The organism is Neisseria sp. MVDL19-042950, from assembly GCF_030504625.1.
In the GTDB taxonomy this organism is placed as follows: domain Bacteria; phylum Pseudomonadota; class Gammaproteobacteria; order Burkholderiales; family Neisseriaceae; genus Neisseria.
Genome location: NZ_JAUKWH010000009.1, coordinates 1 through 103,306, shown reverse-complemented (window position 1 = coordinate 103,306; position 103,306 = coordinate 1). Strand labels below are relative to the sequence as shown.

General features: G+C 49.4%; 96 protein-coding genes, 4 tRNA genes and 4 pseudogenes. 66 read left to right on the top strand and 38 right to left on the bottom strand.

Going from position 1 to position 103,306, the window contains the following annotated elements:
- Positions 1-312 precede the first annotated feature (312 nt).
- On the bottom strand, positions 313-933 hold the full coding sequence (locus Q0X97_RS09065; protein ID WP_302067008.1) for a bifunctional 4-hydroxy-2-oxoglutarate aldolase/2-dehydro-3-deoxy-phosphogluconate aldolase: 621 nt from the start codon (positions 931-933) through the stop codon (positions 313-315).
- 192 nt (positions 934-1,125) lie between these two features.
- A complete protein-coding gene (gene edd, locus Q0X97_RS09060; RefSeq protein WP_302067007.1) occupies positions 1,126-2,964 on the bottom strand; it encodes a phosphogluconate dehydratase in 1,839 nt (612 codons plus the stop codon).
- 569 nt (positions 2,965-3,533) lie between these two features.
- On the opposite strand from edd, the gene zwf reads away from it, so the two are divergent.
- From zwf to nhaC, 7 genes are all read left to right on the top strand, one after another.
- On the top strand, positions 3,534-4,991 hold the full coding sequence (gene zwf / locus Q0X97_RS09055) for a glucose-6-phosphate dehydrogenase (protein WP_302067006.1): 1,458 nt from the start codon (positions 3,534-3,536) through the stop codon (positions 4,989-4,991).
- A 67-nt stretch (positions 4,992-5,058) separates the two neighbouring features.
- On the top strand, positions 5,059-5,757 hold the full coding sequence (gene pgl, locus Q0X97_RS09050) for a 6-phosphogluconolactonase (protein WP_302067005.1): 699 nt from the start codon (positions 5,059-5,061) through the stop codon (positions 5,755-5,757).
- Positions 5,738-6,784, top strand: a complete 1,047-nt coding sequence (locus Q0X97_RS09045; RefSeq protein WP_302067713.1) for a glucokinase — start codon at positions 5,738-5,740, stop codon at positions 6,782-6,784. Before pgl ends, Q0X97_RS09045 begins: the two co-directional genes overlap by 20 nt.
- A gap of 234 nt (positions 6,785-7,018) precedes the next feature.
- On the top strand, positions 7,019-7,873 hold the full coding sequence (locus Q0X97_RS09040) for an SIS domain-containing protein (protein WP_302067003.1): 855 nt from the start codon (positions 7,019-7,021) through the stop codon (positions 7,871-7,873).
- Positions 7,870-9,531, top strand: a complete 1,662-nt coding sequence (gene pgi, locus Q0X97_RS09035; protein WP_302067002.1) for a glucose-6-phosphate isomerase — start codon at positions 7,870-7,872, stop codon at positions 9,529-9,531. The genes Q0X97_RS09040 and pgi overlap by 4 nt, the downstream gene beginning before the upstream one ends.
- Positions 9,532-9,716: 185 nt before the next feature.
- Positions 9,717-10,937: a sugar MFS transporter gene (locus tag Q0X97_RS09030; RefSeq protein WP_302067001.1), complete on the top strand. Its 1,221-nt coding sequence runs from the start codon at positions 9,717-9,719 to the stop codon at positions 10,935-10,937.
- Positions 10,938-11,466: 529 nt separating this feature from the next.
- Positions 11,467-12,843, top strand: a complete 1,377-nt coding sequence (nhaC, locus tag Q0X97_RS09025; RefSeq protein WP_302067000.1) for a Na+/H+ antiporter NhaC — start codon at positions 11,467-11,469, stop codon at positions 12,841-12,843.
- A gap of 61 nt (positions 12,844-12,904) precedes the next feature.
- Here nhaC and hemH read toward each other — a convergent pair whose 3' ends face one another.
- Positions 12,905-13,918, bottom strand: coding sequence for a ferrochelatase (hemH, locus tag Q0X97_RS09020; RefSeq protein ID WP_302066999.1), 1,014 nt, complete (start codon positions 13,916-13,918; stop codon positions 12,905-12,907).
- 157 nt (positions 13,919-14,075) lie between these two features.
- Between hemH and Q0X97_RS09015 the strand changes: the two genes are divergently transcribed.
- On the top strand, positions 14,076-14,591 hold the full coding sequence (locus tag Q0X97_RS09015; protein WP_302066998.1) for a hemerythrin domain-containing protein: 516 nt from the start codon (positions 14,076-14,078) through the stop codon (positions 14,589-14,591).
- 64 nt (positions 14,592-14,655) lie between these two features.
- Here the strand turns inward: Q0X97_RS09015 and lptG are convergent, their stop codons facing one another.
- A complete protein-coding gene (gene lptG, locus Q0X97_RS09010; RefSeq protein WP_302066997.1) occupies positions 14,656-15,726 on the bottom strand; it encodes an LPS export ABC transporter permease LptG in 1,071 nt (356 codons plus the stop codon).
- A complete protein-coding gene (lptF, locus tag Q0X97_RS09005; protein ID WP_302066996.1) occupies positions 15,723-16,835 on the bottom strand; it encodes an LPS export ABC transporter permease LptF in 1,113 nt (370 codons plus the stop codon). The genes lptG and lptF overlap by 4 nt, the downstream gene beginning before the upstream one ends.
- 170 nt (positions 16,836-17,005) lie before the next feature.
- Between lptF and Q0X97_RS09000 the strand changes: the two genes are divergently transcribed.
- The 4 genes from Q0X97_RS09000 (at position 17,006) to ushA (ending at position 24,053) form a co-directional block, all read left to right on the top strand.
- Positions 17,006-18,430: a leucyl aminopeptidase gene (locus Q0X97_RS09000; RefSeq protein ID WP_302066995.1), complete on the top strand. Its 1,425-nt coding sequence runs from the start codon at positions 17,006-17,008 to the stop codon at positions 18,428-18,430.
- Positions 18,431-18,812: 382 nt separating this feature from the next.
- The gene (locus Q0X97_RS08995) at positions 18,813-21,086 is read left to right on the top strand and encodes a type VI secretion system Vgr family protein (RefSeq protein WP_302066994.1); all 2,274 of its coding nucleotides are present in this window, start codon (positions 18,813-18,815) and stop codon (positions 21,084-21,086) included.
- A 12-nt stretch (positions 21,087-21,098) separates the two neighbouring features.
- Complete coding sequence (locus tag Q0X97_RS08990; RefSeq protein ID WP_302066993.1) at positions 21,099-22,235, top strand: DUF2169 domain-containing protein; 1,137 nt, start codon at positions 21,099-21,101, stop codon at positions 22,233-22,235.
- A 180-nt stretch (positions 22,236-22,415) separates the two neighbouring features.
- Positions 22,416-24,053, top strand: coding sequence for a bifunctional UDP-sugar hydrolase/5'-nucleotidase UshA (ushA, locus tag Q0X97_RS08985; protein ID WP_302066992.1), 1,638 nt, complete (start codon positions 22,416-22,418; stop codon positions 24,051-24,053).
- Between the two features lie 84 nt (positions 24,054-24,137).
- On the opposite strand, the gene Q0X97_RS08980 is transcribed toward ushA, so the two are convergent.
- Positions 24,138-24,617 carry a peptidylprolyl isomerase gene (locus Q0X97_RS08980; RefSeq protein WP_302066991.1) on the bottom strand — a complete coding sequence of 160 codons (480 nt, stop codon included), beginning with the start codon at positions 24,615-24,617 and terminating at the stop codon, positions 24,138-24,140.
- A 483-nt stretch (positions 24,618-25,100) separates the two neighbouring features.
- On the opposite strand from Q0X97_RS08980, the gene Q0X97_RS08975 reads away from it, so the two are divergent.
- The 3 genes from Q0X97_RS08975 to Q0X97_RS08965 all read left to right on the top strand — a co-directional run bounded on the left by Q0X97_RS08975 (position 25,101) and on the right by Q0X97_RS08965 (position 28,234).
- Positions 25,101-25,403 (top strand): hypothetical protein, encoded by a 303-nt coding sequence (locus Q0X97_RS08975; RefSeq protein WP_302066990.1) that lies wholly within the window; start codon positions 25,101-25,103, stop codon positions 25,401-25,403.
- A gap of 225 nt (positions 25,404-25,628) precedes the next feature.
- The gene (locus Q0X97_RS08970; RefSeq protein ID WP_302066989.1) at positions 25,629-27,008 is read left to right on the top strand and encodes an FAD-binding oxidoreductase; all 1,380 of its coding nucleotides are present in this window, start codon (positions 25,629-25,631) and stop codon (positions 27,006-27,008) included.
- Between the two features lie 176 nt (positions 27,009-27,184).
- Positions 27,185-28,234, top strand: a complete 1,050-nt coding sequence (locus Q0X97_RS08965; RefSeq protein WP_302067014.1) for an ABC transporter permease subunit — start codon at positions 27,185-27,187, stop codon at positions 28,232-28,234.
- 62 nt (positions 28,235-28,296) lie between these two features.
- On the opposite strand, the gene ykgO is transcribed toward Q0X97_RS08965, so the two are convergent.
- The 3 genes from ykgO to Q0X97_RS08950 all read right to left on the bottom strand — a co-directional run bounded on the left by ykgO (position 28,297) and on the right by Q0X97_RS08950 (position 29,190).
- Entirely contained in the window at positions 28,297-28,422 is a 126-nt protein-coding gene (ykgO, locus tag Q0X97_RS08960) for a type B 50S ribosomal protein L36 (protein WP_003685279.1), read from the bottom strand.
- Positions 28,422-28,697, bottom strand: coding sequence for a type B 50S ribosomal protein L31 (locus Q0X97_RS08955; RefSeq protein WP_302066988.1), 276 nt, complete (start codon positions 28,695-28,697; stop codon positions 28,422-28,424). The genes ykgO and Q0X97_RS08955 overlap by 1 nt, the downstream gene beginning before the upstream one ends.
- Positions 28,698-28,884: 187 nt before the next feature.
- Complete coding sequence (locus Q0X97_RS08950; protein WP_302066987.1) at positions 28,885-29,190, bottom strand: monooxygenase; 306 nt, start codon at positions 29,188-29,190, stop codon at positions 28,885-28,887.
- 114 nt (positions 29,191-29,304) lie between these two features.
- Between Q0X97_RS08950 and Q0X97_RS08945 the strand changes: the two genes are divergently transcribed.
- From Q0X97_RS08945 to dld, 6 genes are all read left to right on the top strand, one after another.
- Positions 29,305-30,342, top strand: coding sequence for an ABC transporter permease (locus Q0X97_RS08945; protein ID WP_302066986.1), 1,038 nt, complete (start codon positions 29,305-29,307; stop codon positions 30,340-30,342).
- An 81-nt stretch (positions 30,343-30,423) separates the two neighbouring features.
- A complete protein-coding gene (locus Q0X97_RS08940) occupies positions 30,424-31,233 on the top strand; it encodes a PD-(D/E)XK nuclease family protein (RefSeq protein ID WP_302066985.1) in 810 nt (269 codons plus the stop codon).
- Positions 31,234-31,244: 11 nt separating this feature from the next.
- Positions 31,245-31,883, top strand: a complete 639-nt coding sequence (locus Q0X97_RS08935) for a hypothetical protein (RefSeq protein WP_302066983.1) — start codon at positions 31,245-31,247, stop codon at positions 31,881-31,883.
- A gap of 11 nt (positions 31,884-31,894) precedes the next feature.
- A complete protein-coding gene (locus tag Q0X97_RS08930) occupies positions 31,895-33,436 on the top strand; it encodes an ABC transporter ATP-binding protein (RefSeq protein WP_302066982.1) in 1,542 nt (513 codons plus the stop codon).
- Positions 33,437-33,521: 85 nt separating this feature from the next.
- Complete coding sequence (gene trxA, locus Q0X97_RS08925) at positions 33,522-33,851, top strand: thioredoxin TrxA (protein ID WP_302066981.1); 330 nt, start codon at positions 33,522-33,524, stop codon at positions 33,849-33,851.
- Between the two features lie 120 nt (positions 33,852-33,971).
- Entirely contained in the window at positions 33,972-35,663 is a 1,692-nt protein-coding gene (gene dld, locus Q0X97_RS08920; protein WP_302066979.1) for a D-lactate dehydrogenase, read from the top strand.
- A 54-nt stretch (positions 35,664-35,717) separates the two neighbouring features.
- On the opposite strand, the gene Q0X97_RS08915 is transcribed toward dld, so the two are convergent.
- From Q0X97_RS08915 to Q0X97_RS08905, 3 genes are all read right to left on the bottom strand, one after another.
- A complete protein-coding gene (locus tag Q0X97_RS08915; RefSeq protein ID WP_302066978.1) occupies positions 35,718-36,467 on the bottom strand; it encodes an amino acid ABC transporter permease in 750 nt (249 codons plus the stop codon).
- A gap of 440 nt (positions 36,468-36,907) precedes the next feature.
- Positions 36,908-36,982 (bottom strand) — tRNA-Glu (locus Q0X97_RS08910).
- Positions 36,983-36,996: 14 nt separating this feature from the next.
- A tRNA-Arg gene (locus Q0X97_RS08905) sits at positions 36,997-37,073 on the bottom strand.
- A 102-nt stretch (positions 37,074-37,175) separates the two neighbouring features.
- Here Q0X97_RS08905 and Q0X97_RS08900 point away from each other — a divergent pair.
- From Q0X97_RS08900 to Q0X97_RS08890, 3 genes and pseudogenes are all read left to right on the top strand, one after another.
- The gene (locus Q0X97_RS08900) at positions 37,176-38,567 is read left to right on the top strand and encodes an exonuclease domain-containing protein (RefSeq protein WP_302066976.1); all 1,392 of its coding nucleotides are present in this window, start codon (positions 37,176-37,178) and stop codon (positions 38,565-38,567) included.
- Between the two features lie 64 nt (positions 38,568-38,631).
- Entirely contained in the window at positions 38,632-39,426 is a 795-nt protein-coding gene (locus Q0X97_RS08895; protein ID WP_302067013.1) for a Cof-type HAD-IIB family hydrolase, read from the top strand.
- A gap of 167 nt (positions 39,427-39,593) precedes the next feature.
- Positions 39,594-40,523 (top strand): annotated as a pseudogene (locus Q0X97_RS08890) (IS30 family transposase).
- A gap of 60 nt (positions 40,524-40,583) precedes the next feature.
- Here the strand turns inward: Q0X97_RS08890 and Q0X97_RS08885 are convergent.
- The 3 genes from Q0X97_RS08885 to Q0X97_RS08875 all read right to left on the bottom strand — a co-directional run bounded on the left by Q0X97_RS08885 (position 40,584) and on the right by Q0X97_RS08875 (position 42,869).
- The gene (locus tag Q0X97_RS08885; protein ID WP_302067712.1) at positions 40,584-41,252 is read right to left on the bottom strand and encodes a hypothetical protein; all 669 of its coding nucleotides are present in this window, start codon (positions 41,250-41,252) and stop codon (positions 40,584-40,586) included.
- A 477-nt stretch (positions 41,253-41,729) separates the two neighbouring features.
- Positions 41,730-42,068, bottom strand: a complete 339-nt coding sequence (gene erpA, locus Q0X97_RS08880; protein WP_302066974.1) for an iron-sulfur cluster insertion protein ErpA — start codon at positions 42,066-42,068, stop codon at positions 41,730-41,732.
- A gap of 111 nt (positions 42,069-42,179) precedes the next feature.
- The gene (locus tag Q0X97_RS08875; RefSeq protein ID WP_302067012.1) at positions 42,180-42,869 is read right to left on the bottom strand and encodes a helix-turn-helix transcriptional regulator; all 690 of its coding nucleotides are present in this window, start codon (positions 42,867-42,869) and stop codon (positions 42,180-42,182) included.
- A 300-nt stretch (positions 42,870-43,169) separates the two neighbouring features.
- Here Q0X97_RS08875 and Q0X97_RS08870 point away from each other — a divergent pair, with 300 nt between their 5' ends.
- The gene (locus tag Q0X97_RS08870; RefSeq protein ID WP_302066972.1) at positions 43,170-43,448 is read left to right on the top strand and encodes a hypothetical protein; all 279 of its coding nucleotides are present in this window, start codon (positions 43,170-43,172) and stop codon (positions 43,446-43,448) included.
- Positions 43,449-43,562: 114 nt separating this feature from the next.
- Here Q0X97_RS08870 and argC read toward each other — a convergent pair whose 3' ends face one another.
- The 3 genes from argC to Q0X97_RS08855 all read right to left on the bottom strand — a co-directional run bounded on the left by argC (position 43,563) and on the right by Q0X97_RS08855 (position 46,325).
- Positions 43,563-44,606, bottom strand: a complete 1,044-nt coding sequence (gene argC / locus Q0X97_RS08865) for an N-acetyl-gamma-glutamyl-phosphate reductase (RefSeq protein ID WP_302066971.1) — start codon at positions 44,604-44,606, stop codon at positions 43,563-43,565.
- Between the two features lie 124 nt (positions 44,607-44,730).
- Positions 44,731-45,885 carry an NnrS family protein gene (locus Q0X97_RS08860; RefSeq protein ID WP_302066970.1) on the bottom strand — a complete coding sequence of 385 codons (1,155 nt, stop codon included), beginning with the start codon at positions 45,883-45,885 and terminating at the stop codon, positions 44,731-44,733.
- 74 nt (positions 45,886-45,959) lie between these two features.
- A complete protein-coding gene (locus Q0X97_RS08855; protein ID WP_302066969.1) occupies positions 45,960-46,325 on the bottom strand; it encodes a hemerythrin domain-containing protein in 366 nt (121 codons plus the stop codon).
- Between the two features lie 137 nt (positions 46,326-46,462).
- Here Q0X97_RS08855 and Q0X97_RS08850 point away from each other — a divergent pair, with 137 nt between their 5' ends.
- The 22 genes from Q0X97_RS08850 to Q0X97_RS08745 all read left to right on the top strand — a co-directional run bounded on the left by Q0X97_RS08850 (position 46,463) and on the right by Q0X97_RS08745 (position 69,883).
- Positions 46,463-46,927: an Rrf2 family transcriptional regulator gene (locus Q0X97_RS08850; RefSeq protein WP_302066968.1), complete on the top strand. Its 465-nt coding sequence runs from the start codon at positions 46,463-46,465 to the stop codon at positions 46,925-46,927.
- A gap of 270 nt (positions 46,928-47,197) precedes the next feature.
- Complete coding sequence (locus tag Q0X97_RS08845; RefSeq protein WP_302066967.1) at positions 47,198-48,127, top strand: energy transducer TonB; 930 nt, start codon at positions 47,198-47,200, stop codon at positions 48,125-48,127.
- A gap of 64 nt (positions 48,128-48,191) precedes the next feature.
- The gene (locus Q0X97_RS08840; RefSeq protein ID WP_302066966.1) at positions 48,192-48,323 is read left to right on the top strand and encodes a hypothetical protein; all 132 of its coding nucleotides are present in this window, start codon (positions 48,192-48,194) and stop codon (positions 48,321-48,323) included.
- A gap of 32 nt (positions 48,324-48,355) precedes the next feature.
- Positions 48,356-49,015, top strand: a complete 660-nt coding sequence (locus Q0X97_RS08835) for a MotA/TolQ/ExbB proton channel family protein (protein WP_085389494.1) — start codon at positions 48,356-48,358, stop codon at positions 49,013-49,015.
- A 4-nt stretch (positions 49,016-49,019) separates the two neighbouring features.
- A complete protein-coding gene (locus tag Q0X97_RS08830) occupies positions 49,020-49,451 on the top strand; it encodes a biopolymer transporter ExbD (RefSeq protein WP_302066965.1) in 432 nt (143 codons plus the stop codon).
- 268 nt (positions 49,452-49,719) lie between these two features.
- Positions 49,720-51,117 (top strand): hexose-6-phosphate:phosphate antiporter, encoded by a 1,398-nt coding sequence (uhpT, locus tag Q0X97_RS08825; protein WP_302066964.1) that lies wholly within the window; start codon positions 49,720-49,722, stop codon positions 51,115-51,117.
- 116 nt (positions 51,118-51,233) lie between these two features.
- Entirely contained in the window at positions 51,234-51,941 is a 708-nt protein-coding gene (locus tag Q0X97_RS08820; protein ID WP_302066963.1) for a phosphoglycolate phosphatase, read from the top strand.
- Between the two features lie 53 nt (positions 51,942-51,994).
- The gene (gene recX, locus Q0X97_RS08815) at positions 51,995-52,441 is read left to right on the top strand and encodes a recombination regulator RecX (protein ID WP_302066962.1); all 447 of its coding nucleotides are present in this window, start codon (positions 51,995-51,997) and stop codon (positions 52,439-52,441) included.
- A 114-nt stretch (positions 52,442-52,555) separates the two neighbouring features.
- Positions 52,556-53,329: a formate/nitrite transporter family protein gene (locus Q0X97_RS08810; protein WP_302066961.1), complete on the top strand. Its 774-nt coding sequence runs from the start codon at positions 52,556-52,558 to the stop codon at positions 53,327-53,329.
- Positions 53,330-53,582: 253 nt separating this feature from the next.
- A complete protein-coding gene (gene ispF, locus Q0X97_RS08805) occupies positions 53,583-54,062 on the top strand; it encodes a 2-C-methyl-D-erythritol 2,4-cyclodiphosphate synthase (RefSeq protein WP_107878792.1) in 480 nt (159 codons plus the stop codon).
- An 85-nt stretch (positions 54,063-54,147) separates the two neighbouring features.
- The gene (gene rpiA, locus Q0X97_RS08800; RefSeq protein ID WP_302066960.1) at positions 54,148-54,813 is read left to right on the top strand and encodes a ribose-5-phosphate isomerase RpiA; all 666 of its coding nucleotides are present in this window, start codon (positions 54,148-54,150) and stop codon (positions 54,811-54,813) included.
- Between the two features lie 91 nt (positions 54,814-54,904).
- Positions 54,905-55,528, top strand: a complete 624-nt coding sequence (locus Q0X97_RS08795) for a thermonuclease family protein (protein WP_302066959.1) — start codon at positions 54,905-54,907, stop codon at positions 55,526-55,528.
- A 56-nt stretch (positions 55,529-55,584) separates the two neighbouring features.
- Positions 55,585-56,328, top strand: coding sequence for a uroporphyrinogen-III synthase (locus tag Q0X97_RS08790; RefSeq protein WP_302066958.1), 744 nt, complete (start codon positions 55,585-55,587; stop codon positions 56,326-56,328).
- A 214-nt stretch (positions 56,329-56,542) separates the two neighbouring features.
- Positions 56,543-57,811 (top strand): uroporphyrinogen-III C-methyltransferase, encoded by a 1,269-nt coding sequence (locus tag Q0X97_RS08785; RefSeq protein ID WP_302067011.1) that lies wholly within the window; start codon positions 56,543-56,545, stop codon positions 57,809-57,811.
- Positions 57,808-59,013: a heme biosynthesis HemY N-terminal domain-containing protein gene (locus tag Q0X97_RS08780; protein ID WP_302066957.1), complete on the top strand. Its 1,206-nt coding sequence runs from the start codon at positions 57,808-57,810 to the stop codon at positions 59,011-59,013. The genes Q0X97_RS08785 and Q0X97_RS08780 overlap by 4 nt, the downstream gene beginning before the upstream one ends.
- 304 nt (positions 59,014-59,317) lie before the next feature.
- Complete coding sequence (gene hemE / locus Q0X97_RS08775) at positions 59,318-60,379, top strand: uroporphyrinogen decarboxylase (protein ID WP_302066956.1); 1,062 nt, start codon at positions 59,318-59,320, stop codon at positions 60,377-60,379.
- Positions 60,380-60,531: 152 nt separating this feature from the next.
- Complete coding sequence (nhaA, locus tag Q0X97_RS08770; RefSeq protein WP_302066954.1) at positions 60,532-61,686, top strand: Na+/H+ antiporter NhaA; 1,155 nt, start codon at positions 60,532-60,534, stop codon at positions 61,684-61,686.
- Between the two features lie 164 nt (positions 61,687-61,850).
- Positions 61,851-63,338, top strand: a complete 1,488-nt coding sequence (gene cls / locus Q0X97_RS08765) for a cardiolipin synthase (RefSeq protein WP_302066952.1) — start codon at positions 61,851-61,853, stop codon at positions 63,336-63,338.
- Between the two features lie 293 nt (positions 63,339-63,631).
- The gene (locus tag Q0X97_RS08760) at positions 63,632-65,497 is read left to right on the top strand and encodes an NAD(P)-binding protein (protein ID WP_302066951.1); all 1,866 of its coding nucleotides are present in this window, start codon (positions 63,632-63,634) and stop codon (positions 65,495-65,497) included.
- 257 nt (positions 65,498-65,754) lie between these two features.
- Positions 65,755-68,034 carry an NADP-dependent malic enzyme gene (locus Q0X97_RS08755; protein ID WP_302067711.1) on the top strand — a complete coding sequence of 760 codons (2,280 nt, stop codon included), beginning with the start codon at positions 65,755-65,757 and terminating at the stop codon, positions 68,032-68,034.
- Between the two features lie 100 nt (positions 68,035-68,134).
- A complete protein-coding gene (gene trmA / locus Q0X97_RS08750; RefSeq protein WP_302066948.1) occupies positions 68,135-69,229 on the top strand; it encodes a tRNA (uridine(54)-C5)-methyltransferase TrmA in 1,095 nt (364 codons plus the stop codon).
- A 285-nt stretch (positions 69,230-69,514) separates the two neighbouring features.
- Positions 69,515-69,883 (top strand): hypothetical protein, encoded by a 369-nt coding sequence (locus Q0X97_RS08745; protein ID WP_302066947.1) that lies wholly within the window; start codon positions 69,515-69,517, stop codon positions 69,881-69,883.
- 60 nt (positions 69,884-69,943) lie between these two features.
- Here the strand turns inward: Q0X97_RS08745 and secA are convergent, their stop codons facing one another.
- A complete protein-coding gene (gene secA / locus Q0X97_RS08740; RefSeq protein WP_302066946.1) occupies positions 69,944-72,700 on the bottom strand; it encodes a preprotein translocase subunit SecA in 2,757 nt (918 codons plus the stop codon).
- Between the two features lie 160 nt (positions 72,701-72,860).
- On the opposite strand from secA, the gene Q0X97_RS08735 reads away from it, so the two are divergent.
- On the top strand, positions 72,861-73,283 hold the full coding sequence (locus Q0X97_RS08735; protein WP_302066945.1) for a DciA family protein: 423 nt from the start codon (positions 72,861-72,863) through the stop codon (positions 73,281-73,283).
- Positions 73,284-73,579: 296 nt separating this feature from the next.
- On the top strand, positions 73,580-74,146 hold the full coding sequence (gene azu / locus Q0X97_RS08730) for an azurin (RefSeq protein ID WP_302066944.1): 567 nt from the start codon (positions 73,580-73,582) through the stop codon (positions 74,144-74,146).
- Between the two features lie 121 nt (positions 74,147-74,267).
- On the opposite strand, the gene Q0X97_RS08725 is transcribed toward azu, so the two are convergent.
- Positions 74,268-74,606 (bottom strand): hypothetical protein, encoded by a 339-nt coding sequence (locus Q0X97_RS08725; RefSeq protein ID WP_302066943.1) that lies wholly within the window; start codon positions 74,604-74,606, stop codon positions 74,268-74,270.
- A gap of 402 nt (positions 74,607-75,008) precedes the next feature.
- Here Q0X97_RS08725 and Q0X97_RS08720 point away from each other — a divergent pair, with 402 nt between their 5' ends.
- From Q0X97_RS08720 to groL, 11 genes are all read left to right on the top strand, one after another.
- Positions 75,009-75,914, top strand: coding sequence for a lysine exporter LysO family protein (locus tag Q0X97_RS08720; protein WP_302066942.1), 906 nt, complete (start codon positions 75,009-75,011; stop codon positions 75,912-75,914).
- A 78-nt stretch (positions 75,915-75,992) separates the two neighbouring features.
- Positions 75,993-76,775: a DeoR/GlpR family DNA-binding transcription regulator gene (locus tag Q0X97_RS08715; protein WP_302066941.1), complete on the top strand. Its 783-nt coding sequence runs from the start codon at positions 75,993-75,995 to the stop codon at positions 76,773-76,775.
- Positions 76,776-76,983: 208 nt separating this feature from the next.
- The gene (locus Q0X97_RS08710; RefSeq protein WP_302066940.1) at positions 76,984-77,607 is read left to right on the top strand and encodes a glutathione S-transferase; all 624 of its coding nucleotides are present in this window, start codon (positions 76,984-76,986) and stop codon (positions 77,605-77,607) included.
- A gap of 169 nt (positions 77,608-77,776) precedes the next feature.
- Positions 77,777-79,462: a glutamine--tRNA ligase/YqeY domain fusion protein gene (locus tag Q0X97_RS08705; protein WP_302066939.1), complete on the top strand. Its 1,686-nt coding sequence runs from the start codon at positions 77,777-77,779 to the stop codon at positions 79,460-79,462.
- Between the two features lie 282 nt (positions 79,463-79,744).
- Positions 79,745-81,004: a transcription termination factor Rho gene (gene rho / locus Q0X97_RS08700; RefSeq protein ID WP_302066938.1), complete on the top strand. Its 1,260-nt coding sequence runs from the start codon at positions 79,745-79,747 to the stop codon at positions 81,002-81,004.
- An 81-nt stretch (positions 81,005-81,085) separates the two neighbouring features.
- A complete protein-coding gene (locus Q0X97_RS08695) occupies positions 81,086-81,394 on the top strand; it encodes a hypothetical protein (protein ID WP_302066937.1) in 309 nt (102 codons plus the stop codon).
- Between the two features lie 55 nt (positions 81,395-81,449).
- Positions 81,450-82,799 carry a deoxyguanosinetriphosphate triphosphohydrolase gene (locus Q0X97_RS08690; RefSeq protein WP_302067010.1) on the top strand — a complete coding sequence of 450 codons (1,350 nt, stop codon included), beginning with the start codon at positions 81,450-81,452 and terminating at the stop codon, positions 82,797-82,799.
- A 198-nt stretch (positions 82,800-82,997) separates the two neighbouring features.
- A tRNA-Arg gene (locus Q0X97_RS08685) sits at positions 82,998-83,074 on the top strand.
- A 14-nt stretch (positions 83,075-83,088) separates the two neighbouring features.
- Positions 83,089-83,163: transfer RNA gene (locus Q0X97_RS08680), tRNA-Glu, on the top strand.
- A gap of 374 nt (positions 83,164-83,537) precedes the next feature.
- Positions 83,538-83,825 carry a co-chaperone GroES gene (gene groES, locus Q0X97_RS08675; protein WP_085390333.1) on the top strand — a complete coding sequence of 96 codons (288 nt, stop codon included), beginning with the start codon at positions 83,538-83,540 and terminating at the stop codon, positions 83,823-83,825.
- Between the two features lie 90 nt (positions 83,826-83,915).
- Positions 83,916-85,550 (top strand): chaperonin GroEL, encoded by a 1,635-nt coding sequence (groL, locus tag Q0X97_RS08670; protein ID WP_302066936.1) that lies wholly within the window; start codon positions 83,916-83,918, stop codon positions 85,548-85,550.
- Positions 85,551-85,739: 189 nt separating this feature from the next.
- Here groL and Q0X97_RS08665 read toward each other — a convergent pair whose 3' ends face one another.
- A complete protein-coding gene (locus Q0X97_RS08665) occupies positions 85,740-86,420 on the bottom strand; it encodes an epoxyqueuosine reductase QueH (RefSeq protein WP_302066935.1) in 681 nt (226 codons plus the stop codon).
- A 184-nt stretch (positions 86,421-86,604) separates the two neighbouring features.
- Here Q0X97_RS08665 and Q0X97_RS08660 point away from each other — a divergent pair, with 184 nt between their 5' ends.
- The 4 genes from Q0X97_RS08660 to hflX all read left to right on the top strand — a co-directional run bounded on the left by Q0X97_RS08660 (position 86,605) and on the right by hflX (position 90,134).
- Positions 86,605-87,582, top strand: coding sequence for a DNA polymerase III subunit delta' (locus tag Q0X97_RS08660; RefSeq protein WP_302066934.1), 978 nt, complete (start codon positions 86,605-86,607; stop codon positions 87,580-87,582).
- Between the two features lie 11 nt (positions 87,583-87,593).
- Positions 87,594-87,950 carry a PilZ domain-containing protein gene (locus Q0X97_RS08655; RefSeq protein ID WP_302066932.1) on the top strand — a complete coding sequence of 119 codons (357 nt, stop codon included), beginning with the start codon at positions 87,594-87,596 and terminating at the stop codon, positions 87,948-87,950.
- 162 nt (positions 87,951-88,112) lie between these two features.
- Complete coding sequence (locus Q0X97_RS08650; RefSeq protein WP_302066931.1) at positions 88,113-88,886, top strand: TatD family hydrolase; 774 nt, start codon at positions 88,113-88,115, stop codon at positions 88,884-88,886.
- Positions 88,887-88,979: 93 nt separating this feature from the next.
- Positions 88,980-90,134 carry a GTPase HflX gene (gene hflX, locus Q0X97_RS08645; protein ID WP_302066930.1) on the top strand — a complete coding sequence of 385 codons (1,155 nt, stop codon included), beginning with the start codon at positions 88,980-88,982 and terminating at the stop codon, positions 90,132-90,134.
- 108 nt (positions 90,135-90,242) lie between these two features.
- Here the strand turns inward: hflX and serB are convergent, their stop codons facing one another.
- Positions 90,243-91,079 (bottom strand): phosphoserine phosphatase SerB, encoded by an 837-nt coding sequence (serB, locus tag Q0X97_RS08640; protein ID WP_302066929.1) that lies wholly within the window; start codon positions 91,077-91,079, stop codon positions 90,243-90,245.
- Between serB and Q0X97_RS08635 the strand changes: the two genes are divergently transcribed.
- Together Q0X97_RS08635 and Q0X97_RS08630 are read left to right on the top strand one after the other, a co-directional pair.
- Positions 91,078-91,263 carry a hypothetical protein gene (locus Q0X97_RS08635; protein WP_302066928.1) on the top strand — a complete coding sequence of 62 codons (186 nt, stop codon included), beginning with the start codon at positions 91,078-91,080 and terminating at the stop codon, positions 91,261-91,263. The two genes, serB and Q0X97_RS08635, sit on opposite strands and share 2 nt — an antisense overlap.
- Before the next feature lie 222 nt (positions 91,264-91,485).
- Positions 91,486-92,055 carry a hypothetical protein gene (locus Q0X97_RS08630; protein ID WP_302066927.1) on the top strand — a complete coding sequence of 190 codons (570 nt, stop codon included), beginning with the start codon at positions 91,486-91,488 and terminating at the stop codon, positions 92,053-92,055.
- Positions 92,056-92,152: 97 nt separating this feature from the next.
- Here the strand turns inward: Q0X97_RS08630 and Q0X97_RS08625 are convergent, their stop codons facing one another.
- The 16 genes and pseudogenes from Q0X97_RS08625 to Q0X97_RS08550 form a co-directional block, all read right to left on the bottom strand.
- A complete protein-coding gene (locus Q0X97_RS08625) occupies positions 92,153-92,620 on the bottom strand; it encodes a low molecular weight protein-tyrosine-phosphatase (RefSeq protein WP_302066926.1) in 468 nt (155 codons plus the stop codon).
- A 4-nt stretch (positions 92,621-92,624) separates the two neighbouring features.
- Positions 92,625-93,719, bottom strand: coding sequence for a conjugal transfer protein (locus tag Q0X97_RS08620; protein ID WP_302066925.1), 1,095 nt, complete (start codon positions 93,717-93,719; stop codon positions 92,625-92,627).
- 83 nt (positions 93,720-93,802) lie between these two features.
- Positions 93,803-94,573, bottom strand: coding sequence for an ADP-ribosylglycohydrolase family protein (locus Q0X97_RS08615; RefSeq protein ID WP_302066923.1), 771 nt, complete (start codon positions 94,571-94,573; stop codon positions 93,803-93,805).
- Between the two features lie 58 nt (positions 94,574-94,631).
- Positions 94,632-95,093: a D-aminoacyl-tRNA deacylase gene (gene dtd / locus Q0X97_RS08610; RefSeq protein ID WP_302066922.1), complete on the bottom strand. Its 462-nt coding sequence runs from the start codon at positions 95,091-95,093 to the stop codon at positions 94,632-94,634.
- Between the two features lie 320 nt (positions 95,094-95,413).
- Positions 95,414-95,524 carry a hypothetical protein gene (locus Q0X97_RS08605; protein ID WP_302067009.1) on the bottom strand — a complete coding sequence of 37 codons (111 nt, stop codon included), beginning with the start codon at positions 95,522-95,524 and terminating at the stop codon, positions 95,414-95,416.
- Positions 95,521-95,751, bottom strand: coding sequence for an RHS repeat domain-containing protein (locus Q0X97_RS08600; protein ID WP_302066921.1), 231 nt, complete (start codon positions 95,749-95,751; stop codon positions 95,521-95,523). Before Q0X97_RS08600 ends, Q0X97_RS08605 begins: the two co-directional genes overlap by 4 nt.
- A 67-nt stretch (positions 95,752-95,818) precedes the next feature.
- A pseudogene (locus Q0X97_RS08595) lies at positions 95,819-95,896 on the bottom strand (RHS family protein); the annotation flags it as partial.
- 155 nt (positions 95,897-96,051) lie between these two features.
- Entirely contained in the window at positions 96,052-96,288 is a 237-nt protein-coding gene (locus Q0X97_RS08590; protein WP_302066920.1) for a hypothetical protein, read from the bottom strand.
- A gap of 161 nt (positions 96,289-96,449) precedes the next feature.
- Positions 96,450-98,174: pseudogene (locus Q0X97_RS08585) on the bottom strand (RHS repeat-associated core domain-containing protein); the annotation flags it as partial.
- Between the two features lie 15 nt (positions 98,175-98,189).
- Positions 98,190-98,525, bottom strand: a complete 336-nt coding sequence (locus Q0X97_RS08580; RefSeq protein ID WP_040667335.1) for a hypothetical protein — start codon at positions 98,523-98,525, stop codon at positions 98,190-98,192.
- Between the two features lie 11 nt (positions 98,526-98,536).
- Positions 98,537-98,719 carry a hypothetical protein gene (locus Q0X97_RS08575; RefSeq protein ID WP_302066919.1) on the bottom strand — a complete coding sequence of 61 codons (183 nt, stop codon included), beginning with the start codon at positions 98,717-98,719 and terminating at the stop codon, positions 98,537-98,539.
- A complete protein-coding gene (locus tag Q0X97_RS08570) occupies positions 98,720-100,417 on the bottom strand; it encodes an RHS repeat-associated core domain-containing protein (protein WP_302067710.1) in 1,698 nt (565 codons plus the stop codon).
- Positions 100,418-100,486: 69 nt separating this feature from the next.
- Complete coding sequence (locus tag Q0X97_RS08565) at positions 100,487-100,813, bottom strand: hypothetical protein (protein ID WP_107879548.1); 327 nt, start codon at positions 100,811-100,813, stop codon at positions 100,487-100,489.
- 410 nt (positions 100,814-101,223) lie between these two features.
- A pseudogene (locus Q0X97_RS08560) lies at positions 101,224-101,871 on the bottom strand (RHS repeat-associated core domain-containing protein); the annotation flags it as partial.
- Positions 101,872-101,903: 32 nt separating this feature from the next.
- Complete coding sequence (locus Q0X97_RS08555) at positions 101,904-102,149, bottom strand: hypothetical protein (RefSeq protein ID WP_126304761.1); 246 nt, start codon at positions 102,147-102,149, stop codon at positions 101,904-101,906.
- On the bottom strand, positions 102,146-103,306 hold a 1,161-nt coding region (locus Q0X97_RS08550), incomplete at its 5' end, for a colicin E3/pyocin S6 family cytotoxin (RefSeq protein ID WP_302066917.1). The genes Q0X97_RS08555 and Q0X97_RS08550, both read right to left, overlap by 4 nt.

Genomic DNA, 103,306 nt, shown 5'->3' with positions numbered 1-103,306 from the left:
CCTGAAAACCTTTCAGACAGGCATCACACCGGCCGTCTGAAAGGCCGCAACATCGGCAAAGGCAACCGCCTCGAGGAATACAACGGCACCGAATACACCTACGATGCCTTGGGCAATATGATTTACCGCCTGTTATCAAATTAAGGAAGCCGGTATGTTCAATTACATTACAATAGTTTGCCGGCAACGGTATTGATGCAATCGGCAGCAAAGTTTAGCTAGATAAAGCATTTAAAGTCTAACAATTGAGGCCGTCTGAAAAGTTAAGTGAGCTTTTCAGACGGCCTTTTTATCTTTGAAATCAAAAAATCGTTATTTCAATGCAGCGGCTTCTTTGGCCAAGAGGGTGATGGTTGCCCAGTCTTTGTTTTGAACTGCGTCTTTGGGGGTGAGCCATGAGCCGCCTACACATAATACGTTGGGCAGTTTCAGGTAATCGGGTGCGGTTTCAAGGCTGATGCCGCCGGTGGGGCAGAATTTTACTTGTGGGAAGGGGCCGTATAGTGCTTTGAGCATGTTTTTGCCATCCACGACTTCGGCGGGGAAGAGTTTCATGGTGTCGATGCCGTGCTCCAGTGCAAGCATCAGTTCGCCGGGGGTGGCGATGCCGGGGATAACGGCAATGCTGCTTTGTTGGGCGGCTTTGGCGAAGTTGATGTTGAAGCCGGGGCTGATGGCGAATACTGCGCCTGCATCTTCTACGGCTTTGAGTTGTTCGCCGTTAATTACGGTGCCGGCACCGACGATGGCGTTGGGGACTTCTTTTTTAATCAGTCGGATGGCTTCGATGCCTGCGGGGGTGCGCAGGGTAATTTCCAGTGTGGGGATGCCGCCTTCTACGAGGGCGTGTGCCAGATCGACGGCGGTGCTGATGTCGTCAATCGCCATTACGGGAACAACTGCTCCTGCGGTGAGGATGTCGCGTGGATTCATGTTAAGCTCCTAATTCAAATCAGAGAAAGCGGTTTTCAAAGGGTATGGGCTTGTTTCTAAAAGGCGGTTTTCAGACGGCCTCTGCATATGGCAAATAAACTTGGCTTTTATGATGGTTTGCCGTACTCGGGTTTGGCCCGAGTTATTTTTTAAGTTGATTTGCTATGATGTTGAGGCCGTCTGAAAATGTGTTTAGGCAAAGTCGCCGCCGAAGCTCATGGCACCGGTTTCCGCGCTGCTGGCCAAGCTGCGGAATCCGGTAAACAATTCGCGCCCCGAACCGTGTTGGTTTTTGCTCAGGTTGGGCATGGGGATTTCGCGGGCGTTCCATTCTTTTTCATCCACCAGTGCGGTCAGTTCGCCGGTTTCGGCATTGAAGCGGATTAAATCGCCGGTGCGGATTTTGCCGATACTGCCGCCGAGCAGGGCTTCGGGGCTCATGTGGATGGAAGCGGGCACTTTGCCGGATGCGCCGGACATGCGGCCGTCCGTTACCAAGGCCACCTTAAAACCGCGGTCTTGCAGAATGCCTAACGGCGGGGTGAGTTTGTGCAGCTCGGGCATGCCGTTGGCGCGAGGGCCTTGGAAGCGCACGATGCAGATAAAGTCGCGCTCCAGCTCGCCGCGTTCGAATGCGGCCAATACGTCTTTTTGATCGTTGAAGACAATGGCCGGGGCTTCAATGATGCGGTTTTCGGGTTTGACGGCGGAAATTTTAATCACGCCGCGACCGATATTGCCTTTCATCAGGCGCAGGCCGCCGTCGGGTGAGAAGGGGTTGGCGGCCGGGCGTAAAACATTTTCGTCTCCGCTAACGGCAACGGCATCGCGCCAAACAACTTTGCCGTTATCTAAGAACGGTTCTTGCGCGTAACGGCGCATACCGTGCCCGACTACCGTATCGACATCTTCATGCAACAGCCCTGCGTCCAACAGTTCGCGTACCACAAAAGCAAGGCCGCCGGCGGCTTGGAGATGGTTAACATCGGCTTTGCCGTTGGGGTAAACGCGGGTAAGCAGCGGAATAATGGATGAAATTTCGTCGAAGTCGTCCCAAGTGAGGATAATGCCGGCCGCGCGTGCCATGGCCACCAAGTGCATGGTGTGGTTGGTTGAACCGCCGGTTGCCATCAGGCCGATAAGGGCGTTGATGATGTTTTTTTCGCTGATCATTTCGCCTAGCGGCATCGCCGTGCCGTTTTTGATGCTTTCGGCCAGATGTTCGCCCGCCGTGCGCACCAACGCTTCGCGCATCGGTGTGTTGGGGTTGACGAAAGCGGTGTTCGGCATGTGCATACCCATCAGCTCCATCATCATTTGGTTGGAGTTGGCGGTGCCGTAAAACGTGCAGGTGCCGGGGCTGTGGTAAGAGCCCATTTCGCTTTCCAGCAGGGCATCGCGGCCTACTTTGCCTTCGGCGAACAATTGGCGGATTTTGGATTTTTCATCATTGGAAATCCCGCTGGTCATCGGGCCTGCGGGCACGAACAGGGCGGGCAGGTGGCCGAAAGCCAATGCGCCGATCATCAGGCCGGGAACGATTTTGTCGCACACGCCTAAGAAGAAACTGCCGTCGAACATATTGTGCGACAGGGCAACGGCGGTACTCATGGCGATTACATCGCGCGAGAACAGCGAAAGCTCCATACCTGCATAGCCTTGGGTAATACCGTCGCACATGGCGGGCGTGCCGCCGGCAAACTGCACGGTTGCGCCGTGTTTGTGCGCACTTGCTTTGATCCATGCGGGAAAGTCGAGGAAAGGCTGGTGGGCGGAAACCATATCGTTATAAGCCGACACGATAGCCAAGTTGGGAATGCTTTCTTGTTGCATCTCGATTTTGATGGTTTTGGGCATGGCCGCCATGCCGTGCGCCAAGTTGGTGCAACCCAATTGGTTGCGTTCCATGCGTCCCGATTGGCGGGCGGCGCGGATGCGTTCGAGATACGCCGTGCGGGTGGCTTTGCTGCGTTCGACAATCCGTTCGGTAACGGCAGCAAGGGTAGGGTGGATAGGGGCGGGTGTGTTCATGATTATTTTGCCTTTCGTAGCCGGATACCGACCGATGCGGATGTCGATATGCGGTTAATAGTCGGATACGGCTTAATAAAGGGTAGATGCCGTCTGAAACCGGTTGAAATCAATTATAATCTATAATTGTAGTTTAGTTACAGAAGAATGCTTGAACTAGGTCAAACTTTGTTTTGTAGTTTTGTAACATAATTTCAGCTCAAGTTAACTAAATATTTACTTAGGTCAAATTATTTGATTAAAACGGCATAGACAAAAGGTGTAGTGCTGTGTAGGATTGCTACTAATTTTTAAGACGGCTCCTTTGGAATTTTAAAATAGGCCGTCTGAAATATGCTTAAAGTATAATTAGATATAAAAATTTCAGGTCTTTTTAGGTCTGAAATATCTTTAAATAAGCCAATTTTATAAGTGATGCCATCAAAAACGGCAGTTTGAATGGCAAATGTAACACGATTACTTATCTGAGATAAGCGGTAGAAATAAAATGCCGGATAATACCGGTGTTAACGGAGCAGAGTTTTTACATATGTATATGGCGCAAGCCACTTTGATTGAAAGACAGAATGATGGATACACAAACAAACTTCGATTTGGTGTTATTTGGTGCAACCGGCGATTTGGCCATGCGCAAACTGCTACCTTGCCTGTATCAAGCGCATGTGGCGGGTTTACTGCATCTCGACGGGCGCATCTTGGGGGTAAGCCGCAGCGACTTGGATACCGCCGGTTTTTTGGCGAAGGTCGAAACCAATGCCAAAATTCACATCAAACAGAATTTCAGTGAAGAAGCGTGGGCGTCTTTTATTAAACGTATTGCTTATATGCCAGTGGACGTTACCCGCCCCGAGCATTTCCAAACGCTGGCGGAAAAGGTGAAAGCACGCAAGCAAACCGATAATGTAATCATCTATCTTTCTACCGCGCCGAAGTTCTTCGCCCCAGCCTGTGAAAATCTGGCTGCTGCGGGCTTGAATGCCGACCATGTGCGTATCGTGCTCGAAAAACCGTTGGGCACCGATTTGAAGTCTTCGCAAGAAATCAACACCGATGTCGCCCGTTTCTTCAAAGAAGAGCAGGTTTACCGCATCGACCACTATTTGGGCAAAGAATCGCTGCAAAACCTGCTGGCTTTGCGTTTTGCCAATGTGATGTTCGAGCCGCTGTGGAACAACAAATACGTGAAAAGCGTTCAACTGACCATCGCCGAGCAATTGGGTGTGGAAGAGCGCGGCGAGTTTTACGACATCACCGGTGCGTTGCGCGATATGGTGCAAAACCACCTGATTCAGATGTTGTGCATGACGGCGATGGAAGCGCCCGCCGGTTTGGATGCCGATGCCGTGCGAGATGAAAAACTGAAAGTGATTAAGTCTTTGAAACCGCTGACTTCCGCCGATGTCGATGCCAATGTGGTGCGCGGCCAATATACCGCCGCCCAAAAAGACGGCCAAACAGTCAACGGCTATTTGCAAGAGCATAACGTACTGGCCGGCAGCCGCACCGAAACGTATGTGGCCATCAAAGCGGAAATCGACAACCAACGTTGGGCGGGCGTGCCTTTCTACTTGCGCACCGGCAAACGCATGGCGGGTAAAGTGGCCGAAATCGTGCTGAATTTCCGCGATTTACCCAATCATATTTTCGACGGCAGCCAAAAAGCCCCCAACCGTTTGGTTATCGAACTGCAACCTACCGAATCCATCCGCCTGTACACGCAAGTCAAAACGCCCGGCGCGGGAAACCATGTGGAACTCACCGCTTTGAGCGTAGACATGGGTAAAGAAGTGGCCGGCCGCCGTGCGGAAGCCTACGAGCGTTTGCTGTTGGACGTAATCAACGGCAAGCTGGCGCTGTTCAACCGCCGCGACGAACTTGAAGCCGCGTGGGAATGGGTGATGCCGATTATGGAAAACTGGGAAAGCAGCCCGACTCCGCCGCACGGTTATGCCGCACATTCTTGGGGCCCCGAAGCAGCACGCGAATTGCTGGCACGCGACGGCAACCAATGGCACGAAGAACAATAAATCAAGGTTGTTTCAGACGGCCTCCTGCCTCTTGAGGCCGTCTGAAAAAATAGAGAAAGGAAATATCATGGCTTACCAATGGCACCATCACGAAAGTGCCGCCGCATCTGCCGCAGCCTTGGCCGATGCCGTTGCCGCTGCATTGAAAGTTGCACTGGATAAACGGGGCAATGCCGTTTTAGCCGTGTCGGGCGGGCGTTCGCCAATCGCTTTTTTTGAAGCCTTATCGCAAAAAGATTTGGATTGGGCGCATATTGCCGTTACGCTGGTGGACGAGCGTATCGTTCCTACCGACCACCCCGACAGCAATACCGGATTGGTACATGAATACCTGTTGAAAAACAAAGCCGCCGCCGCTAAGTGGATTCCGGTGGTGGAAGCGGAACGGCAAGCAGCCGATCTGCAACCTGAAGCCGTTGTTCAGACGGCCTTAAAACACTACCGCCAGCCCGATGCGCTGGTGTTGGGAATGGGCGGAGACGGACACACCGCATCGCTGTTTCCGCAAGCACCGCAATTGGACAGCGGGCTGGATTTGGCCAACGAAGCGCCGCTGCTGCATACCACGCCCGTTACCGCGCCGCATGAGCGTGTGAGCATGACGCTGGCCGCCATTGCGAAAACGCCCGCAGTATTTTTGGCGATTCAAGGCGCGGAGAAAAAAGCCGTATTCGACCAAACTGCCGCCGCACTTTCAAAATCTTTTCCAATCAGTTATGTAATTAATAACAAAAAGGTAAATTGCCATGTCCACTACGCAGAATAAAACCGTTGTTGCCGAATGGCCGCGTTTGTTGGCAGACATCGGCGGCACCAATGCCCGTTTTGCGTTGGAAACCGCACCGCAGCAGCTTGAGCAGATAGAAGTGCTGAAGTGCAATGATTACGATACGGTTGTTGATGCCATCCGCGAATACTTGAAGCGTGCCGGCAATCCGAAAATCCACCACGCAGCGATTGCCATTGCCAACCCGATTCTGGGCGACTGGGTGCAGATGACCAACCACCATTGGGCATTTTCCATTGAAACCACCCGCCAATCGCTGTGTTTGGATACATTGATTTTGTTGAACGATTTTACTGCACAAGCATTGGCGATTACTCAATTAGAAGCGGAAGATCTGGTGCAGATAGGCGGATCGAAACCGGTGGAAAATGCACCGAAAGCCGTTATCGGCCCGGGCACGGGTTTGGGCGTAAGCGGATTGATTCCGAGCAATGCTGGTTGGGTGCCGCTGGCCGGCGAGGGCGGGCATGTGAGTTTTTCTCCCTTCGATGACGCGGAAAGTATGATTTGGCAATATGCTAAGAAAAAATACGGCTACGTTTCCGCCGAGCGGTTTTTGAGCGGTGCGGGTTTGTCACTGATTCATGAGGCTTTGTCGGCCAAAGAAGGGGTGAAACGTCAGAAAATGACACCGGCCGAAATCAGCGAACAGGCTTTGAGCGGTTCTTCGCCGTTATGCCGTCTGACTTTGGATATTTTCTGTGCCATGCTGGGTACGGTATCATCCAACCTTGCGCTCACATTGGGTGCAAGCGGCGGCGTGTATTTGTGCGGCGGTATTATTCCGCGTTTTATCGACTACTTTAAAAATTCGCCGTTCCGTACCCGTTTCGAGAGCAAAGGCCGTTTCGATGCTTATTTGGCGGCTATCCCCGTATATATCGTGTTGGGGAAATATCCCGGTATCTACGGTGCGGCGGTAGCGTTGTCCAACCATTTGCAAGGCGCGTGCAATAACACTGCGGCGCTCGGCGGTGCGGCGGGTAAAAAAGATAAACAAGTGTAATCGCCCAGTTGGTTTGTTTTACAACATTGAAACCGCACGGATTGGCTCAGTGTAGGAATGATGCAAAAATCCGTGCGGTAATTCGCCGTTTGTTGTCCGGTAACAAAATGTTGTGTCAATATATCGCATAAAATTTCGAGCAGGGATTTTTCAACCATATAATTCATAATAATTGTCGGCTCCATCACATATAGATAGAGGGACAGACAACAGGCTTAAATGGAGCAGATATTTATGTTAAGCAAAATCAGTGAATCATTGGCTAACCTGTCAGGAGCGGAGCGTAAAGTTGCCGAGTCTGCTTTGGCCGAACCCAAGTGGTTCGTCCATGCGGCGGTGGCGGAAATTGCCGAACGCGCTTCCGTGAGCCAGCCGACGGTTATCCGTTTCTGTCGCAGTTTGGGTTATAAAGGTTTGCCTGAATTCAAATTGGCGTTGTCGGCCAGTATCGGTCATGAAGGCATGCCGTATGTGCACGAAGAATTAAATACCGACGACGATATTTCGAAAGTGGTGGAAAAAGTGTTGGGCAACACCGCTGCTTCTGTTCTCGGCGCACGCCGGTTTTTGAAAGAGGCGGAGTTGGAAAAAGCCATCGCCATGCTCACCCATGCCCGCCGTATCGAATTTTATGGTGTCGGCAATTCGGGCATCGTCGCGCATGATGCACAGCATAAATTTTTCCGCTTCGGTATTTCTACCGTCGCTTATGTCGATACCCACATTCAATTGATGGCTGCGTCCGTGCTGGGCAGTCAGGACGTGCTGGTGGTGATTTCCAATTCCGGTTCTTCCATCGAATTGCTGGATGCCGTGAGCATCGCCAAAGAAAACGGAGCGGCGGTTATTGCGATTACCCGTGCCGGTTCGCCGTTGGCGCAACTTGCTGATTGCGTTTTGAGTGTTGCCGCTCAGGAAAACAGCGAGCTTTATACGCCCATGATTTCGCGTTTGCTGCAATTGGTCGTAGTGGATATCCTTGCCATCGGCTTGGCCTTGCGTTTAGGCGAAACAGCCAGCCTGCAATTGCAGAAAGGCAAGCGCAGTATTCACAGCAAACATTTGGAATACAATAAGGAAGAATCATGAAACACTTGCAGGAACTGCCTGTATGGCGCGAGCTGTGGAAACATTTTGATGCTACCAAAAGCCTGCACATGCGTAATTTGTTTGAGCAAGACCCGCAGCGGGCCGAACGTTATTGGTTGGAAGTGGGCGGATTGATATTGGATTATTCCAAAAACCGCATCACAGACGAAACATTGTCCTTGTTAATGCAGCTTGCCCGCGAAGCCGGTTTACCGGAGCGTATCAAGCAGTTGTTTCACGGCGAAAAAATCAATACTACCGAGAACCGCGCCGTGTTGCATGTGGCTTTGCGCAACCGTACCAATGCACCGATCTATGTAGACGGTGAAGATGTGATGCCCAAAGTAAACCACGTGCTCAAACGCATGGGCGAATTCAGCCACGAAGTGCGCAGCGGCGAATGGCTGGGCTATACCAATCAAGTGATTACCGATGTGGTGAATATCGGTATCGGCGGTTCGGATTTGGGGCCGCTGATGATGTGTACCGCACTCAAACCCTGCGGCCATCCGCGTCTGAATATGCACTTCGTTTCCAATGTGGACGGTTCGCAGTTGCGCGACGTGCTGGAAAAAGTACACCCCGAAACCACGCTGTTCATCATCGCTTCCAAAACCTTTACCACGCAAGAAACCCTCACCAACGCCCTGACCGCGCGCGAGTGGTTTTTGAAGCATGCAGACGAAGAATCGGCGGTTGCCAAACATTTTGTGGCCGTATCCACCAATAAAAAAGCCGTTGCCGATTTCGGTATCGACACCGCCAATATGTTTGAATTTTGGGATTGGGTCGGCGGACGTTACAGCCTGTGGTCGGCAATCGGCCTGCCGATTATGCTTTATCTGGGTGAAGAAAATTTCATTGAGATGCTCAACGGCGCGCACTTGATGGACCAGCATTTTTTCAATGCGCCGCTTGAACAGAATATGCCGGTATTGCTGGCGATGATCGGGATTTGGTACATCAATTATTACGGCGGCGGCAGCCACATTATCGCCCCGTACGACCAACACCTGCACCGCCTGCCCAAATTTATCCAGCAGCTTGATATGGAGAGCAACGGCAAACAGGTTACGCTCGACGGTAAAGCGGTAGAGCATGAAACCGCACCGATTATTTGGGGCGAAACCGGTATCAACGGCCAGCATGCCTTCTTCCAATTGCTGCATCAAGGCACGCATATTACGCCTATCGACCTGATTGCCTCGCTGCAAAAGCGCAGCAATCTGCCCGGCCATCACGAAATTTTGCTGGCCAACGTCTTCGCCCAAGCGGAAGCGTTTATGCGCGGCAAAACGCCCGACGAAGTGCGTGCCGAGTTGAAAGCGCAAGGTATGGATGAGGCGCATATCGAAGAGTTGGTACCGCATAAAACCTTCTCCGGCAACCGTCCCAGCAATCTGATTCTGATGAACAAAATCAACCCCCGCAACATGGGCAGTCTGATTGCTCTGTATGAACATAAAACTTTTGTTCAGGGTGTTATTTGGGGAATCAACAGCTTCGACCAGTGGGGCGTGGAGTTGGGTAAACAGCTTGCCAAAACGATTCTTGCCGAACTTACCGGCGAAAGCGATGTGCAACGCCACGACAGTTCCACTGAACGGCTGATCCGTTTGTATCGTAATGCGAATTGCGATAAGCCGGGTGGATGCTGAAACAAAAGGCCGTCTGAAAACTTTATTTGTAATTCGGACGGCCTTTGATTTAATACAAATTGTAGTAAAATAACAGTTGCAAACCGATAGAATATCAGTAAGATAGCTCTCGCATTAAAGTTGTTTAACTTTAATTTAACACTTGTAAGTAAATTTTATTACATATAAATTTAAGGGCAATTACAATGTCTGCGCAATCACAAACAAACAACAATACCGCTCTGTCTGTATTAACCGCATTGTTCTTCATGATGGGTTTCATTACCTGCATGAACGACATCTTAATCCCTCACCTGAAAGCCATTTTTGATCTGAACTACGTTCAGGCCATGCTGATTCAGTTCTGTTTCTTTACCGCATATGCCATTATGTCGATTCCGATGGGTAAAGTGGTGGAGAAACTGGGCTACAAAAACGGCGTTATCGGCGGTTTCCTGTTGACGGCCGTCGGTTGTCTGCTGTTTTATCCCGCCGCTTCCAGTGAGGCTTACCCGATTTTCTTGGGTGCGCTGTTTATTCTGGCTTCGGGTGTAACGTTGTTACAAGTAGCGGGTAATCCTTATGTAACCCTGCTGTCCAAACCGGGTAAAGAGTCTGCCACTTTAACGCTGGTGCAAGCCTTTAACTCGCTGGGTACGACGATTGCACCGCTGTTGGGTTCGGTGTTGATTTTGGCGGATGCCAGCCAAGCGGCAACCAAAGCGGAGCAGGTGGCCTCTGTGCAGATTCCCTATTTGGGCTTGGCAGGCTTGCTGGTGTTGCTGGCCGTGTTTGTGAAAATGATCAGATTGCCCGACGCACGTAAAATCGCCGAGGCGGAAACAGAACACAACCACGACGGTAAAACCAGTGTATGGCAATACAAACACTTGGTGTTGGGTGCCATCGGTATTTTCTGTTACGTAGGTGCAGAAGTATCTATCGGTTCCCTGCTGGTTAACGTGATGGAAGTAACCGCCGGTTTGGATCACACTACGGGTGCGAAATATCTGTCGCTCTATTGGGGCGGTGCTATGGTGGGCCGTTTCTTGGGCTCTGCCGTGATGAACAAAATCGCGCCGAACAAATATCTGACTTTCAATGCGGTAATGGCAGTATCGTTGATTACCATTGCTATTCTGGCAGGCGGCGGTGCGGTATCTATGTGGGCGCTGCTGGCGATCGGTTTCTTTAACTCAATCATGTTCCCGACTATCTTCTCGTTGGCAACCAAAGATTTGGGTAAATTTACCGGTGCGGCTTCAGGCATTATCTGTACTGCGATTGTGGGCGGTGCGATTGTGCCGGTGGTTCAAGGTTTCTTTGCCGACCACATCGGTTTGCTGGTATCGTTCTTCGTTTCAGCCATCTGCTATCTGTATATCGTATTCTTTGCGGTTAAAGGTTTCCGTGCCGACGAAGCGTAACAGTAGTTTTCAGTAGAATTTGAACAGGCCGTCTGAAATGTTTTCAGACGGCCTGTTTGATTGATCTGTTATGATGCTACGCTCTTTTATGGTTATCGAACCCGATGTTTCATACTTCGTTAACTTTTTCGGGTTCAAAAGAGTGGTTTCGCAAACTGCCGAAGCGGTAACAAGATTGGTTCGGCATTGATACGGAATATCGGTTTCACAACCGCTGCGGTATCGGTTTCAAACTGTTCGGTTTGATACCGTAAGCAATAATATATGGCAAATAAACTCATTTTTGATACAAGGGAACAAGCCGCAGACGGTACAAGTAGTACGGCTGATTCTGTTGCTGCTTTAGCGGTTGATAAAATTGTTCTCTTCGAGCTAAGGCGCAGTGCCGTAGCAGAAATTAAGTTTATTTGCTGTAAAATAACACTTTTTGAAAGCGGTTTTGTGCCGCTTTCTGTTTCCAATCGTGCACCGCGGAAAAACCGCACGGCTTTTTCAGGTGTGCATATCAATAAAAAAGGATGGGCAAATCATGTTCAGCTTCAAACCGCTGTTAAACATGCCGCGCTGGGAAGCATTTCTGGTGGTGGTTTTATTGGTTTCCGCCATGGGATACAGCATTATTTCGCTCGGCTGGCTGCCGCATATGTCGATTGTTACTGCGATTACAGTGCTTTTGATATACGGCTTGCTGCGCGGAGTGAAATACGCCGATATGCAGCGCGGCATGGTTGATTCGGTGGGGCAGGGCATGGGGGCGATTTACCTGTTTTTCTTTATCGGCCTGCTGGTAAGTGCCTTGATGATGAGCGGCTCCATTCCCACGCTGATGTATTACGGTTTCGGCTGGATTTCGCCTCAATATTTTTACCTTTCCGCTTTTGTTTTAAGCTCGTTGATCGGTATCGCCATCGGCAGCAGTTTGACCACTTGTGCCACGGTCGGCGTGGCTTTTATGGGTATGGGCGAGGCTTTCCATGCGGATTTGGCGATGACGGCGGGTGCGGTGGTTTCAGGCGCGTTTTTCGGAGACAAAATGTCGCCGCTTTCGGATACCACCGGTATTTCGGCTTCGATTGTGGGCATTGATTTGTTCGAACACATTAAAAATCTGGCTTATACCACCATTCCCGCATGGCTGATTACGGCTGCGTTATCGTTGTGGCTGCTGCCTGCGGTGGCGGCGCAAGATTTGAATAATGCGGCGGTTTTTCGCGAGCAGCTTGCCGCTTCGGGTTTGGTGCACGGCTATTCGCTGATACCGTTTGCTTTGCTGGTGGTATTGGCCATGAAGCGTGTGAATGCCATCGTTGCCATGATTGCCACCGTCTTTGCCGCTTTAATCGTTACTTATTTTCACAGCACGCCCGATTTGGCGCAGTTGGGTGGTTGGTTTTACGGCGGTTTCAAGATCGAAGGTAATTTTGAAAACATCTCCCGTTTGGTTTCACGGGGCGGTGTGGAAAGCATGTTTTTCACGCAAACCATTGTGATTTTGGGCTTGAGTTTGGGCGGGTTGTTGTTTGCGCTGGGCGTAATTCCCAGCTTGCTCGAGAGCATCCGCCAGTTTTTAACCACGGCGGGGCGAGCCACGTTCAGCGTAGCCGTTACCGCTGTGGGGGTGAACGTGCTTATCGGCGAGCAATATTTGAGTATTCTGCTGGCCGGCAGAACATTCAAACCGGTGTACGATAAACTCAACTTGCATCCGCGCAATCTGTCGCGCACTTTGGAAGATGCCGGTACGGTGATCAACCCGCTGGTACCGTGGAGCGTGTGCGGTGTGTTTATCAGCCAAGCCTTAGGCGTGCCGGTGTGGAATTACCTGCCTTATGCGTTTTTCTGCTACTTATGTTTGATACTGACTTTATTGTTCGGTTGGACCGGATTGACCCTAAGCAAGAAATAAACATTGAGGCCGTCTGAAATGTGTTTTCAGACGGCCTCAATGTTTATGGTGGCGATGCGGATTAGATGTGCCAACCTTGCAGATGCTGTTTAATCAAATCGGCCAGTGCGTTTACCCAAGCGGGGTTGGTGTTGAGGCAGGGAATGTAGTGGTATTGCGCGCCGCCCGCCGCGTGAAACTGCTCGCGCCCTGCAATAGCGATTTCTTCCATGGTTTCCAAACAGTCGCTGACAAAGCCGGGGCAGAATACGTCCAGCTTGGAAACACCTTGTTTGGGCAGTTCGTCGAATAAATCCTGCGTGCTCGGCCCTACCCATTTTGCGTGGCCGAATTGGCTCTGAAACGACACGATATAATCGTTTTCACTCAAGTTTAATGCTTCGGCAAGCAGTTCGGCGGTGTGGCGGCATTCTAGCGGGTAGGGGTCGCCGTCGTCATGGTGTTTTTGCGGAATGCCGTGAAAGCTCAGCATCAATTTGTCGCCACGCCCGTGCTCCGCCCAATAAGCCTGAATGTGCTCCTTCATGGCGGAGATATAGCCGGCATCGTTATAAAAGTGGGATATCGTGCGCACGCTCATTTGATAGCGCTGTTGCTGCAATTCTTTGAACACTTTATCCAAAGCGGCGGCGGTGCTGGAGGCCGCATATTGCGGATACAGCGGCAACGCCAAAACCTGCGTAACCCCTTGCGCTTTCAGCTCGGACAGTACCTGCGCAACATTCGATTCGCCATAGCTCATGGCATAACGCACGATGATATCGGGCAGTTTTTCAGACAGCGCGGCCGCTTGCCGTTCGGTGTACACCGTTAGCGGAGAACCTTCGGGAAACCAGACTTTTTCGTAACCGTGCGCGCTTTTCTTCGGTCGGAATGTTAATACCAAACCGTACAAAATCGGCCGCCAAAACCATTTGGGTAGTTCTACAACGCGCTGGTCAGACAAGAAATCCCGCAAATAAGGGCGCACGGCTTGGGCAGTGGGTGCCGAGGGGGAGCCGAGGTTAATCAGCAGCACAGCAGTTTTGTTTTGTTGTGCGTAGGGAACGGCAGGTTCGGTTTGGAAAAGCGGCATATGAAAGTATCCTGATAAATTTTCAGACGGCATCTTACGGTATTTTATTGCGGGGTGGAACCTACGGATACGGCAGGCCGTCTGAAAATGTTGTGCAGGGTATACTGCCGTCTTGGGAAGACGTTATCATATTTTCTGATATATTAAGGAATTAGCCATGGATTTCTTCGATGCTCGCAGCGTAACCTTTGCTGAACCAATAGAAATGCTTTATACCTGCCATAGTAAGGTGCGCCGTTTTTGCGAACAGATAAAAATGTTGCCGGATTATCTTGAGGAAAACGGCTGCAATGATGTTGCTTTGCAGGCGGTAAAGCAGATTGCCCAATATTTCAATGTCGCCGCGCCGCTGCACCATCAGGACGAAGAAGAGGATTTTTTTCCGTTGCTGCTGCGATATGCCCCGCAAGCGCAAGACTGCATCGACCGGCTTTTGCAGCAACATGAAAGCCTGCATCAAAATTGGGCGGCATTGGCCGAAGAATTTGCCAAACTTCAAAAAGATAAAAGTTATAGACTCGAGCGGGAAATATTGGAACGCTTTACCGCCGGTTATGATGTCCATTTGGCACTTGAGGAACCGCTGTTTGAAATGGGCAAACAGTTTGTGCCGCAGGATGAATTGGCGGCAATCGGTCGGAAGATGGCGGAGCGCAGGAAACCGAAAGTGTAGATGATGTGATGAGAGAGGCCGTCTGAAAACAAGTTTTCAGACGGCCTCTCGGCTTTTTATTCCGTTAACGCCGTTCCTGCCTGCGTATCAAATAAACGCCCAAGATACCGAAGAGCACCGTCGGCAGCATGGCGGCGATAAAGGGGGGAACGCCGTAGAGTTGGCTGGTAAAGCCGAACAGCCGTCCGGCAAAGTGGAAAGCCAGCCCCAAGCAGATGCCGGCAAACAGCTTCAAGCCCATGTTGCCGTGGCGGGTGGTTTGCGGCGTGAATGCCAGCGCAACCAAAGCCATAATGGTGGCGGCGACGGGATACATCAATTTGCGCCACCACGCGATTTCATAAGTTTTGGTTTGTTGGTTGTTGGCTTTCAGATGGCCTATGTAGGTGGTAAGGGCAGATACCGACATCTGTTCGGGCTTAACCAGCAACACGTCAAGCAGGTTGCGTTGCAGTTCGACAGGCCATTTTTGCACGGTTTGGGTTTCGGTGCGGACTTGTTCGCCTTCGAGCAGGCTGCGGCGCACATTTTTAAGCTGCCAGCTATTGTCGTCGTTCAATACGGCGGATTCGGCTTCTATGGCCTCGGCAAGCCGGAAGGCTTCGTTGTGTTTCCAGATTTTTACGCCGAGCAGAGTGTGGTCGGGCAGCATTTCGCGCACGTTGATAATGTTGTTTTGCTCTTTCAGCCACAGACCTTGGCTGCCGGTGCTGATTTTGCCGTTGACGGCGGTGGCTTTGAGGTTTTCGGCACGTTGGCTGAGCGAAGGGGCAATCCATTCGCCCAGCAGCGTGGTCAATACCGCGAAAATCAAACCGAATTGAAGCAGAACGGTTATCAGTTTTTTGGTGCTCATGCCGCTGGTTTTCATCACGGTAAGTTCGCTGCCGGAAGCCAGTTGGCTGAGGGCGACCAAGCCGCCGATTAAGACGGCCAGCGGCATCAGTTCGTAAGCATGGGCGGGCATCTGCATCAGCACATACTGCATCATTTTCGCGCCGGTGTAGCTGCCTTGGCCGATGTCGCCGATTTCGCTGATGATATCGAAAAAGCTGTATAAAGCGAGAAATGCCAAGAGAGCGTATATCGATGTTACGCTGAGTTGGCGGATGAGGTAGCGGGTGAGCAGCATCATTTTTCACCGCCTTTCATGCTGTTTTTCAATGCCTGCCAAAACGGTTGCGCGGGCATGCTGCGCACACGCAGCAGGATAACGGCGATGGCGAACATCAGAATGTGCATGGGCAGCATGCCGATCCAGAAATTGAGTTTGCCGTCTTCAACGGCGTTGCGCAGGAACGTGAGGCCGTTTTGATAAACCAGATAAAGGCCGATGGCAATCAAGATGTTATAAGTATGCCCCGTGCGCGGGTTGAAATAGGAAAGCGGCACGGCCAGTATGCTCAGCAGCAATACGCTGATGGGCAGCGACAAACGCCACATCAATTCGGCTTGATATTGCGGATTGTCGCTGCCGAAGAGTTTGGATGTGGGAATGGTGCGGCGGTGGGAAATCGGGTCGACGATTTTCGGCACGGTGCTGATGATCAGGCTGAGATGTTCGAACGATACTTGGTTGTAGTCGGCTGTGCCGGGCGTGCCGCTGTAACGGTAGCCGTTGCTTAATTCCAGCGTGCGTTTGTTTTCTTTTAAAGAAAAAGTGCCTTCTTTGGCGAGGATAATGTTGTCGTTGCCTTTGCTGTCGTGCTCGCGCAGAAACAGGTTTTTCATAATGCCGGAATCGACATCGAAGGTTTCAACGAAATACACCCGTCCGTTGCGTTTGCCGAGGGTGCGGAATTCGCCCGCTTCGATTAAAGAAAGCTCTTGTTTCTGCTTGAGGATTTCGGCAAATTCACGGCTGCGCAGCTCGGCCCACGGCATCACGAAAAGCTGCATCACGGCAATCAGAATGGCAAACGGCACGGCGAATTGCAATACGGGGCGTATCCATTGCTTCAGTGCCAACCCGCAGGAAAGCCAAACCGACATTTCGCTGTCGCGCCAATATCTTGTGAGCACGGTAAGGGTGCTGATATAAGAGGTCAGTACCAGCAGCAGCGGAGTCATGCCGATGATCCAGAAGCCGACCAGTGCGGCCACGGCATCAATCGCCACGCGGCCGTCGGCGGCACGTCCGAGCAAGTTGATGGCTTGGGTCGATACCAAAACCGCCAGCAGCACCACGAAGATGCCGACTGCCGTGAACGAAAGTTCTTTAATAAAATTGCGTTGATAAATCATAAAAAATCTTGCCGCTTTTATGCGGGGAGTGTATTCGGTCGGCCCGAGGCGTTTCAGACGGCCTGATATGAGAGTACAATCGAACCAATATGTTTCAGACGGCCTGCATTCGTTTTGGAGGCCGTCTGAAAAAATCCATTTGAATCACCGTTTCAATCAGGAGAATAAACATGGAATTTAGCATAAAAGCCGAAAAATTGCAGCCAACCCAAGCGGGGGCGCTGCTTTACATTTGTGAAGATGCCTGCCCATGCAGCGAAAATAGCGACAATCCGACTGTCGCATTGCTGTGCGGAGCATTGGAAGAAGATCAGGCGTTTGCCGAAACCAAGGCATCTGAAGATGGCAGCTTGAAAGCGATTGCCGTTGTGCGCCTGAAAGACATGAAACGTGAAACCGTTGCCAAAGCCGCGGCAGAAGCTGCTGTTTGGGCGCAGAAACAAGAGCGGGTCAGCGTGTGTATCGCGCCGTTTAATAAGAAAAATGCCGCTTTGGTAACGGAAGTGTTTGCCGAGGCATTCGGTAATGCCGTTTACCGTTTCGAGCGCTATAAAAAAGAAAGCAAACCGGTCAAATTGGAAAAAGCGGTGTTTTTCTGTGCCGAACACACCCAAGCCGTTCAGACAGCCTTGGAAGTGGCAGAAGCCCAGATTCACGGTGTAAACATCTGCAAAGACCTCGGCAATGCGGCTCCCAATGAGTGTACCCCCAAATTTTTGTCGGAAACGGCCAAAGAAGAAGCCGGAAAAGTGGGCGCATCGGTAAAAATTCTCGATAAAGACTACATCAAGAAAAATATGGGTGCGTTTTGGTCGGTGGCCAAAGGCAGCAAACAGAAACCGTATTTGATCGAACTTTCTTATTTCGGCGCGAAAGACCAAAACGAAGCTCCTGTCGTGCTGGTGGGCAAAGGCATCACTTTCGATTCAGGCGGCATTTCCCTGAAGCCCGGCCTGAATATGGATGAAATGAAATACGATATGTGCGGCGCAGCCAGCGTTATCGGTACTTTCTGTGCCGCCGCCAAGCTGAAACTGCCGATCAACCTGATTGCCATTGTGCCCACTTGCGAAAACATGCCTTCCGGCGGTGCGAACAAACCGGGCGACATTGTAACCAGCATGAAAGGCTTGACCATCGAAGTGCTCAACACCGATGCGGAAGGCCGTCTGATTTTGTGTGATGCGCTCACTTATGCCGAACAGTTCAAACCTAAAGCGGTGATTGACGTAGCTACGCTTACCGGCGCATGTATTGTGGCGCTCGGCCATGATGTGAGCGGTGTGATGGGCAACAATCAGAAACTGGTCGACAGCCTGCTTGCCGCCGCCAAACATACCGACGACAAAGCATGGCAGTTGCCGCTGTTCGACACTTATAAAGAACAGCTTAAATCCAATTTTGCTGATCTTCCCAACATCGGCACGCCCGGTGCGGGCACGATTACCGCAGGAGTGTTTTTGTCTTACTTCACCGAAGATTACTCGTGGGCGCACTTGGATATCGCCGGAACCGCATGGAAATCAGGCAAAGAAAAAGGCGCAACCGGTCGCCCCGTGCCGCTGCTGCTCAATTATTTGCGTCATGTGAAATAGTATCGGAAAGCAGGTTTGTGCCTGCTTTTTTTATTGGCCGGTATTTTGCAAAGTATTGTTCGCCGCATATTGCTTCTTATGCCTCGAGCTTGCTTCGGCCGGTTTCGAAAGCCGTCAGGCCGTCTGAAAAACACGGATTTCAGACGGCCTCGGGGGAAGTGTAAAAAGCGTTCGTTGCAATCGGAACCTTATCTTTGCAAGTATAGTCTACACATAATAAGTAATAATAATTTACTGTATTTTGCTATAATTTATACCGCAGTTTGAACAGTAGGTTGGCAGCATGTCGTTGATTTGAACGGTATTGTCGGTCGGGTGTGTGATTCGGCTCTTAATTAAGGCAGCGTACCGGAGCCGGATTCTCCAATCAGGAATATTCTAAATGAACAGAACAGTCATTGCTCAAACGCCTTTAGGTCAAAGTTTGTTGTTTAAAAAGCTGGAAGGAACCGAAGCGGTTTCGGAACTTTTTAAATTCGATATCACTTTCGTTTCTAAAGATCCTAATCTGCAAGGCCGCGATATTGTCGGCCAGCCCGTAACGCTGGAAATCGATACCGAAGCGGGCAGCCCGCGCTACCTGAACGGTTTGGTTACTGATTTCGGCTACATCGGCGAAGATGAAGACGAAGAGGGCTACCATGCTTATGCTTGTACCGCCCGCCCTTTTATGTGGTATCTCACTCAAAATGTAGACAGCAGGGTGTTCGTTGATAAATCGGTGTTGGATATTGCCAATGAAGTTTTATCGCCGTTCGGATTCCCGTATCAAGTGAAATGCCAAAAAGGGTATCGGACAAGGGGCTTTTGCGTTCAATATCAAGAAACCAGTTTCGATTTCCTAAACCGCTTGTTTGAACAAGAAGGCATTTACTATTATTTCACCCACAGCAACGGCTCGCACGAGCTGGTTATCGCAGACGATGTCGGCATTTTGCAGGCGATTCCTTCTTCCAACATTCCTTATCACTCCCGCCAGACTGCGCCGGGCGCGCCCAGCACTGCTTATATCGACATCTGGGAAGAGCGGGACTCTCTGAAATCCAGCCAGTTCGTTACACAAGAATACAATTATAAAAACGCCAAAGTGCCGATGAAGTCTTCAGATTCCGTTCATGATTTCAGCTCGGTTTCTATGGAACATTATGATTTCTATACCGGCTTCAGCGATGTTTCCGAAGCGCAGAATTACAGCCAAGTGCGCAGCGAAGATTTGAAAAGCCAAACCAAAGTCATTACCGGCTCCGGCACGGCGTTGACGATTGCTCCGGGCTATACGTTTACCTTGAGCAGACACCCGCATTCGTCATCCAATACCGAATATACGATTTTGAAGGCAAACTACGATTTTGAAGAAGCCGGCTATACCACCGGCGACCGTATCGGCAAATTCAGAATTTCGTTCCGCGTATTGCCGAAGTCGTACCAATACCGCCCGCCGCTGAAAACACCCAAACCGAAAGTGTTGGGTACGCAGGCCGCAACGGTAACCGGCCCGGCCGGAGAAGAAGTTTATACCAACGAATACGGCGATATTAAAGTTCAATTCCATTGGGACCGCTACGGCAAAATGGATGAAAACAGCTCCAATTGGGTGCGCGTAACGCAAGGCTCGGCCGGTGCGGGATACGGTTCCATCAATACGCCGCGTATCGGCGAAGAAGTATTGGTCGATTTCATTAACGGCGATGCCGACCGGCCGATCGTATTGGGCCGTCTGTATAACAGTGCAATGTCGCCGCCGTGGGGTTTCCCTGCCGCCGCCAAGCAATCCGGTATTAAGAGTAAAAGTTTCAATTCGCCGCTTTCCAACTTTAATGAGTTGATGTTCAACGATACCGCCGGCTCTGAAATGGTGAATTTTCAGGCGCAGAAAGATTTGACATCGCTGGTTAAAAACAACGAAACCCGCAACGTCAATAACGACCGCACCACCACCATCGGTAATAACGAAACGGTAACGGTGGTGGGCGACAGGGCGAAAACCGTTCAGAAAAACGAAACGGCTTCGATTACCCAAAACCGTACCAAATCGGTGGGCCAAAACGAAACGGCCAGCATCACCCAAAACCAAAGCATCAGCGTCGGTCAAAACCAAAGCACCAGCGTGGGTAAAGACCAAAGCGTCGACGTGGCGATGAACCGCAGCCGTTCGGTCGGTCAAAACGAAAATGTAACCATCGGCCAAAGTCAGGCTTTGACGGTGGGGCAGGATCAAAACGTTACCGTCGGCCAAAACCAAGCGTTTACCGTCGGAGCCAACCGCAACAAAACCGTTGTTTCAAACGAAGTCAGCAGCATCGGCGGCAACAAACAGGAAACGGTGAGCAAAAACGGTATGAACAACGTCGGCATCGGCCAGATGACCAATATCGGTGCGGGCTATATGCTGAACGTCGGCGGCGGTTGGATGACCAACGTCGGCGCGGCGGAAATGCACAGCGTCGGCCTGATCATGAGCATCAATGCCGGCATGAACATCGGCCTCAATGCAGGCCGCAACATTACTTTGTCCGCCAATTCCAAAATTACCCTGCAAGTCGGTAATTCCATGATTGTGATGGATAAAAACAAGATTGCGATTGTCAGCAAAAAAATCAAAGTCGTCGGCACCAAAGTGGTGGATATGGACGGTAAAAAAGTGGACATCAACTAGAGAAGAACCGCCATGTTTGAGCTGGAAAACTTTACCTGTTTTCATACGCAGCAATTTAAAAATGTCGACCAGTTGGATCGGGCGTATGATGTTGTTGTTGCCAAAGTCAGCTATGAATTTGAAATCGATCCGGCAACCGGGCAGACAGAGCTTCAGTTTGCCCGCACGCAAACGCCGCTTACGTTTGCCGACACTTTTTACGGCGAGCCGTCGCAGACGACAACCTTGCTCGAAAGCGATTTTTCACTTTATAAACCGAAAGTGGATATCGTGGTTAACGCCACCGCTTACGCACCCGACGACAGAATGGTCGGACAATTTCCGGTTTCCGTGCAGATCGGCGATTATGAAAAGCCTTTGGCCGTTACCGGCCCCCGTTATTGGGTGAGGGAAGCATTGGGCTGGACTTTGGGTGAGGCTTCCCCCATCGATTCGCTGCCGATCCGTTACGAATTCGCTTTCGGCGGCAGCGAGGTGGAAGACGACCACGAAGGGTATCAGGAAAACGCTATCGGCATGGGCTATTATCCGAAAGCATTTTTGCAGAAAAACAGCGCCAAACGCATGTTGCCCGCCCATCAGATTTACAATCCCGCCAAGCCGGTGAGAGACCCGAGCGAAATTGCCATGCCCGAAGGTTTCGGCTTTTTCCCCCGATATTTTGCCCGGCGTGCGCGGCATACGGGTACGGCGGATGCGGAATGGATAGAAAAGCGCGCTCCGTTGCTGCCGGAAGATTTTTCCATGGCATATTGGAACGGTGCGCATCCGTCGTTGCAACTGCAACATTTCAAACCCAACCATATTTATGAATTCGGATTCACCGGATTGGTACATTCTTTCCAAGCGCCCAATCAACATTTCACGGTTTCCCTGCCGGTGGAAACCGTGTTTGCCCATGTGTACACGCCGGCCAATTTGTCTCTTTGCAAAGATTTGATTTTGGATACGGTGGTGGTGGATGTGGAAAAACGCAGGATCGACTGCACTTATCGGACATCGTTTCCGGAAGAGCTCGAGGTTGTTTCGTGTCAGTTGAGATTTATCGCAAGGCATGAACGTGGTGCACAAATCGAATTGGCAAAAGAATGCAAAGCATCAAAATCGCAATTTACGCCCATTCCGCCGTCGCTGATGGCAATGATGTAGCAGAGAGTTTGCCTGTTGTTAGAATCATTCCGATGATATGGAGCCGTTTATGAATCAAAGAGGCCGTCTGAAAAGTTTAAAAAGTTTCAGACGGCCTTTTTACCGCTGTTGGTATCCGGATTGTTGTGTTTATAATATTTTTGTTTATTTTAATCTGCTTGATAACAGAAAGGCCGCGATATGAAACATACTTTATTGATGGCATTGTTACTGCCTGCGCTTGCCCATGCCTACCAACCCGGCAAAACTTATTCCTTAACCGTACTCCACACCAACGACCTGCACGGGCGTTTTTGGCAGAATGCGCAGGGCGAATACGGTTTGCCGGCGCATCGGACTTTGGTGAAGCAGATTAAAAGGGAAGTGAGAAAAGCGGGTGGTTCGGTTATTGTTTTGAGTGCGGGCGATGTCAATACCGGCGTGCCCGAATCCGATATACAGAATGCCCACCCCGATATTGAGGGTATGAACGCCATCGGTTATGCGGCGATGGCTTTGGGAAACCATGAGTTCGATAACCCGTTGCAGCTTTTGGATATGCAGGAAAAATGGGCGAAATTTCCGTTTCTTTCCGCCAATGCCCGTTGGAAGAAAAACGGCAAGCCATTGGTCAAACCTTATGTTATTTTGAGGAAAAACGGTTTGAAAATTGCGATTGTGGGTTTAACGACCGAAGATACCGCCACAATAGGCAATCCCGAATACACGACCGAGGTTGTGTTCGAACCGTCCCAAAAAGCGGCGGCGGCCGTCTTAAAAGAAGTGGATGCACGCACGCCCGACATCAAAATCGCGCTGACCCATCTGGGCTATTATCACGACGGCAAACACGGTTACAACGCTCCCGGAGACGTTTCTCTGGCGCGCGGCCTGCCGAAGCAGTCTTTCCACATGATTATCGGCGGCCACAGCCATACGGCCGTTTGTTTGGATGAGGCAGGCCGTCTGAAAGAACCTTATAAACCGGGAGACGACTGCCGTCCGGACTATCAAAACGGCACATGGATTATGCAGGCCGGAGAGTGGGGCAAATATTTGGGGCGCGCCGACTTTGAATTTAAAGACGGAAAACTGACCCTCAAATCTTACCGTCTGATTCCGGTCAATTTGAAATACGAAGTAAAAACCGCCGACGGCAAAACCGAATACAAACTGTATCAAAACGAAATCGCACAAGACAAAATACTCGCTTACAGGCTGGGTAAATATCAGGCGAAAGGCGATAAATTGCTCGGCGTTAAAGTAGGTTCGGTTAACGGCAAACTCGAAGGCGACCGCAGCATTGTCCGCCACCAACAAACCAATCTGGGACGCTTGGTTGCATACGCGCAGCGCGAACGGACCCGTGCGGATTTGGCTATTGTAAACAGCGGCGGTATCCGCGATTCGATTCCTGCCGGCGACGTAACCTATAAAAGTATTTTGAAAACGCAACCGTTCGGCAACATCGTGAGCTATGTCGATTTAACCGGCAGCGAGCTGAAAAGTTATCTTAAAGTTGTGGGTTTGAAACAGCGCGGTTCCGGCGGTTATCCCCAGTTTGACAATGTCGGCTTAAGCGTTAATTACGAGAAACAGCAGGTCAGCGATATCCGTGTCGGCGGGCAGCCGGTGGACGACGGCAAAACTTACCGCTTGAGTATTCCGAGCTATCTGGCTTCGGGCGGGGATGCTTATCCGAAAGTGTCCGACCATCCGAAGTACGTCAATACCGGATTCGTTGATGCCGAGATTTTAAAACAGTATTTTGAAAAACATTCTCCGTTGGATGCCGCGAAATTCATGCCGCAAGGTGAATTCAAAGTGTTGGCGGATTAATGTAAAAAGGCCGTCTGAAATTTTCAGACGGCCTTTTTTTCAGCCGATAAACAATCTTTTCGAAAAATTTCGGAAAGCGGCGATTTAGTGATGGTGGCCGTGCTCGCCGTGAACGTGGCCGTGTTCGATTTCTTCTTGTTCCGCATCACGCACGCTTTCTACCGTGGCTTTGAAGCGGATTTTCATGCCTGCCAACGGGTGGTTGCCGTCTACCACGGCTTTGCCGTCGGCAACATCGGTTACACGGTAAACCCAAACGTCGCCGGTTTCGGGGTCGTCGGCTTCAAACATCATACCTACTTCTACTTCTACCGGGAAAACGTCTACGCTTTCAATGCGCACCAATTCGGGGTCTTGCTCGCCGAAAGCATCATCGGGAGACAAAATAACGTCTACTGCATCCCCCACGTTTTTGCCGTGTAACGCTTCTTCTACCAACGGGAAAATACCGTCGTAACCGCCGTGTAAATAAACAATGGGCTGCTCGGTTTTGTCGAGTAGCTGGTCGTTGATATCATACATTTCGTAGTGCAGAGTAACGACGGAATTTTTTTGGATAGTCATTTTAGAAATCCTTTTATCATTTGGAAATGGAAAATTCCGATCATTGTAACACAGCATTAACCGCACCCGCCCCGATAGTTTGTGCCAGCAACGGAAGAAAACTGTTGAATATGACGTTGTTTTTGAAATTGATGTTGCTTATTTGCGACTTTTTAATAAAAAGATAAAAAATTTTGCCACATATCAAAAAATATTTTTTTATTGCTTTGTTGTTAAATCTTTTGAAATATCAATGCAAACTTAAATTTTGATAGAAATTTCACGATAAAAATGGCTATTTCTTTTGAACTTATTTACGCTTCCATATGACTAAGCATCATATTCTTGCTGAATCTCAGGTATTTGTTCTGTTGTATCGGCATATCGTGTCGGGCATAGTCGTTTGAGGATTCGGTAATGAATTCCTAAACTAAGGTCTGCCCTGTAAAGGTTATGGCCGTTTGTTTTTTAAATTTTATTAAGTCGATTTAAAAGGTATTTAAAATGAAAAAATCATTGTTTGCTGCTGCCCTGATGTCTTTGTTTTTAGCTGCTTGTGGCGGTAACGCAGAAAAAGCTCAAGATGCTGCTGCTAAAGCCTCTGAAGCAGTAACGGAAGCAGCATCTGCAGCTTCAGAAGCTGCTGCTGAAGCCTCTACCGCTGCTTCAGAAGCTGCTGCCGACGCACAAAAAGCTGTTGCAGAAGGCGCTGCCGACGCTTCTGCCGCCGTTGTTGAAGCTGCCTCTGCTGCCGATGCCGCTGCTTCCGCTGTTGAAGCTGCTGCTTCTGCCGAAGCTGCTAAATAATTTTTATTTGGCACATATACAATAAAAAGCAGGATACTTGAATAAGTATCCTGCTTTTTGTTTTGCCGTCTTAAAGTTGATTGGGTTGTATTGTATGATGAATACGCATATCGGCATAAAGCGGGAATAGATTGTTGCCGATATTTGCAATTTGTCAGGCCGATTATTGAAAACAGGGATTTCAGACGGCCTCATCGTTATTACATCAATGAAATCAGGTAAAGCATGAACCGCCAAACACTACCACAACAATTGGAAAAATTTTTAGCGGAAAACGGGGTAAGCGTGGTTGAAGACGCTGCCGCATGGCTTACCGACCAGCGCGGCCGTTATCAGGGCAGGGCGGATATCGTTGCGCAGCCGCAGAGTGTGGAGCAGGTGCAAAAACTAATGCGGTTTTGTTTTGACAATAAAATCGCGGTAACTCCTCAGGGTGGAAACACGGGTTTGTGCGGTGCCGCAGTGCCTGAAGGCGGCGTGCTGTTGAACCTTTCCAAATTGAACCGTATCAGGGAAATCAATTTGGCCGACAATGCCATCACCGTGGATGCCGGAGCGGTGCTGCGGCAGGTGCAGGAAGCGGCGGAAAGCGCAGGCCGGTTGTTTCCGCTGAGCTTGGCGAGTGAAGGTTCGTGCCAGATCGGTGGAAATATTGCGTGTAATGCGGGTGGTTTGAATGTGTTGCGCTACGGAACCATGCGCGATTTGGTGCTGGGTTTGGAAGTGGTGCTTCCCAACGGCGAACTGGTGTCGCACCTGCACCCGCTGCATAAAAATACCACCGGCTACGATTTGCGGCATTTGTTTATCGGCAGCGAAGGAACATTGGGCATTATCACGGGAGCGACGTTGAAACTGTTTGCACAACCGGAAACCACGGAAACCGCTTGGGTGGGCGTGGATTCAATCGGTCGGGCGGTGGAGCTGCTGACCTTGATGCAGGGAAAGTTTGCCGAACGCTTGTGCAGCTTCGAATTGGTTAGCGGTTTTGCGTTGTCGCTGTCGTCGGATTTCAGCCGCCTGCGCCCGCCCACCGATGCAAAATGGCATGTGTTGTTAGAGCTTACCGATTCGGTGGAGCGGGATGATTTGGGTAGCCTGTTGGCGGAATTCCTGTTCGAGCGGGGGTTTGAAAATACGGTGTTGGCCTATTCCGAAACCGACCGCAACGAATTATGGACTTTGCGTGAGAATATTTCCGCCTCGCAGCGCAGTTTGGGTGCAAGCATTAAGCATGATATTGCCGTACCGATTGCCCGCGTTGCCGAATTTGTAGAATCTTGCGGTGCGGCACTTCAGACGGCCTTTAACGATATCCGGATAGTGGTATTCGGGCATTTGGGAGACGGCAGCCTGCATTACAATACGTTTTTGCCGCAAGTGTTAAGCAACGACGTATATGAATATGAAGATGCGGTAAATACCATTGTTTACGAAAATGTTTTGGCCTGCAACGGCACGATTGCGGCGGAACACGGCATCGGTAAAGTAAAAAAACATTGGCTGCCGCGGGTGCGCAGTGAAGCGGAGATTGCGTTGATGCGTGCCATCAAAGCCCAACTTGATCCGCATAATATTCTAAATGCCGATAAACTGTTACCGTAGCTGGAAAATCTTTGCCGTAGCTATTTCCGCAATAACACCGCTCCGGCATCGGCAGAGCCTTCTGAACGGCAACAAAATATCGAATCCTTATCAAAGGCCGTCTGAAAAAGCCAATCTTTTCAGACGGCCTCAATATGATAAGATGCCTGCATCTTTTGATTTCGGGTAATCACTCTATGTGGCGGTATATTTTTCATCGTCTGCTCTTGCTGGTGCCTACGCTGTTGGGCATTTTGGCAGTAACGTTTGCCGTGATCCAGTTCGTACCCGGCGGGCCGGTGGAGCAGATGGTGCAACAGCTTACGCAAGGCGGAGTAGGGGGTGAAACGGCGGCTCAGGCCGGCGGTATATTGAAGCGCGGCGGTAGTTTGAGTGTCGACGATATGGCCGCGCTCAATGCGCTTTACGGTTTCGACAAACCGCCGCTCACGCGTTTTTTCGACATGGTGTGGCGGTTCGCCCGTTTTGATTTGGGCGAGAGTTTTTTTCATCATCAAACGGTGCTGGAATTGGTGAAAGAAAAAATGCCGGTGTCGATGAGTTTGGGCTTGTGGACGTTTTTTCTGACTTATTTGATTTGTATTCCGCTGGGCATTGCTAAGGCGGTGCGCGACGGTTCGCGGTTTGATGCGGTATCGGGCATCGTGATTTTGGTCGGCTACACCATTCCGCCGTTTGTGTTGGGTTTGGTGCTGCTGGTGTTGTTTGGCGGCGGCAGCTTTTTCGCATGGTTTCCACAAGGCGGTTTGGTAAGCGATGATTGGGAAATACTCGGTTGGGGCGCGAAAATAACCGATTATCTGTGGCACATGGCTTTGCCGATTACCGCTTCGGTGGCGGGCAATCTGGCGGTGATGACGGTGCTGACCAAAAATGTGTTTCTCGAAGAAATCCGCCGCCAATATGTCTATACCGCGCGCGCTAAAGGTTTGCCGGAAAAGCAGATTTTAATGAAGCACGTGTTCCGCAACGCCATGATTCCGTTGATTACCGGCTTTCCCGCCGCTTTTATCGGTGCATTTTTTACCGGCAGCCTGCTGATTGAAACGCTGTTTTCGCTCGACGGCTTGGGTTTGCTTTCTTATGAGGCGGTGATGAAACGCGATTATCCGGTGGTGATGGGCACGCTGTATGTGTTTACGTTGATGGGTTTGCTGGCGAAGTTGCTGTCAGACATTTCCTATTCGTGGGTCGATCCGCGCATTCACTTCGGCGGGCAGAAGTAGGAGAATATAACCAAAGGCCGTCTGAAAATATTTTCAGACGGCCTTTGACGTATCCAAGCGCATTAACGCTGGCGGGCTTTAAAGCGGGGGTTGCTTTTGCAGATTACATAAACTTTACCTTTGCGGCGCACAATCTGGCAGTCGCGGTGGCGTTTTTTAGCCGTTTTCAGCGAAGATAATACTTGCATTATTTGTCCTTTCTGAGTGAACCCATCATCGATTGATAGCGTTGGTTGAACTTGCTGGCGCGCCCTTCGGTGTGGAACTGGCGTTGTTTGCCGGTGTACGCCGGATGGGAGGCGGAAGAAGTATCGAGCATGAATACGGGGTATTCGTTGCCGTCTTTCCATTTCATCGTTTTACCGTGGGTGTCGGCACACGAGCGGATAAGCCAGCCTTCTTCGGCTCCGCTGTCGTAGAACAATACGGTGCGGTAGTTTTCGGGGTGCAGATTCGGTTTCATCGATACAATCCTCTCTTAAATGTTATGGTGTAACATTATAGATAATTTGAGAATAGTTATCAACATCTTTTGTGATGATTCTGTTTCGAGAGGGAAAAGGCAGTTTGGCTGATAGAAAACAGGCCGCCTGAAAAACAATCCGGCGTTTCAGACGGCCTGTAATACATTGAATAAATAGAGAGAACAATTAACCCAATTTGCCGCGGTTAATCAGCGTGAGCGGTTCGTTGACATCAAAGATTTTGTAAACCACCTCGTTGATGTCGAACGTTTTCAAACGGGCGGAATGCTTTTCCACATAAGCCAGAGCGGTTTCTTCGTTTTCAAAAAGATAAATTCCGCCGGCCTCTTGGTTTTTCTCGCTTTCCGTCCACACTTTCCAAATAAAGCCCGGCTCCTGATTAATCGATTCGGCCAGCTCCCGCAGTTGGGCAGCCATTTCCGAACCGAACGGTCCGTGAAAACTGAAATGCATTTGCAGTAATTTTTTCATTTTTTCTCCTGGTTAACCATAGCGGAACATGCCGATTTCCGCCTATATCCGCAGTATAAACAAAATTGCTGTGGCATGGCCGTCTGAAAACCGTTATCCTTTTCCCCTGTTTTCATGACGATTAAACCTATGCAACCGAATCCTTCCCAAACCGCATGGCGGGCGTTTAAGCAGCATAAGCGCGGTTATTTCAGTTTGCTGCTGCTGGCTTGGCTGTTTGCCTTCGCCATACTTGCGCCGCTTTGGAGCAACGACAAACCGTTATGGATACACTACAACGGCCAATATTACTTCCCGCTCGTCAACACCTATCATGAAACCGAGTTCGGCGGCGATTTCGACACGCCCGCCGATTACCTCGACCCTTTGGTGCGGCACAATATCACTTCCAACGGCAACCACGCCGTGTATCTGCCCAATCCTTACGCCGCCAATACCCTTAACGATTTCGACACGCAGCCAGACCCTGCGGGGCCGTCTGAAAACCATTGGCTCGGCACCGACGACCGCGGGCGCGACGTGTTGGCGCGGTTGGTGTACGGCTTTCGCGATTCGCTGCTGTTTGCACTGGCCTTAACCGCCGTAACCACCCTTATCGGCGTGCTGGCAGGCGCGGTGCAGGGCTATTTTGGCGGCAAGGTCGATTTGGTAATGCAGCGGTTTCTCGAAATCTGGGGCGGGCTGCCCGAGCTTTATTTGCTGATTATCTTATCGTCGTTTTTCAATCCCGGCCTGCTGGTGCTGCTGGTAATTCTGTCGCTGTTCGGCTGGATGGGCTTGTCGGACTACGTGCGTGCCGAGTTTCTCAAAAACCGTCAGGCCGATTATGTGCTGGCGGCAAAAAGCATGGGCGTGGGCAACCGCACGATTATGTGGCGGCACATTCTGCCCAACAGCTTAGCGCCGGTGCTGGCGTTTTTACCGTTTCGCATTTCCGGCGCGGTGCTGGCCTTAACCAGCCTCGACTTCCTCGGCTTGGGCGTACCCGCTTCGCAAGCCAGCTTGGGTGAACTGCTGGCGCAAGGCAAAGACAATCTCGACGCATGGTGGATAGGCCTGTCGGCCGTCGGCGCGCTGACGGTGATGCTGTTGCTGCTGGTGATGATAGGCGAAGGGCTGCGGTATGCGTTTGATGTTAGGGCGCGGACATAAAATAGATAAAGGCCATTTCTCTATCAATATTTAAATTTAAAAAAGCATTGCTTTTGTATTTCCCTTGGCATATGGAAAGTAATGATGGAAGTAGATAAGTTTAAGGATTTTTTCTGTAATTTTAGAATGTTAAGGGAGAGAGTGATGAATCAATCGAATTTTCAGCAGCAGTTTGTTAAGTTTTATGATGAGTTTAGATGTTTATATGAAAAACAACCTGAGCAGAAAGCAAAAGCTGAGATTGATTATTCTATAAATTTGGATGCTTCTGAATTAAAAAAATTTTTGGATGCTTATCGGGAGAGAGATGATGCCTTATTTCGGGCAGGAATGCAGATGAACCTTTGGCAGTTTGTGAGGATAGGCAGATCGGAGCTGAAAAATTGTGAAGTTTTAGGCTGGTTGATGGACGAAAAAGGCGATCACGGCTTGGGGAAGTGTTTTTTATTGGATCTATTGAAATTTATTGATAAAGAAAACCGCTTGGGTTTGGTAATTGACTATTTAAGATATGAACCTTACGCAACTCAGTTTGAGATTTGTCAATACGGTAATATCTCCGAACGCATAGATATCGTGATAAAAAGCCGAAGCACCTGTTTGTTTTTGGAAGCGAAAGTAGACGCTAATGAGGCAATAAATCAGCACAACAGCCAATTACGGCGTTACTGGGAACGCTTGAATAAAGAAACGGCATCACAAAAACATTTGCTATTTCTCACGAAAAATAAACAACTTCCACATGATACATTACTGCACGATAAAGTGATTTTGCTTTCTTGGCAGGAGATTGCTAAATGTTTAAGGCAAACAATTTCTTCGTATTCACACTATTCTCCATATCAGCAGGTTATTTTTAACCAATTGGCTAATCACTTTGCATCACTATAAAGGATTTTAAAATGAACAATACTGAACAAGAGCTGGCTAAACTGGTTTTGAAAAATTTGGATATGCTGGAGAAGTCTTATGAACTTTTAGGCAAAATTGATGATGAGTTTTATCACAAAATAGATACAAAATTTCAGGAGTGGTATAAAGAAGTTAAACAAGACACTATGTGGCCAATGAATTTGGAAGGTAAGAAAGAGAGTGAAGCGATTTGGTTTACTTGGGATATTAAAACACGTCATAAAATTAGTACACATGAATTTAAGTGGTTAAGTGTATTTACTGATTTAGGACGGTATGAAGATGGGGAGATTATTGAATCTGGTATTAGATTTGGTTTTAACAGAAATTTTTTTACGCTAACCGCTAAAGAATCTAAAAGTTTTATGCAGAAACAATTTGAGAAGTATCCAGAATTATCTCAAGCTAACTTTCAATATGTTGGGGCAGGTAGTGAGGAAAGAGTAATATTTTTACCTGTTAAATTAGATTTAGAGAGATTGTTAGAAGAATATCCTAATTATACTGATGCACTTTTGCCGTTAGACGAAGCTTTTGATACGGTTATAGAGCATATGCTAATTTTTAAAGCAATTGCTAGAGATTTAATGGAGGGGTATTTAAAAAAAGAATATCAGCAAGAAGAATAATATTTAAGTCAATGAACATTCTCGAAATCCAAAACCTAAACGCCTCTTTCCCCTGCAAGCAGGTGCTGCACGACATCAACCTCAACGTCAAACAAGGCCGAAAGTTGGCGATTGTGGGCGAGAGCGGCAGCGGTAAAACTGTGTTGGCGCAGGGCATGATGCAGTTGAATCCGGCGGTGTCGTTTGAAGGCCGTCTGAAATTCAACGGCGAAAACCTGCTCGATAAATCGCCGCGCGCGCTGCAAAAATTGCGCGGCAGGGAAATCGGCATGGTGTTTCAGGAGCCGATGACGGCTTTGAACCCCGTGATGCGCGTGGGCAAGCAGATTGCTGAAGTGTTGACGCTGCATCTGGGTTTGCCGCCCAAGCAGGCATGGGCGCGGGCGGTGGAGTTGCTGGCGGAAACGGGTATTCGGAATCCTGAAGAGAAGGTGTTTGCCTTTCCGTTCCAGCTTTCGGGCGGTCAGCGGCAGCGGGCGATGATTGCGATGGCGGTGGCGGCGGAGCCTAAATTGCTGATTGCCGACGAGCCGACCACCGCGCTGGATGTGGCGGTGCAGGCGCAGATTCTCGATTTGCTTTCGCGCTTGCAGGCCGGCCACAACATGACTTTGGTGTACATCAGCCACGATTTGAATTTGGTGCGCCGTTTCGCCGACGATATCGCCGTGATGCGGCACGGGCGGATTGTCGAGCAGGGCGAGGCCGCGCAGGTGTTTGCGCATCCGCAGCACGAATACACCAAAATGCTGCTGAACGCCGGCGCAGTGCGGCAAGTGCAGCCTTTGGCCGAACATGCCGCAACCGTGCTCGAGGCGGAAAACATCAGCGTGGCGGTGGGCGAGCGGGCAGGGTGGTTTAAAAAACGCAGCAAAGTGTTGCTGCATCCATTGTCGTTCGACTTAAAAGCAGGCGAAACGCTGGGCATTATCGGCGAAAGCGGCAGCGGCAAAACCACGCTGGCCAAGGCGGTAATGCGTTTGATGGAGTCGGAAGGCCGTCTGAAAATCAACGGCGCACCATCGCGGCCGGAATTGAGAAAAGCCGTGCAGATGGTGTTTCAAGACCCGTTCGGCGCGTTTAACCCGCGTATGAATGTGTTTGATATTGTCTCCGAAGCCTTGCGTGTGCATGAGCCGGCGATGAGCCGCGAAACCATGCGTGAGCGTGTGGTGGAAGTGCTGCAACAAGTCGGACTGCCCGAAGATATTCTCGACCGCTATCCGCACGCTTTTTCAGGTGGCCAGCGGCAGCGGTTGGCGATTGCCCGCGCCATTATCGTGAAGCCGCAAGTGCTGGTGCTCGACGAACCTACCAGCGCGCTCGATGTGCAGTGGCAGCAGCAGATTTTGGCATTACTGGCTGATTTGCAAAGAAAACACGGCTTGAGTTTGATCATCATCAGCCACGATTTGGCCGTCATCCGCGCCTTGTCGCACCGCGTGATGGTGCTGAAAGACGGGCATGTGGTCGAGCAGGGCGGGTTGGAAGCGGTGTTTGCGAAACCTGATGCGGACTATACTCAAAAACTATTAGCCTACGGCAGCCCTTGAAATTTTGTTTGCCAACCTCTATCCTTGCAAACGTCAAGTTAACCGAATGGCTTTCCATTCCCTACCATTTGAAAAGGAAAACAACATGAGCAGTAATTTAATCGTACATGCTACCGACGCTACTTTCGAACAAGACGTGTTGAAATCAGACGTGCCCGTATTATTGGATTTCTGGGCACCGTGGTGCGGCCCCTGCAAAATGATCGCCCCGATTTTGGACGAAGTGGCTGCCGAATTTGAAGGCCGTCTGAAAGTGGTTAAAATCAATATCGACGAAAACGAGCAAAGCCCCGCCCAATTCGGCGTGCGCGGCATTCCGACCTTGATGGTTTTCAAAGACGGCCAAAACGTGGCTACTAAAGTAGGCGCATTGGCCAAAGGTCAATTGGTTGCGTTTGTGAACGCTTCGATTTAATGCCTGATGAATCAAGAGGCCGTCTGAAAAGTTTTCAGACGGCCTCTTGGTATTTGACCCGACAATAAAAAGATAGCACACTCCTTATCTGATCTATTTATTTGACCGGAAAAATTTTTCATGACTGCCACCCAACTGATTCAAGCTCTTACCGATATAGTCGGCCGGCCTTACATCATTACCGATCCGGCCAAAACCGAACCCTACCGCCAAGGCTACCGTTTCGGCGAAGGTAAAGCGCTTGCCGTGGTGCGGCCGGGCACTTTGTTGGAGCAATGGAAAGTCCTGCAAGCTTGTGTGGAAGCCGATGTGATCGTGCTCACGCAGGCCGCCAATACGGGGCTGACCGGCGGCTCCACGCCCGACGGCAACGATTACGACCGCGATATCGTGATTGTGAACACCATGCGTATGGACATCATCCGCCCCATCAACAACAACGAGCAGGTTGTGTGCTTGCCGGGGGCTACTTTGAATCAGCTTGAATTGCTGCTGAAACCATTGGGGCGCGAACCGCATTCCGTGATCGGTTCGTCATGTATCGGCGCATCCGTGCTGGGCGGCGTGTGCAATAATTCGGGTGGCGCACTGGTACAACGCGGGCCCGCTTATACCGAAATGGCTTTGTTCGCGCAAATAGACGAACAGGGAAAGCTGCATTTAATCAACCATCTGGGCATTGATTTGGGCGAAACCCCCGAGGAAATCCTTACTAATCTGCAAGGCCATCATTATCAGCAAAAAGACATTACCCGCGAGGCCGGAAAAGGCCACGATCATGCCTACTGCAATCATGTGCGCCAAGTGGACGAACCCTCTGCCGCCCGTTTCAATGCCGACCCTGCTCGCCATTACGAAGCATCGGGCTGTGCCGGCAAGCTGATGGTATTTGCCGTGCGCTTGGATACCTTTCCTTTGGAAAAAAATACTGCTGTTTTCTATATTGGTACCAACGATACCCAAGAACTTACCGACATCCGCCGCACCGTATTGGGCAGTTTTAAAAATCTGCCCGTTTCCGGCGAATACATTCACCGCGATGCCTTCGATATGGCTGCCGAATACGGCAAAGACACGTTTTGGGTGATTAAAAAATTCGGCACGCATCGGCTGCCGCAATTATTTGATTTAAAAGCAAGAGCCGATCGTGTCGGCAAGAAACTCGGCATTCTGCCTGCCCATTTTACCGATAAGGCATTGCAATTCATCAGCAAATACCTGCCTGAGCACCTGCCGCAGTCTTTGCGTGATTACCGTAACCGTTATGAACATCATCTGATTCTCAAAATGGGTGGTGAAGGTGTTGAAGAAGCACGGGCATTTCTGAAAACGTATTTTGCCGAAAAATCGGGTGCTTATTTTGAATGCAGCCCTGAAGAAACCCAAGCGGCCATGCTGCACCGCTTTGCCGTAGCCGGTGCCGCCGTGCGTTACCGTGCCGTGCATGATCAAGAAGTCGAAGACATTGTGGCGCTGGATATTGCCTTGCGCCGTAACGATGATGATTGGTTTGAACGGCTGCCGTCTGAAATCGACAGTAAAATCAGCCACAAACTTTACTACGGCCATTTCATGTGCCATGTGTTCCACCAAGACTATATCGTGAAAAAAGGCCATAACTGCATGGATTTGGAACACCAAATGCTGGAACTGCTTGACCAACGCGGTGCGCAATATCCGGCAGAGCACAACGTGGGTCATTTATATGAAGCCAAACCCGCATTGAAACAGTTTTACCGCCAACTTGATCCGACCAATAGCTTTAATCCGGGGATTGGTAAAACTTCCAAGAAAAAGGATTGGGCCGAATAGCTTGGATTTTATTGTGAAGAGGCCGTCTGAAAAGTTTTCAGACGGCCTCTAGAGTTAACGGTGTCCGGCAGTGTTGTAGCGTTTCTCCAGCCATGAGAACATCCAGCTCAGGCACATGGTCATGACCAGATAAATCAATGCCACGGTGTAGAGCGGCGTATCGTAGATTGAATAACGCCCCGAAATGGTTGCCTGTACGTAAGCCAACTCGGTAACGGCAATTGCCGATAACAGCGAGCTGTCTTTCAACAGGGTAATAAATTCATTGGCCAGAGGAGGCAGCATACGGCGCAATGCTTGAGGCAGAATCACGTAGCGCATAGCTTGAGGATAAGTCAAACCCAAAGAGCGGGCGGCTTCTATTTGACCGCGGTCGATAGATTGGATACCGGCACGGAAAATTTCCGTAATATATGCGCCTGCATTTACCATCAATGCCAGAGTACCCGCAATCAATGCACCGTAATTACGGCGGAGTTCGATAGCCAAGTCGCCTGAAATCAGCCAACCGTCGGTAGGGTGGATAAGTGCGACTGCCCAAACAAAATACCAAATAAAAATCTGTACATACAAAGGTGTACCGCGAAAAAGTGTAACGTAAACCAGCGAGCATGTCCGCAGCAGCCATGCCAGTGTGTGCGTAAAAATGTTGCCTTTTTCAAAGCGGATAATACGTGCCAATGCGCCGAACAACCCTAGAACCGTACCGCCTAAAGTAGCTGCCACAGTTAAACCCAAAGTGGTTAATGCTCCGTAAAAGAACATCTCGCGATATTCATACACAATGTCAAAACGAAAATCCATATCAGGCTCTTGTGGTTGGTTGTATGGCGAAAATGAAACACGCCATTTTACAAGAAAATGCAAAAATTGAAATTGTTTATTTTGGATTATGCGGATGCAGTAGGTGTCTATGACGATTGGAAAATGATATTTGGTTTTTATAATTATTGTTCTAATCTTTTATTTGCAGATGATTTTTGAATATTTGGAAATAGTTGATTTTTAAAGTTTTGATTATTATATTGAATAAAATATTTAAAATAGAAAGGGAGAATAAATTTTATATCTGATTGTATTTGCCTTCATATTTTTATGATAATTCGATTTATCTGTTGTATATCAATTAAATTCTAAAACAGTTAAATATTTTTAGCTTATTAACGAACTTCTTATGATTGGATTAATCAGACGAAGAATGAAAAACAAAACCCTTCAAGAAAATTCTTGAAGGGTTTAAAAACTGGCACGCCCACGGGGAATCGAACCCCGGTTACCGCCGTGAAAGGGCGATGTCCTAACCGCTAGACGATGGGCGCGGAGATAAAATTTTTGGCGCACCCGGAGCGATTCGAACGCCCGACCCTCTGGTTCGTAGCCAGATACTCTATCCAACTGAGCTACGGGTGCGGAAAGATTTGAATTATAGGGATAGGGTATAAACCTGTCAAGCATTTGGTGGTGAAAAAGTGTAGAATATTATTTTGTTATTTGAATTAAATCGGAAAGATTATGGAGGGAGCTTCTCGCTGGCCGTTGCTGGCAGGTTGTTTTGCACGTTTAGGCATACCTGTGGTTATTGTGGATTTGGAATCGACCGGCGGCAACCTGTATCAGGATCGTGTAACTGAAGTGGCCATCTTGCGTTTTGAAAACGGGCAAGTTGCGCGTTATGAGTGGCTGGTAAACCCGCAGCAGCCGATTTCCGGGTTTATTACCGGATTAACCGGAATTGACGATGCGATGGTGGCAGATGCACCGGTGTTTGCCGAATTGGTTTCCGAACTATTGCCGCTTCTGCGCGGTGCTTTATTGGTGGCACATAACAGTCGTTTTGATTACACTTTTTTACGCCATGAGTTTCAACGTGCAGGTGTGGATTTTGCCGCCCCTGCTTTGTGTACCGTACAGCTTTCCCGCCGTCTTTATCCGCAGTTTCATAAACATAATCTTGACAGCATCATCGAACGGTTCGGGCTTATGATTGAAAATCGCCACCGGGCGATGACCGACGTGTTGGCATTGACTGATTTTTTAGAAAAAAGCGTAACCGAAAAAGGTGCGGAAGAATGGGAAAATCATTGCCGGGCCTTGATGAATCCCAAAATGTTGCCGACTTGGTTGCCAACATCCTTTTCGGAACAGTTATATGCTTTGCCCGATACATATGGCGTGTTGACTTGGCTGGATCGGTATGGGCAAGCATTGGCAGTAGAGGCTCACGAGCGCACTTTCTCTGAAATTTCTTATTTGCTTCATGCTAAAAAAGTGCCTGTTTTTGCGCAGTCGGCAGCATCGGTAAAATTTTTGCCAGCACTAGGTGGTGTTCATGCGTTATGGTTGAAAGCACAGGTTGCAACTGAATATCGTTTGAGGCCGTCTGAAAATTTGAAAAACTATTTAACCGTACAATTTGCACCCGATGAGCAATCTCGTTTACAGGCAAGAATTGTGCCGTTATCAAATGGCAGCCGCCAATCCCAGCCGTGCGGGTTGTTTCTGCATAAAAAAGCCGCTAAGCGCGCATTGGCGGTTTGGGCTAAAGAACATGAATTATGTCCGTCGTCATTGGATATTTTGCCTGTTACGCGTGCTAAAGATGTGCCTTGTCCCGTGCAGGAAATCGGGCAGTGTAATGGGCATTGCTACACTGAAAAGGGGGTGCAGGTTCAGAACAGTCGCATTCTTGAACGGGCAAAGACTTTACCGGTGGCAGATTGGGGGCGTGCCCATACTATAGAAATTGTGGAAACTGATGCGTTATCCCGGCAATCCATAACTTTGCGTTGTGCCGGTGGTGCTTTGGCTTTGCCTGATGGCCGCTGGTATTTTGATGAAACATTACCTATGTTGTTAAAAGCTAAGTTTAAACAAGGAAAAGAAGCAGTTAGGGTCTTGGCTTAGTTTTTTCAGACGGCCTGGGTATAACAAATCAATTTTTTTTATTAAACCTTATTAAGAGAAAATGATGAAAAATCCGAAAATTGTGTTTTTCGATATCGATGATACGCTTTATCGCAAATACACTGATACTTTGCGCCCATCGGTATTGGAAGCCATGAAAGCTTTAAAAAACCGAGGTATTTTGACAGCAATCGCTACCGGCCGGCCGTTTGTGGCAGTTCCCAGTAAAGTACGTAAGGTTGTCGAAGAAGCGGGCATGGATTTATTGGTAACGATTAATGGGCAGTTAATCCGCTATCATGGAGAAATATTGAAAAAACATCCGATGGATAGTAGAAAAGTAGAGCAGATATGTGCATGTTTTGATGAAAAACAGATTCCTTATGCTTTTGTATCAGATGAAAAAATTGCAGCATCTGGGTCTGAGTTGGTAGTAAAAGAAGCGATGCAATATATCCTTCCTGAGTACATCGTGAATAAGAATTTTTTCCGTAATAATGAGGTTTATCAGATATTAGGGTTTTATACGGCCGAGCAAGAGAAAGAAGTGGGATCGGAAGTGGCGAAGCATGGTTATAAAACCGTGCGTTGGCATGAAACAGCAGTCGATGTGCTTGATAGTGAAGGTTCAAAGGCACGAGGCATTCGTACTGCTGTTGCCGAATTGGGCATAGGCATGAAAGACGTTATGGCATTCGGAGACGGCTTGAATGATATCGAGATGATGGAAAGTGTAGGCTTTAGTGTAGTAATGGACAATGGGCATCCCGATTTGAAAGCAATTGCAGATTTTATTTGCCCGAGTGTCGAAGAAGACGGTGTATTGAACGGTTTGAAGGCTTTAGGCATCATTAGTTAAGATAAAATTCATAAGGCCGTCTGAAATTAAAAGTTCAGACGGCAGCGGATTCGGATTTGAAGTGCATTTCCATAACGGAAAAAGGGCATGCGATGGCATACTGGCCTTTCCTGACAGGAAAGATTGCCATGAGCTACACACAACTGACCTAAGAAGAACGATACTACATCCAATACCTATACCGCCACCAAACTATCACCGAAATCATCAAATAGCTTAACCGCCACAAACGCACCATCAGCCGCGAAATCAGGCAGTATTGCCCCCAGCAACAGCAATACAACGCCGAAAAAGCCCAACAGCAAAGCCGCTAAAACAAACAGCGCAAACAGCTCCATTCCTAGTTGATTCAACACATCGACACCTTCATCCACCGCAAACTCAGCCCTGATCAGGTGTTCGCCTATCTCCGCAAACACCACCACATCAAGTTCCATCAAGCACTGTCTACCACTACCTGTATTAAGACAAAAACAACTGCGGCACTTTGTGGCGGCATTTCAGAATCAACAGCAAACCCTACCGTAAAAAGTACGGCAGTACATGAACCAGAGGAAAGATACCCGACGACCGCGTCGGCATAGAAGAACGACCCGCAATCGTTGACCAAAATCCCGCATCGGCAATTGGAAAGCCGACATCATCGTTGGCAAAGATCAGAAAAGCGCATTATTGACCTTGGTTGAACGGTTTACCCGCTACACCATCATCTGCAAATTGAAGAGCTTCAAAGCCCAAGGCCCCGCCCGCGCAGTTATCAGGGTATTAAAGGCGCATTAAGACAGGGTATACACCCTTATATGGACAACGGCAAAAAATCCTACCTACACACCCAAATAGCCCAAGCATTGGAGGTGGAAACCTATTTTTGCCGCCCCTGCCATTCTTGGGAGAAGGGGCTGAGTAAAAACACTAACGGGGCTCATTCGCCAATATTTCCTCAAACAAACCAATTTCCGCAACATCAGTCATCAGCAAATACGTAAGGTTCAAGACGAACTAAAAACCACCGGCCAAGAAAAACACTTGGCTATGAAACACCAAGTGTTTTATTCTTAAATCTGTTTCAACCACTCCTGTCTGAGTGTTGCACTTGAAATTCGAATTCTAAGGGTCTTGTTAATGATTTAAATACTTATAAATCATATATCCAATATTTATCGAATAAAATGGGCAGTAAAGTAACCGGCTGCAACTAAAATAATAACGATGACGAAAATCACAATACCGGCAACAGCAGCATTTTTTCCTTTGAATAGGAAACGCCAGTTGGGTTTGCCTAACTCTTTTTGGAGTTTTTCCTCTAATTCTGCACGTATTTGTTTGCGCAGACGTTTTTCTTCTTCCTGTTTCTCCAGTAATAGTTTGTGTGCAATTTCTTGCTGTTTTTTATGTTCGAAAGCCACTTTTTCTTCCCATTCAATACGCTTACGCTGTATTAGAATTTCAGTCGCCGACGGGAAGTGTAAACGGCAGGTCGGATAATCTGTAACTTCGGGGCCGTCAATGATGGTATTACAGACAGGGCACTGTTCAAATGTTTGAGTTTTACCTTCTTCTTCAGCAACTCTGTCTGGAGCAAGTTCCATCGAGCGGCGTACGATAACGTCAAGTCCTAAAAAACTGAAATAATGGCGTGCATTTTCGCGTTCGTCATTTGTACAGTATTCAGCAATAATAGCTTGAGGGCGCTCTGACAATGCTTGGATTAAGTCATTGGCTTCATTTTCAGGTAAGTTATCACGAAGACAGGCGTTAATTCTTTCATGATCAACACCAGGAGGGTAAGAAACATATACATCGTAAAAGCTTTCTGGCTTGTTCATAATTTTTCCATTAAAAATTAAAGCCTTATGAAATTGCATATTTTTTATTGGTGGTCATTTAGACAGCTTAATTGCAATTTAGGCTCGATTGTTTCTTTCTTATAAAATGTAACTATTTTATGAGGGAATGAATATCAAAGGGGATATATCTAAATAAACGGTTATAATTTAAGATTGTTGAATTATATATTTGTTATTTAATTAAAAAATATATTAAAATATACTAAATAACTAAAGTTGTTTGGTATATTTTATTCTTAAATAGCTTGGTAATAAAGGAATAAATTGTAAGTTACGCTGTCTAATTTATAGGGAGATATTTTAAATATGATACATTGAATGCTTATTTTAAGCAGTATTTATGTTTTGTTGTTTGAAAGCTTCAGATTCCCTATGCAGATAAAAAGCTAAAATATTTTTTCATCAAATATCATAAAAGCCGCCGATTATTGGCGGCTTTTAAAATCCACTTTGCAGTTAAACTGAAAAAGAAGAACCGCAGCCGCAAGTTGTAGTGGCATTGGGATTGCGGATCACAAATTGGGAACCTTGCAGGCTTTCGGTATAATCAATTTCGGCTCCTACTAAGTATTGGTAACTCATAGGATCTACTAAAAAGGTTAAACCGTTTTTTTCAATTTCAAAATCATCATCATTTTTGATTTCATCGAAAGTGAAGCCGTATTGAAATCCCGAACAGCCGCCCCCGTTTACAAATACACGGAGTTTTAAATCGGGGTTATTTTCTTCAGCAATTAAATCAGCTACTTTTGCACAGCAGCTCTCGGTAAAGATAATAGGGTTTTCGTCTGACATGATGTGATTCCTTTATATTTAAATATATGAGTGTATTGTCGCGCAAACGCATTACTTAAGCAAGTTGAGGTGCAGAGGGAAATTTCAATAGCTAATTGAGTTATATCGTATTTAAATATTGCGGCCAAACCATTCCACTCTGCCGATAATGGCAACATCATCCGTCATTTTGTTTAAATTAATCTCAAAGGTAGGATAGGCCTCGTTTGCAGATATAACATTCACTATTCCTCCCGGCATTAACTGCAAGCGTTTGACTAGCAGGTTTTCGTTTAGGCGCAATACATATAGCCCGTCTCGCGGTGTGGTTTCTCCATGGTTTATCAAGATAGAATCGCCGTCATTCAATACTCCTTCCATCGAATCCCCTTTTACCGAGATAACGGACAGGTTTTTAGTGTCGCGGGTAATATAGTTTTCTATCCAGTAGCGGCGAAATGCCATAGTAAATACAGGAGTTTCATCGCCTACCAACTGCCCGTGACCAGCTGCCGCTTGAATATCGTAACGGGGGACGAATATGAACTCGTCGATATCAACCGGATTACCTAAAGTGTCTTGAGCGGTAGTGTTGGAGGGAGTTTGTGCGTCCGGAAACGGTTCGCCTTCGCCTGTAAGCAACCAGTCTATGCTACATCCTTTTAGTTGTTTGATTTTTTTTAGAGTTTCAGCTTTCGGTAAGCCACCTTCATTCCAAATGCGGCTGAAACCTGCGATGGTCATATCAATGTCGGCTGCGATTTTGGCTTGTTTGGCTTCGTTTTTCCAAAGAAAAACCAATCTGTCTTTAAAGGTATCCATCATTTATTCCTTCTAATCAGGTGTTTTTGTATACATGCCCTGAGATTTTTTATATTTTACTTTATTTTTGATAAAAAAGTAAGAAAAATATAAAAAATAATAAGGAAAAGTATTGCAATTTTAATTTTATATTAGTAATATTCTTTTGAATTTTAATTTGTCTGAATTGAATCGTTTTTTCTAAGAGTATTTTTATAATTTTGGGTAGGATTAAAATTTTACTTTATTTTGGGAGCCGAATTTATAAATTAAGTAAGTAAAAGTTTAGTAGTGCGTTTGATTTGGATGTATAAGGAGCAAATGATGAAGCGTAATAAATGGAATAATTGGGCGTTGGTTGGTATGTTGACGGTGATGTTGGCAGTATTTCTTTTTAGCCGCTCCGAAGCTCAATCTGCGGAAATGCCTTTATCTGAATTGGGTTGTAATAAGCTGAATGTTTTACAGCTGGGCAGTATGAATGCAAAGCAGAAATCTTATGCGCACCAATGTGATATGGCGGAAGCTGCATCCGCTTGGGAGCAATCGTATGGCGGATTGGCGAGTGAAGATTTAATTGACGGTGTTGTGTATGAATAAGGAGAGGCCGTCTGAAAAGGAGTTTCAGACGGCCTAAACAGAATTACATTGCTAATGGGTATATTTTAAAGATACGTAAATTCAAATATGGTTATGGTAGAAATTTAAAATGCTTCAAGGGAGCAACGGAGTAATTTGCAAACCGGTATCCTCATTAAAGCCAAACATAATATTCATATTTTGAACGGCTTGGCCCGCCGCTCCTTTAACCAGATTGTCGATAACTGACAATACAATCCAAATATCGTGTTGGGGGGCTTTTTGAACGCTGATACGACAAAGATTGGCACCCCGTACGCTGCGTGTTTCTGGTGAACTGCCTTCGGGCATAACATCGACAAAGGGGCTGTTTTGATAGAAGTCTGCCAAAATACGATGTGGATCGGTGCCGTCTTGCAAATGCAGGTAAAGGGTGGCATGCATGCCGCGGATCATGGGGGTTAGATGGGGAACGAACACAAAACCCTCGGCGATATTGCGTTGTAGCCGGTTGATGGTTTGCTTGATTTCAGGCAGATGGCGATGGCCGGATACGCCGTAAGCTTTGAAGTTATCACCAGCTTCGCAAAATAAGGTTCCGACGTTGGCTTTGCGTCCCGCACCGGAAACGCCCGATTTGCAGTCGGCAATCAAAGGCATATTTTCTTTCAGACGGCCTGATTTCAACAAAGGAAGCATGGCAAGGGTAACGCAAGTGGGGTAGCATCCGGGATTGGCTACCAGTTTGGCCTGAGCTAAGGTTGCGCGGTTCATCTCGCTCAGTCCGTAAACCGCTTCTGCAACTGTTTCGGGGCTGGCGTGGGTCATGCCATACCACTTTTCCCAAGTGGGGATGTCTTGAATACGGTAGTCCGCCGAAAGGTCGATTACACGAATGCCTTTAGCAAGAAGAGCAGGCGCTTCTTTCATGGCTACGCCGTTCGGAGTGGCGAAGAAGACAAGATCACATTTATCCAAGAGTGCATCGTTTGGCGTTTGGAAAACCAAGTCATAAACGCCGCGTAGACTGGGGAAATAATCGGCAACGGTTATGCCTGCTTCGCTACGGCTGGTAACTGCCGTAACTTCTACATGGGGATGTGCAGACAATAAACGCAATAACTCTACTCCGGTATAACCGGTGGCACCGACAATGCCGACTTTGATGCGGTTTGACATATTGCTTCCTTGTGATTTATGGATGGAGTGATTTGAAAAGCCGAGGTAATAGTTTAAGCATAAGCAAGCCGTCTGAAAAGGTTCAGACGGCCTGCTTGCTTTCAAGATATATATAATGGCTTGATTAACCGGGTTTGCCGTCGGCACGGGGGGTAAGCAGCCATGGAAGATAACGCCATGCGTATAGCAGTAATGAAAGCGCAAACAAAACTGCTGAAAAACGAATACTGTGCGTATAAGCGGTGCTGCCGGTAAAAGCCGCTAGCACGCGTACAAAAGTAGCGGCAACCATCAACCAGAAAGCCAGCGGCATGCCCTTCGGAGCGGGATAAATCGGATGTCCCGTGTGGCCGAGAGCGCTACGTGCCATCATGCCGACAGTCAATAAACCGATGCCGCCGACACCGATAAGGTGTACACCCAAGCTCAGATATTCTGTCAGCCAATAGGCAATACCCATAACCAATAGCCCGAGTGCGGTAAAAAGATAACCTGCAAACAAAACCCATAACATCGGTTCGCGTAAAACATTTTTATGCCACCAGCGGAACAACTGCACGCAATTGATGGCACCTGCGGCAACAGCGCATAAGGCGGCAAGAGGCAGGGTGGTTTGCAGCATCATCAGAATGGCGGCAAACATCGGCAGAACCAAGGCCGACAGAGCCACCCACAGCGGGCTGGCCACTTGCGGAATGCTTAAACGCTTGGCGGTAAAAAACGGCATGATACGCATACCGACTAAGCCGATGAATCCGGCTACCATGATCAAACCGGCCAATAAGCCGTTTAATACTAAGGCCGCCTGAAAAGGATGAAGATAGAGATGGAAAACGGCATGGGTAAGCCCGAATAAAAATAGTGCTACAACGGCGATATAGTTACGGGAATTGCGGCTTTTGATGACCGGTATGGCCATACATACTGCGGCATACCAAAAAAACAACGTTCCCAAGATACCGCTGAGTAATACTCCGTGAGGAAAGTACATGGCGGCACGGGCCAGCAGCCAAAGTAATGCCAGTCCGAATAACGCTCCGCCGCGTGTCGGAGGCTGGCCGGTCCAAGTGGCGACGGCAGTTAACAGAAAACCTACCACAACCGCACCTGAATAACCCCAAATCATCTCATGCGCGTGCCAGTAGAAGGAGGGCAAATCGATTGTGCCTTGATAGCCGAATCCCCACAGTAAAACCGATAATGCTCCGAAAAGTGCCGCCAGTATGTAGAACGGGCGGAAAGCCATAGCCCAAACGGGGTGGTTGAATAGCGAGTTCATTGGAGGTTCCTTTGTTGTTTTTAATATTTAAGTGTCGGCAGGCCGTCTGAAAACAATACGGTTCAGAATACGGTTCAGTCTAAAAAAGGCTCAATGGCAGGGAACAATTCGCGTTCTTCAAATCGGGCATGTTCGCGCAGCGTTTGTGCAAATGACGTGTTCCAATCTTTATCGTTAAATTGCGGGGCATGGATCATGGCGCGCAGTTGAGCGTGCTCGTTTTCAAAACGACGGCGCAAAGCATCGTTCAGTTGAAACCAATGCGGGGCAAACTGAGTTTCTTCGGCTTCAAAATGCTTTAATAAGACGGGAATGTGGGATTCAATATCGGCTTGATGATCTGCAGCAGGATCTCTCAATATGCGCAAACATAAAGCAAGGGCGTGATGATGCTCGCGGGAGAGCTCGATTAGGCTGGGGTGGCGTTTCAATGGTTTCATGGTTTATTTGTGCTGGCTTCTTTTATAAGTTTCATATATTATGAAAGTTAATTGCTGATAAAGTCAAACAAACAAAAGCGATAGCGGCGAAAATAAGCCGGATACAATAGTTTTATTTATTATTTTATAGAGATATTATGTATTTAACTCAACATACGGATTACGGATTACGTGTACTCATTTATACCGCCATCAATGATGACGCACTCGTGAATATAGGCACGATTGCCGATACTTACGGTATATCTAAAAGCCACTTGATGAAGGTGGTAACCGCTTTGGTAAAAGGCGGATTTTTAGACAGCGTGCGAGGCAAAGGCGGCGGTTTGAAGCTCGCTTGCTCGGCGGATCAAATCAATATCGGGGCGGTAGTCCGCCATTTGGAACCGATGCAGATGGTGGAATGTATGGGGTCGAATAACGATTGTTTAATTGCCCCTAATTGCCGTTTGGCCGGCATTATCGGAGGGGGAGTTAAAGCGTTTTTAAACTATCTCGACGGGTTTACCTTGGCGGATTTATTAAACAAGCCGACTTATGACTTACTTTATCTTCCTAAAATAGAGATTGTAAGCGATTTCAGACTGGGAGCCGTTAGGTAAGAGCAGAGCTGTTACTTAGCCGCTCGGCGCAGTCGGCGGAATATGAATATTTATGTAAAAGGCCGCCTGAAAACATGATTCAAACAATGTTCTCAGACGGCCTTTTATTACAAGAGTTACTTTAACTGCTTTCTTATGAAAAATTTTTCAACAATTTGTTATTGAACAATATTTTATCTGATTGATTTCACTTTTATTTTTAATATTTTATTTGTTGTAGTAATTTTAATACCTTGCAAATTATAATAGTTTGCATTAACATTTCATATTATGAAAAATGAACGTATTTTAACTCCCACCACATTCGTTTTGGTGGCCTTTTTACATGTCGGACTGATGTCTTTGTTGTGGCGTGCTGCTCCTCCCGCCGCGGTCGGTATTGAACATATCGAATTTGTCGACTTGGGAGATTTTGGCGGAGGTGACGGCAGATTGGAAGGTGCTGCCGGAGGGGGGGCGGCTCCCGAAGCGGAAAAGCCGCGTCCTAAACCGCAGCCTCAAAAACCAAAGGAACAACCCAAGCCTAAAGAGAAGATCAAGCCGGTTATTACCACTAAAGAAAAAGCGGATATCCGTCAAGAAAAGGAAAAGCCGAAACCCAAAGAAAAACCGATAGAAAAACCGAAACCTATTGAAAAGCCAGTTGAAAAAGAGAAAACGGTGGAAAAACCCGTTGAGAAACCGGCTGAAAAAGTCGCAGACAAACCGGCAGACAAACCTGTGGGAGGGGAAGATAAAAAATTCACCGCTCCGGGGGCGACCGGTGACGGCAGCAGTGAAGGGAAAGGCGGCGGCAAAGGCTCAGGAAAAGGCAGCGGTGTTGTCGGAGACGGTGAAGGCCGCGGCTTGGGCAGAGGCACCGGCAGCGGCGATAAAACCGGTAGCGGCCACGGAAACGGAGGCGGCGGAGGCGACGGCAGCGGCAGAGGAGGCAGCGCGTCTAATCCCGTTAAAGCAACCGGTAGAATTCCCAGACCGCCATATCCTCCGCTATCTCTTGAAAACGGAGAAGAAGGTACGGTTGTTTTACACGTATTGGTTGCTCCGGGCGGAAAAGTGGCAAGCGTAAAAATAGCCCGTTCAAGCGGTAAGTCGCGATTGGATAGAGCGGCTCAGAAAGCAGCGCAAACAGGTAGTTTCAGCGCAGACAAGTGGACTGAATTCACCGTACCTGTGAAATTCTCCCTTGACGATGCTTAACGGTAACCAAACGATGAAATCGCCTTTGATTTTTCTCGGCAAAGATTAAGAGTAGATAAGCTTTATGATGACACCTACCTCTCCCGGTTTTTATTTCTGGCTTTCAGGCGGCCTGCTTGCTGCGGGTGTGCTTGCTTATCTGCTGTTCGGATTAATAAAGGCATTGGTTTTAATTACTGCAGAAAAAGAGTTTTAAGTAACATTTGTTTGATATTTTAGGAAGAAGTTATGAATTTAGGATTGGTTTTTGAATCAGGCGATTATGTGCTGATTGGTGTGTTTTTGACGTTGGTACTGATGAGTATTGTTACTTGGACGGTAATTGTTGTCCGTGCAGTCAAACTAAGCAAAGCCAAAAAAGGCAACCGCACCGTGAAACCGATGATTTGGGATGCCAAGTCGCTGGACGAAGCTGTGCAGAAAGCAAAAAAAGTGGATTCCCCGATGAGCGATTTAACGTTGGAAGCCGTACGCGCCCATCAAAACTACAACAGGCACAAAGATACCCAGATTGCCGCTGCGGTACCGTTAAACGAATATCTGGTGCGCCAAATCCGTAACAGCATGAGCCAAATCCTGCGTAGATTCGACGGTGGCCTGACCGCATTGGCTTCAATCGGTGCTACGGCTCCCTTTATCGGCCTTTTCGGTACGGTGTGGGGGATTTACCATGCGTTAATCAACATCAGCCAAAGTGGGCAGATGAGCATTGCCGCCGTGGCCGGCCCGATTGGCGAGGCATTGGTGGCGACGGCGGCCGGTTTGTTTGTGGCGATTCCAGCAGTGTTGGCATACAACTTCTTGGTACGCGGCAATAAAACGCTGGCACAGGATATGGACGCTTTTGCCCATGATTTCCATGTGCAGCTGTTGAACAACAAGGATTAAGATTATGGCATTCGGTTCGATGAATTCAGGCGAAGATTCGCCGATGGCCGAGATCAACGTTACGCCTTTAGTGGACGTGATGTTGGTGTTGTTGATTGTATTTATGATTACCATGCCGGTGCTGACGCATTCCATTCCTTTGCAACTGCCGACCGCTTCGGAAACCGCCAAGCAGGAAACGCAGCCGAAAGAACCGCTGCGCCTGACGATTGATGCAGACGGCGCTTATTATTTGGGAGCGGAATCAACCGAAAAACGCGACTTGGAAGAGCTGACGGCACAACTGAAGCAGGCCAAGGCCGATAATGCCGATACGATTGTGGCTATTGCGGCCGATAAAAGCGTGGAATATGATTTTGTGAATAAAGCGCTGGGGGCGGCTCGAGAGGCCGGCATCAGTAAGATAGGGTTTATTACGGAAACCCGTGCGAAATAAAGGTATTGGGGTTTAAGGTAAAAAGGCCGTCTGAAAACTTTTCAGACGGCCTTTTTTATTTGGATATCAAAAAAGGCGGCAACGGATCACGCAGGATAGTTAATTAGTTAACTATCTGATATGGAAACTTTGGAAAGAAATTTTAAGATTTGGATTAAATATATAAAATTAGTATTAATTTTTTTGACTTAAAACAGAAAATTTAAGACAAGAATATTTTAATGAAGAGTAATATTATTACCACCCTACAAATTAAAGGAGTCTAGCCATGTCAAGATTTTTGGCCATCAATAAAATTCCCAACAAGGGTATTCCTATTGCCGAGCAGCGCAGGATGTGGCTCAGGCAGTTTTTAAAGGCCTTTTTAGTGGTGTTTGTTACTTACATGTGTATGTATTTGATTCGTAACAACTTCAAAGCTGCTCAGCCGATGATGAAAGAACAACTGGGGTTGACTACGCTTCAGCTCGGTTATATCGGTTTGGCTTTCAGCATCACTTACGGTTTGGGCAAAACTGCTGTCGGTTATTACATCAGTGATAAAAATACCAAAAAATCCATTTCAGTGATGTTGGTGTGTTCTTCCATTGTCGTCTTGGCAATGGGTCTTTTAATGAGTTTTTACGGTTCCGTGATCGGTATTTTCATTGTTTTATGGGGTTTGAACGGTATCTTCCAGGCGGCCGGCGGGCCGGCGTCGTATTCCACGATTTCGCGTTGGGCTCCGCGTAAAGAGCGCGGACGCTATCTCGGCTTTTGGAATATGTCGCACAATGTCGGCGGTGCGGTCGCCGGTATATTGGCGTTATGGGGAGCCAATGTTTTCTTCGGCGGCAATGTTTACGGTATGTTTATTTTCCCCGCGTTAATCGCTCTGGCGATTGGTATTGCCAGCTTTTTTATCGGTAAAGACGATCCCGAAGAGCTGGGCTGGAACCGTTGCGAAGAAATTTTCGGCGAACCGGTGGAATCGGAAAATACCAAAGCCGATGAAATGCCGATGTGGCAGGCTTTCAAGCAGTTTGTATTGCGTAATCCGTGGATTTGGATGCTGTGTATTGCCAATGTGTTCGTTTATATCGTGCGTATCGGCATCGACAACTGGGCACCGCTTTATGTAACCGAAGTGCTGGGATTCGGCAAACTTGATGCGGTCAATACGATTTTCTATTTTGAAGTGGGCGCGATTCTTGCCAGCTTGAGCTGGGGTTATGTTTCCGACCTGCTAAACGGCCGTCGTGCCGCCGTTGCGGTGGGCTGTATGATTGCGATTATCTTTGCGGTAATGATGTATCGCAATGCAACCAGTGTGATGATGGTCAACATTTCGCTCTTCCTGCTCGGTGCGCTGATTTTCGGCCCGCAATTGCTGATCGGTATTTCTTTGGTAGGCTTTGTGCCTAAAAAAGGCATCAGCGTTGCCAACGGCATGACCGGCACGTTCGGCTATCTCTTCGGTGACTCGGTTGCCAAAGTAGGCTTGGCCGCCATTGCCGATCCGAAAAGCGGCGGTTTGACTTTGTTCGGCCACACCTTGCACGGGTGGTCCGATGTATTCATCGTGTTCTATCTTGCCTTGTTTGCCGGTATCGTATTGCTGATTATCGTGGCTTACGGCGAAGAAAAACGTATCCGCATGATTAACGAAGTATTGGGCAAACATTAACCTGCCGAGTATGAAATGCTTCGACCAAAGGCCATCTGAAAACTTTTCAGACGGCCTTCCTTCTTGAGAGATGCTACAATAGCCGTTCTTAAAAATACTTCCGCACAAGAATCTTTATGACTACCATCGAACACGTTCAAGCCGTTGCATTCGACCTTGACGGCACCCTTTGCGATTCCATTCCCGATTTGGCCGCCGCCGCCAATGCTACCCGCGAGCATCTCGGCTTGGAACCGCTTCCCGTCAAAACAGTAGAAAGCTACGTGGGCGACGGCATTGCCAAACTGGTTCACCGCGTGCTTACCGATACCCGTGAAGAGCAGGCCGAGCAAAGTTTGTGGGAACAGGCTTTTACCTTTTTCATCCGCCACTACCGCGAACATTTGAGCGACTTTACCCGCCCGTATCGCGAAACCGAAGCAGGGTTGGGGCTGTTGAAAACGTTGGGTATTCCGCTGGTGGTGATTACCAACAAAAACGAAGTGTTGGCAGTGGAACTGCTGCAACAGCTCGGCCTTGCCGACTACTTCAGCCTGATACTCGGCGGCGACAGCCTGCCGGAAAAGAAACCCAGCCCGATGCCCTTGCTGCACGCCGCCGAAGTGCTGAACATCGACCCCGCCAATATGATTATGGTGGGCGATTCCAAAAACGATATTCTCGCAGCCAAAGCGGCCGGTTGCTTGAGCGTGGGCGTAACTTTCGGTTACGGCGACATGACCATGCTGGCACAGGAAGCGGACACCAAACCCGACTGGATTATCGGAGCCTTGCCCGAAATTTATGAAAATCTGCAACCGCAGAAAGATAAAGACCAAGAATAACCCCATCGCTTGTAAGGCCGTCTGAAAAGTTTTCAGACGGCCTCTCTTAAAAAATGAAACCGCAAAAATCCCTACGCGCCCGCGCCTTAGATATTCTCGCCCGCCAAGAAATCAGCCGTGCCGAATTCAAGCGCAAGCTCGCGCCTTATGCCGAAAGCGAAGAAGAGTTGGATAAACTGCTGGCGGAGTTTGCCGAACGCAACTGGCAGTCTGACGAGCGTTTTGCCGAAGCCTATATTCACAGCAAAAGCAGAATGCACGGCAGGCTGCGTTTGAAACAGGCGTTGGCGGCGAAAGGCGTGGCCGAAGAAACCGCCCGCGAATTTCTGCCCGATCGCGACAGCGAACTGCAAACCGCCGTTGCCGTGTTGCGTAAAAAGTTCAAACGGCCCGGCTCGGATTTAAAAGAAACCCAGCGGCAGATGCGTTTTCTGGCTTACCGCGGCTTTGATATGGACATTATCCGGGCGGCTTTGAAAAGCGATTGGGAAGAAGACTGAACGGTTTTGCAAAAATCAATGTAATTTCCTTACAAACAAGTGAGCTATATCAAGAGGCCGTCTGAAAAAATAATTACAATACCGCTGTTAAAAAGATTTTACGGACAGTAGAACATGAGCGATTTATATCCGGATCAGATTTTGCAGGCGACGATTGAAAAAGGGAAAGCCAAAGCCGCCGGCAGCACACTTTCATTGAGCCTTTTGGGTTTTCTCGGCGGGGCGTTTATTTCATTGGGCTATCTCGCCTATATCCGCGTGGTCGGCGGCATGCCGCACGAGTGGGGCAGCTTGGCCGTGTTGCTCGGCGCAGCGGTGTTCCCAATCGGGTTGGTTTGTATTTTGATCGGCGGAGGCGAATTGATTACCGGCAACATGATGGTGGTGCCGGTGGCATGGCTGGCGAAAAAGATTTCGCTGGCGGCTTGGGGGCGGAATTGGCTGATCGTAACGCTGACCAACGTCGTCGGAGCCTTTTTCGTGGCATGGTTTTTCGGGCATTACGTCGGCCTCACCGAAGGCGAAGTGCTGCATAAAACCATCGCCGTGGCGCAAGGCAAAGTGAGCGCCGGTTTCGGACGGGCTTTCGTGTCGGGCATCGGCTGCAACTGGATGGTGTGCATGGGCGTGTGGCTGTGCTACGGCGCGCATTCGATTTCGGGCAAAGTATTGGGAATTTGGTTTCCGATTATGATTTTCGTGCTCATCGGTTTCCAGCACGTCGTGGCCAATATGTTTGTGATTCCCGCCGCCATCTGGGCAGGGGCGGACATCACTTGGATGCAGTTTTGGGAAAACATGGTTTCGGTGTATTTGGGCAATGCCGTCGGCGGTGCGGTGTTTGTGGGTGCGATGTATTTATATGCTTATCGGGACAAACTGAAATAATTTCCGGTAGCGGTGCTGTTGAGCGGATAGAGGCCGTCTGAAAATGTTTGAATGTTTTCAGACGGCCTAATCTGTATAATAAGGCCGCCTGAAACAGGCGACGGCTGTGAAACTTAATGTTTTATACCGAATTGCCGCGTTCCGGTGCAGCGGGAAACGCCCGGCAGGCTGCTAAAGCGGCGGCAAAACCGGTTTGCGGCGGGCTTGGATGAAACATTAACTTTCACAGTTATCACACCAGATAGGAAACGATATGAATATCCGTGTCGGACAAGGCTACGATGTCCATCAGTTGGTTGAAAATCGGCCGCTTATTCTCGGCGGCGTAACGATTCCGTTTGAAAAAGGGTTGCTCGGCCATTCCGATGCCGACGCACTTTTGCATGCCGTTACCGATGCGTTGCTCGGCGCGGCGGGTTTGGGCGATATCGGCAGCCACTTCCCCGATACCGCCGCCGAATTCAAAGATGCCGACAGCCGCGTATTGCTGCGCGCCGCCTACCGCAGCGTAAAAGAGCAGGGCTGGGAAGTGGTGAATGTGGACAGCACCATTATCGCCCAGAAGCCGAAGCTCGCTCCGCATATTCCGGCCATGCGCGCCAATATTGCGGCGGATTTGGGCTTGCCCGAAAACGCCGTCAACATCAAAGGCAAAACCAATGAAAAACTCGGCTATTTGGGGAGGCAGGAAGGCATTGAAGCGCAGGCGGCGGTGTTGCTGCGGGCGGTTTGAAAAAGTGGCCCGGGATACTGCGCGGTCGGTTGAAAACTGTTAACATACGAACCGCTTAACCTTTTTATGTAGAGAGAGGAAAATCATGGCATCACAAGACGAACTGAAACGTATGGCGGCCGAAAAAGCCGTCGAATTCGTACCGGAAGGCGAATATATCGGCATCGGCACCGGTTCTACCGTTAATTTTTTCATTGAAGCGCTGGCAAAAAGCGGCAAAAAAATCAAAGGAGCGGTTTCTACATCAAAAGGCACTTCCGAGCTGCTGGCCCGTTTTGAAATCCCCGAAGTACAGATGAACGAAGTATCGCATCTGGCCGTGTATGTCGACGGAGCCGACGAAGTCAACCATTCGCTACAAATGATCAAAGGCGGCGGCGGCGCGCATCTGAATGAAAAAATCGTAGCCAGTATTGCGGACAAGTTTGTATGTATCGCCGACGAAAGCAAATACGTTTCCCGTTTGGGCAAATTCCCGCTGCCGGTGGAAGTGATTCCGATGGCGCGTTCGATGGTGTCGCGTAAGCTGGTGGCTTTGGGCGGCCAGCCCGAGTTGCGCATGGGCTTTATCACGTTTAACGGCCATCAAATCGTTGATGTACACGATTTGGAAATCAACCTGCCGGTAACGCTGGAAGACGAGATCAACAAAATTCCCGGTGTGGTGGAAAACGGCCTGTTCGGGCACAATGCCGCCGACGTGCTGGTGTTGGGTACACAAAACGGCGTGCAAGTGATTACCCCCAACTGATACGGTATAGCCGGAGGCCGTCTGAAACTGTTCAGACGGCCTTATTTCGTTACGCTGGTTTTTTGCGGGCAGAGTTTGTTCGGTTTGAGATATGAAAACATCGTCTTTATACGCATTTGCCGCCTTGTTGCTGGCTTCGGCTGCCGGCGTGCAGGCGGAGAATTTTCAGCAATGGCTGCGTAAAAGTACCGAGGCCGCACAGCAATTCCACTCGCTTTGGGTGCAGGATCACGCCGCACAAAACTATTCGGGCCGCGTAGTTGCCGTATCCGACGGCGACACCGTCCGCGTGGTCGACGGCGGCGGCAACAAGCATAAAATCCGTTTGGCCTACATTGATGCGCCGGAATTGCAGCAGGCGCACGGAACGGCTTCGCGGGATGCGTTGCGGGCGCTTGTGGAAGGTCGAAACGTAGAAGTAACGGTGTTTGAAACCGACCAATATAAACGCGAAGTCGCCCAAGTGCGCCTGAACGGACAGGATTTGAACCTTGCCCAGTTGCAGCAAGGCCATGCGTGGCATTATGTGTCGATTGCCAAGCGCAAGCAGGACACTTTCGATTATGCGGCCTACGCCTATGCCGAAGCCCGCGCGCGGCAGGAAAGCACGGGCTTGTGGCAAAACAGAAACCCGCAAGCGCCGTGGGATTTCCGCAAGGCGCAGCGGCAGACTCAAAAACCGCAGCAAAGCCGTTCGCTGTGGCGGTTGTGGTAAAGAGTCCCCCATCTTTTACCGGTGTCTAACCGATTGGCCGGAGGCCGTCTGAAAACATGCCAGCCATTTTGATTATCCGCCCCCCATCCCAAACCGCTGCCGATATCCGCACTTGCACGGCGGCGGGTTGGGATGCCGTACCGTTCGGCCCGATACGCATCGAGCCGGAAGAGGCCGCCTTAAAAAACCTCAACCGGCAGTTTCAGACGGCCTCTGCCGTATTCTGGGTCAGCCCCACGGCGGTGGAGACCGCCGCGCCGCATATTGATTTTTCAGACGGCCTCATCCGCCAGATTACCGTAGGGCAGGGCAGCCGCAAGGCATTGTCGGGATTCTGTCCGCACGAAATCATTTGCCCGCAGGAGGGCAACGACAGCGAAGCCGTGTTGCGTTTGGACATTTGGAACAGCCTGCCCCAAGGAGCGAAAGTGCTGATCGTGCGCGGACACGGCGGGCGGGATTTTCTGGCGCAAAATCTGAAGCGGCGCGGCTTTGAAGTGGAAACGGCCGAAGTTTATTTCAGACGGCCCCAACCGCTTGATTGGTCGGTGTTTGAAGAAGCCCGCCCCGTTGCCGCCTACATTACTTCCGCCGAGATGGTGAGCGCGTTGTTTGCGCAAGTGCCGTCTGAATTGGCGCAACCATTAAGAACCTTGTTATACTTCACGCATCATCCGCGCATAGCCGCCGCTTTGCATATCGCCGGAGCGGTGAACACCCGAGTGGTTGCGCGTTTGGATGCACAGACTTTAAAACAAGCCTTGCACGGAGTTCAGAATGAACAGCCAAGACGAAAATAAACCCGAGGATTTTCAGCCTGAAAACGCGCAGGAATCCCCAAAGCGCATGCTGGTGGTAACGAAAGACGGAACGGCAATGCCGCCCGTGCAGCCGTCTGAAAAAAACAAATCCGACACGGCAGCCGCGGAACCGGAAGCAGAAACGCCGTCCGACAAACCGAAAACCGGTTTTGCAGCCGCCGCTCCGAATAATCCCGAACCCGCAGGAAATCTTATGTCTGACTCAAAAAACAACCAACCCCTTGTTACACCCGTGGTGATCAAACAATCATCGGGCAGAGGCGTAGCCGTCGTTGCGCTGGCTTTGTCCCTGCTGGCTTTGGGAGCCAGCGGTTTCTTGTTTGTGCAAGGACAGAATCTGCTGAAAACGCAGGAAATAAACTTCAATCAAAAAATCGAAAAAGCTGCTTTGGGCGAATCGCAAAATGCCGCACTGCTGCAAAACAGCATGCGTAAGCAGAATGAAATCCAAGCCGCGATGGTGCAATTGGCCGCCGCACAGAAACAGAACGGTGAAAAAGTGGCTGCCGCCGAGCGTGCTTTCCAAGAGTTAAGCAAAGGCCGTGCCGATTGGCTGGTGGATGAAACCGAAGTGATGCTGAATCTGGCTTCGCAACAATTGCTGCTTTCAGGCAACGTGCCTGCCGCCATCGGAGTGTTGGAAAACATCGAAAGCCGCATGAGCCGTTTCGACCACCCCGAACTGCTGCCGGTGAAACAAGCCGTTGCCGGCGATTTGACGGCATTGCGCAACCGCCCGTATGTGGATATTTCGGGCGTGTCGTTGCGTCTCGACCGTTTGGAAACCGCCGTTGCCGGCTTGCCGTTGGTGGTGGACGGAGCCTTGAAGCCCGGCCAATCCGCTCCCCAAGTTGCGGATGCGGGCAATCTGCCGTGGTGGGAAGCCGCATGGCAGAAAACGCTGGCCGCCTTGAAAGGCATGGTGGAAGTACGCCGCCTGAACAGCAACGATTCCATGCTGATGGCTCCCGAGCAAGTGTATTTCGTGCGTGAAAACCTGCGTTTGCGTTTATTGGATGCGCGTGCCGCCCTGATGCAGTACAACGGCGAGGTGTACCAAAGCGATTTGAACAATGCGGAAGCGGCGGTAAAACAATATTTCGATGTCCGTTCGCCCGCCACCCAATCTTGGTTGAAAGAATTGGCCGAGCTGAAAACCGCCGATTTGCGCATGGTAACCGACGACGTGCTGAAAAACAGCCTGAATGCCGTACGCAATTACCAAAATGCCGTCCGGCCGAACCGTCCGACGCTGCTGCCTGAAGCGGCTGCTCCCGTTGCTGCGGGCGAATCCGCTTCCGAGCCGTCGTCTGCCGCTTCGGCTCCCGAAGTACCGGCAACGCCGGTTATGCCTGTAGTACCGAAAGCGGCAGAGCCGCAACAGCCGGCAAAACCGGCCGTGCCGTCTGAAAACAAACCGGCATCCGCGCCGGTAGGCGAAGTGAAAGGGGCACGGGTATGAGAGGCTTGGTTTGGGTTATCATTTTATTCGCCGTGGCCGTTGGTTTGGCGATTGCGGCGGGCACTTATACCGGCAATGTTTATGTGGTGGTCGAGCAGACCATACTGCGCATCAACCTGCATGCGTTTATTCTCGGTTTGATTGCCTTGGTGGTGGTGCTGTATCTGCTGGTGCGTTTGATTGCAGGCATTCTCAACGTGCCCGGCCGTATGCAGCGTTTCGGCGTGGCACGCAAAGGCCGCCAAGCCGCCGCCGCTTTGAACAATGCGGGTTTGGCGTTTTTTGAAGGCAAGTTCCAAAAGGCCGAGCAGGAAGCCGCCAAAGTGCTGGCCAACAAAGAAGCGGGCGACAACCGCACGCTGGCATTGATGCTGGGCGCGCATGCCGCCGACCAAATGGACAACATCGGCCTGCGCGACCGCTATTTGAAAGACATCGAAGCATTGCCTGCGAAGAAACAGCTTTCGCGTTATCTGTTGTTGGCCGAATCCGCTTTAAGCCGCCGCGATTATCCGGCTGCCGAACAAAACCTGATTTCCGCCACCCAAATCAACCCCAGCCTTACCCGCTTGGTGCGTTTGCAGTTGCGTTACGCTTTTGATAAAGGCAACGCGCTGGAAGTATTGGATAAGGCCGACAAATTGGTTAAGGCGGGGGCAATCAGCGATTATGAAGCCGAACAATATCAAAACTGGGCATACCACCGCCTACTGGCATTGGCTTCCGATCATAACGGTTTGAAAGTTTGCCTCAAGCGTATTCCCGAGTATTTGAAAACCGGCGAATTGTGTATTGCCATCGCCGAGAAATACGAGCGTTTGGGCTTGTACGGCCATGCGGTAAAATGGGTGGAGAAATATTATCCGCATACCCAGCAGGCCGAGTTGCTGAAAACTTTCGTTCAGAGCGTGCGTTTCTTGAACGACAAAGAACAGCGCAAAGCCATTGACCTTGCCGACGGCTGGTTGCAGGGGCATCCGAATAATGCCAAATTGCTGATGTATCTGGGCGAACTGGCTTACGGCAAGCAGCTTTGGGGCAAGGCGCAGACGTATCTGGAAGCCAGCCTCGCCATCGACCCGAGCATGCCGGCGCGTTTGGCTTTGGCCAAAGTGTTTGACGAAACCGAGCAGCCCGAAAAGGCGGAGCAGCAGCGCAAACTGGCTTTGGAGAGCGTGTCTGCCGACGATGAATCCCTATAACAGATAAGCCGCCATGCAAAAAGAGGCCGTCTGAAAAACCGGATAAATGTTTTCAGACGGCCTTTCGATACTTTGAAACTTTAACACCCGATCACGCGTGCGAAGATTTATAGCGAATCAACTTAACTTGCTGCGGCATTGCTGCGCCTTAGTTTAAAGAGAACGGTTTTGTAAGCCGGCGAAGCGGCAGCAGAATCGGTTCCGCACTATTGGTGCTGCCTACGGCTTGCCGCCTTGTATCAAAAATCAGTTTGTTTGCTATAACACAGGCAGGCGTTTTCAATATTTTCTACGAAAGCCCGATATGACCACATTGAAAAACGATACTTTCTTACGCGCTTTGTTAAAACAACCGGTTGAATACACACCGATTTGGATGATGCGTCAGGCAGGCCGCTATCTGCCCGAATACAAAGCCACCCGCGCCCGCGCAGGCAGTTTTTTGGATTTGTGCAAAAACACCGAGCTGGCCACCGAAGTAACCATTCAGCCGCTGGAGCGTTTCGATTTGGACGCAGCGATTCTGTTTTCCGACATCTTAACCGTGCCTGATGCGATGGGTTTGGGCTTGTATTTTGCCGAAGGTGAAGGCCCCAAATTCGAGCGTGCTTTGCAGCATGAAGCCGACATCGCCAAGCTGGAAGTGCCGGACATGGGCAAGCTGCAATATGTGTTTGATGCCGTTACGTCTATCCGCCAAGCCTTAGACGGCCGCGTGCCTTTAATCGGCTTTTCCGGCAGCCCGTTCACGCTCGCCTGCTATATGGTGGAAGGCGGCAGCAGCAAGGAATTCCGCACCATCAAAACCATGATGTATTCGCGCCCCGACTTGCTGCACAAGATTTTGGATGTCAACGCCCAAGCCGTAACCGCATATTTAAATGCGCAAATCGATGCGGGCGCGCAGGCGGTGCAGATTTTCGATACATGGGGCGGCGTGTTGAGCGATGCGGCGTTTGAAGCGTTCAGCCTGCGTTATATGAAGCAGATTGTCGGCGGTTTGAAACGCGAAAGCGAAGGCCGCCGCGTGCCGGTGATTGTGTTTACCAAAGGCGGCGGTTTGTGGCTGGAAAAAATGGCCGATACCGGTGCCGATGCTCTCGGCTTGGATTGGACGTGCAACATCGGCGAAGCCCGCAAGCGCGTAGGGGATAAAGTGGCGCTGCAAGGTAATTTCGACCCGTTCGCCCTGTTCGGCACGCCGGAGAGCATCCGTGCCGAAGCCGCCCGCATTCTGGAAGCATACGGCAACGGCAGCGGCCATGTGTTCAACCTCGGGCACGGCATCAACCAACACGCCGACCCCGAACATGCCAAGTTGTTGGTGGACACGGTGCACGAATTGTCTCGACAGTATCACCGTTAATCTGTATTTTAATGATGCAGAGGCCGTCTGAAAAAAGTTTTCAGACGGCCTTTGAGAGAAAACCCACTGCGGGAGTATCGGTTCCGGCAGTGGGTTTGTATTCGGTAGTCAATTGAATAAATCGACAGACTTTTTAAGAGAAAGGAAGGTCAGTGAGGGATAAGTTAGCTCATTTTTTCAGTTCGGAGCCTGCGGCAGGTATCGTGTTGATGATTGCGGCGGTGCTCGGCATCATCGTGGCGAATTCGCCCGCTTCGGAACATTATTTCAGTATGCTCGGCGCTTATGTTGTCGGCTTGAGTGTTTCGCATTGGATTAACGACGGTTTGATGGCAGTATTTTTCCTGTTTGTGGGTTTGGAAGTGAAACGCGAATTATTACAGGGCGAATTGAATACCAACGCCAAGCGGATATTGCCCGGCTTGGCCGCATTGGGAGGTTTGATGATGCCCGCGCTGTTTTATGTTTTGTTTAACAGCGGCAATCCCGAAACGTTGAAAGGTTGGGCCGTGCCCGCCGCCACCGATATCGCTTTTGCACTGGGCGTGTTGGCCTTGTTGGGCAGCCGCGTGCCGGTGTCTTTGAAAATTTTTCTGACGGCACTGGCGATTATGGACGACTTGGCCGTTATTGTGATTATTGCCTTGTTTTACAGCAGCAGCATCAGTTTTGTTTATCTGGCTTTGGCCGCCGCAACTTTGGCCGTGCTGTTTTTCTTGAATAAAAAAGGCATATTGAAAAGCCTTCCGTATTTGCTACTGGGCTTGTTGCTGTGGTTTTTCGTTTTGAAATCCGGCCTTCATGCCACGCTTGCGGGCGTGTTGCTGGCTTTTGCCATTCCTTTGCGGGTACAGGATTCTATTCAGGAAGCGCCGCTGCTCAAGTGGGAGCACGCTTTGGAAAATCCGGTGGCGTTTTTCGTGGTGCCGGTGTTCGGCTTTGCCAATGCCGGCGTATCTTTCGCCGGGTTGGACGGCTCGGTACTTTTCGACCCCGTGGTAATGGGTATTTTTGCCGGTTTGTTTTTGGGCAAACAGTTGGGCGTTTTCGGTGTGGTTTGGGCAACGGTGAAACTCGGCTGGACCGAACTGCCGGAAGGGGCGAGCTGGTTGCAGGTGTATGGCGTGGCGCTGTTGTGCGGCATCGGTTTTACCATGAGCCTGTTTATCAGCCTGCTGGCGTTTGTTGACCCCGCCATACAGGATTACAGCAAAGTAGGGGTGTTTTTAGGCTCACTGTTTGCGGGCGTTTCGGGTTATCTCGTGTTGAAATTCGCACCGTTTGAGAGAATTAAAATTAAGTATTAAACGATATTGTGAGGCCGTCTGAAAATTTTTCAGATGGCCTTTTTCATGGTCGGGTCGATTGCCTGCCGCCGTTTAAAGCCAAAAAGGAACTTTCAGACGGCCTTTTATACCTTAATGATGATTACTTCTATAATTCAAGCCGTCTGAAAATATCTTGCATGCTTATGAATATTGAAATTCCGTGGGGTCAGATTCTTATTTACCTGCACACCGCTGCCGCATTGGTTTGCGCGGGGCGGGTGCTTTACAAACAGCGCAATACGGGTGCGGCATTTGCATGGTTGATTATTCTGTTTGTGTTCCCGCTATTCGGCGTGGCTGCTTATTTGATGGTGGGAGAGCCGCGGCTCGGAACGGCGCGGGCCAAGCGTGCCGCGGAAATGAACCGTTTTTACAGCGAGTTTATCGAGCTTTATATGTCGGATATCGATTTGGATATCACCGACGAAATGCGCCCGCGCTATCGGGGGATTGCCAAAGTTGCCGCCGATACCACTGGTATGGGGCCGACCAAAAGCAATGCCATGACGCTGCTTTCCACCACCGACGGAATCGTCGATGCCATGCTTGCGGACATTGAATCGGCGCAGCAGTCATGCCTGCTGGCGTTTTACATTATCGAACCGCAAGGCCGAATCGAAACCTTGTTGGATGCGGTGATTCGGGCGGCACAACGCGGAGTGGACTGCGTTATTCTTGCCGATGCCGTCGGCAGCCGTAATTTTTTCAACGGCGGCTGGGTAAAAAAATTGCGCAGCTTCGGCGTGGAAGTGCATGCGGCCTTACCGGTGGGGCCACTGAAAACCCTGTTTACCCGCAGCGATTTGCGAAACCACCGCAAAATGCTGATTATCGACAAAAAAATCGGCTATACCGGCAGCTACAACTTGGTAGACCCGCGCTTTTTCAAGCAAGGTTCGGGCGTAGGCGAATGGGTGGACGTGATGATGCGCTGTTCCGGGCCGCTGGTGTTGGAGATGACAGCGGTGTTCTATGCCGATGTGGCCGTGGAAGACGATCAAAATCTAACCGAAGTGCAGCAATATTTGAGCGGACTCAACGAGCTGATTCCCGCCATGCTGCCTGAAAAAATGCGGGCGGGGAATATTGTGGCGCAAGTGATTCCTTCCGCGCCCGACCAAGTCAACCGGGTGATTTACGAAACCATACTCAGCGCGGTTTATTCGGCTACGCGGAAAATCGTGATTACCACGCCGTATTTCGTGCCCGACGAACCTTTGTTGACGGCATTGACCACCGCCGCCAAACGCGGTGTGGAAGTAACCCTGATTTTGCCGGCCAAAGTCGATTCGCTGATGGTGCGTTATGCTTCGCGGGCTTACTACCCCATGCTGCTTAAAGCAGGCGTGAAAATCGCTTTGTTCGACGGCGGGCTGCTGCATGCCAAAACCATGGTGATAGACGACGGTTATACGCTCTTCGGTACCGTGAATATGGATATGCGCAGCTTCTTTTTAAATCTGGAAATCAGTTTGGCAATTTACGATAAAGGTATTACCCGCCAAGTGAATGATTTGCAACGGCAATATCTGGCCGACAGCCGCTACATCACGGTTAAAGGCTGGCAACAGCGGTCGAGATGGTGGGGGCTGGTGGAAAATACCGTCAGATTGATGAGTCCGCTTTTGTAACGGGTGATGCAAAATTGCCAAAAGGCCGTCTGAAAAATTTTTCAGACGGCCTTTTGGTTACTTGAAAAAATATCATAGAATTGATTGGTCTTATGTGTTTGTTAATATAGGTAAAATGCCGATTATTTTTATAACATATTATTTTTTAATAATATTTGTAAGAAATTTTTTCAGACGGCCTGCAATATGATTTCAAAATAATATGATATGGGTAAAGAAATTCAATTTTGTGTAAAAGGCGGGAACTTGTTAGAATTGCGCATTTGCAAAAATTGAACCCGAAAGTATTTCAAATGAAACGTAAATTTTCCCGCCGCACTTTTTTAGGCGGAACGGCTGCTTTGGCCGGTTCGTTTGTGCTGGGCGGCTGCGATAAAATCTACCGCACCGTTTCTCCGGCAGACCAAGTAAAAAACGCCACTCTGAAAAGCATTTACTATCCGCCCGCTTTGCTCGGTTTGCGCGGCGATACGGAAGGTGTTCAAAATGCGGCGCACAGCGTCGCGTTGGCCGGCAACAAATTCACACTGCCGGGCAAAGCCGGCGAGCAATATGATTTGGTGGTAATCGGTGCCGGCATCAGCGGCCTGTCGGCGGCTTATCTCTATCGGAAACAGCGCCCGCAAGCCAAAATTCTGATTTTGGACAACCATGAAGATTTCGGCGGCCATGCCCAACGCAATGAATTTACCATCGACGGCAAAACACTGGTTTCCTACGCCGGCAGCGAATCATTCGATTCGCCCAAAGCCAATTTTTCAGACGACGTTAACGCGCTGATGAAAGATTTGGGTGTGGATTACACCAAGTTCGAACAATATTTTCAGCAAGATTTGTACGAAAAAAAATGGAATCTGGAAAAAGGCGTGTTTTTCAACAAAGCCGCATTCGGAAAAGATGCGGTAGTGCGCGGCGAACCGGAAACGGGCGAAGAAAGTGCTGCCGAAATCATCCAAAATTTTCCGCTGCCCGAAGCCGACAAACAGGCTTTGATCAAGCTGTATACCGATCCTGACGACTATCTGAAAGGCAAAAGCAAAAGCCAGCGCGAAGAATATGCCGAAAATACCAGCTATTATGACTTCCTGAAAAACACTGTTAAGCTGCCCGAAACCGCCTTGAGATACCTGCTCAATATCAGTTCAGAATACTGGGGCCATGCGATTAACGCCGTTTCGGTGAGCGAGGCTCTCAGCGAAGGTTATCCGGGCGTGCAAAACCTCCGCCTTCCCGAAGAAGAGGGCGAAGAAGAGCCGTATATCTATCACTTCCCCGACGGCAATGCCTCGGTGGCACGTTTGCTCGTGCGTAAAATGATTCCGGCTATCGCCCCGGGCAACAGCATGGAAGACATCGTATTAGCCAAGTTCGATTACAGCAAACTCGATTTGCCGGAAAACAATGTCCGCATCCGTCTCAATTCGACGGCATTGATGGTCGAAAACAATGCCGAAGGCGTGGCCGTGGCCTACCTGCACCAAGGCGACACCGATTTGAAACAGGTTCAGGCCAAGCAGTGTATTTTTGCCGGCCACAGCGCGCTGGCCGCACGCATCATGCCGCAATTGCAGCAAACACAAAACGAAGCCATGCTGAGTAATGTGAAAGTGCCGATTCTTTACGGCAAAGTGTTGGTAAAAAATGCCCGCGCTTTCCAAAAACTCGGCGTATATGCGGTTTACGCGCCGGATGCGCCGTATTGCCTGATTCAGCTCGACGACCCCGTGAATATGGGTGATTACCGCTGCCCGCAAACCCCCGACGAGCCGATTATCGTGCATATGGTGCGCGTTGCCACCGATATGCAGGGCAAAGATGCCCGCGAGATGTACCGTAACGGTCGCCGCAAGCTGCTCCGGCAAAGTTACGAATCACTGAAGCAGGAAATGCTGGAACAACTGCGCAACATATATGCCGTGGCGGGTGAAAATCTGGACGAAGTTCTTGCGGGCGTAACCATCAACCGCTGGGCGCACGGTTACAGCTACGAGCGGGTGGGCCTGTGGGATTCCGAGAACCGCGCGGAAAGAATCACCGAGAGAATGCAGAAGCCTTTGGGCAACATCTTTATGGCCAACAGTGATGTGGCATGGCTGCCCTATATGCATGATGCCATCGATCAGGCATACCGTGCAGTAAGGGAAGCCTTGAAGGCTTAATTGCCGCAATTGAAAGAGGCCGTCTGAAAACATCTTTTCAGACGGCCTCCGTCATATCGGTCGGAGCCTGAATTGTCGTTTCGGCAAAGGCCGGTATTTTCACTTAACATATTGATTCGGAAAAATCCTGCCGGCACTTCCCGCTTTCCGTTATAACGGTATGCGCCGTTTACTACACATGATAACATTACAATTTTCCCGCAATGCCGTCTGAAAACTTTTCAGACGGCCTGAACAAACCGTCAGGACGAACCAACATGGATGATTTAATTAAAGAAGCCGCCTTACACTTCCACGAATATCCCAATCCCGGCAAAATCCAAGTTGCCCCTACCAAACCGCTGGCCACCCAATATGATCTTTCCCTCGCTTATTCCCCGGGCGTAGCCGCCCCTTGCATGGAAATCCACAATGATCCGCTGGCCTCTTACAAATACACCGCCCGCGGCAATCTGGTTGCCGTGATTTCCAACGGCACGGCCGTGTTGGGCTTGGGCAATATCGGTGCGCTGGCAGGCAAGCCGGTAATGGAAGGCAAGGGTGTATTGTTCAAAAAATTCGCCGGTATCGACGTATTCGATATCGAAGTTAACGAAACCGACCCCGACAAACTGGTCGACATTATCGCTTCGCTGGAGCCGACTTTCGGCGGCATCAACCTCGAAGACATCAAAGCGCCCGAATGTTTCTACATCGAGCAAAAGCTGCGCGAGCGTTGCAATATCCCCGTATTCCACGACGACCAACACGGTACGGCGATTATTACCGCCGCGGCCGTCTTAAACGGTTTGCGCCTGATTAACAAAAACATCGCCGATGCCACTTTGGTTTGTTCCGGTGCCGGTGCGGCTGCAATCGCCTGTTTGAACCTGTTGGTTGCTTTGGGTATGAAGCGCGAAAACATCACCGTTTGCGATTCAAAAGGCGTGATTTACCAAACGCGCGAAGACAAAGACCGCATGGACGAATCGAAGAAACATTATGCTATTCCCGACAACGGCCAGCGCGTATTGGCCGATGCGGTGAGCGGTAAAGACATTTTCCTCGGTTTGTCCGGCCCCAACGTTTTGAGCCCCGACATGCTCAAAACCATGAATGCCGACCCCATCGTGCTGGCATTGGCCAACCCCACGCCGGAAATCTGGCCGCCCGAAGCCAAAGCCGCCCGTCCCGACGTGATTATCGGCACCGGCCGTTCCGACTTCCCCAACCAAGTCAACAACGTATTGTGCTTCCCGTTTATTTTCCGCGGTGCGCTGGATGTGGGCGCAACCACCATCAACGAAGAAATGAAACTCGCCTGCGTGCGCGCGATTGCCGATTTGGCAATGGCCGAATCCAATGATGTTGTGGCCGGCGCATACGGCGATGCGGAGTTGAGCTTCGGCCCCGAATACCTGATTCCCAAACCTTTCGACCCGCGCCTGATCGCCACGATTGCTCCGGCGGTTGCCCAAGCGGCGATGGATTCCGGTGTCGCTTCCCGCCCGATTGAAGACATGGATGCTTACGTAGAGAAGCTGAACCAATTTGTTTACAAATCCAGCTTGTTTATGAAACCGGTGTTCACACAGGCGAAAAAAGACGTGAAACGCGTGGTGTTGGCCGAGGGTGAAGACGAGCGCGTGCTGCATGCGGCGCAACAGATTGCCTCGCAAAAACTGGCTTTCCCCGTTTTAGTGGGCCGCACGGCGGTAATTGAAAGCCGTTTGCAGCATTTGGGTTTAACCATTCAGGCGGGCAAGGATTTCGAGCTTATCGACAATGAAAACAACCCGCACTACGAAGAGTTGTGGAAAGAGTATTACGATTTACTCAAGCGCCAAGGCGTTACCGAAGAAATGGCGCGCCGCCGCATGCTGGCCAATACCACGCTGATAGGCGCGCTGATGGTGCGTTTGGGACATGCCGACGCATTGGTGTGCGGCACGGTAGGCCGTTACCGCGACCACTTCAAAATCATGGAAGAAGTAATCGGCTACAACAATGCCGATCATTACGCTTTCGCTATGAATGCCTTGATTATTAACAATAATAACTTCTTCATCGCCGATACCTACGTTAACGCCAATCCGACGGCCGAACAGTTGGCACAAGGCACGTTGATGTGCGCCAAAGAAATGCAGCGTTTCGGCATCACCCCAAAAGTGGCGCTGCTTTCCAACTCCAATTACGGCACTATCGATAAGCCGGAAAGCAGAAAAATGCAGGAAGCCCTCAGAATCATTCAGGCTCAGAAGCTCGATTTGGAAATCGACGGCGAAATGCAGGGCGACGTGGCGATGGATGAAGGTATGCGTAAACAGATTTTCCCTGAAACCTCGCTCAAAGGTTCGGCCAATCTGCTGGTTATGCCCAACGTTGAAGCCGCCAACATCAGTTACAACCTGTTACGCGTTTCATCGCCGAATGCCATTACCATCGGCCCGATTTTGGTAGGTTTGAATAAGCCCGTTCATATCATCACGCCGATTTCAACCGTGCGCCGTATCGTTAACATGGTGGCTCTGGCCGCGGTGGATGCGCAACGCCAATAAAGCCGGTGTTATGTTAAGAGGCCGTCTGAAAGTTTGTTTTCAGACGGCCTTTTCTTTATCCGCTATAATCTGCCCGATTTGGAGCAACACGGACAATGCCATGAAAAGCCCTGCTTACCGCCAACAGTTAAACGAAAAAATAAATTATATCAATACTTTGTTTGGGCATCTCGATACGCCGGAGTTAGAGGTGTTCGAGTCGCTGGAACAATATTACCGCATGCGTGCCGAGTTTCGCGTGTGGCATGAAGGCGAAGAGATTTTTTACGCCATGTTCGAGCGGGGGCAAAAAGCAAGCGGAGCCTCTTTGGTGCGTTGCGACCGCTTCCCGCCTGCTTATACTTCCATCAACGAATTAATGCCGAAACTGATCGAAGCAGTGAACAACCGGCCGGTGTTGAAAAACCGTTGGTATCAGGTGGAATTTCTGGCTACTTTGAGCGGCGAAATGCTGGTTACCATGATTTACCATAAAAAATTGGATGATGAGTGGAAAGCAGCGGCGGAAAATCTGCAAAAGGAATTGAATATCCGCATTATCGGCCGCAGCAAAGGGCAGAAAATCGTACTTTGCCGAGATTTTGTTACCGAGAAGCTGCATGTGGGCGGGCGTGATTTTGTTTACCGCCAAATCGAAGGCAGCTTTACCCAGCCGAATGCAAAAGTATGCGAAAAAATGCTGGAGTGGGCATGCACTGCGGCGCAAGGCTCAAGCGGCGATATGTTGGAGCTTTATTGCGGCAACGGTAACTTTACTTTGCCTTTGGCGCAATATTTCCGACGGGTGTTGGCAACCGAAGTTTCCAAAACATCGGTTAATGCTGCGTTATGGAATATGGAGGCAAATCAGGCTGACAATATAAAAATCGCACGGTTGTCGGCGGAAGAGTTTACCGAAGCCTATATCGGAGGCCGAGAGTTCCGCCGTCTTCAGGAACAAGGCATCGTGTTGGCCAATTATGCGTTTTCCACAATTTTCGTCGACCCGCCGCGTGCCGGTGTGGATGAAGAAACGCTGAAATTGGTAAGCCGGTTCGACCGGGTGATTTATATTTCGTGTAATCCCGAAACCTTGCGCGATAACCTCGATACGCTCTGCCAAACGCATGAAATCCGCCGCATGGCGTTGTTTGATCAATTTCCTTTTACGCACCATATCGAAAGCGGCGTGTTGTTGGTTAAAAAGGCCGTCTGAGGATATTTTATAGATCTATATAGAACTTAAATACGGATCATTTTTTTATTTTATCGGGATATGGTCAAGAGGGTTTAGTTGTTTATAATAAAATTTCTTGTCATTTTTCTAATGTGGCAAATAAACTTACCATTCTGCGTCTTAGCTTGAAGGGAACGATTTTATAAGCCGCTGAAGTGGCAGCAGAATTGGTTCCGTACTATTTGTGCTGCCTGAGGTTTGCGGCCTTGTATCAAAAATAAGTTTGTTTGCTATAGTTATTCACATTTTCGGAGGGAAGAACAAATGAAAAAATTTGTATTAATGATTTTGCTGTTTGCTTCGACATCATCATTTGCAGTTGATCCGTTTGAAGTGGAACGGGTAGAACGATCCTGTAAACATGAAAAAAGCAGTATATTGCGTGATCGTTACGGTACGCCGTCATGCGATCATTTGGGGAGGCTGTACGAACTGGAACGTGAGCAACAACATATACGTTATGCACGTGAATTCAATGAGTCGCAAGAACGCATAGCCGCAACGCCGCAAAGGATCATAGTCGAACACAGAATTGCAAGGCAAAACGGTGTCGGTAGCGGTTACCGCTGGAATGGAAATGAAGGACGGTACTGCAATCATGATGCGGCCGGTTATCCCACAAACTGCTATTAATCGCATAAAAAAGCCCTGCTTGATGAGCAGGGCTTTTTACGGCTTGGAGGCCGTCTGAAATTAGCTTAATTTGCCGTGGCAATGTTTGTATTTCAAACCGCTACCGCATGGGCACAAATCGTTGCGGTGCACAACGCGGCCTTGCTCTACCAATACTTCCGGGCTGAAATCATTGCCGGTAGGGTCGAAGGCCTCGGTAGCCAAATTGTCGCGCGATTCGCCCAATACGTCTTCCATTGCCGGCGCACCGGAATGGACGGCTTGCACGTTGGTAGGCTCTTGGGGTTCGTTTTCGGCAACAATGTCATCGCCGTGCTCAATCTGTACGGCTACAAGCAGAGAAGCAACATTTTGTTTGATGCCGCTCCACAGGTGTTCAAACATGATAAAGGCTTCGCGTTTGTATTCCTGTTTGGGGTTTTTCTGAGCATAACTGCGCAGATGGATACCCTGACGCAGATGATCCATGGCGGCAAGGTGTTCGCGCCAGTTGTTGTCGATAACCTGAAGCATCACGTTGCGTTCAAAATCACGCATCACTTGCTGGCCGACGATTTCGGTTTTCTCAGCGTATTCTTTTTCCACTTGGGCAAGCAAGCGCTTTTTGATGTCTTGATTATCCAAAGTATTGTTGGCTTTTAACCAGCCTTGGATATCGGCCTGCAAACGGAAATCACCTGTAAGCTGGGCTTCCAGCGCAGGGATATCCCATTGCTCTTCCATGCTGTCGGGTGGCATGTGCATGTCGACTAAGTTGCTGATAACTTCTTCGCGGATTTCTTTTGCCAGTTCGCTCACATTTTGATTGGTTAAAATGGTATTGCGGTAGTAATAGATGACTTTACGTTGGTCATTGGCAACATCGTCATATTCCAATACTTGTTTCCGCATGTCGAAGTTACGACCTTCCACTTTGCGCTGCGCACCTTCGATTTGGCGGGTAAGCATGCTGTGTTCGATGGCTACGCCGCGTTCGGGAGCAAGGCGGTTGAGAATGGCTGCAGCACGGTCGAGCGCGAAGAGGCGTAGCAGCGGGTCTTCAAACGAGAGGTAGAAACGGCTGGAACCGGGGTCGCCTTGACGGCCGGCACGGCCGCGCAACTGGTTGTCGATGCGTCGGCTTTCGTGGCGTTCGGTACCGATAATATGCAGACCGCCTGCGGCCAATACTTTTTTGTGATCGGCTTCCCAACCGTTTTCCAGTTTGGCGATGCGGATTTGCTTTTCTTCGTCGCTCAGGTTTTCATCGGCACGGATGGCATCGCTCTGATGTTTGACGTTACCGCCCAGCACGATATCGGTACCGCGGCCCGCCATGTTGGTGGCTACGGTAATCATGCCGGGTTTGCCCGCTTGGGCCACGATTAAGGCTTCGCGTTCATGCTCTTTGGCATTCAGTACGTTGTGCGGCAAACCGGCTTTGGTAAGCAGCTCGGAAACCAGTTCGGAGTTTTCAATGCTGGTGGTGCCGACCAGCACGGGTTGGCCTTTATCGAAGCAGGCTTGGATATCGTTGATAACGGCTTCGTATTTTTCTTCGGCAGTACGGAAAATCTGGTCGTTGAAATCTTTGCGCTGCATCGGGCGGTTGGTAGGGATGATGACCGTTTCCAAGCCGTAAATACTTTGGAACTCGAAGGCTTCGGTATCTGCCGTACCAGTCATGCCGGCGAGTTTTTCATACAGGCGGAAATAGTTTTGGAAAGTGATTGAAGCTAGCGTTTGGTTTTCGCGTTTGATTTCCACCCCTTCTTTGGCTTCTATGGCCTGATGGAGACCTTCGGACCAACGGCGGCCGGACATCAGACGGCCTGTGAATTCGTCCACAATCACGACTTCGCCGTCTTGAATCACATAATGCTGGTCTTTATGGAACAGGGTATGTGCGCGCAGGGCTGCCATCAAATGGTGCATCAACATGATGTTGGCGGCGGAGTAGAGCGAATCGCCTTCCTGAAGCAGGCCCATTTCGGTAAGAATATCTTCGGCGTGCTCGTGGCCCGCTTCGCTCAGGATAACGGTGTGGCCTTTTTCATCGACCCAATAATCGCCTTCGTCTTCTTCGGTTTCTTGGCGGCTGAGGCGCGAAGGCACTTTGTCCATGGTTTGGTAAAGTTGCACGTTGTCGTCGGCTTGGCCTGAAATAATCAACGGGGTACGCGCTTCGTCAATCAGAATCGAGTCGACTTCATCGACCACGGCAAAGGCCAAATCACGCTGCACTTTGTCGTATTGGTCGGTAACCATGTTGTCGCGCAAGTAGTCGAAACCGAATTCGTTGTTGGTGCCGTAGGTAATGTCGGCATTGTAGGCGGTTTGGCGGAAGAAAGGCTGCATGTCGCTGATGATGACACCGACGGTCAAGCCCAAGAAGTTATACAGCGGTTCCATGATGCCTGCGTCGCGGGCGGCAAGGTAATCGTTGACGGTAACGACATGCACGCCTTTGCCGTTGAGGGCATTCAGGTAAACGGCGAGGGTGGCCACGAGCGTTTTACCTTCGCCCGTGCGCATCTCGGCGATTTTGCCGTTATGCAGTACCATACCGCCGATAAGCTGTACGTCGAAATGGCGCATTCCTAATACGCGGCGGCTGGCCTCGCGGCAGACGGCAAAGGCTTCTTCGAGGATGTCGTCCAAGGTTTCGCCTTTGGCGAGGCGTTCTTTGAATTCGGCGGTTTTCGCTTGGAGGGCTTTGTCGCTTAAAGCCTGCATTTCGGTTTCGCGCGCATTGATTTTAGCAACGGTTTTACGGTATTGTTTGAGCAGTCGGTCATTCCGGCTGCCGAAGACTTTTTTGGCTAAGTTGGTAAGCATGAATTTTTCCTGCGCCTTGATATAGAAATAGTGGGCAAATTTAAGCCCGAATTTTAACACAAGCCGTTTAGTAAAGTTACAGTGCCGTCTGAAATAGCGGCAGCTTTGCCAGATTTCAATATTATTTGCCAACTAAAATCATACAGGAGGCCGTCTGAAAATGGATTTGGTGCATTTGGGCAAGAAAGACAGCCGTTTGCTAAATCTGTTGCAACAATCGCAACAATGGCGTAGGCTGGACGCTCGGGTCAAACAGATTATACCTGCCAACCTGCGGGCGCACTTTCAGGTGGCCTGTATCGAAGACGGTTGTTTGATTATTTTGGCGGCGAACAATATGGCTTCTTCGCGTTTGCGTATGATTGTGCCGAGCTTACTGCCGAAAATTCAAAATCTTGAAAATTGTATTACTGATGTGCGTATTAAGGTGGTGCCGAAACAGCCGGCAAAAACGCGCATTAATAGTTTGCAGTTGGGCAGTGCGGCGGTAGCAGGGTTTCAGAGATCCGCCGAGCGGTTGGCGCATCATCCCGAATTGGCCGAGGCTTTGCGTAAGCTGGCTGAAAAACACGGTAAATTCTAGCAAGTGTAAAGCGTGCGGAGGGCCGGATATCTTGATTTTCGCCTTTGTGTGTTACCGGTTTGGCGGATGGCGATAGGAGGCCGTTTGAAGGCTTCGGATAAATCAGGTTTTTTCGGCCTGTTAAATTTGATTTAACGCAAATCTTAATGGATAAAGGCAGTAAATATAGACAGTTGTCGGTAACTTTTTCGGCAATTTTATGCCTTAGTATGACAATACATCATTGTTTCAGCATTTCATCAGGGGGCGAATGGTAATAGAAAAGCCCCGTAATTTAACTCACACAGGAGTATTGTATGAAAGTTTATTTAGCTCTGATTTCTGCCGCTGTTCTCGGTTTGGCGGCTTGTTCTCAAGAATCTTCCGCGCCTGCTCAAGGTGAACCTGCTGCCGAAGCTCCAGCTCCTGCCACGTCTGAGGCTGCGCCTGAAGCCGCTCCGGAAGCATCTGCCGTTCCTGTTGCGGCGGCTGATGATAAATGCGCCGTGGTGGTTGATTCCGACGATGCAATGAAATACAACATGTCTGAAATCAACATCAGCAAAACATGTAAGGAATTCAGTATTACCTTGAAACATATGGGTAAATTGCCGAAAGCGGCGATGGGGCACAATATTGTTATTGCCAAAACCGAAGATGTGGACGGCGTAGCGAAAGACGGTGCAAGTGTCGGTCCTGACGGTGATTTCCTGAAAGCCGGTGATGAGCGTGTGATTGCCCATACCAAATTGATCGGCGGCGGCGAAGAAGACACTGTTAAAGTAGATGTGAGCAAATTTGCTGCGGGTAACAAATACGAATTCTTCTGTTCGTTCCCCGGCCATATCTCTTTAATGCGCGGTACTGTAAATTTGGTTGAATAACCGCCGATAAAAAAAACAGCCTGATTGTCATGTCAGGCTGTTTTTTTTTATCGAAGCAGGTTGAAACGATAAACAGGCCGTCTGAAATTTCAGACGGCCTGTTTATCGTTAAAGCATCCGATTATTTGACCACTTCAACCGGGCCGTGGTCATCGCAGTGGTCGCCGTGTTGATGGTGCAGGCGGCCGTTTACGATGTAGTCTACATGGTCGCCGTGCGGTACGGCTTCGTGGCCGCAGCCGGGGCCGTGCACATGGTTTGCACAGTCGTGTACGGGATGGCAGCCGTCGGGATTGGTTTCGTTTACTTCCAAGCGGTGTTCGTCATAGTGGCCGTTATGTGCGTGGTGCAGATGGCCGTCGTGCAGGTAGTCGACATGATCGCCGTGTTTGATGGCTGTGTGGCCGCAGTTGGGGCCGTGTACGTGGTCGTGGTTGGGATGGGTGGTGCATTGGCTCATTTTTCTACTCCTTATTGTCGCTTAGGGGTAAATATCATACGTCTGCCTCTGTTTATTGTAAATAACTTGTTGTTTATTTTATGTTTTATTTCGATATAGCATAACATTTTCCAACGGCGGCCGTTCTTTAACCGATAGAAAAGAGAACGGGCGGTTTGATGCTTATCTGGTTTTACTGCCAAATCAGTTATAATCTGTAATGATTTCTTTACTTTTCCAATTGTTTAAACAGTTGATAAGCCCGAATAATTTTTATGGCGGATAATTTCGACAGCCGCTGCGCTGTTGCCGGCGTTGTCGGACGGTGTCGGCCGTTCGATATGATTGTTCGGTTTATCGGTGATATAAGCTTTTCAGACGGCCTCCTGCGTAGGGAGAGGCCGTCTGAAAACCGTTATTTTTATGAACAGCCTGATTACTTTGCTTTCGGTATTGATTCCGCTTTTCCTCGGTTTTTTCATCCGCATTCCCAAAGCCTATTTGCCTGCGGTGGATAGAATTTTGAGCTGGCTGGTGTATATCATTTTGATTTTAATCGGGATATCTTTGGCTAGGGTAGAGGACTTGGGCTCACAAATCGACACGATTCTCGGTGCCGTGGCATTGTTGTTCGTGTGTGTGATCGGTATGAATTTATCGGTGTTAATGTGGTTCGACCGCCGCCATCCGTGGCAGGTCGAAGGCAGCGGTAAAAAAGCCCGCATCAGCATTGCAGTCAGCATCAGGCAGTTGGGCTGTGTAGTGTTGGGTTTTGTGCTCGGTAAAATGATGTACGCTTATTGGCTGCCGCCCGAACATACCGGCACATATTGTTTGATGCTGATGGTGCTGTTGGTCGGCATCCAGTTGAGCAGCGGCGGGATTACTTTGCGGCAGGTTTTGATTAATAAGCGCGGGGTGCAGACTTCATTGCTGATTACATTGTCTTCGTTGGTCGGCGGGCTGCTGTTTGCGGCGGTGATGCCTGAAGTGTCTTGGAGCAAAGGGTTGGCGTTGGCTTCGGGATTCGGCTGGTATTCGCTTTCCGGCATTGTGATGACCGAAGCCTACGGGCCGGTATGGGGCAGTGTGGCGTTGTTGAACGATTTATCCCGCGAGTTTTTCGCTTTGGTATTCATTCCCATTCTGATGCGCCGCCATCCGAGTGCGGCGGTGGGGTCGGGCGGCGCGACCAGTTTGGATTTCACGCTGCCGGTTATTCAGAGTTCCGGCGGTTTGCAGGTCGTGCCGCTGGCCATCAGTTTCGGTTTCATCATCAACGTGATCGCTCCGTTCCTGATGGTGGTTTTTTCTGCTTTGCATTTTTAAATACAGTAACTTGCATGAAAAATGCCGATTTGGCAAAATTCAAACGCATAACCGTCGACAATAAAAGAAGAAAACACTATGCCACGCATCCTACGACACGAAAAAATCATTGCATTGGTACGCGAACATAACTTCATGCCGATTGAGCAATTGGCAAGGGAATTGGACGTTACGCCGCAAACCATCCGCCGCGATATCAACCAGCTTTGCGAAGAAAACATTTTGCGCCGCTATCATGGCGGAGCGGCATTGGGCGAAAGTTTGGAAGACGATGATTTCCAAAGCCAAAAAGCCAAATTGCAAATCGAAAAAGCCCATATTGCCGATTTGGTTGCCGCCAATATTCCCGATAATGCTTCGCTGTTTATGAGTATCGGCACCACCATCGAAGCCGTGGCAATGGCGCTGGTGAAAAGCCATAAAAACTTGCGCATCATTACCAATAATATTCATGTCGCCGCTATTATGTCCGGCCGTAGCGATTGCACCGTTATCATCACGTCGGGCGTTGTGCGTCCGGTCGACGGCGGCGTTACCGGCGTGGCGACCGTTGATTTCATCAATCAGTTTAAAGTCGATTACGCCGTCTTAAGTGCGGCCGGTGTCGAGCAAGACGGTTCGCTGCTGGATTTTGACTATAAAGAAGTCAGCGTGATGCAAGCGATGATGCAGAATGCACGCTTGCGTTATTTGGCCGTCGACCACAGTAAATTCGGCCGTAACGCTTTAGTGCGCATGGGGGATATTACCGAGTTCGATTCGGTGTTTACCGACCGCGTGCCCGACGAAGCCATGTGCAACCGCCTCGAGGCAGCGGGGGTGGAGTGGTTTGTGGCTGAACGCGATACCGATGACGAATAAACAATAAAAAGGCCGTCTGAAAAGTTTCAGGCGGCCTTTTTATTGTTAGAAAATGCCGCATCAAACGTCTGAAGTAATAGTCAAAAAAACACGGCTGCGAAATATTGCGTTTCACGGCCGCGACAACCGCTCTCGAGGCGGCAACCCGCAGCGAAGCGGCGGTTAAGTTTTTTTGCGGTAAATCAATCGGTGTAAACGGAAAGGAAATATGATGAAACTTTGGTATTCCACCACCAGCCCTTATGTACGCAAAGTCCGTGCAGTTGCCGCATATCACGGTTTGGAGGGCAAGATCGAATTGATGCAAGTAACTTCTTCGTTCGACATCAATTCCCCGCACAATCGAGACAACCCCCTCGGCCGCATACCGGCTTTACAGGCCGACAACGGAGAATGGTTTTACAACAGTAACGTTATTGCCGAATATCTCGACTCGATCGGCCGGAACGGCAGCCTGTATCCGCAAAATGAAGACCGTTGGAAAGTCTTGAACATTCATGCTCTGGCAGAGGGCATCATGGAAAACTCGCTGCCGATGATCGGTGAGAAAATGCGCCGTCCCGAAAACGAATGGTGGACGGAGCGGCACCAACAGATCAAAGACCGCAATGCCAAAACCTTGGTTGTTTTAGCGGAACAGCTTAAGCCGTTTGGCACGCAGCTCAACATCGGAACATTGAATGCGGCTTGCGTGATTGAATTTATCTTGTTCTTAAACCACATCACCGAAGTAGAAGGCCTGCCGTGCATAGCCGGCTTGAAAGAGTGGCAGGAAGAAATGAACCGTCTGTATCCCTGCTTGTCCGAAACCAAACCCTATATTTCCAATTGAATATAGATATCGACTCTCCGAGGCCGTCTGAAAAGGGCGGCCTTTGCGTTTGAAACGCGGGCGGCAATTTAATGTACAATACGCAGCACCTTTCAAACTTTTTCAGACGGCCTTTGAGAACATTTAGGCCGTCTGAAAACAAACCACATAACGAAACGAACCTATCCCTATGATGAACAAAGACCAATTTGCCGATAACCACTTTATCCGCACGATCATCGACGAAGACCTCAAAAGCGGCAAGCACACCGCCATCCAAACCCGTTTCCCGCCCGAGCCGAACGGCTATCTGCACATCGGCCATGCCAAATCCATCTGCCTGAACTTCGGTTTGGCCTATATTTACGACGGCCTGTGCAACCTGCGTTTCGACGACACCAACCCCGAAAAAGAAAATCAGGAATACGTTGATTCGATTAAAGAAGACGTAGAATGGCTGGGCTTCAAATGGGCGGGCGAGCCGCGTTATGCTTCCGACTATTTCGACCAGTTGTTTGATTACGCCGTCGGCCTGATTAAAGACGGCAAAGCCTATGTGGACGAATTAAGCGCCGAAGAAATGCGCGAATACCGCGGCACGCTCACCGAACCGGGCAAAAACAGCCCCTACCGCGACCGCAGCATCGAAGAAAACTTCGATTTGTTCATGCGCATGAAAAACGGCGAATTTCCCGACGGCAGCAAAACCCTGCGCCTGAAAATCGACATGGCCGCAGGCAACGTAAACCTGCGCGATCCGGTGATTTACCGCATCCGCCGCGCGCATCACCACAACACCGGCGACAAGTGGTGCATCTACCCCATGTATGACTACACCCACGCCATTTCCGATGCCATCGAAAAAATCACCCATTCTCTGTGTACGCTCGAATTTGAAGCCCACCGCCCGCTGTATGACTGGGTGCTCGACAATATCCCGATCGACAACCATCCGCGCCAATACGAGTTTTCACGCTTGGAGCTGCTGTATTCCATCACATCCAAACGCAAACTGAGCCAGTTGGTTTCAGACGGCCACGTTACAGGTTGGAACGACCCGCGTATGCCCACCATCTCCGGCATGCGCCGCCGTGGTTACACGCCTGAAGGCTTGCGCCTATTTGTCAAGCGCGTCGGCATTTCCAAGTCTGAAAACGTAGTCGACATGAGCGTGCTCGAAGGCGCGATTCGCGAAGAGCTGGAAAATTCCGCCCCGCGCATGATGGCCGTGTTAAACCCGATTAAGGTAACGCTCACCAATTTTGAAGCCGGCAAAACCCAAAGCCGCAGCGCGCCTTACCATCCGCACCACGAAGAAATGGGCGAGCGCGAAGTGCCCATCAGCCAAACCCTGTATATCGAAGCCGACGATTTCAGCGAAAACCCGCCAGCCGGCTGGCAGCGTTTGACTTTGGGCGGTGAAGTGCGCCTACGTTACAGCTATGTGATTAAGTGCGACGAAGTGGTAAAAGACGAAAACGGCAACGTAATTGAACTCAAATGCAGCATCGACCACGATACCTTAGGTAAAAAGCCCGAAGGCCGCAAAGTAAAAGGCGTGATCCACTGGCTTTCCGCCGAGCACGCCGTGCCGGTGCAAGTGCGCCTGTACGACCGCCTGTTTACCGAACCGCGCCCCGATGCCGTTCGCGGCGAAGATGGAGAATACCTGCCGTTTATCGATTTCCTGAACCCCGAATCCATGAAAGAAATCACCGCTTACGCCGAACCTGTGGCCAAAACTTTGGAGCCGGAAAGCCGCTGGCAGTTTGAGCGCTTGGGCTATTTCGTAACCGACCGTTACGACCACAGCAAAGAGAAGCCGGTGTTCAACCGCACGGTTACTTTGAAGGATACTTGGCAGGCTAAAGCGTAAACATTTGTTATTGTGAACGTTTCAAGGCCGTCTGAAAAACAGGAAATATTTTTCAGACGGCCTCTGTAAACAGTTAGGAGCGGTTTGACACCTTTTATCGAATACATTTGACACTATTTGCACGACTCCATACAATTCCTTTCCGACAAGCACCTTGTCGTTCAATCTGCCATCCGGCAAAACCATTTCCAATATCTGTTGTCTTTTACTTTCAGGATATTTTCAGACGGCCTTAGTCGCCGTTATCCAAATCAACCACCACATATCAATTTATTATCTATCATGCACGTTTCTGAACTACAAACCCAGCACATTTCCAAACTTTTGGAAATGGCAGAACAACACGGCATTGAAAATGCCAACCGCCTGCGCAAACAAGACCTAGTATTTGCCATCGTGCGCCAACTGATGAAGCAGGGCGAATCCTTCACCTGCTCCGGCACTTTGGAAATTCTGCCCGACGGCTTCGGTTTCTTACGCAGTGCCGACACTTCTTATCTGGCCGGCCCCGACGATATTTACGTTTCGCCCAGCCAAATCCGCCGCTTCAATCTGCACACCGGCGATACCATCGAAGGCAGCGTGCGCGTACCCAAAGACAACGAACGCTATTTCGCTCTCGTGCGTTTGGACAGCATCAACGGCGATAATCCGGAAGTTTGCAAACACAAAATCCTCTTTGAAAACTTAACGCCGCTTTTCCCCACCAAACAACTCAAACTCGAGCGTGATATCAAAGCCGAAGAAAACATCACCAGCCGCGCCATCGATCTCGTTTCCCCCATCGGCCGCGGCCAACGCGCCTTGCTGGTTGCCCCGCCGAAAACCGGTAAAACCGTGATGCTGCAAAACATTGCCCACGCCATCACAGCCAATTATCCCGAAGTCGAACTGATTGTTTTACTGATTGACGAACGCCCCGAAGAAGTAACCGAAATGTCGCGCAGCGTGCGCGGCGAAGTGGTGTCGTCCACGTTTGATGAGCCGGCTACCCGCCACGTTCAAGTGGCCGAAATGGTGTTGGAAAAAGCCAAACGCATGGTCGAGCATAAAAAAGACGTGGTGATTCTGCTCGATTCGATCACCCGTTTGGCGCGCGCCTACAATACCGTGGTGCCGGCTTCGGGCAAAATCCTGACCGGCGGTGTCGATGCCAATGCGCTGCACCGTCCGAAACGCTTTTTCGGTGCCGCGCGTAATGTAGAAGAGGGCGGTTCGCTAACGATTATTGCCACGGCACTGGTGGAAACCGGCAGCCGTATGGATGATGTGATTTACGAAGAATTTAAAGGCACCGGCAATATGGAACTGCACCTCGACCGCCGCATGTCTGAAAAACGCCTGTTCCCGGCGATCAACATCAACAAATCCGGCACGCGCCGCGAAGAGTTGTTGGTGCCGAACGACCAGCTCCAACGCATGTGGCTGCTGCGCAAATTCCTGCATCCGATGGACGAAATCGAAGCCACCGAGTTTTTGGTGGGCAAGCTCAAAGCCTCCAAAGACAACAACGATTTCTTTGAGCTGATGCGCGGTAAATAAGTAAAAAGATACAGGCCGTCTGAAATATTTCAGACGGCCTCTGGTTTACAAACAATCCTATTATATTTAGCGGAATAAATAATGATGATGAAAAAAATGGTTTTGATATTCACAGCTTCTTCTTTTTTGGCTGCTTGTGCACAAATGTTTCCGGCACGTTCAGAGTATTTGGGAGGAAACCGTTATCAATTGGAGTCTTCAGGAAACATATTTGCCAGTAAACAGACATTGAAGAACCTAATCGATAAAAAAGCCAAGAAGCTATGCCCCAACGGTTATCAGTATGAAACAGACGATGGATTAAAATATCAAAAAGAAACGTTCTATCATAACAATCAGCCATTACCTTCCGACTATTTGGTAATGAAACAAATTGTAAGATGCAATTGATGCCTCAATATACAAATGGCTTCCGCCGAACAAAGGCATGATGGTTATGAATAAAATGAATTGGCAGCAATTGCTTTCCACCCAACGCTTCCGCATGAAAGACGGCGAAATCGTGCCGACGGTTACGCCGTCCACCCAAGAAGGCGCGGATGCTTTGCGCACCGATTTCCATATCGACTACGACCGCGTGGTGTTTTCCGGCTCGTTCCGCCGCTTGGGGCGCAAAACGCAGGTTCACCCGTTTGCCGAGCACGACCATACCCACAACCGCCTAACCCACAGCGTGGAAGTGGCCAGCGTGGGACGCAGCGTGGGTAACCGCGTCGGCGTGATGATGCAGGCGGGCGGTTTTCTGCCGCAAGGCAATACGCCGAGCGACATCGGCGCAGTGGTTCAGGTGGCCTGTTTGGCGCATGATTTGGGCAACCCGCCGTTCGGACACACCGGCGAAGACGCGCTGCGCGACTGGTTCCGCAACCCCGCTCACAGCATTTATCTGGAAACTTTAAGCGAAGGCGAACGCAACGACGTGCAGACTTACGAAGGCAATGCCCACAGCCTGCGGATTTTGGCCAACCTCGAAATGTACCGCAACAAAGGCGGTATGCGTTTAACCGCCGCTACCATCGGTGCGTTGCTGAAATATCCGTGGACGACGCTCGATCCGAACGGCCGCAAAAAATTCAATATCTATCAAACCGAACTGCCGTTTATCCGCCGCATTGCCGACGAACTGGGATTGATCGAACAAGGAGCCGACCGCTGGGCGCGCCATCCTTTGTCTTACCTGATGGAAGCCGCCGACGACATTTGCTACGCCTTGCTCGACTTGGAAGACGCGGTGGAAATCGGCTTGTTGGGCGATGCCGAAGTTGAAAGCATCTTGGCCGAACTCACGTTTACCGAAGCCCCCGGCGCATGGCAGGCACAAAGCAGCCGCCAGCGCTGCGCCATGCTGCGCGGTATGGCCATCGGACGGGCGATTGAAGATGTGGCGCAAACCTTTATGACGCATCAGCAAGATTTACTCAACGGCAGCTTTCAGGGCAAAGATTTATTGGCTTTATGCAGCCCCGAAGTGCGCAATACTTTGGAAAAGGCCAAAGAGCTGGCGCGGACAAGGATTTTCCGTCATCAAAGCAAACTGATTACCGAAATTGCCGCTTTTCCATGTTTGGGTTCGATATTGGATTTGTTGGTGCCGGCAGCATATTCTTTAATCGTAAACGGGCAAGTCAGCACACGGCAATCACTTGCGCTGGAGCTGCTCAATCATGACGACCCCGTTACACCGGAAGACAGTCTGTATCAGGCCTATATGAAAATTCTCGATTTTGTCGGAGGGATGACGGATAATGCAGCAGCCAGAATGGCTCGGGAAGTTTCAGGTATCGGAATGGTATAAATCAAGAACAAGCCAGCAGAAACAGATACAAGCGGCGTTTCAGACGGCCTTAGAAATTTCTGAAGATATATTGAAATAAATTTTTATTAAATTCAATTGAATAAGAAATTTTATAAAAACAGAACTAGACAGCTTTGATAGATTTCTATATTATCCGCATTCTTGATTCACGGCGCTAATCAAAGCGTAGTGGGAAATGCACCCGTAGCTCAGTTGGATAGAGTATCTGGCTACGAACCAGAGGGTCGGGCGTTCGAATCGCTCCGGGTGCGCCAAAAATTTTATCTCCGCGCCCATCGTCTAGCGGTTAGGACATCGCCCTTTCACGGCGGTAACCGGGGTTCGATTCCCCGTGGGCGTGCCATATTTTTGAAAGCCCTTGCTGATTTTAGCAAGGGCTTTTTGTTGTTTGTTGTTTCGGTTCCCTCAATAAAACAAAGATCGATAACTTGCTGCAAATCCAAAATCTCCATAAATTTGGCAGTTTGCATAAATCACTGATCATTTCAAAATCAACGTATTGATTTTTCTATAAACATTCTTTCCAATTCACTTTAAAATTTAGGCGGCTTATTTTAAAAACGGCAGTTCTTAAAAAATTCGCACATAGGGGCTTGAATTTGCTGTTTGTAGCCTTATGTTGGATTGCGTTAACTTACACCGCGCGGATGCGGCGGTGATTTTATTTGATATGCCTGTTTACAGGTGCTTGTTTTTATTATTTTATCGGAGTTATATATGACCATTCGTCCTCTGCATGACCGCGTAGTCGTAAAACGCTTGGAAGCTGAAGAAAAAACCGCCTCTGGTATCGTATTGCCGGGCGCAGCCGCTGAAAAACCCGATATGGGCGAAGTGATTGCCGTCGGCGCAGGTAAAGTCGGTAAAGACGGTCAACGCCGTCCGCTGGACGTGAAAGTTGGCGACAAGGTGATTTTCGGAAAATACAGCGGCCAAGCCGTGAAAGCCGACGGCGAAGAGCTGTTGGTAATGCGTGAAGAAGACATCTTCGGTATTGTTGAATAATCAAGCATTGAAGACCGTCTGAAAAGAATATAAAAAGGTTTTCAGACGGCCTCTTAGAGATATTTTGAACATTTTTGGAGAATTTAAGATATGGCAGCAAAAGACGTACAGTTTGGTAATGAAGTCCGCCAAAAAATGGTTAAAGGTGTGAACGTATTGGCCGATGCCGTTAAAGTAACTTTGGGCCCGAAAGGCCGCAATGTGGTATTGGATCGTTCTTTCGGCGGCCCGCACATCACTAAAGACGGCGTAACCGTAGCCAAAGAAATCGAATTGAAAGACAAATTCGAAAACATGGGCGCGCAAATGGTAAAAGAAGTTGCGTCTAAAACCAACGACGTAGCCGGCGACGGTACGACCACGGCCACCGTTTTGGCCCAAGCCATCGTCAGCGAAGGAATGAAATACGTTACCGCCGGTATGAATCCGACCGATCTGAAACGCGGTATCGATAAAGCGGTTGCTGCTTTGGTTGCCGAATTGAAAAATATTTCCAAACCTTGCGACACATCTAAAGAAATCGCCCAAGTGGGTTCGATTTCCGCCAACTCCGACGAGCAGGTTGGTGCCATTATTGCCGAAGCCATGGAAAAAGTGGGCAAAGAAGGCGTGATTACCGTGGAAGACGGCAAATCTTTGGAAAACGAACTGGATGTAGTGGAAGGTATGCAGTTCGACCGCGGTTATCTGTCTCCCTACTTCATCAACGATCCTGAAAAACAAATTGCCGGTTTGGATAACCCGTTTGTATTGTTGTTCGACAAAAAAATCAGCAACATCCGCGACTTGTTGCCGGTGTTGGAGCAAGTGGCTAAAGCCAGCCGTCCGTTGTTGATTATTGCTGAAGACGTTGAAGGCGAAGCGTTGGCTACTTTGGTGGTAAACAACATTCGCGGTATCCTGAAAACCGTTGCGGTTAAAGCCCCGGGCTTCGGCGACCGTCGTAAAGCCATGTTGCAAGACATCGCTATCTTAACCGGCGGTAACGTGGTTTCGGAAGAAGTGGGCTTGTCTTTGGAAAAAGCTACTTTGGAAGACTTGGGCCAAGCCAAACGCATCGAAATCGGTAAAGACAGCACTACTATTATTGACGGTTTCGGCGACACTGCATTAATCGAAGCCCGTGTAAACGAAATCCGCCAACAAGTGGAAACTTCAAACAGCGAATACGACCGCGAAAAACTGCAAGAGCGCGTGGCCAAATTGGCCGGCGGTGTTGCCGTGATCAAAGTCGGTGCGGCAACCGAAGTAGAAATGAAAGAGAAAAAAGACCGCGTGGAAGATGCGCTGCATGCTACCCGTGCTGCGGTTGAAGAAGGTGTGGTTGCCGGTGGCGGTGTGGCTCTGCTGCGTGCCCGTGCAGCTTTGGAAAGTGTGAAAACTTCTAACACAGACCAAGATGCAGGCGTACAAATCGTATTGCGTGCGATTGAAGCTCCGCTGCGTCAAATTGTTGCCAATGCAGGCGGCGAGCCGAGCGTTGTGGTGAACAAAGTGTTGGAAGGCCAAGGCAACTTCGGTTACAACGCAGGCAGCGGCGAATATGGCGATATGATCGCTATGGGTGTGTTGGATCCTGCCAAAGTAACCCGTTCTGCGCTGCAACATGCTGCTTCTATTGCCGGCTTGATGCTGACTACCGATTGCATGATTGCAGAAATTCCTGAAGATAAACCTGCCGCTCCCGATATGGGTGGCATGGGCGGTATGGGCGGCATGATGTAAGAGGCCGTCTGAAAGCCTGAGTGCTTGAAGTGAAAATCCCGCGTGGTGTTGAACCGTGCGGGATTTTTTATGGCTGTTCGGTTGTCGAGGTATGTTTGGTTTGGGTGTGATGATGTGCTGCTTGTACGTTTGAGATAAAGAGGCCGTCTGAAATTTTTTCAGACGGCCTCTTTATTTATATGAACATCATTATTCGGCTTCTTCTTCGTCGCCGTAATATTTCACACCGATTTTAATCGGCGGACGGCCTTGCGATTTGCGCCAATGGTTGGTGTCGCGCAGCGAATACGCGCAGCCGCAGTATTCCTGCTGGTAGAAATGTTCGCGCTTGCTGATTTCGATCATGCGTGCGCTGCCGCCGCCTTTGCGCCAGTTAAAATCCCAATACACCACATCATCGTAAGGGGCGACGGCGCGTTGGCCGCAGTCGTTGATTTGGTTCATGTTTTTCCAGCGTGAGATGCCTAAAGAGCTGGTGAGTACGGGAAAGCCGTGTTCGTGGGCATAAAGGGCGGCGCGCTCGAAACGCATGTCGAAACACATGGTGCAGCGGCGGCCGCGTTCGGGATCCATTTCCATGCCTTTGGCGCGCTCGAACCAGTTGTCCACATCGTAATCCGCGTCGATAAAAGGAATATTGTGTTTCTCGGCAAAAGCGATGTTTTCGTTTTTGCGGATTTCGTATTCTTTTTTCGGATGGATGTTGGGGTTGTAGAAAAAGATAGTGAAATCAATGCCGCTGGCGAGCATGGCTTCCATCACTTCGCCGGAACAGGGAGCGCAGCAGGAATGCAGCAGCACTTTTTTCTCGCCGCCGGGTGGGTTCAGCACAGGGCGGTCGATGGGGGTAACTTCAGGTTTGTCGTTCATGATGTGGTCTGCCCAAAAGGTTTCAGACGGCCTTTAATCATGAGGCCGTCTGAAAATATAGTTGATTTGGCGTGTATTTTAGCAGAACGCAGGCCGGCGTGTCAGGCCGTCTGAAATATGGCCGTCTGAAAGATAAGGTTATTGGGTATAATATCCGCTTTCTTTTTCAACGCGCTCCGTTCACATGATTTATCCGTGGCATCAAACCCAATGGCAGCAAATCGCCGCGCACCGGCAAAGCCTGCCCAACGCATGGCTGTTTACCGGCAAGGAAAACACCGGCAAAACCGCGTTTGCCCGCCACACCGCGCAAGCCTTGCTGTGCGAACAACCCGATGCGGCAGGCGGGCCGTGCGGTGTTTGCCCATCGTGCCATTTGTTCGGGCAAAACAGCCACCCCGATTTTTATGAGCTGACACCGGAAATCCCCGAAGGCGAAGCGGTGGGGCGCAAGCTGTTGCAGATTAAAATCGATGCCGTGCGCGATATTGTTGATAATATCCACTTAACTTCCGTGCGCGGCGGCAGGCGGATTGTGTTGGTGCATCCGGCCGAAAGCATGAATCTTCAGGCGGCCAACGGTTTGCTGAAAGTGTTGGAAGAGCCGCCTGAAAACGTGGTGTTTCTACTGGTAACGCACGCGCGCGACAAATTGCTGCCCACCATCAAAAGCCGCTGCCGCCAAATGGTGCTGCCCGCGCCGTCGCACGAAGAAGCCCTGCAATATTTGCAGGAACGCGGCACCGAGCACACCGAAGCGCTGCTGGCTTTTCACGGCGGCGCGCCGCTGTTCGAACACACGCCTGAATTGGACGACTTGCGCGAAGAGCTGCTCGACCTGCTCGCCGCCCCGCGCCTGCTGGCGATTCTCGATTACGCCGCCGCATTCGACAAACACAAGCAGCCGCTGGCGGTTTTTCTCGACTGGCTGCACAAATGGCTGCTGGATGTGGGTTTGGCGCAACAGCATATGCCGCCGCTGTATTATCCGGAACATGCCGCCGCGCTTGTTCAAACGGGCATAAAAACCTCACCTGCCACGTTATTTGCACTAATAGGCCGTCTGAATCGATTAAGCCCTTACGGACACCATACCTTGAGTGTTAAAATGCAGCTCGAATTCTTACTCATCGAATATCTTAATTTTTGGCAAAATAAATAAAAGGGAAATCTATGGATATCGCAAAAGACCTGCCGGGCAGAATGATGGCCTTGCAGCTAAAAGAAAAAGTGGCGCTTTACAACAGCTACATGCCGTTTCTTGAGCATGGAGGTCTGTTTGTGCCCACCGACGACATTTTCTCGCTTGGCGACGAAGTGTTGTTGGCGCTGGAGCTGACCGACCACCCGGGCAAAAAATTCTTGCGCACCCAAGTAGCGTGGATTAATCCCGCGCGTACTTCTACGCAACGCCCCAAAGGAGTGGGTTTGGCATTCAGCGATGATGAAATCTGCACGCAAACCAAAAAACTGATCGAAGGCGAGCTTGGCAGCAGCCTGCGAAGCGACCGCGTAACATTTACGCTGTAAAGAACAATGCCCGGGTTGTCTGAAACGCTTGTATTTAAAGGGGAACTTTTCGACAGCTTGGGCATTGCCGGTTTCATCACAGTAAAACCAGAACAGGCCGTCTGAACGTGTGCTTTCAGACGGCCTGTTTAAATATTATTTGATTAAAAACCTTAATTTATCATGCACTTAATCGACTCCCATTGCCATCTGAATTTCGACGGTCTTAGCAGCCGCCTGCCCGAAGTGTTTGCCAATATGAAGGAAAACGACGTGAAGCAGGCGCTGGCCATCAGCGTGAGCAAACAAACGTTTACCGAAGTGTTGGCGCTGGCCGAGGCGCACGAACATATTTTCGCCACGGTAGGCATTCATCCCGACGACAAAGACACGCCGGAATTTACCGTTGCCGAGTTGGTGGAGCATGCGAAACATCCGAAAGTGGTGGGCATCGGCGAAACGGGCTTGGATTACTATTGGTGCAAAGGCGACTTGGGCTGGCAGCACCAACGGTTTGCCGACCACATCGCAGCGGCCAACCAAAGCGAGCTGCCGTTGGTGGTGCATACCCGCGAAGCGGCGGCGGATACCATGCGGATGCTGCGCGAACATCAGGCGCATGCCGGGGTAATCCATTGTTTTACCGAGAATGTGGAAGTGGCCAAAGCCGCGTTGGATTTGGGCTTTTATATTTCGTTTTCCGGCATCGTTACCTTTAAAAATGCCGTCGATATTCAGGAAGCCGCCAAATATGTGCCTGCCGACCGGATTTTGGTGGAAACCGACGCGCCGTTTCTCGCTCCCGTGCCCAAGCGCGGCAAGCCGAACGAGCCGGCTTATGTGCGTTATACTGCCGAATTCGTAGCGAAACTGCGCGGCGATTCGGTGGAGCATATTGCTGAAATCACCACCGAAAACTTCTACCGGCTGTTTAACAAAGTGTCCAAGACGGTGTGAAAAAAGCTGAAACCGCAGCAAACCATCATCTTGGCAACATGGCAAACCCACAGAGGCCGTCTGAAAAATTTTCCCCTAAACGGAGCGTGAAGCGTGAGTAAACCCACCCTGTTTCAAATCGACAAATCCCTTGAAAAACCGGAGCGCGTGATGCTGGTGGGCGTGATGTTGAATGCGGACTATTCCGGTGCCAACGAATTGCGCGAACAGGGTTTTCAGACGGCCTTAGCCGAAGCGGCAGACTTGGTGTGTGCGGCGGGCGGCGATTTGGTGTGCACCGAAACGACTAAGCGCGACAAAGCCCATACTGCGCTTTTTGTCGGCACGGGTAAGGCTGAAGAGTTGGCGGAAGTTGTGCAGCGGCACGACATCGAACTGGTGGTGTTCAACCACGAGCTGACGCCGACACAGGAGCGTAATTTGGAGCGTGTTTTGCAATGCCGCGTGCTTGACCGCGTAGGGCTGATTTTGGCGATTTTCGCCAAACGCGCACAATCGCAAGAAGGTAAGCTGCAAGTGGAGTTGGCGCAGCTCAACCACTTAAGCGGGCGGTTGGTGCGCGGTTACGGACACATGCAAAGCCAAAAAGGCGGTATCGGTTTGAAAGGCCCGGGCGAAACCCAGCTCGAAACCGACCGCCGTTTGATCAACCAAAAAATCACCGCCTTGAAAAGGCAACTGCAAAACGTGCAGAAACAGCGTGCCACCCGCCGCAAATCGCGGATGCAGGGCAGCATCAAAACCTTTGCGCTGGTCGGCTATACCAATGCGGGAAAATCCAGCCTGTTCAACCGTTTAACCAAAGCCGACGTGCTGGCGAAAGACCAACTGTTCGCCACGCTCGACACCACCGCCCGCCGCCTGTATCTGTCGCCCGAAGCCACGGTTATCCTAACCGACACCGTCGGCTTCGTGCGCGATTTGCCGCACAAGCTGGTGTCTGCATTTTCGGCCACTTTGGAAGAAACCGCGCTGGCCGACGTGCTGCTGCATGTGGTTGATGCCAGCCATCCCGATTTCGAGAGGCAGATGGATGATGTGAATACCGTGCTGGAAGAAATCGGCGCGCATGAAGTGCCGCAACTGGTTGTGTACAACAAAATCGATCTGCTGCCCGACAACAAACGCCCCGCCGGTATTTTGCGCGATACGCAGGGCAGGGCGGTGGCGGTGAATGTTTCGGTAACCGAAAGTTTGGGTTTAGATGCTTTGCGCGAGGTGATGATTGAGCGGGCGCGAGAAGAGTAGCTCTGTGCAAAACGGCCGGCAAAAGCGGCACAATGCGGCGGGGTGGAAGCAGCAGAGCGACGAAGTGCCACTAGAGTAAGCAGACTGGTTTTTCAGACGGCCTCGACGTTATCTGAACCACCCGCGCACGGCTTCCAGCCCGCCGAAGTTGATGCAGGCATCCGCATGTGCTTGGGCTTTCGGTTTGGCGCGGTAAGCGATGCCGATACCGGCTTCGAGCAGCATGGGGATATCGTTTGCGCCGTCGCCCATAGCCAGCACCCGATGTTTTTCCAAGCCCAGCCGTTCCCGAAGCTGCACCAACAAATCCGCCTTGGCTTGCGCATCCACCACGCCCCCGAGCAATTGCCCCGTGAGCAGGCCGTCTGAAATTTCCAAAACATTCGCGTGCTGGTAATCCAGCCCCAAACGTTGTTGCAGGCGTTCGGTGAAAAAAGTGAAGCCGCCTGAAACCAGCATAAATTTCACTCTGTGTTTTTTGCATTCGTCCAGCAGGTATTCCGCGCCGGGGGATAGCTGCAAAACGTTGTCGTACACTTCTTGCAAAACCCGTTCGTCCAAGCCTTTTAACAGTGCGACGCGGCGGCGGAGCGATTGCTCGAAATCGAGTTCGCCGCGCATGGATTGTTCGGTAATCTCCGCCACTTGTGCTTTCAAACCCACGCCGGCGGCGATTTCGTCGACACATTCGATGGTGATCAACGTCGAATCCATATCGCTGACAATCAACCCCAGTTCGGAAAACGCCAAATCCGGCAGTACGGCATGATCGATGCGTTGGCGGTTTAATTCCGCCGATACCGCTTCGGGCAGGCGGAAACCGTCGGCAACGGGCAGCCTTAATGTGCCGTGGCGGATGTTTTCAGACGGCAGGTTTAATGTGTTCAAAATGCCGAGGTCGCATTCGGTAAGGGCGGGATGTTGGAGAACGAAAACGTGCTGCATGATGATGTGGGTGAAGGAAGAAAGCACGGATTATAAAAGAAATTGCCAAAGGCCGTCTGAAAAGTTCGATGAGCCTTCGGGCATCGGCGAAGGCCGGAAAGATACGGATTTGGGCGGCCGCTTGGAAATACGGTTTGCGAAAGCGGATAAAACGGCCGGATATCATTTGTTTGATGCGGCATAAAAAACTTTACCTGATTTGAATTGCTTTTTCATACGGCATAAAAATGATTGAAATCAACAGTATGTTGGAATAAGCAAGTGTAATTGGAATTAATCGGCCGCGCTTGTGCGCTGCGGGCGCGGGCTTGAGCCGAGACAAGGAACTTTTTCTCTGTTACCGTTGCCTATATACAGTCTGTGCTTTTTTGCACATTGATGATTACCTAATAAAAACGGAGTAACTATGAAAGTGGATTTTAAAACTATCGTTCCTGCTGTTGTTTTGATGACCGCGCTGACCGCCTGCGGCAGTTTCAGTTTCGGTAAAAAAGACAAACCCAAAGAACAACCTGCTCCCGCTCCCGCGCCTGCCGTCCAACCACAAGCGGCACCGCAGCGCCAAGCTCCTGAAACGGTTCGGGTCGATTCTATCGACGCTAAGAAAGAAGTAGCTTACAAATGCGGCAGCAAAGGGCAGAATCCGCTGACTGTGATGTACGGTTTCAAAGGCAGCGAAGTCGTGGTTGCCCAAGTGAAATACCAAAACAAACTGTCTCCCGGCCTGTTCCGCATTATCGGCAACAATGACGGCAACGTGTTTACCGCCAACGGCATCACTTGGTCCGCCGGTAAAGCCGACGCCGCCAATGTGGATAAAGTGGACGGCAATATGCTGACTCAGGAAGGTATTGAAACGGTAAACGGCAAGCCGACCCAAGTTTCTCAAATCGTTACCAAATACTGCGTATTGGATAAAGCGGCCACCGCGAAATTGAACAAGCCTGCCGCTAAGAAAGCACCGGCTAAAAAATAATCCGGTTGCCGGCAAATCTTGAATCAGAGGCCGTCTGAAAAGTTTCAGACGGCCTCTTTCATAGGCTTGCGGGTTTGTTCGGCTGTTTGCGGCCGAGTTATTCCGCCAAGCCCAATTTTTTCAGCAATGCGCGGCTGCCTTCCGATACGAGCCGGAAAGTTTCGTCGAAATCGCCGGTGTACCACGGGTCGGGCACATGGTTGTAGCCGCCGGACGGGATTAAATCGGTAAGTTTGAAGATTTTTTCGGGCCGGCGGCCGAACATGCGTTCCAGTTCGGCAAGGTTGTCGTCATCCATCGCAATCAGAAAATCATAATGTTCGTCATCGCCGGGCCGGACTTGGCTGCTGGTGAATCCCGAATGGTCGATGCCGTGCTGAGCCAGCTTTTCGCGTGTGCCTTGGTGCATGTTTTCGCCGTTGTGCCAGCCCGAAGTGCCCGAGCTGGAAACGGCGATACGCAGCTCCACACCGGCTTGCCGCGCATGGTGGCGCAAAACATATTCGGCCATCGGCGAGCGGCAGATGTTGCCGAGGCAGACGAAAAGGATACGGTAGGCGGTCATGTGATTATTGCTCCGCAAACAACGGGTTGTGGCCGGGCAGGTTGAGGGCTTGGGCGTAATTGGGCAACTCTTCCTGTTCGGGTAGGGCATCGTGGAGCAGGCGGATGTTTTCGACTTGGCATTCGACCATCAGATCCAAAAAGTTTTGCTGCACGGTTTCGATGCGTTCGGCTGGCGACAGCGGCCAAGCGAACACTTGCGGCATCAGTTCGAACGCGCTGTCGGTGGCGTTAAAGCCGAACAATAGTTTTCCGCCTTGCTGCGAAGCCATAACCACGCCCACGCGCGGACTTTGCAGGCGTATGGCGCGTATGGCGTTGGCGGCGAATACGTCCAGTGCCATCCGCAGGCGCATATGGCTGCCTTCGGCGAGTGCGTGCAGCGGGGTGTCGGGGGAAAGCGGATTGGTAAACAAGGTCAGCCCTTGCTGCGTTAAACTTTCCTGCCATACCTGCATCAGGGGCAAGGCGGCATCGCGCAAGTTTTGGTTTAAGACGGCCTGAAGGCTTTGAGCACCGTAACCGAGGGCAAAAACGACATGCACGGACTGTCCGGCGGGAATATCCAAATCGGCTTGCGGCAGTAGGGCGGCAAAGTTTTGTGCGGCTTCGATATTTTGTTTCGCTGCAAACCATTGGCCGGCGTTAACGGCAGCCAAATCGGAGGCGCGCACCAGCTTCGGCAGCCAGACAGCCTGAATCAGCGGGCGTAAATGCGGGTAGTCGGCCATACGGGCGCACAGTTCTACCGACGGGGTGTTCAGCGGCAGTGTTTGAGATTGGTTGCAGCCGGCCACCAGCACCACGGGTATCGCAAACCATTGCACTTCGTGCTCGGTTTTGGCCTGCAAAGTGGTGTCCAAACCGTCGAAAAGCGCGCGGTAGGAGGCGGCATCGGGAGTCATGCTCATGGCGACGGAAAGGCTGAGGTAATGGTTTTGCTGCAGCATGGTATGGATTTCGGCTTGCAGCGATTCGGTGGCGAGTTTGCGTTGTGCGACCGAGGTGTTTTGCGCGATTTGCGAAGCGTAGAGCAGCAGGCTGTTTTTAACGGGGTCGGTAGGGTAAGGGCGGGTGTCGGGAAGGGTTTGGGGATTCATGGAAAAATCTCTCGGCGTGTGTGTCGGGATGCCGTGCATTATAGCTTAGGCCGTCTGAAAAAGTGGGTTTTCAGACGGCCTCTTCAGGTTGGAATCCGCAATAATACTTCGGCAATATCGTTTGGCAGAATGGTGAATGCCTGCCGCTTGATGGCTTCGGGAATGTGGCGGTAATAGGCTTCGGCGATGCTGCCCGCAATGGCGGCGAGGGTGTCGCTGTCTCCGCCCAGCGATACGGCCAAACGGACGGCATGCTCGAAACTGCCGCTTTCTAAAAAGGCGGTAATTGCTTGCGGCACCGATCCCGCACAGCTTGAATCAAAAGTATAGGCCGGTCGGATTTCGTCGCAGGATAGGGTTAAGTCGTAATCGAAGCGGTCTGCAACGGCTTGGCGGATAAAGGCTTTGTTTTTGCCGGTTCTTGCCCAAAAAATAGCGGCGGCCACTGCCTGCGCGCCTTTGATGCCTTCGGGGTGGTTGTGGCTGATTTCGGCGGATATTCGGGCGTATTGCAAGGTTTCGTCCAAAGTGTCGAACGACCAGCCCACCGCCGATACGCGCATGGCCGAGCCGTTGCCCCAGCTTCCGTAAGGCTGGGGGTTTTCTTGGGCAATCCATTTTTTGAACGATGCTCCGTAAGAGCCTCTCGGATTGGGATAACGGCGGCACCAAGCCTGCATAACCGGTGCAAAATCTTCATGGCAGCCTGCTTGCACCCATGCGGCCACGGCAGCCGTGCAAACGGTGTCGTCGGTAAAACCGCATTCGGGAGAAAAAAGCGGAAACTCGGTGTGTTTGTGATTGGCGAACTCAAAGCGCGAACCGATGATGTCGCCGATGGTGGCTCCCAGCATGGCAAATCCTTTTCAAGTCGGAGAGGCCGTCTGAAAAAGATTTTCAGACGGCCTGATATTAAAACAGCTTTTGCGAAGCCAACAACAGCGTTACCGGCCCGTCGTTGCATAAATCAACCTGCATGTGGGTTTGGAAGCGGCCGGTTTCGACTGGAATATCATGCTGCCGGAGCATGGCGGCAACCTGTTCGTAAAGCATATTGGCCTGTTCGGGCTTGGCCGCATCGGAAAAAGAAGGCCGCCTGCCGTTGCGGGCATCGGCATACAGCGTAAACTGTGAAACCAGCAACACCGCACCGCCGGTGTCTTTCAACGATAAATTCAGCTTGCCCGCATCGTCTTCAAAAATCCGCAGGTGGGCGATTTTATCGGCGATATAGCGGGCATCGGCTTCGGTATCTTCATGGCATACGCCGAGCAACACAACAAAACCGCGGCGGATACGGCCGGTGGTTTCGCTATTGCCCGCTTCAATCACATTAACTTCGGCCCGGTTTACTTTCTGAATAACGGCTCGCATAAATTTCACTCACATTGGTTTGATTGGTTTTACCGAAACAGCCGCAGACCGGCATCATCGGCACGGATAGATAACGTTTGCTGATATACGTTTGCGGTTGATTTTAACGTTTTTAGTAACGGTTTGGGCATGGCTGTAATCAGCGAACGCTCCGAGGTGCGGATGAGTGAATGGAAATGAGGGATGGCAAAATTAAAAATAACTTAATGATTTTACCGGCGGTCGGAAGAGTAGGGGGGGATTATCAAAGAATTTGAGCTAAGGCCGTCTGAAAGTAAGTTTCAGACGGCCTAAGTTATCGCAACTATACTCGCCCACAATCAATGCGGGGTGGTCTTTGAGGCCATCTGAAAGGTTCTTTGCGTCGGCAGATCGTCTCGGCCGTATTCGTACGCGGTGGTGTGGCCTTGGCTGTCTGTATGGGCGGTCAGGCGGTCAGAGCATACTTGAAGCGGGTGGTGTGTTTGAGCGGGTCGGTGTGGGTAAGCAGATTGCCGGCTTCATCGTAGGTGTAGCTGTCGTAGTTTCCTTCGGCATCGCTTTTACGGATGAGGCGGTAGCTGTCGTCGTAGTCGAAATGCAGCATGGCACCGTCGGGACGGACGATGGTCTCGATTTGGCCTTCGTTGCTGTATTGGTAGCGGGTAACGCGGCCCATTATCTCCGTTTTCTTTCAGACGGCCTTTACTTACCAGTCTGCCCAAAGCATCGTAGCGGTAAGCCCATGTCTCTTTCGTGCTGTCTTTTTTGAAGATCTCTACTTTAATCAGTTGATCGTGCAAATTGTAGAAATAGTTTTGCACTTCGCCGTCGGGCAGTTCGTGGTGAATTAGGTTGCCGAAATCGTCGTAATAATAGCTGATGCCGTTGTAGTGTTTCAGGTGGTTGTTTGACAATGTTGAGGTTGCCTGAAAGGTTTATTTTCAGACAACCTCAACAAAGGGAAAGTTGCTATTGATCAAGCAATACGGCAATTTAAAAGAAAATTATAAAATTCATCAATAGTTAAAGTATCTGGGTCCAAGTTACCAATTAAGCATGAATAAATATAAACTTTATCTTCAGAAACTTCTAAATCAAATAAATTAGTATTAAATTCAGTTTTTTCACTATTTTTTAACCAATTTATAATCTTTTCGATATAAGCATTATTTCCATAAATTTCATTTGATAATTGCTCACGAAGGTTTACCATGAAAATCTCCTTATTCAAATCAAACAGGATAAGCTGTGCTTAAAAACCCTTTACTATCATAATGAAGTTGAAGTTTATTTGTAGGTTTTCCATTAGCATCTCTACCAATATTCCTATCAAAAGTTGCCACCTTTGAGTCACTGCATGTTCCTATTTGCTGCTTATGTCCTTTTCGGATAATTTTTTTTATTTTTTTTAGCGCTATCAGTATCAAACTTACTTACATCACTATACTCTGAAGAAGCTCGATGCCTTTTCAAAATATGCTTCAATACAGACATCCTGCCTCTTCTATATGAAACGACTCGTTGAAAGTTGATTTTTTGAGAAATTAATCCTAATGGATCAACCCACTCTTGAACATTAAAAGCAAATAAATAAAAATTTACCCCGCCAGCTAACCCAATCGGATCCTGATTCACAAATCTACCCACATCAGGGTCGTAATAACGGAAGAAATTGTAATGCAGCCGGATTTCACTGTCGCAATACTGGTTCTGTAATCTGAACGGCTGGTGCGCGGTTCCCGTTACGTTGGTTTCTTCGGTTAATTTGCCCCAAGCATCATACTCACCTAACCAAAGCAGCTTACCGTTTTTATCAGTCATTTCTCTCGGTATGCCGATTTGGTCGCAGTGGAAATAATTGATTTCCTGTTTGCTTTCGCTTTCCGTGTTTGTATAGTTGTGAATTTGTGCCAGCGGTTCATAGCTGTCTACATCGGTGTAGAGATAGGTGTAGAGGCCGTCTGAATTTTGTTCCTGAAGCAGGCGGCTGCCGTCCCATATAAAGTCTGTTCTGTCCGCTTTGAGGCCGTCTGAAAGTTCACGGTATTTGGTGGTTCTTCTGTCCAACGCATCGTATTCAAATGCCCAAACTTCTTTGTCCCACTCCCCTGTTTCTGCGTTCTTCTTAAACGTTTCCACTTTAACCAAACGGTCGAACAAGTCGTAATGTAGGTTTTGGGTGCTGCCGTCCGAATGTTCTTTGTGGATGGTGTTGCCGAAGTCGTCGTAGAAGAATTTTATGCTGTTGTAAGCCGCAATGCGGTTGTCTTTTACCTGCTCTCCGTATTCGTTAATCAGGTTGTAGGCTGGGTCGAAGGCAAAGGTTTGGTTTTGCACTTTCAGGGGTTGGCCGAGTTTGTCGTATTCGAAATGCGTGGTTCCCGTCCGCTGGTCGCTGCTGTGGAGCAGGTTGCCGGTTTTGTCGTAGCCGTAGCTGCGTTTGACGGCGGTTTGGCCGTAACCCGCCGCTACTTTGCTTTTGCCTTTGCCGCTTTCAGACAGGCCGTTGAGTGCGGCAATCTGTTTTTTCAGACGGCCTAGCGGGTCTAGTTCGTAGCGGCTGGTTAAGGCACCCTGTGTCCTTTGGATTTCGCGGTGCAGTTTGTCGCGTTCGATGTCGCTGATGACTTCGCCGTCGAGGTTGATTTGGTGCAGGTGGCCGCTGCCGTAATACAGGTAGTTGATTTGGCGGCCGTCGGGCAGTACGGTGGTGGTGCGGTTGCCGTTGAAGTCGTAATGGTAGTGGATGCTGTCGGTAATCGGTTGGAACAGCATATCGTACTGCGGGTCGCGCCAGTCGGTGTCTATCAGGCCGTTTCGGGCGTTCTCTTCTTTAGTCTGTACCTTCCAATGGTGCTGGCCGATGAGTTGACCGTTGGGGTTGTAGTCGAAACAGGTAATGCTGTGTTGGTTGGCGGCACGCACGAGGTTGCCGTTAAGGTCGTAATGATAAGCGGTTTCCTGAATGTTGCCTTTGTTGTCATGGGCAAGGGTGTGTTTCAGACGGCCTAAGATGTCGCGTTGGAACTCGGTGATTCTGAGCGGGGTTTTGTCTTTAAGGCCGTCTGAAAGTAGCGAGGTGTTGGTTTCGCCGACGGGTTATTGAAGTTTTTATTATGGTGAAATCTGATTATGCAGATAATCAAATAATTGATTGGCAATAAACTCAGCATGATCTTTTTGAACGGGAAATTCAAAGTAATAATACTGATCGTTATATTTTTCTGTAATGTATCCAGGCATGCAGAAAAATTTATTATAAAATGAAAAGATCTCTTTCACAGACTCTGAAATTTCTTCTAAATTATTAGTAATATCAGTTATATCATAGAAAATTTCACTATAATATTTATCAAGAGAGTTTATTGTAATAAACGGGAGTTTTTCTTTATTACAAAATTCCCAATGTTGAGAAGCTAAAGAGCTATTTTTATAAACAAATTTATTCATAAAATATTTAATCACTTAAATTTAAAGTCAGTAACATGGCTCATTTTCCCTTTAGGATCAAATCTTGCCATATAGTGAACTGTCACACCATCTACTTTTTGCTCCATTTTATTCCATCCTTTTCCTGCATAACACCTATCTTTTATCTGGCTTTCATCAATAAGAACATCTCCTTTTTCAGGGTGTTTTTTCACTTAATCCATTATTTTGCTTTCTAGTCGATTTCTTGGCTTGGTTCTTCCTGTTGATTTTGTAGAAACAAATTTTGGTTTACGGGAAGAGGATTTCTTTTTTAACCCAAGGGGATCAATCCAATCTTGTGCATTCGGAGCAAAAGTGTAGAAGTTATCATCACCCCACAACCCAATCGGATCTTGATTAACAAACCTACCCACATCAGGATCGTAATAACGGAAGAAATTGTAATGCAGCCTAATTTCGCTGTCGCAATACTGGTTCTGCAACCTGAACGGCTGGTGCGCCCTTCCCGTTACGTTGGTCTCTTTGGTTAATTTGCCCCAAGCGTCGTATTCGCCGAACCATATCAGATTGCCGTCCTTGTCGGTCATTTCGCGGGGAATACCGATTTGGTCGCAGTGGAAATAATTGATTTCCTGTTTGCTTTCGCCATCCGTATCGGTGTAGCTGTGAATTTGCGCCAGTGGTTCGTAACTGTCTTGGTCGGTGTGGATATAGGTATATCTGCCGTTGCCGTACACTTCTTGAACCAAACGGCTGCCACTCCATATAAACTCGGTAACGTCTTCGAGGCCGTCTGAAATTTGCCCGCCGTTTTTCAGACGGCCTTTACTGATTCTGTGACCCAACGCGTCATAATCAAACAGCCATGTCCCTTTTACCCATTCTCCTGTTTCGGGATTGTGTTTGAAGGTTTCCACTTTTACAAGCTGGTGGAAGACATCGTAATACAGGTTTTGGGTTTCTCCGTCGGCAAATTCTTTGTGTACGGTGTTGCCGAATGCGTCGTAAAAGAATTTTGCGCCGCCGTATTCGGCAAGGCGGTTGTCGTGTACTTTGTGTTCGTAGCTGTCGATAATGTTGTGTGCGGAGTCGAAGGCGAACAGTTCGTTGCTCGCTTTTTTGATTTGCCCCAACGGGTCATATTCGTAATGTACTGTACCGCTTCTTTGGTCTGTCGAATGGATAAGGTTGCCGGTTTTGTCGTAGCCGTAACTGCGTTTGACTGCGGTTTGGGCGGGAGTGCGGGCGGGTATGTAACCCGCCCCTACGGCAGCTTTGCCGCTTTCAGACAGGCCGTTGAGTGCGGCTATCTGTTTTTTCAGACGGCCCAGCGGATCCAATTCGTAGCGGCTGGTTAAGGCTCCTTGTGTCCTTTGGATTTCACGGTGTAACTTGTCGCGTTCGATGTCGGCGATAACGGTGTCGTCCAGCATAATGCTGTGAAGATGCCCGCTGCCGTAATATAAGTGATGGATGCGTTGGCCGTCGGGAAGTTCGGTAACGGTGCGGTTTCCGTTTGCATCATAGAAATAACGGATGTCGGCACTTTTGCCGAGCAGAAACATATCGTGTTCGGGGATTTGCCAATCCAATTCGGGCAAAGCTAGGGCAGTGCATTCCTGCGCTGTGGGAAGTTTCAGGGCGTATTCGCCGATAATGCCGCCATTGGGATTGTAGTCAAAGGCTGTGCTGTGGTTCGGTATGGCTGCGCGTACTAGGTTGCTGTTTGAATCATAGTGGTAAGTGCGTTGCCCAATGCTGCCGTCGGTGTGTCTGGCAAGAATATGTTTCAGACGGCCTAAGTTATCACGGCCGTATTCGCTCACAATCAATGCGGTATGGTCTTTGAGGCCGTCTGAAAGATTCTTTTCGGCAGGAATGTCGAGTGTGCCGTATTCGCTTTGCTGCACCAGTTCGTTACCGGCGTTGTAATAGTAGGCGGTCAGTTTGTGGTCGAAACCGCTTTCGGCTACTGCTATCTATGTAGATTCAGTCCTCCATAAAATATCTTCTCCAATAAGGGCATCTAATTCTACCCAAGCATCCTCTAATTGATTGATTATAATTTTATTTTTATAATTTAAGTCATTGCTTAAGTTTTGATGCCAGATGAAAACTATTTTAGGTATTTCATATAGGTAAGCAGCTAGTTCTTTTTTAATTACATCTTTATTTTTTAAATGAATTTTTAATTTTTCAAGAATATTTAATAAATCTTGGTATGATGTTTCATCAAATACCATGTTTTGCCTTAGTTGATTTATGAAATTATTATTTTTAAGTAAATCTAATAATATATTTTCCATTTTAAATATCCTTAAATTCATGTTAATAGTGTAATAGCAGTTGCAGGAATATTACCTTTAATTAGAACTTCTTGGTCTGCGGCAGCGGCATTTCTTGCAAACGGAGTTCCAAGGGAAGAGGCTTTTTCAGGAGTGGAAACATCTAGAATGTTTTCTTTAGGTATTTTATCGGTATCAATTCTTATGACAGGGCTCGGATTACCATCATCATTTGGTGCATATTTTTCTTTAGCTGTTTTTTCACAACGAGTTGTAGATATCCAAGGATCTCTTGAGTGTTTTGTACCGCTAATATGCTGTGTTGGAGTGGTTTTGTGGGCAGGTGTTGGTCTAGAGATACCTTTTCCGGCAATAACATCCGCAATTTCACTTGAGTTTAATGCTCTGTAAACAATTATCCAACCTAACCAATCCACCCAAGCAGTTGTATTAGGAGCAAAAGAATAAAAATTATCCCCACCCCACAACCCAATCGGATCCTGATTCACAAACCGCCCCACATCAGGATCGTAATACCGGAAGAAATTGTAATGCAGCCTGATTTCGCTGTCGCAATACTGATTCTGCAACCTGAACGGCTGGTGCGTTGTACCTGTTACATTGGTCTCTTTGGTTAATTTACCCCAAGCATCATACTCCCCGAACCATATCAGATTGCCGTCCCTATCGGTCATTTCGCGGGGAATGCCGATTTGGTCGCAGTGGAAATAATTGATTTCCTGTCTGCTTTCGCCGTCCGTATCGGTGTGGCTGTGAATTTGCGCCAGCGGTTCGTAACTGTCTTGGTCGGTGTGGATATAGGTATATCTGCCGTTGCCGTACATTTCTTGAACCAAATGGCTGCCGCTCCATACAAACTCGGTAACGTCTTCGAGGCCGTCTGAAACGGTTTGGCCGTTGGTGGACAGGATATTGTGCGCGGGGTCGAAGGCGAAGCGTTCGTTGCCCGCTTGGGTGATTCTGCCCAGTTTGTCGTACTCGAAATGCGTGGTTCCTGTCCGCTGGTCGCTGCTGTGGAGCAGGTTGCCGGTTTTGTCGTAGCCGTAGCTGCGTTTGAGGAAAGCATTTTCTCAACTTTAAATGCATACTATTACACGATATTTTCCTCACAAGACAAAAAGTAGTCATATTTATTTATTTCCAACTTTTCATCTAAATAAGGCTCAATTATTTCTGCAATTTCTTTTGTTATCCAATATTCTTCGTACATCGGACCAGTTTCATTGAAAATTGTTTGCAAAAATTCAAGAGATGGTTCATTTTTAAAATTTAAAACTCCAATGAATTCTTCCCCAAATTTTTCGAATTTTGATATAAATCTTATGATTTTTTTCATGGTTTAACCTTTCTGCCTTTGATGGGGTCTTTTATTTGTTTGCCAGTTTTGGGATCAAATGCGCCAAGGTGTTTTTTTCCTGTCTTATCGTACATTTCAACCTCTCCATGCTGAGAATCCCATTCGAGAATACAACCACTAGGAAGTTTCCAACGTTTTCTTAATCCACCCCCTCCTTGTACGGGAGTTTTAGCTTTAACCTTGGCTGCCGTTGGAAAACCGGGAAGAGAAGAGGGAGCAGGAACATGAGCAAGTCCCAGTGGGTCAATCCATTTTTGAGGATTAAGAGCAAACTGATAAAAATTCTCCCCACCCCACAACCCAATCGGATCCTGATTAACAAACCGACCCGCATCAGGTTCGTAATACCTAAAGAAGTTGTAATGCAACCCGGTCTCTTGGTCGCAATACTGATTCTGTAACCTAAACGGCTGATGAGCTGTTTCCGTTATGTTGGTTTCGCTCTTCAGCTTACCCCAACCGTAATAATCCCCAAACCACAATAAATTGCCATCCTTATCGGTCATCTCGCGCGGAATACCGATTTGGTCGCAATGGAAATAATTGATACTTTGTTTGGTTTCTTCTGTGTGTGTCCGGTTGAAGATTTGCGCCAGCGGCTCGTAAGAATCTTGGTCGGTATAAATATAGGTATATAGGCCGTCTGAATTGTGTTCCTGTAACAGATGGCTGCCGTCCCATAGGAAGGCAATTTCGCTGTCTAAAATATCTTTGCCGTTCGGTGTATTCAGACAGGCATTGTTTGCTGAATGCCTGTCTGAAACTTCGTTAGCGTTCTCCATTTTCAGACGGCCTTTGCCGATTCGTCTGCCCAAAGCATCATAGCGGTAAGCCCAAGTTTCTTTCACCCCATCTTTCTTAAAGATTTCTATTTTAATCAATTGGTCGTGCAAATCGTAGAAATAGTTCTGTACTTCGCCGTTTGGCAGTTCGCGATGAATCAGGTTGCCGAGGTCATCGTAGTAATAGCTGATGCCGTTGTAGTGTTTAACGCGGTTGTCGGTAACGGGGTTGAGGCCGTCTGAAACGGTTTGACTGTTAGTGGACAGGATATTGTGCGCGGGGTCGAAGGCGAAGCGTTCGTTGCCCGCTTGGGTGATTCTGCCCAGTTTGTCGTACTCGAAATGCGTGGTTCC

Bases quoted from the DNA above. Each gene is read 5' to 3' on its own strand.
- Q0X97_RS09065 (WP_302067008.1), bottom strand. From the start codon at position 933: ATGAATCCACGCGACATCCTCACCGCAGGAGCAGTTGTTCCCGTAATG.
- edd (WP_302067007.1), bottom strand. From the start codon at position 2,964: ATGAACACACCCGCCCCTATCCACCCTACCCTTGCTGCCGTTACCGAA.
- zwf (WP_302067006.1), top strand. From the start codon at position 3,534: ATGGATACACAAACAAACTTCGATTTGGTGTTATTTGGTGCAACCGGC.
- pgl (WP_302067005.1), top strand. From the start codon at position 5,059: ATGGCTTACCAATGGCACCATCACGAAAGTGCCGCCGCATCTGCCGCA.
- Q0X97_RS09045 (WP_302067713.1), top strand. From the start codon at position 5,738: ATGTCCACTACGCAGAATAAAACCGTTGTTGCCGAATGGCCGCGTTTG.
- Q0X97_RS09040 (WP_302067003.1), top strand. From the start codon at position 7,019: ATGTTAAGCAAAATCAGTGAATCATTGGCTAACCTGTCAGGAGCGGAG.
- pgi (WP_302067002.1), top strand. From the start codon at position 7,870: ATGAAACACTTGCAGGAACTGCCTGTATGGCGCGAGCTGTGGAAACAT.
- Q0X97_RS09030 (WP_302067001.1), top strand. From the start codon at position 9,717: ATGTCTGCGCAATCACAAACAAACAACAATACCGCTCTGTCTGTATTA.
- nhaC (WP_302067000.1), top strand. From the start codon at position 11,467: ATGTTCAGCTTCAAACCGCTGTTAAACATGCCGCGCTGGGAAGCATTT.
- hemH (WP_302066999.1), bottom strand. From the start codon at position 13,918: ATGCCGCTTTTCCAAACCGAACCTGCCGTTCCCTACGCACAACAAAAC.
- Q0X97_RS09015 (WP_302066998.1), top strand. From the start codon at position 14,076: ATGGATTTCTTCGATGCTCGCAGCGTAACCTTTGCTGAACCAATAGAA.
- lptG (WP_302066997.1), bottom strand. From the start codon at position 15,726: ATGATGCTGCTCACCCGCTACCTCATCCGCCAACTCAGCGTAACATCG.
- lptF (WP_302066996.1), bottom strand. From the start codon at position 16,835: ATGATTTATCAACGCAATTTTATTAAAGAACTTTCGTTCACGGCAGTC.
- Q0X97_RS09000 (WP_302066995.1), top strand. From the start codon at position 17,006: ATGGAATTTAGCATAAAAGCCGAAAAATTGCAGCCAACCCAAGCGGGG.
- Q0X97_RS08995 (WP_302066994.1), top strand. From the start codon at position 18,813: ATGAACAGAACAGTCATTGCTCAAACGCCTTTAGGTCAAAGTTTGTTG.
- Q0X97_RS08990 (WP_302066993.1), top strand. From the start codon at position 21,099: ATGTTTGAGCTGGAAAACTTTACCTGTTTTCATACGCAGCAATTTAAA.
- ushA (WP_302066992.1), top strand. From the start codon at position 22,416: ATGAAACATACTTTATTGATGGCATTGTTACTGCCTGCGCTTGCCCAT.
- Q0X97_RS08980 (WP_302066991.1), bottom strand. From the start codon at position 24,617: ATGACTATCCAAAAAAATTCCGTCGTTACTCTGCACTACGAAATGTAT.
- Q0X97_RS08975 (WP_302066990.1), top strand. From the start codon at position 25,101: ATGAAAAAATCATTGTTTGCTGCTGCCCTGATGTCTTTGTTTTTAGCT.
- Q0X97_RS08970 (WP_302066989.1), top strand. From the start codon at position 25,629: ATGAACCGCCAAACACTACCACAACAATTGGAAAAATTTTTAGCGGAA.
- Q0X97_RS08965 (WP_302067014.1), top strand. From the start codon at position 27,185: ATGTGGCGGTATATTTTTCATCGTCTGCTCTTGCTGGTGCCTACGCTG.
- ykgO (WP_003685279.1), bottom strand. From the start codon at position 28,422: ATGCAAGTATTATCTTCGCTGAAAACGGCTAAAAAACGCCACCGCGAC.
- Q0X97_RS08955 (WP_302066988.1), bottom strand. From the start codon at position 28,697: ATGAAACCGAATCTGCACCCCGAAAACTACCGCACCGTATTGTTCTAC.
- Q0X97_RS08950 (WP_302066987.1), bottom strand. From the start codon at position 29,190: ATGAAAAAATTACTGCAAATGCATTTCAGTTTTCACGGACCGTTCGGT.
- Q0X97_RS08945 (WP_302066986.1), top strand. From the start codon at position 29,305: ATGACGATTAAACCTATGCAACCGAATCCTTCCCAAACCGCATGGCGG.
- Q0X97_RS08940 (WP_302066985.1), top strand. From the start codon at position 30,424: ATGATGGAAGTAGATAAGTTTAAGGATTTTTTCTGTAATTTTAGAATG.
- Q0X97_RS08935 (WP_302066983.1), top strand. From the start codon at position 31,245: ATGAACAATACTGAACAAGAGCTGGCTAAACTGGTTTTGAAAAATTTG.
- Q0X97_RS08930 (WP_302066982.1), top strand. From the start codon at position 31,895: ATGAACATTCTCGAAATCCAAAACCTAAACGCCTCTTTCCCCTGCAAG.
- trxA (WP_302066981.1), top strand. From the start codon at position 33,522: ATGAGCAGTAATTTAATCGTACATGCTACCGACGCTACTTTCGAACAA.
- dld (WP_302066979.1), top strand. From the start codon at position 33,972: ATGACTGCCACCCAACTGATTCAAGCTCTTACCGATATAGTCGGCCGG.
- Q0X97_RS08915 (WP_302066978.1), bottom strand. From the start codon at position 36,467: ATGGATTTTCGTTTTGACATTGTGTATGAATATCGCGAGATGTTCTTT.
- Q0X97_RS08900 (WP_302066976.1), top strand. From the start codon at position 37,176: ATGGAGGGAGCTTCTCGCTGGCCGTTGCTGGCAGGTTGTTTTGCACGT.
- Q0X97_RS08895 (WP_302067013.1), top strand. From the start codon at position 38,632: ATGAAAAATCCGAAAATTGTGTTTTTCGATATCGATGATACGCTTTAT.
- Q0X97_RS08885 (WP_302067712.1), bottom strand. From the start codon at position 41,252: ATGAACAAGCCAGAAAGCTTTTACGATGTATATGTTTCTTACCCTCCT.
- erpA (WP_302066974.1), bottom strand. From the start codon at position 42,068: ATGTCAGACGAAAACCCTATTATCTTTACCGAGAGCTGCTGTGCAAAA.
- Q0X97_RS08875 (WP_302067012.1), bottom strand. From the start codon at position 42,869: ATGGATACCTTTAAAGACAGATTGGTTTTTCTTTGGAAAAACGAAGCC.
- Q0X97_RS08870 (WP_302066972.1), top strand. From the start codon at position 43,170: ATGATGAAGCGTAATAAATGGAATAATTGGGCGTTGGTTGGTATGTTG.
- argC (WP_302066971.1), bottom strand. From the start codon at position 44,606: ATGTCAAACCGCATCAAAGTCGGCATTGTCGGTGCCACCGGTTATACC.
- Q0X97_RS08860 (WP_302066970.1), bottom strand. From the start codon at position 45,885: ATGAACTCGCTATTCAACCACCCCGTTTGGGCTATGGCTTTCCGCCCG.
- Q0X97_RS08855 (WP_302066969.1), bottom strand. From the start codon at position 46,325: ATGAAACCATTGAAACGCCACCCCAGCCTAATCGAGCTCTCCCGCGAG.
- Q0X97_RS08850 (WP_302066968.1), top strand. From the start codon at position 46,463: ATGTATTTAACTCAACATACGGATTACGGATTACGTGTACTCATTTAT.
- Q0X97_RS08845 (WP_302066967.1), top strand. From the start codon at position 47,198: ATGAAAAATGAACGTATTTTAACTCCCACCACATTCGTTTTGGTGGCC.
- Q0X97_RS08840 (WP_302066966.1), top strand. From the start codon at position 48,192: ATGATGACACCTACCTCTCCCGGTTTTTATTTCTGGCTTTCAGGCGGC.
- Q0X97_RS08835 (WP_085389494.1), top strand. From the start codon at position 48,356: ATGAATTTAGGATTGGTTTTTGAATCAGGCGATTATGTGCTGATTGGT.
- Q0X97_RS08830 (WP_302066965.1), top strand. From the start codon at position 49,020: ATGGCATTCGGTTCGATGAATTCAGGCGAAGATTCGCCGATGGCCGAG.
- uhpT (WP_302066964.1), top strand. From the start codon at position 49,720: ATGTCAAGATTTTTGGCCATCAATAAAATTCCCAACAAGGGTATTCCT.
- Q0X97_RS08820 (WP_302066963.1), top strand. From the start codon at position 51,234: ATGACTACCATCGAACACGTTCAAGCCGTTGCATTCGACCTTGACGGC.
- recX (WP_302066962.1), top strand. From the start codon at position 51,995: ATGAAACCGCAAAAATCCCTACGCGCCCGCGCCTTAGATATTCTCGCC.
- Q0X97_RS08810 (WP_302066961.1), top strand. From the start codon at position 52,556: ATGAGCGATTTATATCCGGATCAGATTTTGCAGGCGACGATTGAAAAA.
- ispF (WP_107878792.1), top strand. From the start codon at position 53,583: ATGAATATCCGTGTCGGACAAGGCTACGATGTCCATCAGTTGGTTGAA.
- rpiA (WP_302066960.1), top strand. From the start codon at position 54,148: ATGGCATCACAAGACGAACTGAAACGTATGGCGGCCGAAAAAGCCGTC.
- Q0X97_RS08795 (WP_302066959.1), top strand. From the start codon at position 54,905: ATGAAAACATCGTCTTTATACGCATTTGCCGCCTTGTTGCTGGCTTCG.
- Q0X97_RS08790 (WP_302066958.1), top strand. From the start codon at position 55,585: ATGCCAGCCATTTTGATTATCCGCCCCCCATCCCAAACCGCTGCCGAT.
- Q0X97_RS08785 (WP_302067011.1), top strand. From the start codon at position 56,543: ATGTCTGACTCAAAAAACAACCAACCCCTTGTTACACCCGTGGTGATC.
- Q0X97_RS08780 (WP_302066957.1), top strand. From the start codon at position 57,808: ATGAGAGGCTTGGTTTGGGTTATCATTTTATTCGCCGTGGCCGTTGGT.
- hemE (WP_302066956.1), top strand. From the start codon at position 59,318: ATGACCACATTGAAAAACGATACTTTCTTACGCGCTTTGTTAAAACAA.
- cls (WP_302066952.1), top strand. From the start codon at position 61,851: ATGAATATTGAAATTCCGTGGGGTCAGATTCTTATTTACCTGCACACC.
- Q0X97_RS08760 (WP_302066951.1), top strand. From the start codon at position 63,632: ATGAAACGTAAATTTTCCCGCCGCACTTTTTTAGGCGGAACGGCTGCT.
- Q0X97_RS08755 (WP_302067711.1), top strand. From the start codon at position 65,755: ATGGATGATTTAATTAAAGAAGCCGCCTTACACTTCCACGAATATCCC.
- trmA (WP_302066948.1), top strand. From the start codon at position 68,135: ATGAAAAGCCCTGCTTACCGCCAACAGTTAAACGAAAAAATAAATTAT.
- Q0X97_RS08745 (WP_302066947.1), top strand. From the start codon at position 69,515: ATGAAAAAATTTGTATTAATGATTTTGCTGTTTGCTTCGACATCATCA.
- secA (WP_302066946.1), bottom strand. From the start codon at position 72,700: ATGCTTACCAACTTAGCCAAAAAAGTCTTCGGCAGCCGGAATGACCGA.
- Q0X97_RS08735 (WP_302066945.1), top strand. From the start codon at position 72,861: ATGGATTTGGTGCATTTGGGCAAGAAAGACAGCCGTTTGCTAAATCTG.
- azu (WP_302066944.1), top strand. From the start codon at position 73,580: ATGAAAGTTTATTTAGCTCTGATTTCTGCCGCTGTTCTCGGTTTGGCG.
- Q0X97_RS08725 (WP_302066943.1), bottom strand. From the start codon at position 74,606: ATGAGCCAATGCACCACCCATCCCAACCACGACCACGTACACGGCCCC.
- Q0X97_RS08720 (WP_302066942.1), top strand. From the start codon at position 75,009: ATGAACAGCCTGATTACTTTGCTTTCGGTATTGATTCCGCTTTTCCTC.
- Q0X97_RS08715 (WP_302066941.1), top strand. From the start codon at position 75,993: ATGCCACGCATCCTACGACACGAAAAAATCATTGCATTGGTACGCGAA.
- Q0X97_RS08710 (WP_302066940.1), top strand. From the start codon at position 76,984: ATGATGAAACTTTGGTATTCCACCACCAGCCCTTATGTACGCAAAGTC.
- Q0X97_RS08705 (WP_302066939.1), top strand. From the start codon at position 77,777: ATGATGAACAAAGACCAATTTGCCGATAACCACTTTATCCGCACGATC.
- rho (WP_302066938.1), top strand. From the start codon at position 79,745: ATGCACGTTTCTGAACTACAAACCCAGCACATTTCCAAACTTTTGGAA.
- Q0X97_RS08695 (WP_302066937.1), top strand. From the start codon at position 81,086: ATGATGATGAAAAAAATGGTTTTGATATTCACAGCTTCTTCTTTTTTG.
- Q0X97_RS08690 (WP_302067010.1), top strand. From the start codon at position 81,450: ATGAATTGGCAGCAATTGCTTTCCACCCAACGCTTCCGCATGAAAGAC.
- groES (WP_085390333.1), top strand. From the start codon at position 83,538: ATGACCATTCGTCCTCTGCATGACCGCGTAGTCGTAAAACGCTTGGAA.
- groL (WP_302066936.1), top strand. From the start codon at position 83,916: ATGGCAGCAAAAGACGTACAGTTTGGTAATGAAGTCCGCCAAAAAATG.
- Q0X97_RS08665 (WP_302066935.1), bottom strand. From the start codon at position 86,420: ATGAACGACAAACCTGAAGTTACCCCCATCGACCGCCCTGTGCTGAAC.
- Q0X97_RS08660 (WP_302066934.1), top strand. From the start codon at position 86,605: ATGATTTATCCGTGGCATCAAACCCAATGGCAGCAAATCGCCGCGCAC.
- Q0X97_RS08655 (WP_302066932.1), top strand. From the start codon at position 87,594: ATGGATATCGCAAAAGACCTGCCGGGCAGAATGATGGCCTTGCAGCTA.
- Q0X97_RS08650 (WP_302066931.1), top strand. From the start codon at position 88,113: ATGCACTTAATCGACTCCCATTGCCATCTGAATTTCGACGGTCTTAGC.
- Q0X97_RS08635 (WP_302066928.1), top strand. From the start codon at position 91,078: ATGATGATGTGGGTGAAGGAAGAAAGCACGGATTATAAAAGAAATTGC.
- serB (WP_302066929.1), bottom strand. From the start codon at position 91,079: ATGCAGCACGTTTTCGTTCTCCAACATCCCGCCCTTACCGAATGCGAC.
- Q0X97_RS08630 (WP_302066927.1), top strand. From the start codon at position 91,486: ATGAAAGTGGATTTTAAAACTATCGTTCCTGCTGTTGTTTTGATGACC.
- Q0X97_RS08625 (WP_302066926.1), bottom strand. From the start codon at position 92,620: ATGACCGCCTACCGTATCCTTTTCGTCTGCCTCGGCAACATCTGCCGC.
- Q0X97_RS08620 (WP_302066925.1), bottom strand. From the start codon at position 93,719: ATGAATCCCCAAACCCTTCCCGACACCCGCCCTTACCCTACCGACCCC.
- Q0X97_RS08615 (WP_302066923.1), bottom strand. From the start codon at position 94,573: ATGCTGGGAGCCACCATCGGCGACATCATCGGTTCGCGCTTTGAGTTC.
- dtd (WP_302066922.1), bottom strand. From the start codon at position 95,093: ATGCGAGCCGTTATTCAGAAAGTAAACCGGGCCGAAGTTAATGTGATT.
- Q0X97_RS08600 (WP_302066921.1), bottom strand. From the start codon at position 95,751: ATGGGCCGCGTTACCCGCTACCAATACAGCAACGAAGGCCAAATCGAG.
- Q0X97_RS08590 (WP_302066920.1), bottom strand. From the start codon at position 96,288: ATGGTAAACCTTCGTGAGCAATTATCAAATGAAATTTATGGAAATAAT.
- Q0X97_RS08580 (WP_040667335.1), bottom strand. From the start codon at position 98,525: ATGAATAAATTTGTTTATAAAAATAGCTCTTTAGCTTCTCAACATTGG.
- Q0X97_RS08565 (WP_107879548.1), bottom strand. From the start codon at position 100,813: ATGGAAAATATATTATTAGATTTACTTAAAAATAATAATTTCATAAAT.
- Q0X97_RS08555 (WP_126304761.1), bottom strand. From the start codon at position 102,149: ATGAAAAAAATCATAAGATTTATATCAAAATTCGAAAAATTTGGGGAA.